General features: G+C 55.2%; 99 protein-coding genes, 1 tRNA gene and 1 pseudogene (1 of these 101 running past the window's edge). 38 read left to right on the top strand and 63 right to left on the bottom strand.

The genetic code is table 11. The features are described 5' to 3' along the window. From ACFSW5_RS18120 to ACFSW5_RS18110, 3 genes are all read right to left on the bottom strand, one after another. Positions 1-1272 carry the 5' portion of a cache domain-containing sensor histidine kinase gene (locus ACFSW5_RS18120; protein ID WP_379276041.1) on the bottom strand. It extends 525 nt beyond the left edge of the window, so 1272 of the gene's 1797 nt are visible here — the first part of the coding sequence; its start codon is at positions 1270-1272; its stop codon lies off the left edge, out of view. A 24-nt stretch (positions 1273-1296) separates the two neighbouring features. Then, on the bottom strand, positions 1297-3606 hold the full coding sequence (locus ACFSW5_RS18115) for a golvesin C-terminal-like domain-containing protein (protein ID WP_379276039.1): 2310 nt from the start codon (positions 3604-3606) through the stop codon (positions 1297-1299). Positions 3607-3779: 173 nt separating this feature from the next. After that, a complete protein-coding gene (locus tag ACFSW5_RS18110) occupies positions 3780-6050 on the bottom strand; it encodes an FAD-dependent oxidoreductase (RefSeq protein ID WP_379276037.1) in 2271 nt (756 codons plus the stop codon). Positions 6051-6305: 255 nt separating this feature from the next. Here ACFSW5_RS18110 and ACFSW5_RS18105 point away from each other — a divergent pair, with 255 nt between their 5' ends. Further along, a complete protein-coding gene (locus tag ACFSW5_RS18105; protein ID WP_379276035.1) occupies positions 6306-7133 on the top strand; it encodes a helix-turn-helix domain-containing protein in 828 nt (275 codons plus the stop codon). Between the two features lie 456 nt (positions 7134-7589). Beyond that, the gene (locus tag ACFSW5_RS18100) at positions 7590-8030 is read left to right on the top strand and encodes a Dps family protein (protein ID WP_379276033.1); all 441 of its coding nucleotides are present in this window, start codon (positions 7590-7592) and stop codon (positions 8028-8030) included. 178 nt (positions 8031-8208) lie between these two features. Here the strand turns inward: ACFSW5_RS18100 and ACFSW5_RS18095 are convergent, their stop codons facing one another. From ACFSW5_RS18095 to ACFSW5_RS18065, 7 genes are all read right to left on the bottom strand, one after another. After that, positions 8209-8838 carry a fumarylacetoacetate hydrolase family protein gene (locus tag ACFSW5_RS18095; protein WP_379276030.1) on the bottom strand — a complete coding sequence of 210 codons (630 nt, stop codon included), beginning with the start codon at positions 8836-8838 and terminating at the stop codon, positions 8209-8211. Between the two features lie 284 nt (positions 8839-9122). After that, entirely contained in the window at positions 9123-11075 is a 1953-nt protein-coding gene (locus ACFSW5_RS18090; protein WP_379276193.1) for an ABC-F family ATP-binding cassette domain-containing protein, read from the bottom strand. A gap of 606 nt (positions 11076-11681) precedes the next feature. Next, positions 11682-13067, bottom strand: coding sequence for a class II fumarate hydratase (gene fumC / locus ACFSW5_RS18085; protein WP_379276028.1), 1386 nt, complete (start codon positions 13065-13067; stop codon positions 11682-11684). 88 nt (positions 13068-13155) lie between these two features. Continuing rightward, complete coding sequence (locus ACFSW5_RS18080) at positions 13156-14034, bottom strand: glycoside hydrolase family 43 protein (RefSeq protein ID WP_379276026.1); 879 nt, start codon at positions 14032-14034, stop codon at positions 13156-13158. Positions 14035-14054: 20 nt separating this feature from the next. Continuing rightward, positions 14055-14723, bottom strand: a complete 669-nt coding sequence (locus tag ACFSW5_RS18075; protein WP_379276024.1) for a bifunctional 2-keto-4-hydroxyglutarate aldolase/2-keto-3-deoxy-6-phosphogluconate aldolase — start codon at positions 14721-14723, stop codon at positions 14055-14057. 230 nt (positions 14724-14953) lie between these two features. Beyond that, positions 14954-15751 (bottom strand): TerC family protein, encoded by a 798-nt coding sequence (locus ACFSW5_RS18070; RefSeq protein ID WP_379276021.1) that lies wholly within the window; start codon positions 15749-15751, stop codon positions 14954-14956. Positions 15752-16080: 329 nt separating this feature from the next. Beyond that, entirely contained in the window at positions 16081-16872 is a 792-nt protein-coding gene (locus ACFSW5_RS18065) for an SDR family oxidoreductase (protein ID WP_379276019.1), read from the bottom strand. Positions 16873-17171: 299 nt separating this feature from the next. Between ACFSW5_RS18065 and ACFSW5_RS18060 the strand changes: the two genes are divergently transcribed. Beyond that, positions 17172-17921 carry an MBL fold metallo-hydrolase gene (locus ACFSW5_RS18060; protein WP_379276017.1) on the top strand — a complete coding sequence of 250 codons (750 nt, stop codon included), beginning with the start codon at positions 17172-17174 and terminating at the stop codon, positions 17919-17921. A 186-nt stretch (positions 17922-18107) separates the two neighbouring features. On the opposite strand, the gene ACFSW5_RS18055 is transcribed toward ACFSW5_RS18060, so the two are convergent. Beyond that, on the bottom strand, positions 18108-19880 hold the full coding sequence (locus ACFSW5_RS18055) for an ABC transporter ATP-binding protein (protein ID WP_379276015.1): 1773 nt from the start codon (positions 19878-19880) through the stop codon (positions 18108-18110). Then, the gene (locus ACFSW5_RS18050; RefSeq protein WP_379276011.1) at positions 19877-21634 is read right to left on the bottom strand and encodes an ABC transporter ATP-binding protein; all 1758 of its coding nucleotides are present in this window, start codon (positions 21632-21634) and stop codon (positions 19877-19879) included. The genes ACFSW5_RS18055 and ACFSW5_RS18050 overlap by 4 nt, the downstream gene beginning before the upstream one ends. Before the next feature lie 192 nt (positions 21635-21826). Between ACFSW5_RS18050 and ACFSW5_RS18045 the strand changes: the two genes are divergently transcribed. Further along, a complete protein-coding gene (locus ACFSW5_RS18045) occupies positions 21827-22591 on the top strand; it encodes an exodeoxyribonuclease III (RefSeq protein WP_379276006.1) in 765 nt (254 codons plus the stop codon). Positions 22592-22663: 72 nt separating this feature from the next. On the opposite strand, the gene ACFSW5_RS18040 is transcribed toward ACFSW5_RS18045, so the two are convergent. From ACFSW5_RS18040 to ACFSW5_RS18030, 3 genes are read right to left on the bottom strand one after another with little or no spacing between them, the layout of a single operon-like run. Then, positions 22664-23005: a DUF1801 domain-containing protein gene (locus ACFSW5_RS18040; RefSeq protein WP_379276003.1), complete on the bottom strand. Its 342-nt coding sequence runs from the start codon at positions 23003-23005 to the stop codon at positions 22664-22666. A gap of 30 nt (positions 23006-23035) precedes the next feature. Then, positions 23036-24292, bottom strand: a complete 1257-nt coding sequence (locus tag ACFSW5_RS18035) for an RNA polymerase sigma factor (RefSeq protein WP_379276001.1) — start codon at positions 24290-24292, stop codon at positions 23036-23038. Then, complete coding sequence (locus tag ACFSW5_RS18030) at positions 24289-24723, bottom strand: YciI family protein (RefSeq protein WP_379275999.1); 435 nt, start codon at positions 24721-24723, stop codon at positions 24289-24291. Before ACFSW5_RS18030 ends, ACFSW5_RS18035 begins: the two co-directional genes overlap by 4 nt. 286 nt (positions 24724-25009) lie before the next feature. Here ACFSW5_RS18030 and ACFSW5_RS18025 point away from each other — a divergent pair, with 286 nt between their 5' ends. Further along, on the top strand, positions 25010-26026 hold the full coding sequence (locus tag ACFSW5_RS18025) for an ABC transporter substrate-binding protein (protein ID WP_379275997.1): 1017 nt from the start codon (positions 25010-25012) through the stop codon (positions 26024-26026). A 67-nt stretch (positions 26027-26093) separates the two neighbouring features. Here ACFSW5_RS18025 and ACFSW5_RS18020 read toward each other — a convergent pair whose 3' ends face one another. From ACFSW5_RS18020 to ACFSW5_RS18010, 3 genes are all read right to left on the bottom strand, one after another. Further along, a complete protein-coding gene (locus ACFSW5_RS18020) occupies positions 26094-27146 on the bottom strand; it encodes an AI-2E family transporter (protein ID WP_379275994.1) in 1053 nt (350 codons plus the stop codon). Positions 27147-27277: 131 nt separating this feature from the next. Next, entirely contained in the window at positions 27278-27673 is a 396-nt protein-coding gene (locus tag ACFSW5_RS18015; RefSeq protein WP_379275992.1) for a TFIIB-type zinc ribbon-containing protein, read from the bottom strand. Between the two features lie 102 nt (positions 27674-27775). Then, entirely contained in the window at positions 27776-28324 is a 549-nt protein-coding gene (locus ACFSW5_RS18010; protein WP_379276190.1) for a hypothetical protein, read from the bottom strand. A 104-nt stretch (positions 28325-28428) separates the two neighbouring features. Between ACFSW5_RS18010 and ACFSW5_RS18005 the strand changes: the two genes are divergently transcribed. Next, positions 28429-29025 carry a TetR/AcrR family transcriptional regulator gene (locus ACFSW5_RS18005; protein ID WP_379275990.1) on the top strand — a complete coding sequence of 199 codons (597 nt, stop codon included), beginning with the start codon at positions 28429-28431 and terminating at the stop codon, positions 29023-29025. 142 nt (positions 29026-29167) lie between these two features. Further along, positions 29168-29341: pseudogene (locus ACFSW5_RS18000) on the top strand (H-type small acid-soluble spore protein); the annotation flags it as partial. A gap of 154 nt (positions 29342-29495) precedes the next feature. On the opposite strand, the gene ACFSW5_RS17995 reads toward ACFSW5_RS18000, so the two are convergent. From ACFSW5_RS17995 to ACFSW5_RS17935, 13 genes are all read right to left on the bottom strand, one after another. Further along, positions 29496-30116 (bottom strand): PepSY domain-containing protein, encoded by a 621-nt coding sequence (locus tag ACFSW5_RS17995; protein ID WP_379275988.1) that lies wholly within the window; start codon positions 30114-30116, stop codon positions 29496-29498. Between the two features lie 164 nt (positions 30117-30280). Continuing rightward, entirely contained in the window at positions 30281-30943 is a 663-nt protein-coding gene (locus tag ACFSW5_RS17990; RefSeq protein ID WP_379275986.1) for a PepSY domain-containing protein, read from the bottom strand. A 40-nt stretch (positions 30944-30983) separates the two neighbouring features. Next, positions 30984-32360 (bottom strand): HAMP domain-containing sensor histidine kinase, encoded by a 1377-nt coding sequence (locus tag ACFSW5_RS17985; protein WP_379275984.1) that lies wholly within the window; start codon positions 32358-32360, stop codon positions 30984-30986. Beyond that, entirely contained in the window at positions 32357-33049 is a 693-nt protein-coding gene (locus ACFSW5_RS17980; protein WP_379275982.1) for a response regulator transcription factor, read from the bottom strand. The genes ACFSW5_RS17985 and ACFSW5_RS17980 overlap by 4 nt, the downstream gene beginning before the upstream one ends. 118 nt (positions 33050-33167) lie before the next feature. Further along, positions 33168-33803, bottom strand: a complete 636-nt coding sequence (locus ACFSW5_RS17975) for a hypothetical protein (protein WP_379275980.1) — start codon at positions 33801-33803, stop codon at positions 33168-33170. A gap of 125 nt (positions 33804-33928) precedes the next feature. Beyond that, positions 33929-34657 (bottom strand): hypothetical protein, encoded by a 729-nt coding sequence (locus ACFSW5_RS17970; RefSeq protein WP_379275978.1) that lies wholly within the window; start codon positions 34655-34657, stop codon positions 33929-33931. Positions 34658-35069: 412 nt separating this feature from the next. Continuing rightward, positions 35070-35741 carry a hypothetical protein gene (locus tag ACFSW5_RS17965; protein ID WP_379275976.1) on the bottom strand — a complete coding sequence of 224 codons (672 nt, stop codon included), beginning with the start codon at positions 35739-35741 and terminating at the stop codon, positions 35070-35072. A 320-nt stretch (positions 35742-36061) separates the two neighbouring features. Then, complete coding sequence (locus ACFSW5_RS17960) at positions 36062-36946, bottom strand: carbohydrate ABC transporter permease (protein WP_379275973.1); 885 nt, start codon at positions 36944-36946, stop codon at positions 36062-36064. 15 nt (positions 36947-36961) lie between these two features. Beyond that, positions 36962-37843, bottom strand: coding sequence for a carbohydrate ABC transporter permease (locus tag ACFSW5_RS17955; RefSeq protein ID WP_379275971.1), 882 nt, complete (start codon positions 37841-37843; stop codon positions 36962-36964). 93 nt (positions 37844-37936) lie between these two features. Next, the gene (locus tag ACFSW5_RS17950; protein WP_379275968.1) at positions 37937-39283 is read right to left on the bottom strand and encodes an extracellular solute-binding protein; all 1347 of its coding nucleotides are present in this window, start codon (positions 39281-39283) and stop codon (positions 37937-37939) included. Positions 39284-39389: 106 nt separating this feature from the next. Then, positions 39390-40178 carry a response regulator transcription factor gene (locus tag ACFSW5_RS17945; protein WP_379275965.1) on the bottom strand — a complete coding sequence of 263 codons (789 nt, stop codon included), beginning with the start codon at positions 40176-40178 and terminating at the stop codon, positions 39390-39392. Next, positions 40175-41935 carry a sensor histidine kinase gene (locus ACFSW5_RS17940; protein WP_379275962.1) on the bottom strand — a complete coding sequence of 587 codons (1761 nt, stop codon included), beginning with the start codon at positions 41933-41935 and terminating at the stop codon, positions 40175-40177. The genes ACFSW5_RS17945 and ACFSW5_RS17940 overlap by 4 nt, the downstream gene beginning before the upstream one ends. A 216-nt stretch (positions 41936-42151) precedes the next feature. Next, positions 42152-42952, bottom strand: a complete 801-nt coding sequence (locus tag ACFSW5_RS17935) for a helix-turn-helix domain-containing protein (RefSeq protein ID WP_379275959.1) — start codon at positions 42950-42952, stop codon at positions 42152-42154. A gap of 122 nt (positions 42953-43074) precedes the next feature. Here ACFSW5_RS17935 and ACFSW5_RS17930 point away from each other — a divergent pair, with 122 nt between their 5' ends. Both ACFSW5_RS17930 and ACFSW5_RS17925 read left to right on the top strand, forming a co-directional pair. Then, the gene (locus tag ACFSW5_RS17930; protein WP_379275957.1) at positions 43075-44298 is read left to right on the top strand and encodes an MFS transporter; all 1224 of its coding nucleotides are present in this window, start codon (positions 43075-43077) and stop codon (positions 44296-44298) included. 131 nt (positions 44299-44429) lie between these two features. Beyond that, on the top strand, positions 44430-44666 hold the full coding sequence (locus ACFSW5_RS17925; protein WP_379275955.1) for a hypothetical protein: 237 nt from the start codon (positions 44430-44432) through the stop codon (positions 44664-44666). Positions 44667-44840: 174 nt separating this feature from the next. On the opposite strand, the gene map is transcribed toward ACFSW5_RS17925, so the two are convergent. From map to ACFSW5_RS17885, 8 genes are all read right to left on the bottom strand, one after another. Continuing rightward, entirely contained in the window at positions 44841-45587 is a 747-nt protein-coding gene (gene map, locus ACFSW5_RS17920; RefSeq protein WP_379276188.1) for a type I methionyl aminopeptidase, read from the bottom strand. A 129-nt stretch (positions 45588-45716) separates the two neighbouring features. Then, positions 45717-45905 carry a hypothetical protein gene (locus ACFSW5_RS17915; RefSeq protein WP_379275953.1) on the bottom strand — a complete coding sequence of 63 codons (189 nt, stop codon included), beginning with the start codon at positions 45903-45905 and terminating at the stop codon, positions 45717-45719. Between the two features lie 184 nt (positions 45906-46089). After that, on the bottom strand, positions 46090-46299 hold the full coding sequence (locus ACFSW5_RS17910; RefSeq protein WP_379275951.1) for a hypothetical protein: 210 nt from the start codon (positions 46297-46299) through the stop codon (positions 46090-46092). A gap of 214 nt (positions 46300-46513) precedes the next feature. Beyond that, entirely contained in the window at positions 46514-48292 is a 1779-nt protein-coding gene (locus ACFSW5_RS17905; RefSeq protein ID WP_379275949.1) for a long-chain-fatty-acid--CoA ligase, read from the bottom strand. A gap of 15 nt (positions 48293-48307) precedes the next feature. After that, the gene (locus ACFSW5_RS17900; protein WP_379275947.1) at positions 48308-50077 is read right to left on the bottom strand and encodes an acyl-CoA dehydrogenase family protein; all 1770 of its coding nucleotides are present in this window, start codon (positions 50075-50077) and stop codon (positions 48308-48310) included. A gap of 20 nt (positions 50078-50097) precedes the next feature. Next, positions 50098-51309, bottom strand: a complete 1212-nt coding sequence (locus tag ACFSW5_RS17895) for an acetyl-CoA C-acyltransferase (protein WP_379275945.1) — start codon at positions 51307-51309, stop codon at positions 50098-50100. Between the two features lie 477 nt (positions 51310-51786). Further along, on the bottom strand, positions 51787-54219 hold the full coding sequence (locus ACFSW5_RS17890; protein ID WP_379275942.1) for a 3-hydroxyacyl-CoA dehydrogenase/enoyl-CoA hydratase family protein: 2433 nt from the start codon (positions 54217-54219) through the stop codon (positions 51787-51789). Further along, entirely contained in the window at positions 54203-56509 is a 2307-nt protein-coding gene (locus ACFSW5_RS17885) for a (Fe-S)-binding protein (RefSeq protein WP_379276185.1), read from the bottom strand. The genes ACFSW5_RS17890 and ACFSW5_RS17885 overlap by 17 nt, the downstream gene beginning before the upstream one ends. Positions 56510-57041: 532 nt before the next feature. On the opposite strand from ACFSW5_RS17885, the gene ACFSW5_RS17880 reads away from it, so the two are divergent. Beyond that, on the top strand, positions 57042-57923 hold the full coding sequence (locus ACFSW5_RS17880) for an electron transfer flavoprotein subunit beta/FixA family protein (RefSeq protein WP_379275940.1): 882 nt from the start codon (positions 57042-57044) through the stop codon (positions 57921-57923). A 138-nt stretch (positions 57924-58061) separates the two neighbouring features. Beyond that, entirely contained in the window at positions 58062-59063 is a 1002-nt protein-coding gene (locus tag ACFSW5_RS17875) for an electron transfer flavoprotein subunit alpha/FixB family protein (protein ID WP_379275938.1), read from the top strand. Positions 59064-59158: 95 nt separating this feature from the next. Here the strand turns inward: ACFSW5_RS17875 and ACFSW5_RS17870 are convergent, their stop codons facing one another. Further along, positions 59159-59959 carry a polysaccharide deacetylase family protein gene (locus ACFSW5_RS17870; protein ID WP_379275935.1) on the bottom strand — a complete coding sequence of 267 codons (801 nt, stop codon included), beginning with the start codon at positions 59957-59959 and terminating at the stop codon, positions 59159-59161. A gap of 279 nt (positions 59960-60238) precedes the next feature. On the opposite strand from ACFSW5_RS17870, the gene ACFSW5_RS17865 reads away from it, so the two are divergent. After that, the gene (locus tag ACFSW5_RS17865) at positions 60239-60715 is read left to right on the top strand and encodes a glutathione peroxidase (RefSeq protein WP_379275933.1); all 477 of its coding nucleotides are present in this window, start codon (positions 60239-60241) and stop codon (positions 60713-60715) included. Between the two features lie 97 nt (positions 60716-60812). On the opposite strand, the gene ACFSW5_RS17860 is transcribed toward ACFSW5_RS17865, so the two are convergent. The 4 genes from ACFSW5_RS17860 to ACFSW5_RS17845 form a co-directional block, all read right to left on the bottom strand. After that, a complete protein-coding gene (locus ACFSW5_RS17860; RefSeq protein ID WP_379275931.1) occupies positions 60813-61484 on the bottom strand; it encodes an SOS response-associated peptidase in 672 nt (223 codons plus the stop codon). Positions 61485-61700: 216 nt separating this feature from the next. After that, positions 61701-62552, bottom strand: a complete 852-nt coding sequence (locus tag ACFSW5_RS17855) for a helix-turn-helix domain-containing protein (RefSeq protein WP_379275928.1) — start codon at positions 62550-62552, stop codon at positions 61701-61703. 193 nt (positions 62553-62745) lie between these two features. Then, positions 62746-63597, bottom strand: coding sequence for a hypothetical protein (locus tag ACFSW5_RS17850; protein ID WP_379275926.1), 852 nt, complete (start codon positions 63595-63597; stop codon positions 62746-62748). A 368-nt stretch (positions 63598-63965) separates the two neighbouring features. Further along, positions 63966-64517: a hypothetical protein gene (locus tag ACFSW5_RS17845; protein ID WP_379275924.1), complete on the bottom strand. Its 552-nt coding sequence runs from the start codon at positions 64515-64517 to the stop codon at positions 63966-63968. 199 nt (positions 64518-64716) lie between these two features. On the opposite strand from ACFSW5_RS17845, the gene ilvA reads away from it, so the two are divergent. Further along, positions 64717-66000: a threonine ammonia-lyase IlvA gene (ilvA, locus tag ACFSW5_RS17840; protein ID WP_379275922.1), complete on the top strand. Its 1284-nt coding sequence runs from the start codon at positions 64717-64719 to the stop codon at positions 65998-66000. Positions 66001-66060: 60 nt separating this feature from the next. Here the strand turns inward: ilvA and ACFSW5_RS17835 are convergent, their stop codons facing one another. Then, positions 66061-67038: an aldo/keto reductase gene (locus ACFSW5_RS17835; RefSeq protein ID WP_379275920.1), complete on the bottom strand. Its 978-nt coding sequence runs from the start codon at positions 67036-67038 to the stop codon at positions 66061-66063. A 126-nt stretch (positions 67039-67164) separates the two neighbouring features. Here ACFSW5_RS17835 and ACFSW5_RS17830 point away from each other — a divergent pair, with 126 nt between their 5' ends. From ACFSW5_RS17830 to ACFSW5_RS17810, 5 genes are all read left to right on the top strand, one after another. Next, positions 67165-68358, top strand: a complete 1194-nt coding sequence (locus ACFSW5_RS17830) for an MGDG synthase family glycosyltransferase (protein ID WP_379276183.1) — start codon at positions 67165-67167, stop codon at positions 68356-68358. Positions 68359-68446: 88 nt separating this feature from the next. Further along, entirely contained in the window at positions 68447-69610 is a 1164-nt protein-coding gene (locus tag ACFSW5_RS17825) for an MFS transporter (RefSeq protein ID WP_379275918.1), read from the top strand. Positions 69611-69683: 73 nt separating this feature from the next. After that, positions 69684-70292: a TVP38/TMEM64 family protein gene (locus tag ACFSW5_RS17820; protein ID WP_379275916.1), complete on the top strand. Its 609-nt coding sequence runs from the start codon at positions 69684-69686 to the stop codon at positions 70290-70292. Between the two features lie 92 nt (positions 70293-70384). Continuing rightward, positions 70385-70528 (top strand): hypothetical protein, encoded by a 144-nt coding sequence (locus ACFSW5_RS17815; RefSeq protein ID WP_379275914.1) that lies wholly within the window; start codon positions 70385-70387, stop codon positions 70526-70528. Positions 70529-70554: 26 nt separating this feature from the next. Beyond that, complete coding sequence (locus ACFSW5_RS17810) at positions 70555-70860, top strand: transposase (protein ID WP_379275912.1); 306 nt, start codon at positions 70555-70557, stop codon at positions 70858-70860. 141 nt (positions 70861-71001) lie between these two features. Here the strand turns inward: ACFSW5_RS17810 and ACFSW5_RS17805 are convergent, their stop codons facing one another. Both ACFSW5_RS17805 and ACFSW5_RS17800 read right to left on the bottom strand, forming a co-directional pair. Beyond that, on the bottom strand, positions 71002-72048 hold the full coding sequence (locus tag ACFSW5_RS17805; RefSeq protein WP_379275910.1) for an FUSC family protein: 1047 nt from the start codon (positions 72046-72048) through the stop codon (positions 71002-71004). Between the two features lie 262 nt (positions 72049-72310). Then, on the bottom strand, positions 72311-73081 hold the full coding sequence (locus ACFSW5_RS17800) for a sporulation protein (protein WP_379275908.1): 771 nt from the start codon (positions 73079-73081) through the stop codon (positions 72311-72313). A gap of 254 nt (positions 73082-73335) precedes the next feature. On the opposite strand from ACFSW5_RS17800, the gene mscL reads away from it, so the two are divergent. Continuing rightward, positions 73336-73821 carry a large conductance mechanosensitive channel protein MscL gene (gene mscL, locus ACFSW5_RS17795; RefSeq protein ID WP_379275906.1) on the top strand — a complete coding sequence of 162 codons (486 nt, stop codon included), beginning with the start codon at positions 73336-73338 and terminating at the stop codon, positions 73819-73821. After that, positions 73814-74464, top strand: coding sequence for an NUDIX hydrolase (locus ACFSW5_RS17790; protein WP_379275904.1), 651 nt, complete (start codon positions 73814-73816; stop codon positions 74462-74464). The genes mscL and ACFSW5_RS17790 overlap by 8 nt, the downstream gene beginning before the upstream one ends. A 787-nt stretch (positions 74465-75251) precedes the next feature. Here ACFSW5_RS17790 and ACFSW5_RS17785 read toward each other — a convergent pair. Continuing rightward, a tRNA-Thr gene (locus ACFSW5_RS17785) sits at positions 75252-75323 on the bottom strand. Between the two features lie 197 nt (positions 75324-75520). On the opposite strand from ACFSW5_RS17785, the gene ACFSW5_RS17780 reads away from it, so the two are divergent. Then, positions 75521-76180 (top strand): TraX family protein, encoded by a 660-nt coding sequence (locus ACFSW5_RS17780; protein WP_379275902.1) that lies wholly within the window; start codon positions 75521-75523, stop codon positions 76178-76180. Between the two features lie 37 nt (positions 76181-76217). Here the strand turns inward: ACFSW5_RS17780 and ACFSW5_RS17775 are convergent, their stop codons facing one another. Beyond that, on the bottom strand, positions 76218-77102 hold the full coding sequence (locus tag ACFSW5_RS17775) for a protein kinase domain-containing protein (RefSeq protein WP_379275901.1): 885 nt from the start codon (positions 77100-77102) through the stop codon (positions 76218-76220). Between the two features lie 252 nt (positions 77103-77354). On the opposite strand from ACFSW5_RS17775, the gene ACFSW5_RS17770 reads away from it, so the two are divergent. The 3 genes from ACFSW5_RS17770 to ACFSW5_RS17760 all read left to right on the top strand — a co-directional run bounded on the left by ACFSW5_RS17770 (position 77355) and on the right by ACFSW5_RS17760 (position 79506). Further along, the gene (locus tag ACFSW5_RS17770) at positions 77355-77561 is read left to right on the top strand and encodes a hypothetical protein (protein WP_379275899.1); all 207 of its coding nucleotides are present in this window, start codon (positions 77355-77357) and stop codon (positions 77559-77561) included. A gap of 126 nt (positions 77562-77687) precedes the next feature. Then, positions 77688-77906 carry a hypothetical protein gene (locus ACFSW5_RS17765; protein ID WP_379275897.1) on the top strand — a complete coding sequence of 73 codons (219 nt, stop codon included), beginning with the start codon at positions 77688-77690 and terminating at the stop codon, positions 77904-77906. Positions 77907-78096: 190 nt separating this feature from the next. Next, positions 78097-79506 carry an aspartate ammonia-lyase gene (locus ACFSW5_RS17760; RefSeq protein ID WP_379275895.1) on the top strand — a complete coding sequence of 470 codons (1410 nt, stop codon included), beginning with the start codon at positions 78097-78099 and terminating at the stop codon, positions 79504-79506. Positions 79507-79594: 88 nt separating this feature from the next. Here the strand turns inward: ACFSW5_RS17760 and ACFSW5_RS17755 are convergent, their stop codons facing one another. Further along, on the bottom strand, positions 79595-80707 hold the full coding sequence (locus ACFSW5_RS17755; protein ID WP_379275893.1) for a M24 family metallopeptidase: 1113 nt from the start codon (positions 80705-80707) through the stop codon (positions 79595-79597). A 287-nt stretch (positions 80708-80994) separates the two neighbouring features. Here ACFSW5_RS17755 and ACFSW5_RS17750 point away from each other — a divergent pair, with 287 nt between their 5' ends. Beyond that, complete coding sequence (locus tag ACFSW5_RS17750) at positions 80995-82227, top strand: aminopeptidase (protein WP_379275891.1); 1233 nt, start codon at positions 80995-80997, stop codon at positions 82225-82227. 167 nt (positions 82228-82394) lie between these two features. Here ACFSW5_RS17750 and ACFSW5_RS17745 read toward each other — a convergent pair whose 3' ends face one another. From ACFSW5_RS17745 to ACFSW5_RS17735, 3 genes are all read right to left on the bottom strand, one after another. Then, complete coding sequence (locus ACFSW5_RS17745) at positions 82395-83216, bottom strand: EAL domain-containing protein (RefSeq protein WP_379275889.1); 822 nt, start codon at positions 83214-83216, stop codon at positions 82395-82397. 168 nt (positions 83217-83384) lie between these two features. Next, positions 83385-84107, bottom strand: a complete 723-nt coding sequence (locus ACFSW5_RS17740; RefSeq protein ID WP_379275886.1) for a response regulator transcription factor — start codon at positions 84105-84107, stop codon at positions 83385-83387. Between the two features lie 126 nt (positions 84108-84233). Further along, positions 84234-88067, bottom strand: a complete 3834-nt coding sequence (locus ACFSW5_RS17735; protein ID WP_379276181.1) for a response regulator — start codon at positions 88065-88067, stop codon at positions 84234-84236. A 188-nt stretch (positions 88068-88255) separates the two neighbouring features. On the opposite strand from ACFSW5_RS17735, the gene ACFSW5_RS17730 reads away from it, so the two are divergent. Both ACFSW5_RS17730 and ACFSW5_RS17725 read left to right on the top strand, forming a co-directional pair. Beyond that, positions 88256-89434, top strand: coding sequence for a foldase protein PrsA (locus ACFSW5_RS17730; RefSeq protein ID WP_379275884.1), 1179 nt, complete (start codon positions 88256-88258; stop codon positions 89432-89434). A 290-nt stretch (positions 89435-89724) separates the two neighbouring features. Next, positions 89725-90594, top strand: a complete 870-nt coding sequence (locus tag ACFSW5_RS17725; protein ID WP_379275881.1) for an aldose epimerase family protein — start codon at positions 89725-89727, stop codon at positions 90592-90594. A 223-nt stretch (positions 90595-90817) separates the two neighbouring features. On the opposite strand, the gene ACFSW5_RS17720 is transcribed toward ACFSW5_RS17725, so the two are convergent. The 4 genes from ACFSW5_RS17720 to ACFSW5_RS17705 form a co-directional block, all read right to left on the bottom strand. After that, the gene (locus ACFSW5_RS17720; RefSeq protein WP_379275879.1) at positions 90818-92002 is read right to left on the bottom strand and encodes a SulP family inorganic anion transporter; all 1185 of its coding nucleotides are present in this window, start codon (positions 92000-92002) and stop codon (positions 90818-90820) included. A 25-nt stretch (positions 92003-92027) separates the two neighbouring features. Then, positions 92028-92714, bottom strand: a complete 687-nt coding sequence (gene deoC, locus ACFSW5_RS17715) for a deoxyribose-phosphate aldolase (protein ID WP_379275877.1) — start codon at positions 92712-92714, stop codon at positions 92028-92030. A gap of 31 nt (positions 92715-92745) precedes the next feature. Next, positions 92746-93690 carry a sugar-binding transcriptional regulator gene (locus tag ACFSW5_RS17710; RefSeq protein WP_379275875.1) on the bottom strand — a complete coding sequence of 315 codons (945 nt, stop codon included), beginning with the start codon at positions 93688-93690 and terminating at the stop codon, positions 92746-92748. A gap of 143 nt (positions 93691-93833) precedes the next feature. After that, positions 93834-94298, bottom strand: a complete 465-nt coding sequence (locus ACFSW5_RS17705) for a cupin domain-containing protein (protein WP_379275873.1) — start codon at positions 94296-94298, stop codon at positions 93834-93836. A gap of 193 nt (positions 94299-94491) precedes the next feature. Here ACFSW5_RS17705 and ACFSW5_RS17700 point away from each other — a divergent pair, with 193 nt between their 5' ends. The 7 genes from ACFSW5_RS17700 to ACFSW5_RS17670 all read left to right on the top strand — a co-directional run bounded on the left by ACFSW5_RS17700 (position 94492) and on the right by ACFSW5_RS17670 (position 100989). Continuing rightward, a complete protein-coding gene (locus ACFSW5_RS17700) occupies positions 94492-94869 on the top strand; it encodes a hypothetical protein (RefSeq protein WP_379275871.1) in 378 nt (125 codons plus the stop codon). Positions 94870-95005: 136 nt separating this feature from the next. Next, positions 95006-95494, top strand: coding sequence for a cation:proton antiporter regulatory subunit (locus ACFSW5_RS17695; protein WP_379275869.1), 489 nt, complete (start codon positions 95006-95008; stop codon positions 95492-95494). Between the two features lie 3 nt (positions 95495-95497). After that, complete coding sequence (locus ACFSW5_RS17690) at positions 95498-96715, top strand: cation:proton antiporter (RefSeq protein ID WP_379275867.1); 1218 nt, start codon at positions 95498-95500, stop codon at positions 96713-96715. Positions 96716-96879: 164 nt separating this feature from the next. Next, positions 96880-98433, top strand: a complete 1554-nt coding sequence (locus tag ACFSW5_RS17685) for a spore germination protein (RefSeq protein WP_379275865.1) — start codon at positions 96880-96882, stop codon at positions 98431-98433. Between the two features lie 15 nt (positions 98434-98448). Next, positions 98449-99651, top strand: coding sequence for a Ger(x)C family spore germination protein (locus ACFSW5_RS17680; protein WP_379275863.1), 1203 nt, complete (start codon positions 98449-98451; stop codon positions 99649-99651). Positions 99652-99656: 5 nt separating this feature from the next. After that, positions 99657-99890 carry a hypothetical protein gene (locus ACFSW5_RS17675; protein ID WP_379275861.1) on the top strand — a complete coding sequence of 78 codons (234 nt, stop codon included), beginning with the start codon at positions 99657-99659 and terminating at the stop codon, positions 99888-99890. 19 nt (positions 99891-99909) lie between these two features. Beyond that, positions 99910-100989, top strand: coding sequence for a GerAB/ArcD/ProY family transporter (locus ACFSW5_RS17670; RefSeq protein ID WP_379275859.1), 1080 nt, complete (start codon positions 99910-99912; stop codon positions 100987-100989). 151 nt (positions 100990-101140) lie between these two features. Here the strand turns inward: ACFSW5_RS17670 and ACFSW5_RS17665 are convergent, their stop codons facing one another. Further along, positions 101141-102865, bottom strand: a complete 1725-nt coding sequence (locus tag ACFSW5_RS17665; protein ID WP_379275857.1) for an ABC transporter ATP-binding protein — start codon at positions 102863-102865, stop codon at positions 101141-101143. A gap of 285 nt (positions 102866-103150) precedes the next feature. Here ACFSW5_RS17665 and ACFSW5_RS17660 point away from each other — a divergent pair, with 285 nt between their 5' ends. The 4 genes from ACFSW5_RS17660 to ACFSW5_RS17645 all read left to right on the top strand — a co-directional run bounded on the left by ACFSW5_RS17660 (position 103151) and on the right by ACFSW5_RS17645 (position 107358). Continuing rightward, the gene (locus ACFSW5_RS17660; protein WP_379275855.1) at positions 103151-103996 is read left to right on the top strand and encodes a helix-turn-helix transcriptional regulator; all 846 of its coding nucleotides are present in this window, start codon (positions 103151-103153) and stop codon (positions 103994-103996) included. A 149-nt stretch (positions 103997-104145) separates the two neighbouring features. Then, positions 104146-105018 (top strand): SDR family oxidoreductase, encoded by an 873-nt coding sequence (locus ACFSW5_RS17655; protein ID WP_379275853.1) that lies wholly within the window; start codon positions 104146-104148, stop codon positions 105016-105018. Positions 105019-105579: 561 nt separating this feature from the next. After that, positions 105580-105999: an RrF2 family transcriptional regulator gene (locus ACFSW5_RS17650; RefSeq protein ID WP_379275851.1), complete on the top strand. Its 420-nt coding sequence runs from the start codon at positions 105580-105582 to the stop codon at positions 105997-105999. Between the two features lie 165 nt (positions 106000-106164). Continuing rightward, positions 106165-107358, top strand: a complete 1194-nt coding sequence (locus tag ACFSW5_RS17645) for an MFS transporter (protein ID WP_379275849.1) — start codon at positions 106165-106167, stop codon at positions 107356-107358. A gap of 114 nt (positions 107359-107472) precedes the next feature. Here ACFSW5_RS17645 and ACFSW5_RS17640 read toward each other — a convergent pair whose 3' ends face one another. The 5 genes from ACFSW5_RS17640 to ACFSW5_RS17620 form a co-directional block, all read right to left on the bottom strand. Further along, positions 107473-108447 carry a DUF3883 domain-containing protein gene (locus ACFSW5_RS17640; RefSeq protein ID WP_379275847.1) on the bottom strand — a complete coding sequence of 325 codons (975 nt, stop codon included), beginning with the start codon at positions 108445-108447 and terminating at the stop codon, positions 107473-107475. Continuing rightward, complete coding sequence (locus tag ACFSW5_RS17635) at positions 108419-110383, bottom strand: DEAD/DEAH box helicase (RefSeq protein ID WP_339166916.1); 1965 nt, start codon at positions 110381-110383, stop codon at positions 108419-108421. The genes ACFSW5_RS17640 and ACFSW5_RS17635 overlap by 29 nt, the downstream gene beginning before the upstream one ends. 11 nt (positions 110384-110394) lie before the next feature. Next, the gene (locus tag ACFSW5_RS17630; protein WP_339166918.1) at positions 110395-111663 is read right to left on the bottom strand and encodes a hypothetical protein; all 1269 of its coding nucleotides are present in this window, start codon (positions 111661-111663) and stop codon (positions 110395-110397) included. After that, on the bottom strand, positions 111656-113266 hold the full coding sequence (locus ACFSW5_RS17625; protein ID WP_339166919.1) for a DNA cytosine methyltransferase: 1611 nt from the start codon (positions 113264-113266) through the stop codon (positions 111656-111658). Before ACFSW5_RS17625 ends, ACFSW5_RS17630 begins: the two co-directional genes overlap by 8 nt. Positions 113267-114125: 859 nt before the next feature. Then, positions 114126-115343, bottom strand: a 1218-nt coding sequence (locus ACFSW5_RS17620) for an LCP family protein (RefSeq protein WP_379275844.1), incomplete at its 5' end; no start/stop codon positions are given.

Here is a 115343-nt window from a genome sequence, read left to right as displayed (position 1 = left end):
GACGCAGATGTCATGCGTTTCCTCGTCGTCCTTGCTTAAGGCGATGCATTTGATCGTATTCAGCGTATTGAGCAGAAAATGCGGGTCCATCTGCGACAGCAGCACCTGAAAGCGGACCGCCTGCCGCTGCCGCTCCTCCAGCCTCAGCCGCCCGATCAGCTTGTTCATGTCCGCCATCATCCGGTTAAAGCTGCGCGATAAGGCGGCAATCTCTTCCGCCCCGCGCCGGTCCGGAAGGACGGTTCGCCCGAGGTCCGCATCGGAGATGTTCTCCATCTTCTTCTGCAGCTTCTTCAGCGGGCTGGTGATCGCCGTCGTGATCCAGTAAGTCATCCCCATAAAGGCGGCGCTCAGAAGCAGCAGGGTCATAAAATATTTCCCCCTCTGCCGGTCGACCTCGCCGTACAGCCTATCGAGCGGAACTTCCTTCACCACGTACCATTGCAGCTCGGACAAATAGCCGTAATTGTACATCGATTCCGATCTCCCGCGAATAAGCAAAGGGCCGGGCTCCGCCGTATCGTCAAGCAGAGCCGCCGCCTCCGCCGGGAACGAAGCCCCGGGATTCGATTGCTGAATGACTTGGCCGGCCCGGTCGACGATAAAATAGTTCTGCCCGTCGTCCGGTCCCGCGGTCTCCGCCCTGAACCACTGCATATAATCGATGCTGATCCGCGCGATGCCGACCGGCTTCAAGTCTTCGTCCTGAAAGGCCGTGTTCAGCGTAATGACGTAAGGGCTTCTGGAAATGTCCCGCGACACGTAATTGGAATCGCTGCTCTTCCACGTATACTTCCGGTCACCGGCCGCGCTTCCCCGCGGCGCGAGCGTCTCCAGCAGCCGGCCGTAATCGAGCTGGTCCTCCGGGAGGAACGAGGTATAGACATGTCCTTCGAAATCGATCAGCGTATAATACACTTGCGTGCCCGACAAAAAGAAGCTGTTGCTGATGCTTTGGAATTTGCTTTCGATCAGCCGTTTGCGCTCCAGCGCGTCGTATTGCCCGGGAGAAGCGAGTATGCCCGACACGACCGGATCCTGCTCCAGCAGAGTCGCCGTCTTGACGGCGATGCCCATCATGCTTTCGAGCGACTGCAGCATGGTCGCCAAGCTCTCCCGATCCTGCTCGCTGATCCGGTCCCGCATCAGCTTCTCGATTTCCTGAAAGTTATAGACGGTCATGATCGTATAGGGAAGAAGAAACATCACCCCGAAGGCTGCAAAAAGCCGCGTTTTCAACTGGCGCGGAACAAGCTTCCGCAGCAAATGCACCTATAACGCCCCCTTTTATATGCCTCATCTCGGCGAAACGGCGATTTGGTCGAACACGGCCGTTTGGGCATACGTCCGCAGTCCGATATAGCCTTGCGGCAGACTGGAATCGCGGACGCTTATTTTTCGCACGCCGTTCAAGTAGCCCGTAAGCGAATCCCCCTTCAGCTCGAACCGCAGCAGCTGCCACGTGCCCGGTACGGCGAGCATGTCGGCTTGCCCGAGCTTCGTCCAGCTTTGCCCCAGCTTCTTGTACAGCTGCAGCTTGCTTTGCGTATAATTGATGCGCAGCGTATACATGCTCGACAGATCGCCCGCCGCCCGGGCGACCAGCCCCGTGGACGACTCGTACGTCCCCGCGTCGTACGCTTTGACGGCCGCCGTAACGGCGACATTCGCGAACATTTCCGCTCCTCTCGTCTCCGCGACGCAAATGCAGGTCTGCTTGAGCACCTTCGACAGATCGTCCGCAACCGTCCAGTCTCCGCTAAGAGCGGTCCAATTGCCGGCGTTGCCGCTCTGGAAGCCGTCGCCCGACAAGGCGGGCTCCAGCATGACGGCGTCCGCCCGGTGGTTGCCGCCGCCGGCGACGAACAGCCTTACATATTCGGAGCCGGTTCCGGCCAAATAGACCGTTTCGAGCAGCCGCCAATTGCCGCCCGCCAACGTCGTTTGGTCGATCGTCGTCGCGCTTGCGCCGCCGTTATGGGCTATCGTATAGGTTGCGTTTAATGCGGAAGTCTGGTGATAGGGATAACGGACGTAGACGTTATAATAACCCGGTCCCGGCGCTTCCAGCTTCCAGGTTGCCGTACTGCCGGCCGTGCTGCTGTAGCGGGAGCTTCCGCCAAGGCTCCCCGGCAGCAAGCTGGGGCCCCAGGTGCCCGTCTCCGAATAGCCGCTGTCGCCGTTGTCGACGACCGTTACGCTTTCCGCCCGCACCGGTCCGATCACGTTGGAATAAGCCGAGTACACCCCTTCCGCATTGACCGCGCGAACCCGGTAGTAGTATGCGGCGCCCGCTTCGGCCGAAGCGTCGTCGAACAGCGGAACGGCGGCGGTGTAGAAGCGCGGAACGGCGACGTCGTCCGTAATGCCGCTGCCGACAACCTCCCAAGGGCCGGTTGCGGCCGTCGCCCGCTCTACTTCATAACTTTTGGCAATCGGCACGCCTCGCCACGAGATCGCATGTACGGAATCGGAAGGGAATAGAACGGGGGCATCGGGAGCCGGCAATGCCGGAACGGATTCGTTATTGATCGAATAACTGAACCGGCGAAGCAGCTCGGATACGGCGCTTTCCTCCGCCCAATCGCCGCTTGGAAAACCGGGATAACGGACGTAGCTCCATCCGTTAAGCGGCGGCCAGTGCCAGCCGCCCAGCCGATGATGGGGCATTGCTCCCCAGAAAAGCGCGCCGGCCGTTCCGTTGCTATGCACAAGCTCCAAAAGCTCCTCGGTTTCCGCCGCCGTATAGTCGCCGAATTCGCCGATGATAAGCGGCTTTTTGCCGATTGTTGCGGCTCTCCATTCCTTCAGCTTCGCCATGGTGTCTACATTGTGGTACGTATAAATATGAGGATCGATGAAGTCGATATTACTGTCGGTCAGCGCATTCGCCCGAATGCCCTGGGCGCGGACATATCCGCCGTCCCCGACGAGATGGTTCGGATCCAGACTTTTGATATAGGCGGCCATCTCGCTCGTCCAGCCGTCCGTGGAGAGCAGCTCGTTTCCCAACTGCCATGCCATAATGGCTTTATCGTTTTTGTATGGTACATTCGTATACGTATTGGTCCGGTTGACGACATAAGCGATAAAATTTTTGAAGTCCTGCTTGACGTCCGGGTCGGTGTAAAACTCGCTTTCGGTTTTGCCGCGGAAAGCCGCCCAATCGGCCGTGCCGCCAACGTAATTATACCTGTCGACGAAGGGGACGATAAGGCGCACATTGTACTGGTTTGCCGTTTGAAGAATTTTGTCGAATAGCTTGAATGCGCTTTCATTAAAATCGTCGGGTCCCATCACATGACGGAACGTGCCGGGCGGATCGCTGCTCATCTTGACCTCGAACGGATACAGCCGAATGACGTTCATGCCGGCCAAGCTGGCGGCCTTGATCGCATCCTCGATCTCCGCCGGATCCGTCCACGACCTCGCAAGGAACGGAACGTTGCTGCCCACGAAGCGGAACGTCTTCGTCCCGTCCATGAACCGATCCCCGCTTCTTGTAATATAATTCGTAAACTCCGCTTGAACCGTCCCTACTTTTACGGTAAAAAAGACAACGACCGCTAGCACAAACAAGGAGCACAATTGAAGTATCGTTTTCATGCAGCATACCTCCATGCAAGCGCTTTCATATTTTTGGGATGGTTATGCCTTCCCAACTCCAATGTATCACGCTGTCCAAGGAGGATTAACGATCGATTTTTGGTTATCGATAGAACGAAATTTGGATCTGCGAACCGCCGGAGCAGCGCAGATCCAAATTCGGGCTTGTGCCGCTATTGGTTATGGCCGGAGGGCGATGCATAAACCCGGATTTCCACAAGCTCCGCCCTTTCTCCGCCGTTGGAGGCCAGGAAATCGACCTTGAGGCGCTTCGTTCGGACCGCGCGATCCGGCCGGTGGACCCGTTTCCGCTTATGATTGTCCGTCACCTCGGCGAGCGGCGTCCAGCCGCCGCCGTCCCACGCGCTGATCCGGTAATCGCGCACGATTTCCGGAATCGCTTCGAACGGGGTCCGGTGATGATGCAGGTTGATCAGATCTTCGTTGACGTCGTCGTTGAACGTCAGATGAATTTCGCTAGGCTCAAGCTCCTCCTCCCATTCGAGAACCAGCCACTCGCCGCCTGCATCGATCGGCTGCTCCGAGCACCACGAGTGCGGTCCGCCGTAAGGGCGAACGATACCGTCTGCGACGTGGCGGGCGGCATAAGCCTCGGTATCCGGCGTAACCCGAAAGCACACGGGCTTTCGAACGAGCCCGCGCATGCTCCATTGCACGACCGGCTGATCGGGCTGCCGATCCTCCAGATCCGCCGAGACGACGGGCTTCTGTCCTTTCAGGAAGCATAAAACGCCGGTCAGCGGGCTGTCGGACATATACAGCGTCACCGCTTCGTTCGCTTTCACGATGACAAAAGCGTTCTGCGGGCCGTCCGGCCGCCACGGAAGCGCCGCGCTTATCCATTGCCGCTCCCCGCCCGCCACCTCGACGGCGGCGCTTGCAAGCCGGACGGCCGGCACGTAATTTTCCGCACGGCCCGTACTCCACAGCTCCAGCTCCAGCGTCGCGGCTTTGCTCGCATCGAGCAGCAATTCGAAGGTCCGCACCTCGGGGTCGACCGGGAACAGAATGCCGACGTCCCGGCTCAGAGGCAGCCGTTCCGCCGGTTCGTCGACCGCAATCCGCTTGAGGACGCTCGAGCAGACGATACGCGCGGACTTGGCCGCGTCGGCCGGGTCGTTGCCCGCGATCCCGATAATCGACGCGTCCTGGCGAAGCATCGTCTGTTGCAGCTCGCCGATATGCTCGGCTGCGAGCTGTCTAGGCGTGACGCCTTTCCGGGCGCATAAAGCGGCCGCGCTCCCCGCCGCTTCGCCCATGACGGCGCAGGTCGCCATTACCCGCGTCGTGCCGAACGCGACGTGAGTCGCGCTGACGTTCCTCCCCGCGAACAGCATATTGTTGACGTTCGCCGAATAGAGGCTGCGGAACGGGATGTGGTAAACGCCGTCGGCGTACATATGCTTCGAGCCGCTTTCGGACGCATACATCCCTTGCGGCGGATGAAGATCGATCGACCATCCGCCGAACGCGATTCGGTCCTCGAACGGCGTCTGGGCAAGAATATCGTTCTGGTGAAGAATGTAATCGCCGACGAACCGGCGGTATTCCCGCTTGCCGGGGACGGAGCCGACCCATTCGAGCGTCATATGATCCGCGTCGAATTTGCCGGAGTTTTTAATATAATCCCAAATGCCGTAAATGACGGCCCACAGCTCGTCGCGTATCCGCTCGTTGTCGTGGACGGTATCGAGCTCTCCGCCCCATTCGATCCACCAATAATGGCAGCCCGAATCGCCGCTGCGGATCACGCGCTTCATCGGAATGGACGTCTTCGTAATGTCTTTGGCGAAGCTCGGCGGGATATATTTCACCGGATGGCCCGCATCCTTCGAATAAAACAGCAGCGTGCTGCCGAGCGTAATGTCGTCCGCTTCCTCCGGCGCCCATTCCTCGTCGAACTCATGCCGGGCTTCGCGGCCGAGCCGAAATTTCGCCCCCGCCAGAAACCCGACAAGCCCGTCGCCGGTGCAGTCCAGATAGATACCGCTTTCAAAACGAATCCGCCGTTCGGACCCCATCATCCAGCCCGTAACGGAACGGATGACTCTCTCCTCCTCGGGACCGTCCGCTTCGACCTCGTGAACGTCCGTATTGAGGAATAAACGGATATTTTTTTCCGCCAGCACCGTCTCCAGCACGACCGTATCCCAAATATACGGGTTGCCGTCGGGATTGCGGAATTGGTTCTCGACCAGCATTTCGCCCATAATGCCGGTCTCTCTCGCATAACGGTTTACGCCGTGGGCCGTCGCCCCGCACACCCACACCCGGACCTCGCTGCTGGAGTTGCCGCCGAGCACCGGCCTGTTCTGCACGAGCGCGACCGTGCTTCCGAGCCTGGCCGCCGCGACCGCCGCGCAGACGCCCGCAAGTCCTCCCCCGATGACGGTCGCGTCGCATTTTACAACCTCATGCTTCATGATGATAACCTCCTAAAGGTTTTTGTGAATAAACGCCCGAATGAGGGCGTGGAACAAAAATCCGCTTCGAAAGCATTCGCTTGGTTTTTGTGAATAAACGCCCGAATGAGGGCGTGGAACAAAAATCCGCTTCGAAAGCATCTGCTTAAGCATATCGTAGGTTTCATCATAGACCATTGTATTTTGCTTGAACATGCACTAACTTATCAATTAAGCATATACTTTATTTCATCGATTCCAGACAAGGAGGAAATGATGGCGCACTCTGCTCTAAGCCTATATCCGGCATTGATCAATTATGTGTATTGGAAGGAAAAACAATCGTTCTTGTACGAAGTGGATACGTATGAGGACTGGGTCATGTTCGCCGTCGAAGAAGGCGCCTTCGCTTACGGCATCGACGGAGAGGAAGGAACCGCCGCCCGCGGAGAGGCGGTAATTTGCCCGCCCGGCGTCCCGTTCCGTCGGCGGGTACTGGCCGGCTTGACGTTTCATTTCATTACGTTCTCGCTCAAGCCCGTGGCGGATGGCGCCATACCGGACAACCTTCTGCCGAAACCCGGGCGGAAGACGAAATTCGAGTACCGTCATTCGCGCCGCCAGTACGACAATTTCGCCGGCCTCGTCTCCCGTGCCGGGAGAACGGATGCAACCGAGGCGGCCGCCAGACACTGGGCCAATCATCTTCTAAGCGACATATGGCTTACCTTATGGACGGATGAAGAAGCGGCGGCCGGCGGACAGGAGACCACGGAAGACGCGGATGAGCTGATGGCCGAGGCGTCGGCTTATATCCGGCGGCATGCGTTCGGCGAAATGAGCATGAAGCGGCTGGCAGACGAGCTCGGTCTGAGCCAGGTGCAGCTGACGCGGAGATACCGGCGCGCGTACGGCATGACGCCGTCCGAGCATCTGGCGTCCATCCGTCTGGATAAAGCCCGAGCCTTGCTGATGGAGACCGATCTCCCGCTTGAGCGGATTGCCCGCGAATGCGGCTACGAGAACGGTTTTTACTTAAGCCGGGTATTTTCGAAGAAGATGAAGATCAGCCCGTCCGAATTCCGGAAATTAAACCGGCTCTAAGACGGCGGCCGCACTGGGCGATCCGCTTCCATGTATTTGGAACTATTAAGAACATCCCGTTTAAAGACGATTTATATAAGAGACCTTCTGTCCTTCCTTGTTAAAGGAAAGGACGAACCGCTTCGGCGTATTTTTTAAAGCCGTCGTTTACTCTATAAGTTGAACGAATGAACTTCCTTGACTAAGCCAAACGGAATGGAGAAAGGGAATTCCCTTGAGAGCGAGTTTGGGCTTTAAGTTTCTGCTATCCGAAGGCCAATTCCATGAAAGAAACTTAAAACCGGATGTCTGAAGCTTCAAGGGAATCCCTTTCGGAATGGAATGGCCGTCAAAGTTTAGTTCAACCAACTTGGTCTGCGGCGAGGGTTGACAAAATTCTTTTTTATTTTATAATGATTATAAACAAGAATTTAGATTTAGTCTAAAAATACAGAGGAACGGAAAGGAAGATGCCCGATGGCAAACCGCATTCATGAAGTATTGAATCGTCAAATCGCAAACTGGAGCGTGCTGTATGTAAAGCTGCACAACTATCACTGGTACGTGAAAGGGTCGCAATTTTTTACGCTGCACGAGAAATTCCAGCAACTGTATGAAGAAGCCGCTTTGCACGTGGACGAGCTTGCCGAGCGCCTGCTTTCGCTGAAAGGACAACCGATCGCGACGATGCGGAACTATCTTGAAGCTTCTTCGATTAAAGAAGCGACCGGCGAAGAGAACGCCGTTCAAATGGTCGATACGCTGATCGGCGACTTTGAAACGGTCATCGAGGAGCTGAAGGCCGGCATGAGCGCGGCGCAGGAAGCCGGGGACGAAACGACGGCCGACATGCTGCTGGCCATCCACACTTCGCTAGAAAAACACGTCTGGATGCTTAGCGCCTTTAACGGTCGCTAAAAGAGCTTCGCGGCATTAACATTTAAAAGGTGGAAGCATTAACGGCTTCAATTCCCGATCGGCTCCGCATAAGCGCTCGGCATGATCGAGGACGGACAACGGGGCTTTACTTGCAAAAAGAGGTTGAACCCAAGCGGCGGAAGCCTGGTTCAACCTCTTTCGTTTGGATGGGGCGGCTTTACGCAAGCTTTATAGTGCAGGAGCCTGCAAGCTTGTCCGCCCAGTAAGCCTCCAGCACATCGCCGTCCTGCAGCGCGGCTACGCCGGCAGGCGTTCCGGTAAAGATCAAATCGCCTGCGCCAAGGCCGAAGCGCCCGCCGATATGCCCGATCAACTGCGGAATATGGAACAGCATATCGCGGCTGTTGCCGCGCTGCGCCTCTACGCCGTTTTTGACCAACGCAAACTCGTGCTCCTGCAGACGCTCCCACCCCGGGTACGCCAGCCACTCGCCTAGCGGCGCCGAGCTTTTGAAGCCTTTGGCGTCGAGCCAAGGATGCCCCTTCGCTTTCAGCTTGCTCTGCACGTCGCGCAGCGTCAAATCAAGCCCAAGCGCCATAGCGTCGATGCATTCGTCCGCCGCCATGCCGGATTGATAGCTTTGGCCGACGCGCAGCACGATTTCCAGTTCGAAATGAATCTCTCCCCGGTCTCCGGGAAGCTCGATCGTCCGCCCGTCCATCGGCACGGCCGCATGGGACGGCTTGGTAAACACCATCGGAGAATCCGGCACTTCGTTTCCAAGCTCAAGCGCATGCAGACGGTAATTCCGCCCGATGCAATAAATATTGCGAATCGCCTCAGCCATCTTATCCTTCCCCTTTCGATCCATCATTTGCTGCCGTTAAATGCAATTATGCAGGTACAAATAGCGGATTTACCTGCAAATGGCCGTTTAAATGCGGAAGTGCTGTTAAATTTGCAAATTATGCCCCATCGCTGCTTTTGTGTTAGGTTTTAACTGCAGATTTGCATGATATCCGCAAAAATGACGATCTAATCTTTTTTTCAAATGCATATATGCAGTTATTGCGGTTATTCCGGTGCAGCGGCACGCTTTCTATTGGTGCGCAGCTTCAACCGCGCCGCGTATTATTTCTGCGCGGCAATCCGCTCCGCCAGCTCGTTCAGTTCCGTCCAGCGGTCCAGCAATTGCTCCAGCTTTTCCTCCAGCTCCTGCTGCTCCCGCACGAGCTCCTGCAGCTTCGCCGAATCGCTCCCCGCCGCTTCCATTGCCGCGGCCACCGCGGCAAGCTTCGCTTCGGCGTCCGCAATCCAGCCGTCGATCTGCTCATAATCTTTTTGGTCCTTGTACGACATTTTGAGCCGCTTCTCCCTGCCGTCGCTCCGCGTCTCCGTCTCCGCGCCCGCTTCCTTGCTTCCGGCGGCGGACGCGGTCTTCGCCGAACCGGCGGCGGACGGCTGCGCTATTGCCGCTTCCTTCGCCTGTTTTTCCGCATAAGCCTGATAGTCCGTATAATTGCCCGTATGAAGCGTAATGACGCCGTCGCCTTCGAAAGCGACGATTTTGTCCACGGTGCGGTCGAGGAAATAACGGTCGTGGGATACGACGAACACAACGCCCGGGAACTCGTCCAAATAATCTTCCAAGACGGTAAGCGTCGCGATATCCAGGTCGTTGGTCGGCTCGTCGAGCAGCAGTACGTTCGGCGCGCTCATGAGCACCCGCAGCAGCTGCAGCCTGCGCTTCTCCCCGCCCGACAGCTTGGAAATAAGCGACCATTGCATCGCCGGAGGAAACAGGAAGCGCTCCAGCATTTGCGCAGCGGATACGCTCACGCCGTCCCCCGTCTTCACCTGCTCCGCTTCTTCCCGGATATATTCGATGACGCGCAGCGACTCGTCCATCTCCTCGTGCTCCTGCGAGAACCAGCCCAGCTTGACCGTCGGGCCCAGCTCGACTTTGCCTTCGTCGGGCTCCAGACGTCCGGCGATCAGCTTCATCAGCGTCGATTTCCCGCTGCCGTTCCGGCCCACGATGCCGACCCGGTCCTCCGGCACGGCGATATAGCTGAAATCGCGGATCAACGTACGGCCGGCGTAGCTTTTCGATACACCCTCCAGCTCCACGATTTTGCGGCCCAGCCGGGCCGAAGCGACGGAAATGTCCAGCTTGCCGCCCGCCGCCTTCGGCGCTTGCTTCTGCAGCGCTTCGAAACGTTCGATCCGCGCTTTTTGCTTGGTCGTGCGCGCCTTGGCGCCGCGCCGGATCCACGCAAGCTCATTGCGGAGCAGATTTTGCCGCTTCGCTTCGGACGCAGCCTCCCGCTCCTCCCGCTCCAGCTTCAGCTCCAGAAAGCGGCTGTAATTCGCTTCATAGAAATAAGCGCGCCCCCGGTCGAGCTCGATCACCCGGTTGCTGACGCGGTCGAGGAAATACCGGTCGTGCGTAATCATCAGCAACGCGCCGCGCCGCTTCTGCAGCATCCCTTCGAGCCATGCGACCGACTCGTTGTCGATATGGTTCGTCGGCTCGTCCAGGATGAGGATGTCGGACGGCTGAAGCAGCGCCGCGGCCATCGCGACCCGTTTGCGCTGGCCGCCGGACATCGTTTCGACGCGCGCGTCGTAATCGGCAATGCCGAGGCGCGACAGCGCGGTCTTGGCTTCGCTTTCCAGCTGCCAGGCGTTCAGCTCGTCCATCCGCTGGTTGGCCGCGACAAGGCGCTCCTGCAGCGCCGCATCGCCCGGCTTCAGCTCCAGCGCCTCCAGCGCCGCCGCATACTCGCGAACCGCGCGCAGCTGCGGCGAGTCGCCGCCGAGCACATGCTCCAGCGCCGTTTCGCCCGGCGCAAACGCCGGGTCCTGCGCCAGCATCCGGACCGTCACCCGGCTGCCGATCGCGATCGAGCCGGAATCCGGCGGCTCAAGACCGGCGATCACCTTCAGAAAGGTCGATTTCCCGGTGCCGTTAACGCCGATAATCCCGATTTTGTCCCCTTCCTCCACGCCGAAGGTGACGTCCTCGAACAACGTTTTCTCCCCGTAGCTTTTTGTAATATGTTCAACGGATAATAGATGCATTGCCATAACCTACTTTTCTTTTGCATATTGCGGCTTCCCGCCCAACCGTATCATATCATAATCCGCCCGGGAGCACCTCCCCCCTCGGTTTGCCCCCCCACTCTCTTCGTTCCCGAAGAAATTTGGTTCGTTTGAATTCGGATTCCCGGCATCTAACGGAACTGAAAAGCCTTATTCATTCGATTATGATCCTATTTGAAATCTAACGGAACGGAGAAGCGTTAATACCCGCATATCAACAATAATCGGCTTCAAAAAACCGAATAGAGGCTTTAAATTCCGTTAGCATCCCGATTGTCCTCGAATCTCCAGGAATAAGGCAGCTGAGTTCCGTTACGGTAGAATACAGGATGAAACATGCACTTCTGGTCAAGATCCGCCGAATGATGCAGCCAAACCGAAACGGAATGCGAAGCAAGGCTCTGCGGCTTATTCCGTCCGCATCAATCGCTGGTCTGATCGGGGCCTAGTCCAACCTGTAAAAGTAGCCGCTTAGCTCTCGGTTTACTTGTTCTGCAGGAGGAAGAGCTTACGTTTCGAGTATATTTCAACAAAAAAGACGGGAGCGGAACCCCGCTCCGGTCCCTCCCGTCCTTCTATGCTGTCTTACAGATTGCCGATCATTTTCTCCGGACGAACGATTTCGTCGAATTGCTCGGCCGTCAAGAGGCCGCTTTGAATGGCCGATTCTTTCAGCGTCAAGCCTTGCTTGTGGGCGTTTTTGGCGATTTTGGCCGCGTTCTCGTAGCCGATATGCGGATTGAGCGCCGTCACGAGCATCAGCGATTGCTCCAGATTGCGCTTGATCACCGGGATGTTCGGCTCGATGCCAACCGCGCAATTGTCGTTGAAAGACACCATGCCGTCCGCCATCAGCGCAACGGATTGCAGGAAGTTGTAGATGATTACCGGCTTGAATACGTTCAGCTCGAAGTTGCCTTGGCTGGCCGCCATGCCGATGGTCGCGTCGTTGCCGATCACTTGGCATACCGCCATCGTCAGCGCTTCGCTTTGCGTCGGGTTCACTTTGCCCGGCATAATCGAGCTGCCCGGTTCGTTCTCCGGAATCGTAATTTCGCCGATGCCGCAGCGCGGACCGCTGGCCAGCCAGCGGACGTCGTTGGCGATCTTCATCAAGTCCGCCGCAAGCGCCTTGATCGCGCCATGCACGTATACGATATGGTCGTGGCTCGTCAGCGAATGGAATTTGTTAGGCGCCGTCACGAACCTTTTGCCGGTAAGCGCGCTCACTTCCTCCGCCACTTGCGCGGCGAATTTCGGATGCGCGTTCAGTCCCGTGCCGACGGCCGTGCCGCCAAGCGCAAGCTCGCGCATGTCCTCGAGGCTGTTCACGATCATGTTGCGCGATTTCTCCAGCATCGCATGCCAGCCGCTGATTTCCTGGCCAAGCGTAAGCGGCGTCGCGTCCTGCAAATGCGTACGGCCGATCTTGACGATGTCCGCGAACTGCTCGTATTTCGCTTTCAGCGTGGCCGACAGCTTGTCGATCGCCGGAAGGAGGCGGTCTTCGACGGCGATGATGCCGGCAATATGCATAGCCGCCGGGAACGTATCGTTCGAGCTTTGGGACCGGTTAACGTCGTCGTTCGGATGGATGCGGACCTTGCTGCCGCGCTCCTCCAGCAAGCGGTTCGCCCGGTTCGCGATCACTTCGTTGACGTTCATGTTCGTTTGCGTGCCGCTGCCGGTCTGCCATACGACGAGCGGGAAGTGCTCGTCCCATTGGCCGGACAATATCTCATCGACGACTTCGCCGATAACCGCGGCCTTCTCTTCTTCAATCATGCCGATTTTGGCATTGGCCAAAGCGGCCGCCTTTTTGACGTAGGCCATCGCATAGACGGCTTCGATCGGCATCCGCTCGCCGCTGATTTTGAAGTTTTGCAAGCTGCGCTGCGTCTGAGCCCCCCACAGCTTGTCCGCGGGAACTTGAATTTCGCCCATCGTATCCTTCTCAATTCGGAATTCCATTGCTTGACTTCCTCCTCATCGCTAAGCGTACTACTTCTACTTTAACCTTAACGAGATAACGATTTCAAATATATGTTTGAGATGATACTCATCTGCTTCGGAGCGCTTTCAGCGTCCCGTCCCCTTCTTCAATCCGGCAAAAAACGGCCCGCTCGTCCGGCTGCCCGTTCGGGGCGTGCATCGCCAGCATCAGCTCCCCGCCGAAAGCGCGGAACAACATGCCGTGGCCGCCGTCCTCCGGAAGCAGCGGTTCCGGGTCGTGCGTCCAAGGTCCAAGCGCCGTGCCCGACTCCGAACGGGCGATGCCGATCGCGTAGCCGTGCCGGGACATGCTCGACCAGAGCATCAGCAGCTCGCCCGAGGATAAGCGGTGCAAATACGGCCCGTCGGTGACGTATACCGTTCCGTCCTGCCCCGCGACCGTCCACGGCGCTTCCGAAGCGCGGAACAGGACGACCGGCTCTCCGGCGGCCTCGCGCAAGTCCCGGGTAAGCGGCATCGCCGCCATCCTGCCGTCCTTCACCTGCAGCCACTCGTGGCAAAACACGATCCACGGCGTTCCGTCCCGTTCGATATGCAGCGTTCCGTCGAGACATTCCCAATCGCGCGGCGTCACCGGCTCGCCGGCAAGCGGCTCGAACGGGCCCAGCGGCCCGTCCGCCGCAAGCACCTGAGTGCCCCGCCGCTTCTCCTCCGACTTGAAGGAAGCGAACATATAATACCGGCCTTCGTACCGGTACACCTCCGGCGCCCAGAAATGACGGTCGGCCCAAAAGCCCGCCTTCGGACGAAAAGCGGGGTAAGGCCCTTCCCAATGCTCCAAATCCCGGCTGCGGTAAACGTCGAAGCCTGTAGCGGGGCCGCTCCAGACATTCCCGTCCGTCGTTCCGTACAAGTAATAATAACGGTCCGTCTCCTCCGCCAGCACGAAAGGATCGCGAATCCGTATGTCCGCCCGGTGCGGCATCGCGTCGTCCCCCTTCGCGGCTACAAGCCCTTCGCGGCGCGGAAAGCTTCGATATAAGCGGCCGATTTCCGTTCGATCAGCGTCAAGTCTCCGGTTTTCACCGCGTCCTTCGTCAAGTCCGATCCGATGCCGACCGCAACGGCGCCGGCTTTGATCCAATCCTTCAGATTGTCGAGCGACACGCCGCCCGTCGGCATAATGTTCGCTTGCGGCAGCGGACCTTTGATCGCGGATATAATATTCGGCTGGAACAGGTTGCCCGGGAACAGCTTCACGACATCGACGCCCAATTCGAGAGCGCTCTGAATTTCATGAATCGTCATCGTCCCCGGCATGACCGGAATCGCATAGCGGTTGCACAGCTTGATCGTGTCCGGGTTAAAAGCCGGCGCAACGACGAATTCGGCTCCGCTCATAATCGCCGCCCGCGCCGTCTCGGGATCGAGCACCGTCCCGACGCCGATCACCGCGTAGCTGTCCGAAGCCGGGTCCGCCGCGCTCGAATATTGCCGGGACAGCTCCTCGATCGCCCGCAGCGCAAACGGAACCGTCATCGTAATTTCAATCGCTTTGATGCCGCCCTTGATGGCGCGGCGGGCCATCTCCGCCACCTCTTCCGCCGAGTCGGCCCGCAGCACCGCCACGACTCCCGCGTCGACGATCTGCTGCACGATTCTATGCTTCTTCATCCGTCATTCCTCCCGAAATGTTCGTATTCGTTCGATAATGTATGATATTTGCCGTTTCCATTATAGACGTTTGCAGCGTTTTCAGCAATGACGAAAGCACTTACAACCGGTTGTCGTTCCAAAAGCGGGAACGGCCGCCCCCGTTTCCGGTTCGTCCCGGAACAAAACACAAAAAGGGCTCCCGCCGTCTCGAATCGAGACAACGGGAGCCCTTGTACAACTGCTTTCCTTTACACGTGCCCTTCCGACATTTGCGGCTTGTCGTCCGGCTTTTTGCTTTTGCCCGAGGAGAACCAGCCAACTACGGCGATCAGAACGAGCACAATGTAGAACGTCGCTTTCCACGCTCCGCTTTCGGCGAAGTCATGCGACAGAAGGTGAACCGACGGATGCGCCAGCGTATGGACGGCAAGCTTCACGCCGACCCAGCCGACGATGACGAACGCCGCAAGCTCAAGCGCAGGGCGGGAATGCAGCAGCTTCACGAAGAAGTTGGCCGCGAACCGCATAATGATGAGGCCGATCAAGCCGCCGAGGAATACGACGATGAAATGTCCGCCGTCCATTCCCCCAATCGAGGCGATGCCGCTTGGCGGAAGCGCAACGGCCAAGGCGACCGCAGCCAGGATCGAGTCGATCGCAAAAGCGATGTCGGCCAGCTCGACCTTCAGAACCGTCATCCAGAAGCCGGATTTTTTCTTGCCCGTAGCAGCAGCCTCTTCCTCCGCATCCTTGTTTTTCTTGCGGATAAACTTCACGATGTTGCTGACGGAAATATACAGCAAGTATAAAGCGCCAATCGCTTGCACCTGCCATATATCCACGAGGAACGAAATGATGAATAAGGAAGCGAAGCGGAATACGAATGCGCCGGCGAGGCCGTAAAACAGCGCCTTCTTGCGTTCTTTTTCATCGAGATGCTTGACCATGATTGCCAGCACGAGCGCATTGTCCGCCGCCAGAAGCCCTTCCAGGAGCACCAGGATGACAAGCACCCACCCATACTCCAAAAATAATGACCAATCCATACGGTTTCCTCCTTTATCTCATGGACAAACCTATACAAAAAGACCTTTACCATATCGCGCCGACGCCAACTAAAACGGACGTTGCGCGGGCTATGGTAAAGGTCTCGCTAACAATGGATCATTGCCAATAAAGCCGGGGAACGACGATTCCCGTAATGACGACTTTATTGTAGCAGCTACTCCCCTTTATGTTGTACCTTATATCATACATCGTTATGAATGGTTAGGTTTCAAATTTTTTTAGGAAAAAATCGGCTTGCATCATTGCTTATCCGGTCATATAGATCCGTTCCGGCCTGTCCTTTCGCATTTTCTTTGCCCGGCGCGGATTAAACGGATTTGACCGTTCCTCCGTCGACCAGCACGTTTTGTCCGGTTATATACGTATTGGCGAATGATCCGTAAAACATCGCGGCGGAAGCGAATTCGCGAGGCGTGCCGATCCGGCCCAATGGAATTTGCTGCGCCGCGGCCGCTTGCACTTGCTCCAGCGGAATGCCAAGCTCGTCCGCCCGCTTCCGGTCCAGTTGCTCGATGCGGTCCGTTCCGATCCGCCCCGGAGATACGGTGTTGACCAGAATGCGGTCCGGTCCAAGCTCGGTGGCCAAGCTTCGGGTCAGCGCATGTATGCCGGCGCGGAACACGTTCGACAGGATCAGTCCTTCGATCGGCTGCTTTACCGATGTGGAGGCGATATTGACGATGCGTCCTCCCGAACTAGCGGCGCGAAGATGCGGCAGCGCTTCCCGGATCAACCGGACGACGCTTAACAGATTCAGCTCGAAGCTGCGGTTCCAATCCTCGTCCCCAAACTGGCCGAAGCCGCCTTGCGGAGGTCCTCCCGCGTTCGTGACAAGCACGTCGATGCCGTCGTAATGGTCTGCCGCCGCGGCGATGGCCGCTTGAATATCGGCCGCACTGCCCACGTCCATCCGCGTGGCAAGAGGCCGGTGTCCGGTCGCGGCCGCAATATCGGCCTGCGCGACGCGCAGTTGTTCCTCATCGCGGCTGGCGATAGTCACAAGCGCCCCCTCGCGGGCGTATTCCAGCGCGATGGCTTTGCCTAGTCCTTTGCTTGATGCGGCTACGAAAACCGATTTGTTCTTCAATCCGAGATCCATCCAGACTCTCCTCTCCGGCTGCGAATAGTTACGGCATCCTTTGAAAAACCGCGCGTTTGCGTATTCTGTCGCGTAGACGGCCGTTTCATTCTTTATCATACATCGAACGCAAGGCAAAATGAAGCGCGTGGCGGCGGTGCGGAAACACGGGCGGGCTTATCATTTTGACACTTGACAAAAAATATTTTATATGATATAATAATAAATTTTCATATTTACAACACTCTTGTAAATCGTTAAGATGAATAAACGATATCCGGCCGGGTATTGCAGTTTTGTCGCAGGAGAGTGATGTTTCCATGCTGCTTGACAATGGATTGGCCGTGCTTTCGATCTCGGCCCCCGTCATGGGACGGGTGGAGACCGTCCATCCCGTGCTGCTCCGGGACGAGGGGACGGCCGTTCTGATCGATGCCGGGTACCCCGGACAATTAGACCAGCTTAAAAGCGAAATCGAAAGATGCGGAGTTCCGTTAGCCCGAATTCGCCACGTTCTGATTACCCATCAAGATATCGACCACATCGGCGGTTTGCCCGCATTGATTGCCGCCTGTCAAGACGCGGGTCCGATCGAGATTGCGGCCCATGCGCTGGAGAAGCCTTATATCGAAGGCGAACGGCGGCTGCTTCGCTTTACCGACGAAGCGATCGCCAGCGTCGACCGGATGCCTTCCAGCGTTCCGGAGTCGTTCAAGCAAGGGCTTAAAGCGATTATGCTAAACCCTCCTTCGGCTCCCGTCGCCCGAACCGTAGCCGGGGGAGACAAGCTGCCGTGGTGCGGCGGAATCGCCGTCGTAGATACGCCCGGCCATACGCCGGGGCATATTAGCCTCTATCATGAGCCATCCCGCACCCTGATTGCCGGCGATGCGCTAACCGTACGGGACGGGGAGCTGTGCGGCCCGGACCCGGAAACGACGCTGGACCGCAAGCTTGCGGCAGAGTCGCTGCGGCAGTTGTCCGCTTACCCGATTGACGCCGTCGTATGCTACCACGGCGGCTTGTATAAAGGCGACGCGAACCGGCGCATTGCCGAGCTGGCAAAATAAGCCCGGGAATTAACGGCAGTCCCTGCCGTTCCCTGTTATGCAACGCAAAAAGGTACAGCCTGCCGTTTGTCGCAGGCTGTACCTTTTGTTGCCTTTCTATGGTCCCACTCTTGTCTTGCTGCCAACCGGCATGCCGTCGCGATACGATTCGTCAGCGCAGCGGCAGCCGCTTGCTTGCGGCCATCCTTATCCCCCGTCCCGATGCCACAGCTTCCGGAACGTGTCGCTTGTTGCGAGCAGCTCCTCGGCCGTCCCTTCCGCTTCGATCGTTCCATCGTTCAACACGATGATATGATCGGCCCGGGCAAGCACCGCTTTGCGGTGGGTGACGACAAGGCAGGCGGCGTCCCTTTTCTCCTCGAACATCCGCTCCCATAGCCGCTGCTCCGTCTCGACGTCCAGCGCGCTCGACAGATCGTCGAAGACGTACAGCTCGCTGTCCCGCACCAGCATCCGGGCGGCGGCGGTGCGCTGCGCCTGGCCGCCGGACAGCTTGACGCCGCGCGGTCCGATCACCGTCTCAAGCCCTTCCGGCAGCTGCGCGATATCGTCCTCCAGAACCGCCGCGCGCAGCGAGCGGTCCAGCTGCTCCGGCTCCGCCTTTAAGCCAAGCAGGATGTTCTCCCGCAGCGTATCGCTGTACAGCCGCGGCACCTGCGCCGTATAGGCGCTGCGCGGCGGCACGAAAAACTCGCCCGGCTGTTCCACCTTCTCGCCGTTCCAGCGAACCGTCCCTTCTTCCGGCGGAAGCAGGCCCAGCAGCGTGCGGACAAGCGTCGTCTTGCCGGAGCCGATCGGTCCCGTCACAACCGTAAAGGAACCGCGCCGCAGCCGCAAACGGATGCCGCCGATGCCCCGGCCCGTCTCCGGGTAACGATAGCCGAGCCCGTCGGCCTCCAGAAGTTCCAGCCTGTTCTCGGGAAACTCGGTAGACGCAGCCGCTTGGGATTCGGCCCGTTCTTCCCTATCGCGAAGATGAAGGGAATGACGTTCCGTCAGCACCGCGGCCGGCGCTCCCTGCAAAATGCCCGTCAGCCGCGCGAGCGCTACGCCCATCTGCTTGAAATGGGTCAAGAACGTGCCGAAGTTGGTAATGAATTGCGTCACGAAGGTCAAATAATAGATAAACAGCGAGAAATCACCCAGCGTAAAGCTTCCGCTCCGCATTTTATAGCCCGCCGCCAGCAAAATAAGCCCCGTTCCCAAATTGACCGAATTGGCAAATACGGAATTGAGCGACTCCGTCATCAGTTTATCTTTCAGCATCGTTTGGCGGCGGGTATCGTTCAGCTTCCGGAACCGGGCGATGACCCGCTCCTCGGCGCCGGCCACCTGGATCGCCTGCGCGTTGCCGAACATTTCGCTGATCGCGCCGGTCACGTTCGCCGTCGCTTCGCGGCTGGCGGCCCGGTATTTGTGAAGGCGGCCGGTCGCCATCTGCGCCCCCGCCACCACCAGTACGAGAGGCACAAAGACGAGCAGCGTCATCTGCGCATCGATCCGCAGCAAAATAACGGACGATACGACCGCGAAGCAGACCATTCCGAACGCGTCGACCGACCAGCTGACCGCCTCCTCCGTATGATCCACGTCGTCGCGGAAATGGCTGATCGCTTCGCCCGGGCTGCACGGAATGGCGCGCGCGCCAGGCTCCTTCAAGATATGCTCCAGCAAATTGCGCCGCACGATCATGCCGACCCGGAAGCGGAAGTTGACGTCCGTAAAAAAGCCGAAAAGAATGCTGGCGCTCCGGGCGACGGCCGCGCCGAGCAGCAGCGCGACAAGCGCCCATGTGCCGAACGCCGCATCGGATTGCGGCGAAAGCGAATCGAAAAACGCCTTCGTAATCAGCCCCGGGAAAATCGGCATCAAATAGATGACCGTCCACGCCAAAGCGTTGATGAAATACCAGCCCGGCCGGTAACCGATCAATTTCCTTAAATAGGTGAACGGACTCATGCGAGCACCTCCTCCAGCCCGGCTTTCAGCATGCGGCTGAACCGGGATGCGGAGTCAGCCGCCAGCTTATGCCGCGGGCCGTTCTCCACGATCCGGCCGTGCTCCAAAATAATGATGCGATCGGTGCGCTGCACCGTCGCCAGCTTATGGGCGATCATAATGCAAGTCCGCTCCTTCAGCAGCTTGTCGATCGCTTTCTCCATGCGCTGCTCCGTAAGCGGATCGAGGCGCGAGGACGCCTCGTCCATAATGACGAGCCCCGGCTCGGTCAGAAACACGCGAGCGAACGCCAGCAGCTGCGCTTCCCCCGCCGACAGGCTTCCGCCTCCCGAGGAAAGCTGGGTATCGAGCCCTTCGGGCAGCGACAAGTACCACTGTTCCAGCCCAAGCTCGGCCAGCACCCGAACGATCCTCTCGTCGTCGATCGAATCGTCGTAGAAGGTCAGATTGTCGCGGACCGTCCCTTGCAAAATTTCGATGTTTTGCGTAACGAGCGCGACTTTGCGCCTCAGCTCCGCCAGCGTGCATTGCCGGATATCGACGCCCCCGAGCCGGATCTCGCCCTGCTGCGGGTCGTAGAACCGGAGCAGCAGCCGCGCGATCGTCGTCTTGCCGCTGCCCGTCCGGCCAAGCAAGCCGACGGCTTCGCCCGGCTGCAGCCGGATGTTCAGCGTATCCAGCGTCGGATTGCTGTCATACCCGAACGTAACGCCGTCCAGCTCGACCGAGAGGGGGCCGTCCGGCAGCTTGGCGCCAGGGCCGTCCTCGACCCGGGAACGGGTGGCGAATAGCTCCCGGATCCGAAGCAGGCTGGCGTCGGCTTTTTGCAAATCCTCGAACTGCGTCCGGATTTTTTCGATCGGCTTGGCCAGCAGCTCCGTGTAATAAAAAATCAAATAAACCGCGCCCAGCGTAAGCTCGCCTTGCTTCCACAAATAAGCGCTGATCGCAAAAGCCATCCCGTTGCCGAGCGCAAAGACGATGACCGTCGTAATCCACATCGAGGCAAAGCCGTAGAACGCCTTCCGGCGCAGCGGCAGCATCCGCCGCAGCAGCGAATAGAAGCGGCTCATGACGAAGCCGGTCGCCCCGTTGGCGCGGGTATCCTCCGTCCCTTCCAGATGCTCGCCGATAAACCCGTAAAATTCGGCGTTCACCTGCCGCCACTTGGCCCAAAGCGGCACGGAAAACTTCCTCAGCCATTGGATGACGAACAAGGCGAATACGACGAAGGCCAGCATGCCGAAGCCGATAAGCGCGTTTTCGCGGAATAGAAGCGCCAGAATGCCGATCATCAGAAACAGATTGCCGGCCAGATGAATAACAAAGCTGGAAAAAAAGTTCGCCAGCGCGTTTACGTCGCCGTCGACCCGCTCGATAATCGATCCGGACGTATTCGACTTATGAAAGCTCATATCCAGCTTTAAGCAATGCTCCGCCAAATCGCCGCGCAGCCGGTTCGTCGTCCGCCACGCCAAATTTTCGCTGACATAGGCGGCGGCCACCGACACCAGCTGCTGCACGACGGCGAAGCCGATAAACAGCGCCGCGGCGTAATAGACGGGCTCCATCGCTTTGTCGGACTGGGCCGTATCGATAAAAAACCGGATGATTTGCGGATTCAGCAGTTGAAGCCCGATCGACGCGAACAGCAAAAGCGCAAGCAGCAGCAGCGCCTTTTTTTGCGGCAGCAAATAACGGCTTAACATTTCGTAATAATTGCGCAAGCCGGATGGATTCGTTTTGTTCCCCATTATTGATCTACCCACCTCTCTCTAACAACACGTTATAAGACCCGGCAGCGAGAGTCAACGTAAATTTCCAGTTTAGGCAACTGTATCCGACCGTTCGCGTTCGGCATTCGCTTCCATGCCCTATCAGCCTATTCTATGTTACACTGATAGCATCATACGTTTGATAGGACGACATAAGGAGAGTATGCAGCGATGAAACTGGTCTCATGGAACGTCAACGGCCTGCGCGCTTGCGTGAACAAAGGCTTTTACGATTACTTCAACGAAACGGACGCCGATATCTTCTGCCTGCAGGAAACGAAGCTTCAAGCCGGGCAGATCGAGCTGGCGATAAGCGGCGAATACAAGCAGTACTGGAATTACGCCGTTAAGAAAGGGTATTCCGGCACGGCCGTATTTACGAAGCGCGAGCCTCTGTCGGTGCGGTACGGGCTGGAGGAGGACTTCGAGGAAGAAGGCCGGGTGCTGACGCTGGAGTTCGAGTCCTTTTATCTCGTGAATGTGTACACCCCGAATGCGAAGCGGGAATTGACCCGTCTGCCGTACCGCCTGGAATGGGAAGACCGGTTCCGCGCTTATTTGATGAAGCTGGACGCGGTGAAGCCCGTCATCATGTGCGGAGACCTGAACGTCGCCCATGCGGAAATCGATTTGAAAAACGCGAAATCGAACCACGGCAATTCCGGCTTTACGCCCGAGGAGCGCGGCAAAATGACGGAGCTGCTTGCGGCCGGCTTCATCGATTCGTTCCGTCATTTATATCCGGACCGTACCGACGCGTATACGTGGTGGTCGTTCATGCCGAAGGTGCGCGAGCGGAATATCGGCTGGCGGATCGATTATTTTATTATGTCGGAGCGGCTTGCTCCGTTTCTCGTCGACGCGATGATCGATTCCGGCGTCATGGGCAGCGACCATTGCCCCGTGCTCGTGGAGCTGAAGGAGATCGAGCTGTAAACGGGCGCCGTCCGGCGTGAAAATCGATACCTGCACGCAAAAAAACCGTCCTCTTATGGACGGTTTTCCCGTTTATAGCCCGCTGGAGGCTTGTTCGACCAGCTTGGTCAGCATCTCGCCGTCGATGTGCGCGCCGCTCTTGAACTTGATCGTCTTCCGCTCCGGCGGGCCTTCAAACATGCCTTCCGGCAGCTCCAGCCCGGCCGCGTTGAAGATCGTGAAGCTGACCGCGTCCTTGGAAGTCGATATGACTGCCGCATACTTTTTGTTTTTCAGAAAATGCGGTTTGCCGTATTGGATGCGCTCCTGTACGCCGGGAATGGCGCGGTGGACGACCTCGCGCAGCTCATTGCAAAACCCGGCTTGCCACGGCTCCTTTACTTTCTCGATAAACTCGATAACCTCTTGGTTCATTGGTATTTCTCCTCTCAAGTTAACTTTGTCTTAGTCGGCTGCGCATTCCGAAGCGCGCTTCATAAGCAGCTCGCGCTCCTTCTCGTTGCGCGCCAGCGATGCGGCGCGTTTGAATTCCTCGCACGCTTCGCGCTCGCGGCCTAATTTCAGAAGGAAGTCCCCCCGCACGCTGGGCAATAGATGATAATTTTTCAAGGACGGTTCTTCCGTCAACGCTTCGACGGCTTCGAGGCCCACCTCCGGGCCGAACGCCATCGATAGCGCAACGGCGCGGTTCAGCTCGACGACAGGCGACGGCGCGACTTGGGAAAGCGCGTCGTAGAGCGCCGAGATCCGTATCCAGTCCGTCTCCGACGCCGTACGGGCGCGGGCATGGCAGGCGGCGATCGAAGCCTGGAGCAAATAAGGGCCAAATGCTTGGCCGAGCCGTTCGGCCTTCTCGATTGCCGCAAGCCCCCGGCGAATAAGCAGGTGATCCCATAACGCCCGGTTCTGATCCATGAGCAGAATCGGTTCTCCGCTTGGGCTGACGCGCGCCTTAAATCTCGACGACTGAATTTCCATCAGCGCGACGAGTCCGTGGACTTCCGGCTCGCCCGGGGCGATCTCCGCCAATATCCGTCCGAGCCGAAGCGCCTCGCTGCAGAGCATGGGACGAATCCAGCTGCTGCCTGAGGACGCCGCATAACCTTCGTTGAACATCAGATAGATTACTTCCAGCACCGACGACAACCGCTCCGCCAGCTCGGCCTTCGGGGGCACCTCGAAGGGAACGCGCGCAGCGGCTAGCGTGCGCTTGGCCCGAACGATCCGCTGGGCGACGGTCGCCTCCGGAACGAGAAACGCCTTGGCGATTTCCTCGGTCGTCAAGCCGCCAAGCAGCCGAAGCGTGAGCGCCACCCGCGCCTCCTGGGAAAGAACGGGATGGCATGTCGTAAAAATAAGACGAAGCAGATCGTCGCCGACGGGATCGTCGAGCGCCGCGTCCCAATCCGGCTCCTCCCGGCGGTCGATTTCCCGCCCCAGCTCCTCGTATTTGCTCTCGCGAACCTTGTTTCTGCGAAAGTGATCGATGGCCCTTCGCTTTGCGGCGGCCATCAGCCACGCTCCCGGATTGTCGGGTATGCCCGTCTCCGGCCACTTCTCGAGCGCGATGAGAAGCGCGTCTTGAGCCAGATCCTCGGCAAGCCCGACATCGCGTACCATTCGCGCCAGACCGGCGATAATTCTCGGCGATTCGATTCTCCATATTCCATCGACGGTACGGTGGACGGCGGAGCCGGTCATGGCCTGCCCTTCCTCGTAACCCGTGCCCGCATCTCAATTTCTTTCGCCAACGCTTCCGGATCCTGGGTCAGTTCCGGCGCTTCGAACACTTGACGAAGCTCGATCTGTCCTTCTCCGAAGCCATGCGGATCGGGCATCCGCATCGCCCATTCGATCGCCTCTTCCCTCGACTTCACCTCGATCAGCGTAAAGCCGGCGATCAGCTCCTTCGCTTCCGTGAAAGGTCCGTCTACGACCTTAGGCTTTCCGCCCGGTTCGGGATAAGAGATGCGGATCGCGCCCGATGTCGGGTGCAGCCCTTCCGCCGCAACCAGCACCCCCGCCCTCGCCAGCTCCTCGTTATATTTCGCCATGGCGTTGAATAGCTCCGGACTCGGCAAAACGCCGGCTTCGGAATCTTGCGTCGCTTTAACGATCATCATAAATCTCATTCACAATTCCTCCTGTTTAATTGGCCTCTATATTCGCAACGAACGGAAGACGCCAAAATCGACACGCAGTCAAAAAAGTTTTCTATTCTTTTTTCGTGGGGGTACCAATCGTTTCCTTTATTTGCGAGCAAGGGTCAAATTTGAACCGGTTTCGGACCCGTCCGTTTTTTTCATGCCGCAGTAAATTTTCTATTGATAATGATTGTCATTGTCATATATAATGCTTTTAGGCTTTTTCAAGACAGGAAATCGTTTCTACTTATACTTATACCGGGAGGTTATTGGTTTGATAAAGAGAAAATCCATGTTTGTCCTCACGTCCGTAATCCTGCTGTTGTCCGTCGTATTGACGGCTTGCGGCGGTTCGAGTAACGGCAATAACACAGGCGGAAGCCCGTCTTCGGGAGCATCCGCTTCCCCTTCGGCATCGCCTTCCGCATCGCCGGAAGCGGCGGAATCGGGAACAAGGCCTTTCGAAACGGACAAAGGCACCGTCCAAATTCCGGCGAAGCCGCAGCGTATCGTAACGGACTATTACGGCGGCGAGCTGCTGTCCGTCGGAGGCAGCGTGGTCGGGGTAGAGCCAACGACGTTCGACAACCCTTTCCTGAAAGATTTGCTGAAGGATGCCAAAGAGGTCGGCGCTCCGATCGATCCGGAGAAGGTGCTTGAGCTTCAGCCGGACCTCATCGTCGTCATGTACGACGAAAGCTACGAAGCGTTGTCCAAGATCGCTCCCACGATCCACATTCCTTACGGCACCGCTACGAACGTCGAAGAGACCGTGAAGCTGTTCGCCGATATCGTAGGCGCTCCGGAGAAAGCCGACGAATTCATGGCAAGCTTCAACAAGAAGGCGGAAGAAGGACGAGAGAAGCTGAAAGGCGTCATCGACCCGAACGCTACGTTCGGCTTGTACGAGCTGACGGACAAAGGCGAAATCTGGACGTTCGGCGACAACGGCGGCCGCGGCGGCCAAGCGATCTACAACGCGCTGCAATTCAAGAAGCCGGCAAGCATCGAGAAGCTGAACAACGAAATTACGCAAATTTCGCTTGAGACGCTGAACGATTACGCCGCCGACTACATGTTCTTGACCGTATACGATCCGGAGAAAAAAGGCGAACAAAGCAATAAGCTGCAATCGTCCGAGGTGTGGAAAAATCTTGAGCCGGTCAAAAACAATCAGGTGTTCATCAACGACTTCGACACGTTCTACCGCTACGACCCGATTGCCGTCATGGGCCAAATCGATCTGATCGTCGACATGCTGCTTGAGCGCGCCGAAGAAAATAAAAAATAAACCGGACCTAAACGAAACGGCATCGTCTTTTCCAGACGATGCCGTTTGGCTTTTCATTTATTGCGACTTATTCCGAAACATGCCCCTTATGCCCGGACAACTGGCTTTTGCCGTCATCTTTTTCCGACTGTCCCACCTGCAGCACATCCAGCAAAAACATAAAGATCGGGATGCCGATAATGAGGCCCCAGATGCCCATGTAATGCTGCGCGAAAATCAAAATAAAAAACGTATAAAACATCGGCAGCTTTGTTTTGTGCGAATAAAGCCGCGGATTCAGGAAATACGTCTCCAGCGCGTGAATGACCAGAATCATGACGACGACCCAGAACACCATCGGAAAGCCTCCGATCTGGTAGCCGATGATGCCGATCGGGATGAACGAAATAACGACGCCCGCCACCGGAATAAGGCTGAGCAGAAACACCATAATCGTCAGCGCGAACAAATACGGAAAGCCCAATATCCATAAGCCCAATATGGTAAGGATCGTATTAAAAACCGCGATCATCAGCTGCACTTCGATCACTTTGCCGAACGAAGACAGAAATTTGCCGCCGAAATAGCGGAATTCCCGGTAAATCCAGCCGATTTTGCTGTCATCGAATTTTTCCGTAAACAAAATGATCTTTCGGCTCTCCAGCAAGAAGAAAAAGCTGAGCAAAATGACAAGGATGATAATTTCCAGCCAGTTCCCCAGCTTCATGACATAGTCGACGGCGTCGCCCAAATATTTCTGGTAATCGACCTTCTCGAACGCGTCCGCGGCAATCTTCGCAATCTCTCCGTTCTGCGGCGAACTCAAAAAAGTTTTAATATTGTTGGCGATGTCGATCAGCTGATTGACCAGCTTGGGCACGTAATTGATAAGGCCGTAAACAAGCGACGATACGAGCACCACGTACAGGATGCAGTTAACGACGATAGGCGAGATCGGGAACAAACGGTTGATCTGCTTCGTCAAGAAGCTTTGCAGCCTTCCCATCACAAACGTAACCAGAAACAGGAGCAACAGCAAATTAAGCATATGGCGCAAGCTGTAAAGCAACAGGACGACAAGCGCGATAAACAATATTCTACGAATAACGGGCTGGGCAAAAAAGCTTCTAAGCGATTCCAATGAAATTTCCCTCATTATAATTGAATTGTCCCGCCCTCGGCGGCCGAGGCCGCCTTTAGGCCGTGGAGTCTCTTCTATCATCGCCCAGTTTGCTTCAACTTACAAGCTTTATCCCGAAATTGTCCCGCTCGTTAATCGAACAAATCGCCGAACAAGTCGATGACGGATTTTTTCTTCTTGTAAGGATAGCCAGGATGGCCGTGGCTGCCGCTATAATGCTTGTCGCGTCCGTAACCTCCACCGGAAGGATAACCGTGCTGCCCGTGGCCGGAATGCCCCCCGCTTGAAGGCGGATAATTCGGGTAGCCCCCGGGCCGGTTGGACGGGGTGGACTGGAAATATCCGGTTTCCTGTCTCTTGTAATGCCATTCGTTATATTCGTCGCGAACCTCGCGAACGTTGTTCATCAGCTTGTCGAGCTCCCCCCTGTCGAGCCAAACCCCTTTGCAGCTAGGACAGATATCGATCAAAATACCGTTTTTCTCCACCTCGCGCATGCGCGAATCGATACATACCGGACATTGCATCTTGGCACTCTCCTTTACTCTTTTGTTTTTGTTACGAAGACTCGCCTTCCGGCGTTTCAGAAAAAGAGAGTCCAAGGCTTGCATCGCCTCCGTTCCGCGCTTCTACATTCCCCGCTCCTTTTTCTCCTGCCGCGGCCAGACCGTATAGCTGAAGCTAATCATAAAATCGATGGCAAGCACGATCGACCACAATCGGATCATTTGCAGCAGCGCTTTCGTACGCTCGCCGTCGCCGATCAGAACGGTCATGCCGTATAACAGCCCGCACCCGATGGCCCAGGCTAAGGCGTGGCGAAGCCATCCCGCCCGCTCCCGGCGCGCGTGCTCACGCCCGTGCTTCGCAATCTGCGGCGGCGCGGGGCCGTTCGCGAAGCGGTAGCGGAACTGCTTATCCGCCCAGCCGATCATCGAATGTCCGAAGGCAATCGAAACGCCGACATACACCGCCGCCAAGCCGTGGCCGATACCGGCTTCGGCTCCGCCTCGCAAATCGATTACGGTTGCGGTTATAAGAAGCAGATCAATAATGATCGTGCTGAACAGAAGAACCGCTCCGATTCGTTTCCAACCTAACCAATAGCGGCATACCAGCCCCGCCGCGATAAACAGCCAAAAGGCGATTTCGCATGTGACGATAAGCGCGATTATGATAACCATCTCCCTGCATCAAATTGGAGCATCCGAAACAACCGTTCCCGGAATCAGCATTATTATAGCACAAGTGTATTATAATACAAATGTGTTATAATAAAACTATGCCAAAAATCGTAGACCATTCAAAACGCAAAGAACAAATCGCAGAAGCCGTCTGGCGCGTTGTCCGCCTGAACGGCGTAGACGGCGCTTCCGTCCGCAGGGTGGCGGATGAACTGGGCATGTCGCTTGGATCGCTCCGCCATTATTTCGATTCGCAGCAGGAGCTGCTCGCTTATGCCATGCGCCTGCTGTCCGAAAAGGTGCGGCAGCGGATTGCCGCTCTCCCTTTCAATGGCGATCCGCGGCATGATATCGAGCTTGTCGTTCTGGAATTTCTTCCGCTGGACAAACAGCGGCTGCTGGAAGCCGAAGTATGGCTGGCCTATGCCGGCAAAGCCGTCTCCGATCCCGCAATCCGGGAAATAAGCCGCCAAGTTCACGGCGAATTGTACGAAGCTTTCCGCGGGATGGTGGAACGGCTGCAGGCGTCGGGGAAGCTGTTGCCGGGGCTGAACGCCAATCTGGAAACAAGGAGGTTTCACGCTTTTATAGACGGTCTTGCGGTCCAACTTACGACGTTCCCGGAATCTTTTACGGCAGAGGAGATCAAAGAGCTCGTCGCGTACCATCTCGACAAGCTGGCGGCAGCAACCTAAGGATGGCTCGCTTGCCGTGAGCACATGATATCGGATCCGCTAACCGCAGTTCATGTTGATAGGGTATAAGCTTGTGCCGATATGAGCACCGTAAACACGAGGCTAACCGCCGGATTACGCCATACTTGCAGGAGGACGTACCATGAACAGACAGCGCGCCATCGAAATTTCGCAATCGCCGGATATGAAAGATGTAACTTTCGAAAATACCCGTATCTATATCCAGCATGTGAACGAAGACGAAACGGCCCGGATTTATCCGCTCGACAACCCGGAGCAGGAAATGACGGTTCCGTTAACGAGCCTGGTCGAAGAAACCCCGGAATCGGACAACATCGACCTCGCCGCTCTCAATTGCCGGGTCGATCCGTACCGGGGCGAATAGTTTAACACGCGCCGGGATGACGCCAAATGCATGAAGGCATAACAAAACCCGGGGAAAGCGCAAGCTTACCGCCCGGGTTTTGTTCTTAGTCGTCGTAACGATCGTCATCGTCGTCATCGTCATCATCATCGTCGTCATGTTCGTCGTCGAAATCGTCGTCATCACGATCGTAATCTACGGAACGGACCTTGCCGTCCTTGGCGCTCACTTCGACTTCGGCGTAACCGCTGTCCGTTCGGATCGTGACCTCATACTGCAGCACACCGTCGTCGCTGTCCGTCTCCTCCCTAACAACCGTTCCCGCAACCTGCTTCAAAGCGATCGCACGCGCTTGTTCCTTCGTCACCGAAGCGGCTGCCGCCGTCGTTACGGCCGTGTCGCTGGTATTGCTTTGCAACGGCGCGGCATCGTCATCGCGGTCGTCGTCATCTTCCACCACGGACAACACTTTGCCCGTGGTCGCGTCGATGTACACATCGACTTCGCCGGCAGCGTTCGGCTTGCGGATCTCTGCCTCGTAGTACGCTTTGCCGTACTTGCGCTCAAAATCGATGCCGTCAAGCTCGCCCTCCACTTCGTTAAGCGCAATTTGTTTCGCCTTGTCCCGGCTGATGTACGATCCGTCGAAGCCGGCCGCCATGGCGCTTCCCGCCCCGCTTAATGCCATGACCGCCGCGATACTGCCGATCCATGCTTTTTTGTTCATGCTTAAAGTTCCTCCTCTAATGTTTATGACCCTGCTCTCATGCTTGCAAACAACACTTTACTCTTCTTGTCTGAGAACAAAATTACAGAAACATTAGAATTTGATGATAAAGCGTTTCGTCAAAGCTTAACGCGGCGGCCTTTCCGCCGGTCATCGCGGCCGTTCTATTCGTCGTCGTCAGCTGCGTCTTCATCGTCGACCTCGTCATCTTCATCGTCGTCCCATGTGACGGACATCAGCTCTCCCGACACGGCATGCAGCTGAACGGTCGCCTCCCGTCCGTCCGCCGTATCGATCTCCACCAAATAAAAGCTTTTGCCGTCTTTCTCCTCGAGATCGATCTCCTCCACCTTGCCTTGTACCTGTTTCAAAGCGAGAGCGGCGGCTTCTTCCTTCGTAATCAGCACGGACGGAGCCGGAGAAGCCGAAACGGCCGGGCCGGGGCTTGCAACCGGCGTCTCGTGTAGCCCTTCTCCATCGGAAGGCCCGCCGGCGCCGGGCGTAGCGCTAGGAGCAGCCGGAACGTCCTCTCCGTTACCGCCATCCAACCGACGGATGCCGTTAATGCCCGAGCCGTCCTTGCGGACGGTCAACTCATAGAGCCCTTTGTCGGTTCGCAGCCGCACGATATAACCGTCGCCGAAGGACTCCGCTTGCTCGACGGTTCCTCCGTAAAGACGTGTAACTTCCCGTACCGCGTCTTCCTTCGTCGTCTCCGGCGCGGCCGCCGCTTGCGCGTACAGCCGAATGCCCGCTGCTGCCGCGACGACAATTATAAGCAGAGCCGCGGCGATAATGATTGTTTTCGGGGCGAACCGCATTCTCATAGCTGCCTCCTCCTCTTATCCCCATCGTAAAGCGGCTTCATTAAAATTTGCTGAGAAGCCGGGCCGGAAGTTTAATCGCAGCCGTCGTGCCTTTACCGGGCTCGCTCTCCAGCGTAACCTCCGCCCCAAGCGTCTCCGCAATTTCCTTCGCGAGCGACAAGCCGAGCCCCGTCCCTCCTTCCTCCTCCTGCCCCTTGGTTCTTGCCTGATCGATGCGGTAGAACCGTTCGAATACGCGGGACAGCTCCTCCGGGGCAATCCCGATTCCTTCATCGATTACCCGGATCATACAGGCTCCGGATTCCTCGTCCACCCGGACGACAATAACGCCTTCGCTATACTTGCGGGCATTATCGAGCAAAATAAAGAGCAGCTGCTTAAGCAGCCCTTTATCCGTTCGAACGGCAAAGCCTTCCTTGGCTTCAAGCTCGATATCGCGCTTATAAGCAGTCCGAAACGCGTTCACCGACTGTTCGACGAACGGCGCGACGTTAACCTCCGACCAGTCCAACCGCCATTCCCGCTTCGGCTTCGCAAGCCATAACAGCTGTTCGGTCATCGTTCTCATGCGGACGGCTTCCGAGCGGATCGCTTCCACGGATTCGCCGAACAGATCGGGGCGGCTGAGACCTTTGCGCTTCAATAAGCTGGCATAACTCTCGATGATCGTCAGCGGCGTCTTCAGCTCGTGCGAAGCGTTGGAAACGAACTGCTCCTGCTTTGCGAAGCTGTTCTCCAGCAAACCGATCATTTCATTAAACGTTTCGCCCATTTCGGTCAGCTCATCTTTCGAGCGCATATCTTGTTTCAGCCGGACGAACCGCCCGCTGCGGGCAACCTCCCGCATCGTGCGCGTCATCGCCGTAATCGGACGCATAATCAAGCGTCCCAATACGCCCCCGGACACAAGAACGGCAGCTACGACGACCAAGGTGGCGGCGGCCATCACATATCGCAGCAGCCGAAGAAGCCTCGTCAGCTCTTCGATGCTTTGCGTCGCCTGCACGCTTACAACGTCGCCGTCGGCCGCAATGACCGGAATCGACGCGAAGCCGTAGCTTTTCCCTTCCAGCCGGACAACATCCTGCTTCTTCTGTCTGTTATATTCCGGCGTCAGCTCGGCCAGTGCTCCTGCGTCCGGGGATACGACAAGCAGCCGGTTATCCGCCTTATTTTCCTTCACGACGCGGATCATCCCGTCCAACGGAACGTATGCCCGCAGCAGCTCCGCCATTTCCGCCTCGGTCGCCGCTTTTTCGATCGCCCTTGCCGCCCGCTCCGTCTGCGCCGTTATCTGCTGCAGCTCGCGGTCGACCGACATCCGGCTGAACAGCAAGTAGATCGACACGTTCGCCGCGACAATTAGCGCGATAAACAAAACCGACGAGTAGAGATGAATTTTCGTCTGAAGCTTCATGGCTCGTCCTTCAGCGCATACCCGATGCCCCGAACCGTGTGAATAAGCTCGCTTTCAAAGCCTTCGTCCACCTTTTTGCGGACATAGCGGATATAAACGTCCACGACATTCGTATCTCCGGCATAATCGTAGCCCCATACTTCGGATAAAATTTGATCCCGGCTGAGCACCAGACGCTTGTTTCTCATCAGGTAAGCCAGCAGATCGAATTCCCGCTGCGTCAGTTGAATCGGCCGGCGATCGCGCTCGACCTCGCGCGTAAGAGGGTTGAGCTTCAAGCCGCCGGCCGTCAGCCATCCGCCGCCGGCATTGTCCGGGACTCGCGAAGACAGGCGGAACGCCGTGCGAATCCTGGCCAGCACCTCTTCGATTTCGAACGGCTTTGTAATATAATCGTTCGCACCCAGATCCAACCCCGATACTTTGTCTTCGACCGAGCTTTTGGCCGTCAGCAGAAGGACCGGAGTCTGCATGTCCGAAGCGCGTATGCGTCGCAGCAGCTCAATGCCGCTCATGCCGGGAAGCATCACGTCGAGAAGGATGAGATCGACGCCGCCGTCGCGGTACGCCGCCCAGCCGTCGTTGCCGTTGTGCGCGATCCGAACGCGGTACCCCTCGCTATCCAATTCGATTTCAAGCAGCCGGGCAATTTTCCGTTCGTCCTCTACGACTAATATCGTTTCATTCATTCCGTCTCTCTCCTTGATCTGCATCATCGTGCAATAAGCTTCGCCGCCCGCCATCCGGATGCTTGAGATGACAGAAAGCGGCAAAACCCGTTTGCTGGACTTATAGAAAACAAAAATATTATTCCGGCCGTTCCAGATCCGTCGGATTTAATATTGTTATGAAACCTAAATCTGCACTGCCGTCGCTGTGGGAGGAACCGTTCACGGAACGTTCGGGAAATACGGGGGCGCCTTGGCGATTAACGGGCATCCAGCCGACCACGGCTGCTGCAGGCCCGCTGATTTCCCAGGAAAACAAAGACGGCTGCCGCTCCGAAGTTAACCACTGCTCTTCCTCTATAATCGCTGCCCAATCTTCGGGGAAAGGAACCGCACCGTAGCTTCGTTCTTGCAACGAAGCATTCCAAGACAATTGAATGCGGGGCATATAGCGGCTTGTCATCTCGCCGTCGCGGCGGCTTTGGCTGCCGTAACGGTCCCGGATCAGATAAAACTGTACCTCGCTTACCCCGTCGGCGGGATCTACATTCCATACGATATATTGCGAGGAAGGGTCGTTGCCGTCCAGCTTCCATACGAAAGGCTCGCCTCGGGTATGCACACTTTGAATATCCCACCCGAAACCTTTCCATGTCCAAAAGCCCATGCCGTAATAGCCGTTTGCCGTTTTAAAAGGAATAAAGACATGCCGTTTGTTCAGCGAAATAATGTCCAGCGTTTCTCCAATATCGGCCTCCGGAAAATACTCGTTCATCCTTTTCGCCGCCTCTTCCTTACTCAAGGGGAAGCTTTTCGGCACGGAAGCCGCTAGCAGCGTGACAACTCCAATAAGAATGGCAACTGCGGTTAGAGAGACATATAGACGTACTCTCGATCGGCTCATGCTGCACCACCCCTCTCAACCAGCATGCTTTCGGACCGGAAGTAATAATCTTTGTCCGGCGAATGAATGAGCAGCCCTTTGCCGTCGGCTTCTATATAAATAAGCGCGCGAAGCCCGCTGCCCCAACTCGATTTCGCTCCAATTAGCATATAGGGAAAACGCTCTTGTTTATATTGAGGGCTGTTTTCCATTATAGCCTCCCGGTGCCAGGTCAAGCCGTCAACCGCTTCGGGACGAAGTTCGGGAAGCTCGCGTTGCAGCCGTTCCTTATCAAGCGATGCCGGCTCCCCGGACGGATGGATGGCGATGAGACGCACTTGGCTTAATTCGGCCAAATAAGTAGAAGCTTTCTCTTTGGCATAAAGGCCGTTATGTACGGCGGCTGAAAGCAATGTAACGGCAAGAAACACATAATTGGCTGCAAACCCGATCCAGCCTATACGGATATAAAACGAGCGCCGGTTTCGCTTCCGCAATGCAACAGCCAACAATATTACGCCAATAGGCAGCAGCGCGAGTTTGACGGGAACTCCGAACCATGCCGTCTGTATCGAAAACGAAAACATCCCGGCAAGCAAGGCAAGCAGCGCCTTCCATAACGCCGGTTTATCGGTTGGCGACGGCTTGCGAAATTGAAGCAGCAAAAGGACAAGCACGATCATCCATCCGACCGCGGAGCCCGCAAACGCTACGATGTTGCCCGGGAAATCGAGCTGAAAAGTCATGCTCCACCGCCTTTCTTATTTGATGGATTCGATAAAGAGGATTGCAGATCTAATGTAACATATATAAATTTGGAAAAACTAGGTTGACACCTATGTTTAACTACAATGTGGTGCATTTTTGCTCCTCACAGGGCGCTCCAGCGCCGTCCCCGCTCACATGGGGTGCATTTTTGCACCCCACAGGGCGCTCCAGCGCCGTCCCCGCTCACATGGGCTGCATTTTTGCACCTCACAGGGCGCTCCAGCGCCGTCCCCGCTCCCATGGGGTGCATTTTTGCTCCTCACAGGGCGCTCCAGCGTCGTCCCCGCTCCCATGGGGTGCATTTTTGCACCCCACAGGGTGCTCAAGCGCTGTCCCCGCTCTCATGGAGTGCATTTTTGCACCTCCTGGAAAACTCCGACATGCTCTCGCTTAGATGATCCATAAATCCTCAAGGGACCGTACGAGCTCGTAACTCATAATCCTTCCGCTGATCCCTGCAGCTTTAGGACGAAACTTGCCTTTATTACTAAGCGTCTGCAGTAGTTTCACCGCTGTACGCCGGTTAATCCCGAACGAACAAACCAGATCTACCGGCCGTAACGGCTTATTCCGTCGCAAACCTAACAGCAGTACCTCCCGTTCCATGAGATCGTAGCGCGGTTTGCCCGTAAAAGGCAGATACGGAGCAAGCAAAGGTTTCAACAGCGATAAAATCAAATTAGGACGCTCAGCCAAGTCATCATATGGAATCGATATCACTTGAAAGCCTAAAAGCTGCAAATAAGTTTCCCGATTCAACTCGCGACTGTAGCGGGTGCGGTCCGTATTTTGCACATGTGGACCATACCCTTTGATTTCAAAAGCAAATGCCCGTTGCCCTTGAAACCAAGCCAGATCTATATAGAACGGCCTTCCTCTCCAATCCGTTACTTCATATTCAGGATGCAGCCCTGAAAACGAACTAAACATCGGCCACCATACTCGCTCCAAAAACAACCTTTCCCCATGACCGTGGCCGCGCTCTAATCTGCTTCGGCGTTCCCCCGATCTCTTTCGCAGATGCTCCGCAAGCCAAGCTTCATGCACCTCTTGAAATCCCATGATTCTATAACTCCCCTCTAATAGAAATAAAAAAAGTCCGAAGCACTTGCCTGCCGGCAAGGTTACTTCGGACGTTCTTCGTCGCTTATCGTTAAAAATATAATACTACAATGTTTATAGCAAAGAAATCCTTACGGTCGAAAACCAATTGTTTGCATCGTATCATACTCTACTTTCACCGTTAAGACGCCCTTGGTGGGGTAAACAACAGCAAGCCTTCGCGGAACGATGCCCGCGAAGGCTTGCTGCGTCCGGCTACGAATCATGTACCGATCCATAGCCGCATACGGATTATTGACGCCGTTAGTTAACCCTTAACCTTAACCCTTAACCGAACCCGCAGCGATCCCTTCGACGATGCGGTCGCTCAGGAACAGGAAGGCGATGAGAATCGGCAGAATGCTGATCATCAGTGTGGCGCCGATCGCACCCCAATCGGTCGTATATTGGCCGATGAAGTTTTGCACGCCGACCGTCAGCGTCTTGTAAGCGTCGGAGCTGATGAACGTATTGACGAAAATAAACTCGTTCCAATTGTAAATCATGTTAATGATCCCGGTCGTGGCGATCACGGAGCCCGTCATCGGGAGAATGATCCGGAAGAACATCCGGTTCACGCTGCAGCCGTCGATGACCGCCGCCTCTTCCACTTCCTTCGGCAGCGCGTAATAAAAGCCGAGCAATATCATGATCGTAATCGGCATATTGAACGCGACGTAGGACAAAATGAGCGACAGCGGATGGTCGATCAGATGCGCTTTGTTAAACATGTTAAACAGCGGAATAAGCGTCGAATGGACCGGAATCATCATCGCCACCATAAAGAGGCCAAGCACAAACGAGCTGCCTTTCCACTTCATCCGGGTAATGGCATAGGTGACGAGGCTGCCCAATACGACCGTGAGAACGGTTGCCGCAATCGTAATCCATACGCTGTTAAAGAAATAAACGTCGATGTTGCCGGCGCTCCAAACTTTCGCGTAGTTTTCCCACTTCGGATTCGTCGGCAGCGCAAGCGGCGGAAGGTTAAACACTTCCTGATTGTTTTTGAGCGAGAAAAACAGCAGCCATACGAGCGGAAAAATTTGAAACACGGCTACGGCGATCAGCACGATATAAAGCGCCGCGTAACCTATCCTGATCGCGGCCTTCGAGCCGGATTTCGCGGCCGTACCGCCCAGCTGTCCTGCAGTTCCGGACATCATGAAGCGTCCCTCCTTTTAAGAATATTGAATCGTGTCTTTCGTAGCGGTCAGCTTGCGGATGATCCAGGTCGCGACAAGACAAATGACGAGCAGGAAAAATCCGATCGCGCTCGCATAACCGAAATCGTACGACTTGAACGCCTCGCGATACATGTAAGAAGCCATCACTTCGCTTGCGCCGTTAGGCCCGCCGCCCGTCATGACGAAGATCAAGTCGAAATATTTCAGCGAACCGACAACGGCAAGGACGATCGTCACTTTGATCACTTCCATCGCCAGCGGAAGCTTGATTTTGTACGCGATTTGCAAAGCGTTCGCGCCGTCGATCTTCGCCGCTTCCTCCAGCGAGGACGGGATATTCTTGAGCGCTGCGTAATAAATCAGAATATAAAAGCCCGCATACTGCCACAAAATCGGGATGAACAAGGCATAGAGCACAATCGAAGGCTCGGCCAGCCATGCAGGCGGATTTGCAATGCCAATGGATTCGAGAACACTGTTCAGAACCCCGTTCGTCGGATGGAAAATTTTCAGCCAAAGCTGCGCGATCGCCACGGACGACAGCAGCATCGGAATCAAATAAATTTTGCGGAACAGGTTTGCGCCTTTCAGCTTCGCCGACAACAGCATGGCGACAATAAGATATACAATAAGGCTTAAAGCCGAAAATACCGCTAGCAGGAGCGAGTGGCCCGCGCTTTCCCAGAACATGGAATCTTGAATCAACGTTGCATAATTGTCGAAGCCGATAAACTTCATCGATCCGATGCCGTTCCATTCGTTCAAGCCGTAATAGCCGGTCAGAACGATCGGAATATAAACGATAGCCAATATAAGCAGAAGAGAAGGCAATACGTATAACGCGATTATTTTTTTGTTCGACATTACTTTATCCAAATTAACCCGGCTCCTTTCTCGTAAACGGGGACATGTAGCTTATCCGGCCGCCAGCGGCCGGATAAGCGCTCCCCTGCTCCCTCTCGGAAGCCGTCAGTTTCCTTTGGAAATGGCATCGTCATGCTGCTTCGCGAACTCTTCCGGCGTAATCGCCTTGCCGAACAGCGATTGGATCGCGTTCAGGTGCGTTTCCGCGGCGCTTGCTTTCATTTGCACGTCCGCGAACAGCGTGATGCTGCTTGCCTTGTTCATTTCGTTGAACAGATCCACGTAAAGCTGCGGCAGCGTAAGGGTCGACGTATCCACCTTCGTCGCCGGGATGACGCCTGCGCCCGTAACGGCTTGCTCGCCCCATTTTTGCACGAAATATTCGACGAACGCTTTCGCCTGATCTTTGACGGCGGAGTTTTCCGATACGAACAATCCGACGCCCGGTCCGCCTACCCAGCTGTCGATGTTGCCCTTGCCGCCTTCGACCGTCGGGAACTTGAAGAAGCCTACGCTGTCGCGGAATTCCTGCGGGATGTCCTCGTTGGTCGTAAAGTTCGGCAGATCCCAAGTGCCCATCAAGTACATCGCGGCGTTGCCGTTCAGAAACTCGGATTTGGCCTCCTCGTTGGACAAGCCGTTAAAGCCTTTCACGAATGCGTTGCTGTCGACAAGCGCTTGAACTTCGGCCGACGCTTTCACAAGATTCTCGTCCGTGAAGGAAGCTTGGCCGCTAATCGCGTTCGCCAGCGTTTCCTGACCGGCGAAGCGGTCGGCAAGGTACATGTACCAGAGCGATCCGGTCCAGCGGTCCTTGTTGCCGAGCGCGATCGGCGCGATACCGTTTTCAGAGAGCGTTTTCGAAACCGCTATAAATTCGTCGTACGTTTGCGGAACTTCCAGATTGTATTTCTCGAAAATCGCTTTGTTGTAGTAAATCGGCGCGATGTTGAATTCGAGCGGCAGGCCGTAAGTCTTGCCGTCGATGGCGTACGCTTCCGTCGTGCCGTTGACGAATTTGTCCTTCAGCTCGCCGCCCAGCAGATCGTCCAGCGGCGCGAACAAGTTGCCTTCCACGTACGGCTGGAGGAAGCCCGCCGCCCACGTTACGCCTACGTCCGGCAGCTGATTGGAAGCCGAAAGCACTTTCAATTTGTTTTTGTATTGCTCGTTGTCGAGAACTTCTTGTTTGATCGTAACGTTCGGGTTCTCTTTCTCGTATTCGGTAATGATTTGGTTCACGATTTTGTTCTGGCCGGCCGACACGCCTTCCGGCCACAGGTGCATGAAATTGATCGTCACCTTTTCGGAACCGCTTTCAGTTTGGCCATTCGAAGAAGATTCGCCGCTTGCGCCGTTGCCCGCGTTGCCGCCGGCGTTATTGCCGCATCCCGCAGCTACGATGACAAAGCATAAAGACAGCAGGATAATCGCCCAACTTTTCTTGAACACGTTTACAACCCCTTTTCTACAGATGATGGCTTGCATCTCTACAAACCCATTCTAGCAATGCAAGGGCTGCACGATAAGGCCATGGCAATTAGGAATAATACTACTTTTATTGGATGGTCTCTCCGGCTTCCGTAACCGATTTCCGGTATTGGCCGGGACTTACGCCCTCCAGCTGGCGGAATACCTTTACGAAATATTTGGCCGTCTGGTAGCCGGTACGCTCGGATATTTCGTTGATCGTAAGCCGCGTCCCGGCAAGCAGCTCCTTGGCCCTCTGCACTCTGCGGCGCGTCAGGAACTCGCTGAACGTCATTCCGGTCTGCTCCTTGAACAAAACGCTGAAATAGCTGGCGTTCATATGCAGATGATCCGCGATGTCCTTCAGCGTAACGGACTGGTCGAGACGCTCGTTCAAATAGCGCACCGCCTCCTGCACCTGCGGGCCGTAGGCGCGCTCCTCCTGCGCGGCGTCCAGCAGCTTCGGATCGACGAGCTTCTCCATCCGCTCGATCCGGTGAATGTTCTCCTCCCGCTTGAGCGCCGTCTCCACCGCGGCCACCAGCTTCTTCTTGTCGATCGGCTTCAGCAAATATTCGACGACGCCGAACTGCAGCGCCTTCTGCGCATAATCGAATTCGGGATGTCCCGAAATGATGATGACCACGGGAGGATGAGCCAGCTCGCCAAGCCGCTCCACCAGGTCCAGTCCTCCGATCTGCGGCATCCGGATGTCGGTAATAAGCAGATTGGCGTCGTTGTGCGCCAGCCATTCCAGCGCCTCTACGCCGCTTGCGGCCGTCTCGATGCGGTGGCGCCCGCAGGACCAACCCTCCAGCACCTTTCGAACGCCTTCCCGCGTTCTCGGCTCGTCGTCAACGATCAGTATCGTTTTCATGATTCCACTTCCCCTTTATGAGCATTCGGAATTTCAAAAGAAACTGTCGTCCCTTGCCCTTCCGAGCTGTGCACGGTCAGTCCTTCTCCGCCCGGCACGTAAAGCATAAGCCGCTTCTGCACATTGGCCAGCCCTACTCCGTTGCCGCCCTCGGAACGGCTGTTTAACCCTTTCTCCAACGAACAACGGAGCGCAAGCAGCTTCTCGTCGTCCATGCCCGGACCGTTGTCCGTTACCTCGATGCGGGTATAGCCCGGCCGGTCGGAGGGCGTCGCCCGCAAAAGAACCGTTCCCCGTCCGAGCCGCTGCTCCACGCCGTGGAGAATGGCGTTCTCGACAAGCGGCTGGACAAGCAGCTTCGGAACGGGCGCGCCCCGGCACTCCTCGTCCGCTTCGATGCTCCAGGACAGGCGGTCCACCATCCGCATGTCCATAATTTTCAAATACCGCTCGGCATGGTCGAGCTCGTCGCCGACCGTTACCCATTCGTCCCCGTCCGTCTTGGCAATGACGTATCGGAACAGTCCGGACATGGCGACAACGATCTCGGCGAGCTCCTCTTCCCCTTTCTCTTCAAGCGCCCAATAGAACGCTTCCAGCGTGTTGAACAGGAAATGAGGATTGATTTGCGCCTGCAGCGCCTTCAGCTCCGTCCGGCTTTGCACGATTTCCTTCTGATACACGACCTCAATCAATTCATTCAGCGAATCGACCATTTGGTTATACGTATTGTTGAGCTCGTTAATTTCCATGGCGGAGGACGGCACGGATATCGGCTTCAGCGTCCCGAGCTTGGCGCCACGCATCACCTTGATTAAATTCAGTATCGGGCGCGTAATCATCGTGGACAAAATAAACGTCATGACAAGGAACAACCCTCCGCCGATAATGACCGACACGACGACGACGGTCCGGAGCACGGAGATGCCTTCGGCGGCGTAATTGACCGGCGTTAAAATGATAATTCGCCAGCCGGTCGCTTCGGATCGTTTTTGAATCGGCATATACGTGCTTCCGTTCAATTCGATCGTCTTCGCTCCCGAGTGCAGCATGCCTTCCACATCCGCACCTTCCGGAAAATCGGACGTCACAAGCTTGCCCGCCCCGTCGAACAGCCCCATCATTTCGCCCGATCCGTTGTCAGCGCTTTCACCTTCGACGGAAAACTCGAAGTAGTTTTTTTCCACCTGAACCATCAAATATCCGGCGTAAGAAAACGAATGGTCGATCAGCCGGACGTTCCGTATCGCAATGACGACGTCGGGGTTGCGAGGGTCAAGCCCCAGCCACACGAGCCGTCCCATGCCCGCGTCCGCCTCATTGATCCACTCCTGCGGAACGCGGCTGTTCAAGCTGACGTCGGTCAGCGGAAACAGCATCCGGTAATCGGTCGTATATAATTCCAGCGACCGGATACCGGTCGTATACGCTTCGTGCTTGCGTATCTCCTGCAGCATCGACTGCCGTTCCGCGAAGGTCGTCTTCTCTCCCTCCGCCTCCTGCGCCATCAGCCGCTGGATCGTCGCGCTCGTCGCTACCTGCGCCGTAAACGTATCGACCTGACGCAGCAGCACATCCAGCTTGCCAGCCGCCTGAACGGCCGTCTGCTGAATATGCTTTTCCGCATTGTTGCGCAGCAGCACCGACACCTGGCCGTAAGTAAAAAAACCGACGCAGCCGAGCACGATGAGCATCACCAGCATAAACCCGAGAAAAATTTGATTCCGCAGCGTATTCATCTGCTTTAGCCTATACATGACCGAACCGCCCCCCAATACAAATCCCCAAAAGCGAAGCAAAGCTCCGCAGCGAATTCCGTTCGCGTCAAACGTTAGTTGGACCGGCGTCCGATCCAACCTATGAACGAAATGTATGCGCCTATTTTCCTAGACATCCAAAAAGCCTGTAGCCATCATACACAATCGGAGCGAAAAAAAGAAAGAGGGGGAAAACTGCTAACCGTTCCAATGCGTTCAAATTCCGCTGCGGTACTGCTCCGGCGTGGCCTGTGCCGTTTTGACGAAAGCGCGGTAAAATTGGCTTGGCGCCGCAAAGCCCAAACGGTAGCTGATTTCCGTTACCGAGCTGTCCGTCTCCCGCAGCAGCCGCTTCGCTTCCTCGATTCGAAGATGCAGCACATATTGATAGGGCGTTAACCCGACCGCCGCCTTGAACGAGCGGATAAAATGGAACCGGCTTTGCAGCGCGATCGCCGCCAGCTCGTCGATTTGGATCGTCTCGGCATAATGCTCGCGGATATATTCGGCCGCTCTGGCCAGATGCGGGTCCAAGAGCTTGCCCGATCGCTTCGGGCCGGCCTGCGGCAGCGGAGCTTGATCCCCCCGAAGCAGCGAGCGCAAATCCTCCAGGATGCTTTGCTCGGCTTCTTGCGCCGCGAGCAGCTCGCCCGTTTCAAGAAACGCCGAGCCCATCCATCTGCGGTAGAGCGATTTCGCTTCCTGCGGGTTTATTTCTTTGCGCACAACGGCTTCGTCCTTAAGCGCCGAACCCCCGGCATGCAAGCCCTCGCCTTCGGCGATGACGATGATCACCGCGGCATCGTCCCCGATATGGAAGCAATGCCGGTCGCTTGGATGCAAAAGCAGCATATCGCCCGCTCCCAGCCTCATTTGCTTATGTTCATGCGTAAAATAACAAGTGCCCTTCGTCGGAATCGTCACTTGATAATGCCCATCATGCGAATGCACCGCGTTCTCGTATTGATCGGCAATATGATAAGCCTCCACCCGGGGAAGGATCATTTGAAGCTGCATTTCCCGCACCGCCTTCGTAGATATTGCGATTCGTGCTCGATTGGCAGCACTTTTCGCAAAGACGGCCATAGCCGCCTTATAGTAGCATAGGTACAACTTTTTCCCGGAAAGGATGTTGAACCATGCGTCATCAAGCGGTTTCCGCCGCTGCCGCCGGCCCTGCCTTCGGCATATTGTTCGGAGCAAGCGCCGTTCATTTGCTGAACGACGCGATGCAATCCGTCGTACCCGCCGTATTTCCCGTTTTTCAGCAAAACCTGAATTTAAGCTTCGCACAGATCGGCTGGATTGCTTTTACGCTTAATCTTACCGCTTCCGTGCTGCAGCCGCTAATTGGATCTTACACCGACCGCCGTCCGCTGCCAAGCCTGCTGCCGCTCGGCATGCTGTTCTCCCTGCTCGGCATGGCGGGCTTCGCCTTTGCGCCGTCGTTTGCCTATTTGCTGCTTTCGGCGGCTCTTGTCGGAGTCGGCTCCTCCGTGCTGCATCCGGAGTCCTCGCGCGTCGCGCATTTGGCGGCGGGCAAAGGCAAAGGCTTCGCGCAGTCGGTCTTTCAGGTCGGGGGCAATGCCGGCCAAGCGCTCGCTCCGCTCCTTGTCGCGTATTTTCTTAGTCCCCAAGGCCAATACGGCTTTCTGTGGTTTATCCCGCTGGCTGCCGTCGGCATTGCCCTGCAGCTGCGGATCGGCCGATGGTACCGCGAACGGCTTAGCTTAGCCTCGGCGCAAAAAGCGAAAATCGCGGCCGCCGCGGCAACCGTCTTCAGCAAGCGGTTTATCGCGTACGCGATGTCCATATTGATTTTGATGCTGTTTTCCAAATTTGTTTATTTGGCTAGCATGAGCGGCTACTACTCTTTTTATTTCATGGACAAATACGGATTGCCGCTGAAAAACGCCCAAATGTGCTTGTTCGCTCTTCAATTCGCCGGCATGGTCGGCACATTTTTGGGAGGACCGCTCGCGGACCGGTTCGGCCGCCAAAAGATTATCTGGTTTTCGATTCTCGGCACGGCGCCTTTTTCGATCCTGCTGCCGTATGCCGGCCCTACGGGCGCCGTCTTGCTGTGCCTTGCAATCGGGCTTATTCTGATGTCGGGCTTTTCGGTGATTCTCGTTTACGCCCAGGAGCTGCTGCCCGGGCATGTCGGCATGGTATCTGGATTGTTTTTCGGCATATCGTTCGGACTGGGCGGACTCGGCTCCGTCGTCATGGGGGACATGATCGACTCGCTTGGCGTGGAACGGGTTATTCAGGCGTGCTCCTATTTGCCGCTGCTCGGGCTGTTCGCCTTGTTCCTGCCCAATGACTCGACCATTATGCGGTCCCATTCGGTATCGGGGTAAAAAAAGGATCTCAATCACCCGAAAAAGCGCGGCGGACAACGGCATCCATCCTTCCCCTTGCCGCAATCCGCTCCCTTGCCTAGGCCGGTCCGAAACTTTGCTGCATACAATGATTCGGGAGGTGATCGTTCATGCCTAAGCCGGTATGGCATTCCAAGGCGCTCACGTTAATCGGCAAGCCCGTCGGCATGTCCATGGCCGACGGAACGGGCGTATCGGGCATATTATGCAACGTTGAAAAGGAGCAAGTCGTCATCATGCAATATTTATACCACAGCCAATTCGCTTCCAAGCGTTACCCTTTCCAATCGGTACGGGACATTTACCCTTTCCCCGGCTGTACCCCTCCGGCCTCGCAGGCAAGATGAACTACCGTACGGCGGGAAGGAATACAGCGTGCAAAAAGCCGGATCTCCTCCAACCGAGGAAATCCGGCTTTACGTTTAACCCAAGCGTCGAACGACTGCTGATCAACCGTCATGGTAAAGCGTTTGCATCCAAGCCGGGTCCGATGCCTTCTGCAAGCGATGTACGCTCTTCCGTTATCGGCGCGTCAAGATGACCGGTCCCTGCTCGGTAATCGCAATGGTATGCTCGAACTGGGCCGCCCGGCTGCGGTCGTTCGTGCGGGCCGTCCAGCCGTCCCGCTCGATATGCGCCTCCGGCCGCCCTTCCGAAACGATCGGTTCGATCGTAATGACCATACCCGGCTCGAGCCGCTCCCCGAACCCGGGCAGGCCCGTATGAAGCACTTGCGGCGGCTCGTGTATATACCGGCCGATGCCATGCCCGGTAAAGCTGTCGACCACGCTGCAGCCGGAGCGTTCGACATAGTTTTGGATCGCCCAGCCGACGTCCCCGAGCCGCTTGCCCGGAAACGCTTCCGAAATCCCCCGGTTAAGCGCCGTCCGCGCAACCCGAAGCAGCCGCTCGGAATGCCGGTCCAATTTTCCGATCCCATAAGTCCAGGCCGAGTCGGCTTTCCAGCCGTCCACGTCCGCAACCATGTCGATCGTCACGATATCGCCTTCGACAAGCGGCACCGAATCCGGAAAGCCGTGGCACACGACATCGTTGACCGACGCGCATATCGCGTACGGATAACCTTTGTAGCCCTTTTGCGCCGGGTAAGCGCCCGCCTCCCGCAAGAATCGCTCCACGAACCGGTCGATTTCCAGCGTCGTAACGCCGGGCGCGATTCGCCCGGCGATCGCCTTATGGCAATCGGCCACGATCGTTCCGGCTTTCCGAATGACCTTAATATTTTCTGCCGTTTTTAATTGGATGATCATAGCGGTTATCCATCTCCTCTCCCTTCCACCCTATTCGGAAACGGAGAGCTTCATTACCGTACGGCATGAAAAAAAAGGCCTTGCGCCTGCCTGCACAGGCTCGCAAGACCTCTTATCTTCGACATGTTAACTGACGGAGGAGTTGATTCTATCCATTTCGTTGTCGACCAGCATCGTCAACTCATCTTCGTACCCGCCGGTAATCCGATATTTGCGGATGTAGTCCCGCACGAACTTGCGCGAGTCCTTCGGCCGATAGATTCTCGTGAGTTCCTTCAGGCTTTCCTTGACTTCATTCTGGCTATGCTTTGCCATGAAATCTCCTCCCTATACGTTGAATGGTCGTACCAAACAGTGTACGAGAAAACGCGGGCTATGCCGCATGAACCCCCTTCGGTGCAGACAACTCCATGGCCGTCATATGTCTTAATTTTTCTACTTTTCTAACTATTATACCACTGTGAAAGGACAAATGAAATGGCTGCGGCGGAATGGAACATTAATTCCCCCGCCCTTTGCGGTCCGGCTGCTTCTCCGTGACCGTATGTGTATCCTCGCTTGCAGGAGCGGCGCGGTGAATGGGAGGCGGAGTTTCGGCGTCCGGCCCGTCTTTATGCTTGGCGAACATGCGCAAATAGGCGTAAACGCCATAAAGAGCGACCATAATGCCAAAAAGCAGGACAACGACAGTTACCCAATTTGCTTCCATAATCCGCCTCCTTTCTATAGTCCTTATATCGGATTAATACGCAACGTTTATAATAAATGTTTCACCTTCGCTCGTTACAATCTGTTTACAGGACGGAGGCAAATATTTTCCAATTATTACGATTATAGCAAGAGAGGGGCCCCAGTTCAACCAAGCCTGCGGGCCGAAGCCCTTCTCCCGGCTCTAGGCTCCCGGTCCGGCCGTTCATCCTACATCATCGCCCGGATTGCGGGTCCGGGCCGGCATCCGTCCGGGCTTTTTTCGCCTCCTCTTCGATCAGCTTCCGCTTCAGCACCTTCCCGATCAGCGACTTCGGAAGCGTTTCCCGGAATTCGTACAAATGCGGCACTTTAAAAGCCGCAAGCCGCTCCCTGCACCACTTGTCGAGCTGGATGCGGGATACTTGCCACCCGTCCTTCAGCACGATGTACGCCTTGACCGTCTCGCCGCGGTAGTCGTCCTTCACGCCGATGACCGCAGCCTCCCGCACGCCCGGATGCTCGTAGAGCACTTCCTCCACCTCGCGCGGATAGATGTTGAAGCCGCCCGCAATAATGACGTCCTTAATCCGGTCCACGATGGCAAAATAACCTTCTTCGTCCATCCGGGCCAAATCGCCCGTCTTCAGCCAGCCGTCCTTGAGCGCGTCCGCCGTCTCGGCGGGACGGTTCCAATATCCCTTCATCACCTGCGGGCCGCGCACGAGAAGCTCGCCGATCTCGCCGGGCGGAAGCTCCTCCCCGGTCGCGCTGTCGACGATTTTCGCCTCGGTGTCGGGAAGCGGAATGCCGATCGTCCCGTTTTTCCGTTTGCTCCATATCGGGTTGCAGTGGGTGACGGGCGAAGCTTCGGTCAAGCCGTAGCCTTCGATAAGCCGCCCGCCCGTCAGCTGCTCGAACCTTTCCTGCACCTCGAGCGGCAGCGACGCCGAGCCGCTGATGCAGACATTGATCGACGTCATGTCGGTCGAAGAAGCACCGGCGTGATGAATGAGCGCAATGTACATCGTAGGCGCTCCCGGAAATATGCTGGGCCTAAGCCTCCGGATCGTGTCCAGAACGGCCTCCGTTTCGAATCTCGGAAGCAAAATAAGCGTGCCCGCCTTCAGCACCGCCATATTCATGAGCACGGTCAGGCCAAACACGTGGAACAGCGGCAGCGCCGCGAGGAAACGCTCCCGGCCTTGCTCCGCCTTATAACACCACGCCGCCGTCTGCATCGTATTGGCCACGAGGTTGCGGTGCGTCAGCATAACGCCTTTCGGCTTCCCGGTCGTCCCTCCGGTATATTGCAGCAGCGCCAAGTCGTCGGCGCCGACAGCCGTCTCCGGGGGCTCCGCGTTTTGGCCCGCAAGCAGCCGGGCATAGGCGATGACGCCGCTGCGCCCGTACGGAATGCCGCCGCGGAAGCCTTCCTTGCGCTGCTTGATCGGATAAAGCAAATTTTTCGGAAAAGGAAGTCCGTCTTTAATCGACGTGACGACGGCGATTTTGAGCTTGGGGACCGGGCCTTGCTCCGGCGGGTTTCCCCGAACCGCCGCAAGACGGGCATAAAATTGATCGAGGGTAATGATTGCGACCGCGCCGCTGTCCGAGAGCTGGTATTCCAGCTCCCGTTCCACATACAGCGGATTCGTCTGGACGACGACCGCTCCGAGCATCAGGACGGCGAAATACGAAACGACGGCTTGCGGACAATTGGGGAGCATGATGGCGACGCGGTCACCCTTGGCGACGCCGAGCGAGCGGAGAGCGTTCGAGAGGCGCGCCGCCTGGGCATGCAGCTCGCGGTAGCTGACGGAGCGGCCGAAAAAATGGATCGCCTCGTTCCGAGGGAACTGCGCGGCCGCTTTGGTTAGGATTGAGGGCAAGCTTTCGTTCGGATAATCGATTGAAGCCGGAATCTCCTGGGGATAACTGGCTAGCCACGGACGGCCGGCATACACGGACCCGCCGGCCGCTCCCCCCGGTTGTTCAGGATGATTCAACTCCATATGGTCAGCCCCTCTCTACACGATGTAACGTTCCGCTTGGATGACGCGGGCGGCGACGGCCCGCTTTTTCGTTATCGTGTCTGCGTAAGGCGCGCGCAGCAGCTTCTTCAGTACGGACAGCTGCATCTGCAGCCCGTCTCCTTGTTCCAGCGCGGCGGCGGCGGTTTTCGCAAGCGACTCGATCCGCTCCATTCCTTCCTGAAGGAACACCTCGGTCATCGCGGCAGCCAGGCTTGCGGCCGCCCCGCCAAGCTTCCTTGTCCGCAGCAGCGCGCTTTCCATTGCGTAGATCAGAATCATCGTGTCCGCAAGAAGGCCGACGATTTCCTGTTCCTCCTCGAGACGGGCGCCCAGCTTCTGCACCGCGAGCCCGCCGATGGCGAGAAATACTTTTTTCGCTTGGGCAAGGCGGTAGCTTTCGAGCTCAAGCGGCGCCTCGAACGCCGGCAGCGGCATAGGCTGCAGCAGCTCGGCCTGCAAAGCCCCGGCTTTGTCCAGCAGCGGAAGCTCGCCTTTAAACGCTTTTTTGAGCAGCGTGCCCGGAATGATCAGACGGTTGATTTCATTCGTCCCTTCAAAAATCCGGTTGATCCGCGCGTCCCGGTAAATGCGCTCCACCTTGTATTCGCGGATGTAGCCGGCGCCGCCGTGAATTTGCACCCCTTCGTCCGCCACGAAATCAAGCGTCTCGGAAGCGAACACCTTCACGATCGAGCACTCGAGCGCGTATTCGCCGATGGCGCTGGCCGCTTTTTCGCCCGAATCCGGCGCTTCCTCGCCGATTTTCTCCTCCGCCAGCAGCGAGTCGATCAAGCCCGCCGTCCGGTAGACCATGCTTTCGAGCACATAGGTACGGATGTTCATGTCCGCCAGCTTCGCGCCGATCAGCGGGAACGAAGAAATTTTGCGCCCGAACTGCTCTCTTGTATTCGCGAACTTAGCGGCTAAGGCGATCGTTTCTTTCGCCGCGCCGAGACACCCCGCCCCCAGCTTGAAGCGGCCGATATTCAGAATGTTGAACGCGATGCGGTGGCCTTTGCCGATTTCCCCGAGCACGTTGCAGACCGGCACCGGAGCGTCCTCGAAATAAAGCGGGCAAGTGGACGAGCCTTTAATGCCCATCTTCTTCTCCTCCGGGCCGACGGTGAAGCCGGGGGTTCCTTTCTCGACGATAAAGGCGGTGAATTTGTCGCCGTCGACCTTCGCGTACACGATAAACAGGTCGGCGAAGCCGGCGTTCGTAATGTACAGCTTGGAGCCGTTCAGCACATAGTGCTCACCGTCGTCCGAAAGCCTCGCCGTCGTCCGCGCGCTCAGCGCGTCGGAGCCCGACGCGGGCTCCGTCAAGCAATAGGCGGCGAGCCGGCGGCCGGCCGCAAGATCGGGCAAATGCCGCTTCTTCTGCTCCGGCGAGCCGAAGAACACGATCGGCAGCGTGCCGATGCCCGTATGCGCGCCGACCGACAACGCAAACGACGAGGCGCGGGACAACGTCTCGGACAACAGCGTCGTCGTCGTTTTCTCGAGCCCCAGTCCGCCGTACGCTTCGGGCACGTCGCCCCCGAGCAGGCCGAGCTCGCCCGCTTTTTGCAGCAGCCGGACCGTCAGGCCGTAATCGAGGCTTTCGATCTGCTCATCGTGCGGCAATATTTCCCCTTCCAAAAAATCCTCCGCCGCCTGGGCGATCATGCGCTGCTCTTCCGTAAAATCCTCCGGGACAAACACCGTTTCCGGAGCGCTGTCCTCCACGACGAACCAGCCTCCGAACCGTACTCTATTCCCCATCGTTATGGCCTCCCTTCCGTTCAGTCGCCGTACACTTCAAACACGCCGGCAGCTCCCATGCCTCCGCCTACGCACATCGTGACGACGCCGATTCCTCCGCCTCTCCGCTTCAGCTCGTGAATAAGCGTCACGGACAGCTTCGCCCCGGTGCAGCCAAGCGGATGCCCAAGGGCGATCGCGCCCCCGTTGACGTTCACTTTGTCCGCATCGAGCCCAAGCTCGTCGATAATCGGCACGCATTGGGCGGCGAAAGCTTCGTTCAGCTCGAACAAGTCGACGTCGGCGAGTGTCAGCCCCGCCTGCTTAAGCGCCCTCGGAATCGCCTTGATCGGGCCGATGCCCATCACCTCCGGCTCTACGCCGGCAAGGGCAAAGCCGCGAAAAGCCGCCATCGGGCGCAGCCCAAGCTCGCTTGCGAGCTTCCGGCTCGTTACCGCCACCGCGGCCGCCCCGTCGCTCATCTGCGAGGAATTGCCCGCCGTGACCGTCCCTTCACGAGCGAACGAAGGCTTAAGCGGAGCGAGCGTCTGCACAGTCGTTTCCGGGCGCACGCCTTCGTCCATCGCAAACTCGAAGCTGTTCCGCCACGGCCGCCCGGCGTCGTCCGTCCCGGACCGCGATACTTGAACGGGCACGATCTCCTCCGCAAAGCGGCCGGCAGCGATAGCGGCCGCCGCCTTGCGGTGGCTTTCCGCCGCAAAGGCGTCCTGCATTTCGCGGGTTACCCCGTAACGCCGGGCCACCTCCTCCGCCGTATGTCCCACGCCCATGTAAATTTCGGGCATCGCATCCACGATTGCCGGATGCGGCGAAAGCCGGAAGCCGCTCATCGGCACATGGCTCATGCTTTCGACGCCGCCGGCGATGACGGCATCGGCGCCGCCGAGCCGGATGCGGTCGGCCGCATAGGCGATCGCCTGCAGCCCGGATGCGCAAAAGCGGTTGACGGTGACGGCCGGAACCGTCACCGGCAGGCCGGCGTAAAGCGAGATGATCCGCGCTACGTTAAGTCCTTGCTCGCCTTCCGGCATGGCGCAGCCGAGGATAACATCGTCGATTTGCTCGGGGCGAAGCCCCGGGGCGCGGTCCAATGCGGCCCGCAGCGCAGCCCGGCCCATATCCTCGGCGCGCGTCTCCGCGAAACTTCCTTTCTTCGCCTTGCCGACCGCGGTCCGTGCGGCCGAAACGATAACCGCGTCGCGGTCGTTGCGGCCGAATCGTGAATCGCTCATAGTCCGCCCTCCTTCTCGCGTCGTATTTATATCGCTTTCAATCGCTTTTAAGTGCAAAGCGTCTAACCGTGCTGCGTCACGCATGGCGGGGCAGCGCGCAAGCGGCAAGCGGCAGCCGCTGGCCTTTGCATAACTCGTCGTTCTAGCCTATCAACCGCAGCATCAGGGACGTATAACTGGTGTACCGGCATATCCGCCTCGCCGTTGGCAGCGCATGACTGTAAAAATACAGTTAAAAATCCACTTTAATCGCCGAGCTGCGACTTTACCGGCGAAAATGCAGTAAAATTTTTCTCTATCGGTCCGACCCGCTCCATTTAGCTCAACGTAACTGTATATTTGCAGTTAAACTCGAAAGCGGGCCGCTTCCGGAAAGAAATACATGTACTATTGCATTTAAGACTACCGTGTCCGCTTGCCGACTTCGGTTATCCGAAGCAACCGACGGCGCACACGATTATGCCCGCGGCGCGGGCGCTAGTTGCGCAGCGGCTTGCCGGTCGCGAGCATATGGCTCATCCGCGCCTGCGTCTTCGGCTCGCCGCACAGGCTGAGGAACGCTTCGCGTTCCAGATCGAGCAAATATTGCTCGCTCACCTCAAGCCCCGGCTTCACGTCGCCGCCGGCGATCACATGCGCCAGCTTGCCGGCGATCAGCGCGTCGTGCCGGCTGATTTGCCCGGCGAGGCGCATCGCCTCCACCGCAAGCAGCAGCACCGCCTTGCCTTCCTTCCCGGCGACGCGGATGCGCCGCTCCGGCTGCGGGATGTAGCCTTCGCGGTCCAGCTCCAGCACCGCCCGCTTCGCTTCGGCGATCCGGGCGTCCTGCCGGATGATCGCCTTGTCGCCCGGCCGGAGCAGACCTAGCCGCCCCGCGTCGTAGCCGCTGCCGGACGTTTTGGCCATCGCGATCGTCTCGAACATCAAGTTCAGCTGAGCTTGAAGCTCGCCGAGTCCGCCGCCTTCCGCCCGCTCGGCGGCAAGCCGCGCCGCCTGCTTCGTCCCGCCGCCGGCCGGGATGAGCCCCACGCCGGTTTCGACCAGCCCGAAATACGTCTCCGGCGACAGGATGATCCGGTCCGCGGGCAAACAGACCTCGACGCCTCCCCCCAGCGTCATCCGGTGGGGCGCCGCCACGACCGGACGGTCAAGCTTGCCGAGCAAGCCCATGCTGCTCTGGAACAGGCGGATGATATCCTCCACTTCGTCCCATTCGCCCGCCTGCGCCTCCATCAACAGCAGCATGAGATTGGCCCCGACGCAGAAATTGCGCCCTTCGTTCGCGATCACAAGCCCCCGCCAGTTGCGGCCGACCTCCTCGGCAGCCCGCCGGACGCCTTGGAGCACGTCCCCGCCGATCGCGTTATTCTGCGAATGAAATTCAAGGCACACGACGTCGTCCCCGATATCGATCAGGCTGGCTCCGCCGGTCGTGAACACGGTTTTGCCCGCCTCCTTCAACGCCGCCAGGGAGATGTCGTCCTCATCCGCTTCCTCCCGCTTGTAAGCGCCGCCGCTTGCATACAGTCGCGCGCCGCTTTCCGATTTGTAGAAGGAGGTATGACCGGACTTCAGCCAATCGAGCACCCACTCCGGAACGTCCTCGCCTTCGTTCCGCATCCGTTCCACGGACGAAGCGAGACCGAGCGCATCCCACAGCTCAAACGGGCCGAGCTCCCAGCCGAAGCCCCATTTCATCGCCTTATCGATGTCGGACACCGTATCCGCGATAACGCCAAGCTGGCGAGCCGAGTAAAGCAGCGTTCGCTTTAACGTTTCCCAAGCGAAAGCGGCATGGTCGGACTTCGGGTCGGCGTCGAGCAGCGCTTTTACTTTAGCCGCCGCTCCTTTCGCGGCCTTCGCCGCGTCGACGGACGCGGACCGTACCGACTGTCTCGGCCGGTATGCCCATGTCCGCAAATCCAGCGCTTCGATGTCGCTTGCGCCGCCCGGCTTCCTCACCTTGCGGTAAAACCCGCCGCCCGACTTCTCGCCCAGCCTGCCGTCCGCCACCATCCGCTCCAGCATCGCGGGCCTTGCGAACCGCTTGCGCTCCTTCTCGTCCCCGCTTCTCTCCCGGACATTGTCCACGACATGGAGAAGCGTATCCAGCCCGACCAGGTCCAGCATGCGGAACGTCGCGGTCTTCGGCCTGCCCATCGCGGGACCGGTAAGCGCGTCGGCTTCCTCGACCGTCAGCCCGAACCGCTCCAGCTGCTCCAGCGTCACCAGCATGCCGTACGTGCCGATCCGGTTCGCGATGAAGTTCGGCGTATCCTTGGCAATCACAACCCCTTTGCCGAGCTGGCGCTCGCACACGGCGCGCAGCCGTTCCACAGCCGCAGCGGCCGTCACCCCTTCGACCGGAACGACCTCGACCAGCTTCATATAGCGCGGAGGGTTAAAAAAATGGGTCGCCGCAAAATGCCGGCGGAATTCTTCGCTTCTTCCTTCCGACATCCCCGCTACCGGCAAGCCCGACGTATTGGTCGTCACAAGCGTCCCCGGCCGCCGCACGGCCTCGATTCGTTCCAGCACCTGCCGCTTGACGTCCAGCCGCTCGACGACCGCTTCCACAATCCATTCCGCTTCCGCCAGCAAATGCAGATGATCGTCCAGATTGCCCGGCTTAATCCGCTCCGCGTAAGCCGGCTCGTATAACGGCGCAGGCTGCGCCTTCTTCATCCTCTCCAAGGCGGCCGCGGCCAGCCGGTTTCTTACCTGGGGCGCCGCCGTCGTCAGCCCGCGCGCCTCCTCCTCGGGCGTCAGCGATTGCGGCGCGACGTCCAGCAGCAGCACCTCCATGCCCGCATTCGCGAGATGGGCCGCAATTCCCGCCCCCATCACGCCGGACCCGATTACGGCAGCGCGCCGAATCGGGCGAAACGGCCCGTTAACCCATTTTGCCATGCGCATCCCCCTCTCCCGGTGCGTTGTCGCCATCGCCGAACACGCTGGCGGCCAGCAGCTCCGCCACATCCCGGGCGGCGACCCCGCCCGCCTGCTTCGCCTTCAGCCCGTCCTCCATCATCGTCAAGCAATAAGGGCATGCCGAGCCGATGACCGTCGGCCGGACCGCAAGCGCCTGCTCGACCCTGGCGACGTTCACCCGCTTGCCCTGCCGCTCCTCCATCCACATCATGCCGCCTCCGGCTCCGCAGCACATCCCCTTGTCGCGGGATCGCTCCGGCTCGGCCAGCCGAACGCCAGGAATCGCCCGCGCCACCGCGCGCGGAGCTTCGTACTCCCCGTTGTACCGCCCCAAATAGCAGGAATCGTGGAACGCCACCCGCTCGCGGCGCGGAAAAACCGGAGTAAGCTTTCCTTGCTCCAGCAGCGAAGCGAGCAGCTCCGTATGATGCTCGACCTTCACCTCGGGCGGCAAGCCGAAATCGGGATATTCGTTTTTGAACACGTTGTACGTATGCGGGCAGATCGTCACGATCCGCCGGATACCGTATTTATGAATCGTCCGTATGTTTTCCCTGCACAGCTCCTGAAAAAGCAGCTCGTTCCCGATGCGCCGCGCCGTATCGCCGGAATTCCGCTCCTCGGCCCCAAGCGTCCCGAAGGCGACGCCGGCCTTGTCGAGCAGCCGCACGACATCGTACAGCACTTTGCGGCTCCGCAAATCGTAAGCCCCCATCGATCCGGCCCAGAGCAGCACCTCCGGCTGGATGCCCTTCTTCTTCAGCTCCTGCATCGTAGGGACCCGGATTCCCGTCCGCTGCTCGCAATCGCCGATCCAGCCCGCCCGTTCCGCGCGCGGAAGGCCCCACGGATTGCCTTGCCGTTCGATGTTTTGCAGCGCCCGCTGCCCTTCCGAAGGCAAGCGCCCTTCCGTCAGGACGAGATAGCGCCGCATGTCGACGATTTTGTCCACGTGCTCGTTGCCGACCGGACATTGATCCTCGCAATTGCGGCAGGTCGTGCACGCCCACAGCTCCTCCTCGGTGATGACGTCGCCGATCAGCTCCAGCTGTTCCGCGCGCACCCCTACGCTTTTCGTCCAACCGGCGGCCTGCTCGGCCATCGTCCAGGCGATCGACGTCGGTTCGCCGCCTTCTCCGCCGTCCGCATGCCGATTGCCGCCGTCCGTCCAATCCGCCTCGCCGGTAACCATCCGATGCGCTGCCGCAAAGTTTTCCTTACGCCATAAAGATGCCGGTAGCCAAGGCGACGCCGACGTGACGGCCGCGCCTTTCTCCGTCAGATGATCTCTCAGCTTCACGATCAGGTGCATCGGCGACAGCAGCTTCCCGGTTCCCGACGCCGGGCATACATTCGTGCAGCGTCCGCATTCCACGCATGCGTATAAGTCGAGGAGCTGCTTCTGCGTAAAATGCTCCACCTTCCCTACGCCGAACGATTCCGCCTCCTCGTCCTCCAGATCGACGGGGGCGAGCTTGCCGAACGGCTCGCTGCGGCGGTACCACAGGTTGACGGGAGCCGTGATGAGATGAAAATGCTTCGATTGCGGCACGTACACGAGGAACGCGAGCAGTACGGCGAGATGCAGCCACCACGCCAGCTCGTAGCAGACGGCGGCTAGCGCTCCGCCGGCCTTCATCCCCAGCTGGAGCAGCAGCTCGGCGGCGGGCGCCGATACGGGAGCGTATGCCGCCGCCACCGGCTGCGCGCCGGACGAAGGGCCGTGGCTGAGCCGCTCGAACGTCATGGTGAGCAGAACGCTAAGCATTAACAAGCCGATAAACCAGACGACCAAGGAAGGCTTCCAGCCTCTCTTGAGCCGCTCCAGCTGTTCGCCGTACCGGCGGTAAGCCGCGTACAAGATGGCGATCAGGACAAGCGAGGCCGTCATTTCCTGCGACCATGCGAACAAACCGTAGTACGGATAAGGAATCGGGTTGCCGGTCAATTTCTTCCAAACGATGTCGACGGCGCCGAACTGAAGCACGATAAAGCCGTAAAAAAACACCAAGTGCATCAATCCGCTGCGGAAATCGTTCAGCAGCTTTCGATGCCCGAACATTTGGGCCGCCAGGCCGTGCCTCCGTTTCCGCTCGTGCTTGCGCCTTGGTCTCCGCCACGACCAGTCGAAATGCCTGCCGAGCCGGATATAGCCCGCCCTTCGCAACACGACTGCGGCAAACATCGCGACTGCCGCCGCTGTCGCCGCTGCGAAAAGCAGCCACCTCCCCCATACGAGAAGCTGCCCGGCCTCGCTCCATGATGCCATGGCGATCAGCCTGAACGTAGGCAGCATACCCCTCACCTCCATATGTGTGCGAACGGCCGCCGCTGCAAGCGCCTTGCCGCCGCCATCCCCGGCGTTCGACGCTTCCAATGCTTATGGGGCCATGAGCCTTTGTCGCCCTGTCGATTCCGCTTCCGCCGCAACCGCTTCGGCCGCTTTGCGGCAAGCTGCCGCACGCCGCAATGCCGGAGCGCCGGCTCGATCCCTTTCCTCCTCTCCATCGGAAAATGCGAGCGCACCTTCGCCCCGCCCGGAGCAAGGGGAGAAAGCGCATTCTCGTGTTCGGCTTTCTCTGCACAAATATATGTCTCGCGGGCTGCGATCATACCGCCTGGCCTTATGCCGCAGGGCCGGTCTAATTGCTCCCGGAACCTCATAAGGTAGCATTGATGGAAACGCTACACAGCCGGCGGCGCCGATGCCGGAAGCTTGCGGCCGAGCCGGCCGCTCATCCTCGAAGAGCTTCGGTGGAAGTTATTTCGCGAGATGTGAACTATGGAACGGGGTGAACAGCATGCTCAAAATAGTCGTACTGCTCAAGCAAACGTTTGATACGGAGGAGAAAATCGTCGTGAGGGACGGCGCGATCGCCGATGACGACGTCAAATTCGTCATCAATCCGTATGACGAATACGCTCTCGAAGAAGCGCTGCTGCTGAGGGAGGCCCACGGCGGGGAAATCGCCGTCATAACGTACGGCGAAGACCGTTCGGAGGAAGCTTTGCGGACCGCCTTGGCTTTGGGCGCGGACGAGGCTTACCGCATCGAGCAGGACGGACTCTTGGAGGATAACGCCGTAATTGCCGCGGCTTTGGCGCAAGTCATCCGTCCGATGAAGCCCGATCTGGTGCTGGCCGGATTGTTCGCCGTCGACAGCGGAGCCGGCAGCGTGGCGCTGCAGGTGGCCGAGCGTCTCGGCATCGCACACGCTTCCGCCGCCGTCAAAGTCGACATCGTTCCGGCCGGGGATCCCCGTCTGCAGGAGCTGCCTCATCAAGCCGTCGCCGCAGAAGCGGACGGCGCGCCAAGCGCCTTGACCGCACACGCCGGCCGATACGCGCTTGTCGAACGCGACGCCGAAGGCGACGTCGAGTCGGTCGCCGTTCCGCTGCCGGCGCTCATCACGGCGCAGCAAGGATTAAACGAGCCGCGCTACCCGTCGCTGCCCGGCATTATGAAAGCGAAACGCAAGCCGCTTAACCGGATCCGGGTCGACGATATTTTCGACGCGGCCGCCGGCTTCCCGCAAGCGCGAACGGAACGGACCGCCTTGTTTCCGCCTCCGCCCCGCTCCGCCGGCAGACGATTAACCGGGTCGCCCGGCGAACAGGCCGCTGCGCTCGCCGGCTTGCTTCGGCAGGACGGGGTGATCGGGGCGTCGGAGCCAACCCGGTAGCCCGATATAGAAACGAGAAGAAGCCGATGCTTACGATGCAAGTTTTGTTTTGCGGCCGGCGAAACCACCGCTTTCACAAAACGAAGCGGATGCAGGAAGTTCATTCAAGCGCAAAACTTTTTAGGAGTTGATAACCTTATGCCTGAAAAAGTGCTGGTCTATGCCGAGTGCAAAGAGGGGAAGCTCCGGCGCGTGGCGTTCGAGGCATTGGGAGCGGCAAGGAGGCTTGCGGGGGAGGACGGCGAGGTGCATGCCCTTCTCATTCGCCCGGGAGACGCCTTAAGCGAAACGGAAGCCCTTCTGGCGAGAGGCGCCGGCACGGTCCATGTCGCCTCCGACCCGATACTCGGCGTTTATGCGCCGGAGGTTTATTTGGCCGTTATCCGCGCCGCCGTCGACAAAGTGCAGCCGGATACCGTGCTGCTTGGCCATACGGCGGCCGGACGCGAGCTGGCCCCGCGGCTTGCCGCCGCGTACGATGCGGGCCATGTCGCGGATGTCACGGCGATCGAGGTCGCGGCAGACGGAGGCGCTTCGTTTACAAAGCCTCTGTATGCCGGCAAAGCGTATGAAAAAAGATCCTTTCTTCCCGGCGGAATGCGTATCGTAACGATCCGCCCGAACAATATGGAAGCGGCTCCCGTCCTTGACGAAGGGGAGCGCAGCGGGACGGCCGCCGAGCTTTCTTTTGCCGTGCCGAAGCTATACACCGCCGTGCGCAGCGTCGTGCGCCGCAGCGGCGGACAGATCGATCTCTCCGAAGCCGACATCGTCGTTTCCGGAGGGCGCGGCGTGCGGAGCGCCGAAGGGTTCGAGCCGCTGCGCAAGCTGGCCGAATTGCTCGGCGGAGCGGTCGGCGCCTCCCGTGCCGCGTGCGACGCGGGCTATTGCGATTACGCCCTGCAAATCGGCCAGACCGGCAAAACCGTCACCCCCCAGCTTTATATCGCGTGCGGAATCAGCGGCGCGATTCAGCATCTGGCCGGCATGAGCGGCTCCCGCATCATCGTCGCCGTCAACAAAGACCCCGACGCGCCGATTTTTGACGTCGCGGACTACGGCATCGTCGGCGATTTGTTCGAAATCGTGCCGCTTCTGACGGCCGAGTTCGACCGATTGCTGTCCGCCCGCTCCGGTTAATGCGGGATACTGAAGCAAGGTCCGCGGAAGGCGTACGCCTTGCCGCGGACCTTGCTTTTTTTCCGGGGTAGCCTTAAGGCCAAGCCCCCTCTTCGCTAGCTTAAGCCGATCTGGCAGCCGCCTTTCACTTCAACGGCGCTTCCGTCCACGTTCAGCCATACCGAAGCGGCCGAAGGATTGTAGACGAACGCCGACGACGCCGCGAATTGCAGACGCTTAAACGCGTTCATGTAATCGGCGATTTCGATGTTCGTGGCGTACCAGATATCGTCCCGGCCGCCGATATAAGCGCAGAACTCCTCGATCAGCGGCCAATTGCCGTCGTTGTCGAACTCGTAGCTGTGCCCCCACACGTAAAGCAAATACAAATACTGCGACTTGTGCAGGCCTGCGAACGTTTCGGCGTGCTGCATCAAGTCGCGTTTATGATGGCAGGTCGGATTCCACTCCAGCCAGTCGTCGGGCATGCCGTAATGCCCCGTGCTCACGACCGTCCTCGCATACTCGATGCCCAGCCAAGGCAGCATCGCTTTAATGTCCCGGCTGTAGGAACCGTTCGGATAAGACATGCCCCGAACCGTATAGCCGGCAATCGATTCCAGCCGCTTGCGGTCCTCGATAATTTCCTCCACAAGCTGCTCCCGCGGCGATCTCGCGATCGTCGGGTGCGTCGCCGTGTGGGCCGATATTTCGTGGCCGGCATACAGCTGCCGGACTTCGTCCTCCGCGATTCTGTCGCCTTGGCCAAGCAGCCCCGAATTGATATGGAACGTGCCTTTAATGCCATGCCGGTTGAAAATGTCGACCAGCCTTCGGTCCGCGCCCCGCCCGTCGTCGTAACTCATCGTCAGCGCTTTATGTTTGCCTCCCGGAAAGCATACCGTTACCCGCGGCATTGCCCGATCTCTCCCTTCCCGATGCTTGTTCGTCGTTTTCCGGCCGATTCGTTCTGCGGCTTTTACGCGGCCGGACGAGCATGTAAGCCCGCTTCCTATTCATACATACCGCAATTAATCCTTTCCTTCAATTGGACTTTTTTGACGAACGGTCTCGCGGCGGAATTGACGGCATTATTTAAATTGTATAAAATATAATTTAATAAAATATATTTGGCGGCCGGGATGGGAAACTCCCGATAACATAAACCCGGTTAACATTTAAGGAGGTTAATCGTAATGGGAATTTACGAATACGAGGTGGAAACGATACGCGGAGAGAAGCAGACTCTGGCTCCTTATAAGGGAGACGTGATGCTCATCGTCAATACCGCCACGAAATGCGGCTTCGCCCCTCAATTCAAAGGATTGCAGCAGCTGCACGAAAAATATGCGGAACGGGGACTCGCCGTGCTCGGGTTTCCGAGCGGACAGTTTATGAATCAGGAGCTGGAGGACAACCGCGAAATCGCGGAAGTGTGCGAGCTGAACCACGGGGTGTCATTCCCTCTTTTCGCCAAAATCGACGTCAACGGCGCGAGCGCTCACCCGCTGTTCAAGCATCTGGCGAACGAAGCTCCCGGACTGCTCGGGACGAAGCAAATCAAATGGAATTTCACGAAGTTTCTGGTCGACCGCAACGGCCGGGTCGTCAAGCGCTACGCCCCCGCCGACACCCCGGAGAAAATCGAAGCCGACATTGAAAAGCTGCTGTAACCGCCCGGTCCTCATGTCTAATTGCTTCGGAATTTTATAATAATACGGCTTCGCTCTCCTCAATCCGGAAAGGCGAAGCCGTTTTTTTGGGGGCCGCTTATGCGAAACCGGGCACGATTTCCCGGATGCAATCCGGCGAATCGTAGCTTTCGTCTCCGATATTGTTGGTGACCGGATAAGCCCGCAGCTGGTGAAATTCGAGCGGCTCCAGATGCTTGCGCAGCGGACGGACGTCGTGGACGGCCGGATCCAGCCATTCCTCCACGCCTTCCTCGTCCAATACGACGGGCAGCCGCGGCAGCCAGGTCGAGATCGGGCCGGAGGAAGCCGCCGTAATCATCGTAAAGGCGCGTATTTCTTGACCTTGCGCGTTTTTGAATACGTCGTAGAAGCCCGGCACCGCCAGAAGCGGACGGCCCGGCGCAACGACGTGCATGGCGCGGGGCGCTTTCTCCTTGCCGAAGACGCGCCAGCCGTAAAATCCGGTGCAAGGGACGACGCAGCGCTGCTTGCGGAGCATCCGCTCAAAATAAGGCTTGCGGTGGAAGGTGTCCACGTCCGCGTTAACCGAATCTTTGGCCCAGAACGGAAACAGTCCCCATCTCGCTTCGTTGATCGACCGTTGCTCCCAGCGGTCGTTCATTACGATGGATACGTTCTGCGTCGGCGAAACGTTGAACCGCTTCGTATAGCAGCGGATAATTTTTTGAACCCGAAAGGCTTCGACCCAATCGGCTATATCCGCCGTAATCGAAAACTTGTCGATCATATGCTGAACCCTCCAAAATGGTGTACGCAGCCTCGGACTGCCGCCTGCTACATCCAGTATTTGCATAATGAAAGGTTTGTTATGCATGGGGATTACCTTCCCCAACCCCTCCAAATGAGCCCGGTCCTGGCCTGAGCTGAAGGGATACTGACCAAAAAGAGCGCCAAACAAATATAAAACGGCGCTTTCCCCAATTCGGGGAAAGCGCCGTTTCGTTTATTTCGTGAAACGCTTGCGGTATTTGAGCGGCGGCATGCCGGTTTGGGCCGCAAACAGCCGCGAGAAATGCGGCGTCTGGCGAAAGCCCGTTTCCTCGGCCACCTGGGCGATCGGCCAATCGGTTTTGAGCAGCAGCAATTTGGCCTGATCCAGCCGGTAATACAGCAAGTACTGCTGCGGCGTGCAGTCGAATACTTCGGTCATGCATCTCGTAATGTAGTTAATATGAAGCTGCAGCGCATCGCTGAGCATTTTGTTCGTAACCGGGGTTTTGTAATTCATCTTCAAATACGCCGCCGCCCGGTCCGCAACCGATACGGCCGCATGGGCGGCATCGGACCGCCAGCCGTCGTCCAGCATTTGCAGCAGATGCAGGAATGCCTGCTGCCGGTCCCAGAACGCGCTCTGCTTCGAGCTGCGGGCCGCCTCGTGCAGACTGGCGAACAGCTGCTTCGCTTCGTCCAGATAGGACAGGTTCATTTTTTTGGGAAGCCGGATGGCATACGTATAATAGTCGCCGCGAAGCGAACCGACATGCCGGCCCTCCGTCTCCTCCCAAGCGCCTACCGTCTGAAAATGAACCCAATCGAAAACGGTGACCGATTCGCAAGGACGGACCGAATAATGCCAGCAGTCGGGGCGCAGGATGAGCATATCCCCCGCCGTCAGCGTCCATTCCCGGCCGTTCTCGCCGATATGCAATTCCCCTTCGTTCACGAACAGCATGTCGAACACGCCCAGATTGTTCCGGTTCGGATGCTCGCCGCCGGGCCGGTACGTCTGCCGGTTCGATTCGATAAAAAACGGCAGCGGCGGCGAACGAAAGGTTAACAACAATTCCTCCGACAAACCTCATCTCTCCCTGTGTGCGCTGGTGCAATGCGATCCGTAAGTAAGCGATCACCCTATAGTTTTACAGGAATTATGCCGATTTGTCCACGCCTTCCCCGGTGGAAGCTTCACCCGCCAAGCGGGGATAAAAACAACCTTTCAAATGGAAATCCCGTCCCGCATCTTCAACAGACTTCGATACAAGTCTTTCTTACCACTCCATCGCGTGAATGCCTTGGAACAGCGTGGCCATATACAGATTGCCGTTCAGAAAATCGACTTCCGTCACCGGGATGCCCAGCTTCACCGGCAGCAGCGTCGTCTGGTTCCGCAGGTTGGCCAGCCGGAACAAGCCTTTATCCGTGCAAGCAAATACGTTGCGTCCAAACGAAGCGACGCTGAAAATAAACGTTTTGCCAAAGCGGACCTGATCGAACCGTCCCCTCGTGTCTCCGAGAAGCAGCTCTCCCTTGTCCGTCGTGCCGACGACGCGCCCCCTGAACACGGCCAGGCTCGTCACCGCACGGCCCAGCTCGTAATCCGCCCAGTCGTCCATATAGCGGTCATATAAGGAAAGGCCGTCCGAATGGCCCGCAACGATAAATTGCGGCAAATTCATAAAATCGAATACGCGCTTGTCGGGAAGCGCCATTTGCTCCCACTTCCGTCCGATCCGGCACCATAATCCGTATTCCGTCGCCGCATATTCCGCTTTGCCGAGCACGCGGTATTGATAGCAAGGAATCGAAAGGCCTTCGTGAACCCACTTGTCCTCCGCATATTGATATAACCCTTCGCTTGTGCAAGCCGACAAAATGCCGTTGCTCAACTGAAGATGGTTAACCGACGTTTGATCGGCCAGTCCCTTATCCATTTTATTCCACGTACCGGAAGCATCGATTTCATAAACGCCGTACCCGACCGAAGCCGCATATACGCTTTCAGTATCCGCCTTAACCGAAGAAAACGGGAACAGCATCCAGTTCCAAGGCTTCCATCCGTCTCCGGCGCGATGCCCGGAACGGGAAGTATTCGATGATCGGCCGAACGGTCCGTTTGTCATCGTAGGCTCAACCCCTTTACCTGTCATTCGGATGCAAGCATTCGCCTGTACCGTTCATTCACGAAACAACTGATTGATAATGATTATCACTATTAACCATCATAGTCCTGTTCATCCGGCATGTCAACCTTCGAGTCAACCTTCCATCCATCTCCGTTCGAACGCCTTTGCCTGTTTGCAAGAGTGCAAGTATAGAAAACTCGCTTGATTATGTGTATGTCGGGCTTTGTATGAACATGACGTATAAATGCCTGCAGGAGGCCTGTCTGCATGCAATGCATGCTCCAAATGCAAAGACAAGGCACGCAGATCAGCCTCTGCACAAAAAAAGCAGACGAACGCACAGCCGTTCGTCTGCTTTCCCGATATTAGAATATATTCGGTATGGCAAAGCCGATTTTGATCCGATCGCGGTCAAAATCCACATCCTTGATCCGGACAATGCCTTCGGAGGGCAGCTCGATGATCCGGGTGTCGGCCAGACCGGCCGGAAGCCGGATATCTCTGACCTTCACCGACTCGGGCGCGAGCACGATGTTCGGGGGCTCCCAGGAGAGCCGGAACACGGCTACGGCTCCGATCGGCAAAGCGTTCCGGTACGTCACGTTCAAGTGCGCCGTAAGCTTGCCTTCCTGCAGCTCGAAACGGGCTCCGTCGATGCGGATGCGTGAATCGGCTGCATCGCCTTGCTTGCTTAGTTCCATTTTGATCAAATTGTTGACGTCCTCTTCCGTTAATATAAGCATCGGTTCAAGCCGCGCCGCCATATCCAGCAGCTTCCGCTTCACGTCGATGCCTTCGTACGACAGGTCCAACGCTTCCCTGGGCGCCACGTAGCTTTTGAGCCATAACGCGGCGCCTCCCGCAAGCACCAACGCAACCGCGAAGGCGGCAACGAGCCGCCGGACGGTTCTGCTCATGGTGACCTCCCCCTTTCTGCCGACGCATTGGCGAAACTTGAACATTCAGCGAGCCGATTTATTCGCATTTATGCATAAAGTTCATGCCCGCCCGTAGGCCTTATGACCATTTTCCGTCCGTTAATGCTATAATGACATCATCCATTAGGAATTGTCGAATCATGACCCGGATTAGAGTATTGAGAGGATGAGTTTATTTATGGAATCTTATACCGAAAGCGATACGCAAACACCTTATGCCCGCATCGGGCTTGAAGATATCGTCCACGCCCAGCTTCACCTGAAAGAAATCGTCACGCGCACGCCGCTTCAGCACAACCGCGTCTTGTCCGAACGGTACGAGTGCAACGTGCTGCTCAAGCGCGAGGACCTGCAAGTCGTGCGCTCGTTCAAAATCCGCGGCGCCTACCACTCGATACGGTCGCTTGCGCCGGAGACGCTTGCCAAAGGCGTCATCTGCGCCAGCGCCGGCAACCACGCGCAAGGCGTCGCTTATTCGTGCCACGCGCTCGGCATACCGGGCAAAATCTACATGCCAAGCACGACGCCCCGCCAAAAGGTCAGCCAAGTGGCCTTCTTCGGCGGAGATCAGGTGGAAATCGTGCTGACCGGCGATACGTTCGACGACGCTTATGCCGAAGCGGTCGCCGAAAGCGGGCGGAGCGGCATGGCGTTCATCCATCCGTTCGACGATCCGAAAATCATTGCCGGCAACGGCACGATCGGCCAGGAAATTATCGAAGCGGCGGACGCCGCGCCGGACTATCTGTTCGTGACGGTAGGCGGCGGCGGTCTTGCCGCAGGCGTGGCCGCGTACATTAAAGCTGTCTCCCCGGCCACCAAAATCGTTGCGGTCGAGCCGGAAGGCGCCGCTTCGCTTAAAGCTTCGCTCGAGGCCGGGCAGGTCGTGACGCTGGAGCAGATCGAGAAATTCGTGGACGGCGCCGCCGTCAAACGGATCGGCGACTTGACGTTCGCGATATGCCGCGATCTGGTCGACGAGGTCGTCTCCATTCCCGAAGGGAAAGTGTGCACGACGATTATTAGCCTGTACAACGAAAACGCGATCGTCGCCGAGCCGGCCGGAGCGCTTCCGATCGCCGCCTTGGACGCCTATAAGGAGGAAATCAAAGGCAAGACGGTCGTCTGCCTCATTAGCGGCGGAAACAACGATTTTGACCGGATGCAGGAAATTAAAGAAAGATCGCTAATATATGAAGGATTGAAGCATTATTTTATGGTTAACTTCCCTCAGCGCGCCGGCGCTTTGCGGGAGTTTCTGGACGACGTGCTCGGGCCGACCGACGATATTACGCGGTTTGAATACACAAAAAAGCACAATAAAGACAACGGCCCCGCGCTGGTAGGCATCGAACTGAAGCAGCGGGAAGATTACGAGCCTTTGCTCGAGCGGATGAACAAAAAAGGCCTTCTGTTCCATGAGCTGAACAAAGACCCGATCCTGTTCAACCTGCTCATTTAAACGGCAATGTCCGCCGCTTCTCCGCGGCGGACATTGTCATATGGCTTGATGTTGAATGGATTACCAGGCGTACGCGCGAGGCGCGTCTCCGCCGGGTCCCGGGAATATGTCGTCAAGCCGCTTCAGCACTTCATCGTCCAGCTTCAGCTCCAGCGCCCGAAGCGAGCGCTCGAATTGCTCCTGCGTCCGCACGCCGATAATCGGCGCCGTCACGGCCGGATTGGCCAGCAGCCAAGCAAGCGCGACCAAGTCCTCCGGCTCGCCGATCTCGTCGCACAGCTCCGCGAAGGCTTCAAGCTGCTTCTTGTGCGCTTCGAGCCGCTTCTCGTCGTTGCTGCGCCGGCCGGCGCCGCCCCGGCGATGGTTGCCGGACAATAAGCCGCCGTTCAGCGGGCTCCACGGAATAATCCCGATGCCAAGCGCCTGTGCGGCGGGAAGCACTTCCAGCTCCGGAAGCCGGCACATCAGATTGTATTTATGCTGCTCGGACACAAGGCCGATCATCCTTCTCGCCCTCGCTTCGCCTTGCGCGACGGCCATATCCCAGCCTGCGAAGTTGCTGGATCCGACATAACCGATTTTGCCTTGCGCGATCGCGGTTTCGAAGGCGCCCCACAGCTCGTGCCAGCTGACGCGGCGATCGATATGGTGCATCTGGTAGAGCTCGATATGGTCGGTCTGCAGCCGCTTCAAGGACGCTTCCAGGTGGCGTCGGATTTTATACGCGGACAAGCCCGGCTCGCGGTTCGGACCGTCATAAGGATCATGCGTATCGCCGTATACTTTGGTAGCGAGGACGGTCTTCTCCCTTCGTCCGCCGCCGCGCTTGAACCAGCGGCCGATAATTTCTTCGGTGCGGCCCGAATTTTCTCCCCAGCCGTACACATCTGCCGTATCGAAGAAATTAATGCCGGCTTCCGTTGCGGCGTCCATGATGCGGAACGCTTCGCGCTCGTCCGTATCCACGCCGAAATTCATCGTTCCCAGACACAGCCTGCTCACTCTAAGGCCCGATTGGCCAAGACGGGCATATTCCATCTCGATCTCACCCTTTTCCGATTTTTGGATGCTTTGCTTAACACAATTATACAAAAACTTTAATCGCAGGCACAAATCGTTAACGCTCAGTTGATCATCAGACGGTATAGTGAAGTCGAGGTGAAAATGATGCGGCACGACAATCCGAAAGCGATCAAACTGCTTATTTTATACGCGTCTTACGGGGACGGCCACCTTCAGGCCGCGCGCGCGATCCAAAGCGCGCTGGAGAAGCGGGGCCATGTTCAGACCGCCGTGCTGGACCTGATGGCGAAATCCCATCCGCTGATTCACGGCATGGCCCGGCGGTTCTATCGGAGCAGCTATACGAAGCTTCCGTCGCTGTACGGCTGGATGTACGGATTTACGCGTCCGATGAAGCACGACTCGATGCTCGGGTCCTTCCTGCACGCCTTCGGGCGCGGCACCATGAACGGCATCGTGCGGCAGGAGCAGCCCGACGCCATTATTTATACGTTTCCTTCATACGCCTTGCCGCCGGCGAGCAAGCAAGCCGCTCGGCATATCCCTTCCTTTGCCATTATTACCGATTTCGATTTGCACCAACGATGGGTCCATCCGCGTATCGACCGGTATTACGTCGCAACCGAAGATCTGAAAACGGAGCTCGTGTCGCTCGGCATTTCCGGCAGCCGGGTTGCCGCGACGGGCATCCCGCTGAAGCAAAGCTTCAAACCGCGGGCGGCGACGGCCGAGCTATACAAGCGTTACGGCCTTTCTCCGGCGCTCCCCGCCGTGCTGCTCATGGCCGGCGCCGACGGCGTTACGCCTGCGGTGCTCGAGCTCGGCGAACGGCTGCTGGCCCGCTCCGGCGCCTTGCAAGTCGCCCTCGTATGCGGGCGCAACGAATCGCTGCGGAAAGCGGCGGCCTTGCGCTTCGCCGGGCACCCCGAAGCTTCGCGGATCCGCGTCTTCGGGTACGTGGAGCCGATTCACGAGCTAATGTCGCTCGCATCGTGCATCGTAACGAAGCCGGGCGGCATTACGCTCTCGGAGGCGATCGCGGCGAATCTTCCGATCTTCACGTACCGCCCGGCCCCCGGCCAGGAGCTTCGCAACGCCGTTTATTTGGCGGAAAGAGGAGCGGCCGTCATTGCGAGCCGCCCCGGCCAGCTTGTCAGCGCCATTACAAGGCTGCTGGCCTCTCCGGAACGGCTGGAACAGTCGCGTTCCGCCTTGCGGCTCCTCCAGACGGCCGGCGCTGCCGATGCGATCGCGGACGATATATTGGCGCGGTTCAGCCTGGCCCAGGAACATGTTCAGGCCGTCGGCGGCCGCGGCCGGCTGCTGACCGAGTAGCTTTTTATGTTCGTCTTTACGTTTCGCCGCGGGCGATTCGAACCATACTGTAATGTAGCATCTTAGTTCATTTAAAGGAGATTCTTCATTGGCTGCTTCCCATAACAAGTTGTTCCGCTCGGATATCGGACTCATATCGGTCATTCTGTTTCTCGAAAACTTCGTGCGCGGCGCCGTATTGGTTTCGCTGCTGCCGATATACGGGGAGAAAACGCTTGGCCTGACGCTCGACGTCATCGGCGTTGCCATTACCGCTCATTATTTGACGGACACCGCTTTGAAAATCGCCATCGGCTACTTGCTCGACCGCTTCTCCATCCGGGTGGTCGTGCAAAGCGGGCTGTTCATTTCGTTCATCGGCCTGTTCGCGCTTCAATTCGCCGGCGTTCCCTGGCTGTTCATTCTCGCCTCGGCCGTTTACGGCATCGGCATGTCGCCCGTCTGGATCGTCTGCCTGACAAGCGTAAGCGACCAGAAGCAGCGCGGCGGACAAATGGGCTACTGGTATTCGATCTGGCTCGTCGGGCTTGGCGCCGGCCCGATCGTCTGCAACGTGCTGCTCGATTACAGCGCAAGATTTACCTACTATTTGCTGATCTCGCTTTATCTGCTGTCGTGGGTGCTCTCCTTGTTTATCAAGAAACGTCCGATCCCCCCGGTCCGCAAAGTATCGTTCCGCAAACAGCTGCTCGTGCTCCAGGGACGGCTTCGCAAGATGAAGCTGCTGCTTCCGGGCATGATTCTCCAGACGATGGGCGCAGCCATGCTCGTGCCGGTGCTTCCCGGCTTCGCAACGAATCAGCTGGGCTTTACCGGACTGCAGTATTCGCTGCTTCTGTTGGCTGGCGGCATTTGCGCCGTAGCCGGGTTGATTCCGATGGGAAAGCTGTCGGACCGGCTGGCCGGTAAGAAGCTTTTTCTCATCTTCGGATTCGGATTCATCGCCGTTCTGCTCGCGCTGCTGGCCTTACGTCCGCCGATCTGGTATTGTTTTGTCATCACCATGGCGCTCGGTCTTTCTTATTCGGCCATCCTGCCGGCCTGGAACGCGTTGCTGGGCAAATATGTGCCGCCCAGGCAAGAAGGCTTCGGCTGGGGCATCTTGTCGGCCGTCGAAGGCGTCGGCGTCATGATCGGCCCCGTTGCAGGCGGCCTGATCGGCTCCGCGGCCGGGACGCCGGCCGTCGTCTGGACAAGCGCGATATTGTTCGCGCTGATCTGTCTCTATTATTGGCCGCAAAAATTAGACTAAGGTCTAGGAGGACGATCGCCGCCCCGCATCGAAATGATGTGTGAGAAAGCTAAACATAAGAATGGAGTTTGGTATGAGTCAGTCCGAAGAATGGTTGTCTATCGTCAAAAATCTCGATCTGGAGCATTTGCAGCGCACTTTGGAAAGCTATTCGGCGTTAGGGCCGCTTCCCGGCATCGTCATGCCGCTGCTGGAAGCTTTTTTGCCCTTCCTCCCGCTTATCGTGATCGTGGCGGCCAACGCCAACATCTACGGTCTCGGATGGGGTTTTTTATTTTCCTGGATCGGGGTCTCGCTCGGCGCAAGCCTCGTATTCCTGATCTGCCGCAGACTAGGCAAAAACGTCAAGTCGCGGCTATTGAAGCGATTTCCAAAGTCGGAAAGGTTCTTTAACTGGCTCGACCGGAAAGGCTTTACTCCGCTGTTTCTGCTGGCCTGCTTCCCTTTCTCCCCTTCGTCCGTGATCAACATCGTGGCCGGATTAAGCAAAGTTCCGCTGAAGACGTTTCTGCTGGCCACAATTCTCGGCAAGGCGGTTATGATCCTCAGCATCTCGCTCCTCAGCTTCGACATCGGCAGCTTCCGCGAGGAGCCGTGGCGCATTATCGTCACGATCGTCGTCGTCTTCGTCATGTGGCTGGGCGGCAAGCGGCTGGAATCGCGTTATCACTTAAGCGGCTGACTTTTCAGCCGTTTCTCTTTGTTCCCATTCATAGTTCGCGCGCTTTTGTGGCACACTTCTAACGGATATTAGCCGAAAGGAGGAGGCGGAACATGTCCGGCGAACAGCCTTCCCATTTGCAGGAAGCAGCACGAAAGGCGCAGTCCAAAGCAGACCGTACGGGAGCCGGCAAGCAGCGGGCCGGCGAACTGCAGTCCGAAGCGGATCGCGCGGCGGTGCCGAAGCACGGTCTATAACGAACGATCAGGAAGGTGTTGACACCATGAGCGACATAACGAACTATCGCGAAATCGAACCGATCTCCGGCGAGCCGGTAGAGGTGGACGGCGTCTACAAAAACGAGTGGGGCAGAGAAGAGAAGCTGTGGCGCGGACAGGTATTTCCTGCCGATCCGCAGTGGGGAACGACAGGCTGGAAGCTGGTCGAATACGATTTCAGCAACCATCACGACGGCGAGACCGACCCGCGTCTGATACCGAAGGACGACGATGACGATCCGGAAGCCAATTTGCAGCATCCGCGCCGCCATAACCGCCACCAAGGCGAAAAAAACATGGACAACAAATAAGCGATTCCGCTTTTTTCTTATAGCTGAAAAAACGGCTTTATCCTTGTGACCGGGATAAAGCCGTTTCTTATCAATCCGGGGATGGAAATGCTGCACCGCCGTTCTGTTGCTTTGCAGGCGGAGAAGCCTTTTTTCCCGGCGTCAGCCCGTCTCCCGGCTTTCTTCCGCCGCTTCCGCTCCCTCTTTCCGCTGCTGGACATGGTCGATCACTTTGTTCAGGCGCTTCAGATGGTACGCGTATTCGAACATCGATGACGCGACGAACACAAGCCGCCGATGCTCCTCCGGGTCTTCCATGAAGTAATCGGCCAGATCGGCGATCAGCCGGTCCTCCTTGGGAGCGCCGCAGGCGTGGGGCTTCATCTTGTTATCCAGCTTGAGCAATATATGCTCGTGGAATTTCGTCAATTCTTCGATCTGGCGGTCGAAGCGCTGCGCCCATTCCCCCGCTCCTTTGGCGGCAAAATAATGCTCTTCCACCATATCGAGCAGATCCGAGCCTTTCTGCAGCGTTTTGATCGTCTGCTTGGATACGAGCAGCTGCCTCGCGTGCTCGGACTTGGTCCGGGCCAGCAGCTTGCGCTCCTCCTCGAACAGCTTGTACCGGTCCTCCAGCTTGCGCAGCGTCCCGTGCAGCTTTTCCTTTTCCTCGCGGTACACCTGCTCCTTCATCTCGTTGGATATCGCCGTCCGGAGCAGCAGCGACAGCTGCGCGTACGCCTCTTTCACCTGTTCGGAGAACTGCTTTCTCGGGCGCGGCGGAAAAACGATCACGTTCACCGCAAAAGCGGCGCCGATTCCCGTCATCACCATCAAAAACCGCTCCAGCGCGACTTCGATGCCTTGGCTGTTGGCCTCCATCACGGCGACGACCGTAACCAGCGTAACGGTAATGGTGCTCTCCATTTTCAGCCGAATGCTGATCATAATGACGAGTATGCATACAAGTCCGACCGATATCGGCGTAATCCCAAACAATCTTACGGCTATAAGAGCCATAACGGCTCCAAGCACGTTCGTTTGCAGTTGATCCCATACTTGCTGCCAGGAACGGTAAATGGACGGCTGGATCGTACCGATTGCCGCGATCGCGGTAATGATGGGCGACGGAAAGCCGAACCATCCGCTTAGAAAGATCGACAGCGCCACCGCCAGTCCCGTCTTGAGCACTCGAGCTCCGATTGTCATGCTTGCCGCTCCTTTATCGTTCTGCTTCGGCCCGGGCAAGCCGCCCGGCCTGGCGTTTCCTCTCCAAATGCTAATAATTCCAATTCGCTCTGTCAATAGATTGCCCTGATTCCGGCGTTTTCTTCCTATTCGCTTAACCGGTGCAAAAAAACGAAAGCCCAAGCCGGGCTCTATCGAGCAAGAGCCGGCTTGAGCGAGGGCGCATGGGCTAGCCTACCGGCAAACGCCGGACAAGCGCCGAATCCGTCTATATGGAACGCAACTATCGTCTATACCTAGCGATAATATCCTTGAGCTGATACGCAACGGACGACGCTCCCCGGTCAAGCTCGGCCTCGGAGAAGCGAACGCGGACGAACGATTCGTCCATGTCCAGCGCTTCCGCGAACAGGCTGGCGAACCCTCTGGCGCGCCGGTCGATCTGCAGAAGCAGCTCCACTCCGCCAGCCGCCGGACGGAATACGACTTCCAATTCGTCCAGATCGCCGCGGAAGTGAGTGGTCGGCACGAATTCTAACTCCTGCACGAAAGGCAGCCCCGTACCCGAATGGCGGGAATATTCGCAATCGGCCTTCCGCAGACGGAAGCCCAGTTGATCGATCGCCTCCAGCACGACGTTCTGTGCGTAGCCCGGCAGAACCTCGATCCGGTCGTTGTCGGTCGGATCCACCGCTCCGACAATCTCGAGCTCGGTCTTGACCCAGACCGGCACGTTGCGGAACGTCAGCGGGGTTTCGGCCGGCAGCCGGAACGCAAACGGAACCTCCCGCGTTTCTCCCGCCTCCAGCCGGAACGGCTGGCTGACGGCAAACCGTCTGATCGCGGTTTGCTCTTTATATTTATGATCGTTGCTTTCCCGAATGTACTCCGTCATCAAGGTCAGATGAATGGTGGAGATGTCTTGCTGAACGTTGCCGCCGCGAATGCGGATAATTCCCTCTACTTCCTCGCCTTGCGTATAGTGGGTTTTCTCAAGCAACGTGTCGATGGTGGCTGAACCGATGCCTATGCTGGCTAAAAGACGGTTGAACATGCGCATACCTCCATGCAGGATATTGGAAATTCTGGACTTATATAAAAGCATATTACGATTGCTTGGACATTAGGTTGCAATTTCGCGGCGCAAATTTCGGACAAGCTTCAAAGGCCGTTATTCGTCTGAAGACGGACGGAATCGTTTTTTTGCGGCGGCGTATTTCCGAACCACCCGCATTCGGGTACAATGGAGGTTAGTTGCGAAGGACAACCGTTTTTTTGGCGTACTACCGGAGAGGATGTGAACCGAAAGTGAAAAAAATATTGCAGGAATTTAGAGAGTTTGCCGTTAAGGGCAATGTCGTGGACCTTGCGGTCGGCGTTATTATCGGGGGAGCGTTCGGCAAAATCGTCACTTCGCTCGTGAACGACATTATTATGCCGCCGATCGGCAAATTGTTGGGCGGCGTCGATTTCAAGAACCTGTACATCAAGCTGTTCGACGATCCCGATCATACAATTACGTCCTTGGATCAAGCGATAAAAGCAGGCAAGCCGGTCATCGCTTACGGGCAGTTCATCAACGTCGTGCTGGACTTCCTGATTGTAGCCTTCTGCGTATTCATGCTTGTGAAGGGCATTAACTTGTTGCGCCGCCTCAAGAAAGAGGAAGAAGCGGCCGAAGCGCCTGCTCCAAGCGAAAAGGAATGTCCGCATTGCTTGTCCCAAATCCCGCTCCTCGCGACGCGCTGCAAATATTGCACGTCCGTGCTGGAAGAGGAGCCGGCCCGTGGCTGAGGAACGGTTCGATATTTACGACGACGGCATGAATCCGATCGGAACGGCTGCCCGCTCCGAAACGCATGCCCGCGGCTATTGGCACCGCTCGTTTCACTGCTGGCTGGCAAGGCGGGAGGCAGACCGCCTGCTGGTCCGGTTCCAGCAGCGTCAATCCGGCAAGGATACTTATCCGGGCTATTACGATATTACCGCCGCAGGCCATCTGGCCGCAGGCGAAACGACGCGGGATGCCGTCCGGGAGCTGGAAGAGGAGCTGGGCGTCTCTGCAACCTACGAGCAGCTCGTTCCGCTCGGAGAAGTTCGGGAGGAGCTGCGCGGATTCGCCAAGGGCGTTCCGTTTATCGATCGCGAGGTCAGCGAAGTTTACGGCCTCTGGTGCGACGTTCCTTTATCCGGACTGCGGCTTCAAGCCGAAGAAGTGGCTGCCGTTTACGAAGCCGACCTGGCGGAGCTGTTGGCGCTTTTCGAGGGAACGGTTTCCGCGATCGACGCAGAAGGCGTGGAACTCCGGCTGTCGGAAGACGGCGCCCGGTCGCTCCGGCCTGCCCGCGCAAGCGTGACAGCCGCGCAGTTCGTCCCGCGCGACGCTTCCTATTATGCTTACGTCCTTCGCGCTTTGCAGGCTTCCGCGTCAGTGTAGCCTGCCCTTCATCGGCGGCGGCAGGCTGTCGCTCTTCGCCGGACGCCTGCTCCTCCCCTTCGCCGCCCGGCGGCTCCTGCCCTTCCCCGGCGGCAGGCCCCGGACCTTCTGCATCCGTTTCAGGACGAAGACCGTGCGCAATTTCCCAGTTGCGATACCACGAATCGATTAATCCGTGCACATTGTAAAACAAGGTGCTGCGAGGCGCCTGCTCCAAATCGTCGAAGTAAGGCTCATGATACAAGCGGGCGGCTGTCACATGGATGCACCCGTGCAGAAAGCTGTGCTCGATAAACCGCCCTAAATCGTCCTCCGTCGCGAAGGAACGCGGATCGTTCACGATACGCGATTCGGCCTCGCGGTCGAAGCAAGGAGCCCTGCGGATGCCTTCCGGCACCCGGTTCCACGGCCGGACGAGGCTCTCGTCGTAACCCATCCGGCGGTACCAGGCCAGAACCTTCCGAATATATTGCCTGTGAAACCGCAAAAAACGTTCCCCGTGCCCTCGCGGCGGCCGGGTTCCCGGTTCAACGTGAAATTCGCGATGCCATTCGGCATGCTCCTCCAGCAGCGAAGACGGAAAATTCGGAATTTGAGGCATGACGATCGCCCCCATAACGGATTAAGGCCTTCGAATATCGGCCGAACCGCCGATAGATGCCTGTATCCATTGTATGAACGCCGCGGTTTTTCCGTTCTTAGGCTTTTGGCGGAGAGCGGACGGTTTACTTAGAGATCAAAAAAAGACGCGGCCTCCGGACGAACCGGAAACCGCGCCTTATCGGTATGCTGATGAAGGGAATTGAACCCCCGACCTACGCATTACGAGTGCGTTGCTCTACCCCTGAGCTACATCAGCAAGTTGCTTTCTCAAAACCGTTTGTTCAAGAAGCACATTTAATAATTTACTCCTTTCCAAGTATAAAGTCAACCCCCTTGTCCTATTTTTTTTGAAATTATTTTGGGACAAGCTTTTTTCCCGCTTCGGGCGTCGAGAGCGGCGGTTACGCATGGTATAATGCTTGTAATATCCAACGCGGAAGGAGAGTAGAAGCTGTGCAGCTGCTTGCCATGCTCACCATGTTGATCGACCATATCGGCATCGTATGGTTTCCGGGCGAAACCGTCTGGCGAATGATCGGCAGGATTGCCTTTCCTTTATACGCCTTCGCGCTTGCGATCGGTTACCAGCGTACCCGGAGCGTCCCGCGTTACATGGCGAGGCTTGCCGTTATTGCGGCGCTGTCGCAGCTGCCTTACCAGCTCGCTTTCCACAAATTCGAGCTGAACGTCGTCGGTACGCTGCTCGTCGGTCTCTTCACATTGGCCGCGCTGGACCGGTTGAAAGGCCGCCGGCTGCTTCAAGGATGTGCAATCGCAGCGGCGTCTGCCCTGCTTGAGCTGCTCCCCTTCAGCTACGGCGCTTATGCGCTCGCGCTTGTTCTCATCTACCGGTACGCCCGGGCAAGCCGGATGACGCCGCTGCATCTTGCCGTTAACATCGCCGCGGTATTCTATAACGGCATCGGCTGGTACCTCCAGCTGTTCAGCTTATTCGCAACGCTGCTGCTCGTGTATGCGCCGCAGCTGCTGCGCGGGCTGGACCGGATCGCCGTACCTCGCTTCGTATGGCGTTCCTTCTATCCGCTTCATCTTGCGCTGATCGGGGTCGCCGCGCTTCTGGAGGCGTCCGGCTTCTTTTCCGGCCTCGAATAGCTCCGTTTCTATAACACCCTCGTATCGAAGCGCTATTTCAAGTTCGTGCCAGCAGCTTATCCAGCTCCTTGGCGTATTCCGCGGCGGAAGACAAGCCGTCCTCCGGCTTATCCGCAAGCAGCCGCCGAATAACGCCTCGACAGCCGGGAGAAAGCTCCAGCTCTTCCTCCCAGCCGCGCTCTTCCTGCCCTTCTTCCGCCCGGTAACCGGAATAAAGCAGAAACAGCATGAAATGACCGGTCCCGTACAGATCGCTTGCCGGATACGGATGGCGCATCCGCCGCCGAACCTCGTTCCAGCTTCCGTCCCGAGACGGAGCCGCTCCGGCGTGATCGCCAAGCATCTTCGCCAAATCGTCCGGCAGCTGTTCGCCGATCCGGCACGCAAGACCGTAATCGATCAAGACAACCCGCTCCCCGTGCATCACGACGTTCGGAATCCGTACATCCCGATGCACATAACCCGCTTCGTGCAAATACGACAAAGGCCGCATCAGCTCCCGGACAAGCTTTAAGCTATCCGTCTCCGTAAACACGAGGCCGTCCTCGCCGATGGCCCGCTCGACGCTTGGCCCTTCCAGCAATTCCATCAGCAGCCCTTCTTCCCCCCGCCGCATTCGCGTGACATAACGATGCCAACGAGGGATTTGCGGATGATCGAGCGCCTTCAAAATTTCGTTCTCCCGCCGCAGCAGCCGAATGCCAAGCTCCTTCTTGCTGGGGCGGTTCCGCTTGAGCAGCAGCCGCCTTCCGCTTCTTTCTTCGCGGACCGCGTATGCCTGACCGTAGCTCCCCATGCCGATAAAGGATTCGATCCGGTACTCTCCTGCCCACAGGCTGCCTTCCCGGAGCGGATAATCCCGCCACTCGCCGATCATCCGGCCGATTTCGTTTTTCCATGTTTTCCTTTCGTATGCCGCCACCGCTGTTCTCCTTTTTTTGTTTCTTTCAAAAGCCAACTTTGCATTATATACGCGGGAGATCCGGAATAAGATACAGAATATAAGGAATAACAATCGTATTAAGGGCGATTTTCGATTCCATAAAAAGAAACCGCATGCGGCCGGCATGCGTAAATTATGTTAACGGCTGCCGTTGACGGGCCCGCTATCGGGTTCGGCCGGCGACAGCCCGACACCTTAAATCCAAATCAACCGCGAATGGAGGTTACGACGATGTTCAAGCATATGGTAAAAAGACTCATACATTCCTTAACCGGCCATAAATATTATAATCACCACCACCACCATTACAGCAGCAGCGATTACAAAAAAGGCTATTACCCGCCTAACCGGCCGCCTAAGTACCCGCCGCATCACGGCCATCAGCATTACGGGCACGGCCACTACAAGAAAAAATACAGCAGCTGGTCCAGCTCATAATAAGGCGCCGTCACATTAATAATTAGAAATTTGTTAGCGAAATAAACATTATCCTTATGGCCGTTTCATAATGCGCTAAAAGGTGGAAGGTAGAATAGGGAAAAACAAGCGGAGGTGAATGAGGCGATGATGCGAATCATTACCTTTAAGAAACGTTCCGTCCCGGTCTACTTCCCTGAAGAACAGCAACGATCAGTCGAACGTTTTAACGATAAATTAAAAGAGCTTGAAATGAACTTCGATTTTCGCAAAAAGTGGAAACGGATCAAGTCGGTCGAAATGGTGCGCGACGTAGCCATTTTGCAGTATAGCGACGGCACGAAGCTTTATTTGGAAGTTTCTTAATGCCGTAAACGGCTAAGGTCGTTAATCGGCTTCATTATGAATGACCGAACCGCTTGACGGCTCGCGCATCGGACCCTACCCGGCCGGCAGACGTTTATGCCGGCTTTTTTCTCTTTTCTCGCGGCAGCCGCTTGATCATGACCGTATATAAAGCATTTCTATTCCGAATGGTCGAAGGAGATTCGTACAAATGAGAACAGAGAGAGATTCTTTGGGGCAGAAGGAAATACCCGACTCCGCTTATTACGGCATACAGACGGCCCGGGCGGCGGAGAACTTCCCGATCACCGGCGCTCCGGTTCATCAGGAATTGATTATTGCGCTTGCTTACGTCAAAAAAGCGGCGGCGCTGGCCAATATGGAGGTCAAGCTTCTGAAGGAGCGCGTCGGCAACGTCATCGTCATGGCCGCGGACGAAATTATCCAAGGCAATCATATGGGGCATTTTATCGTCGATTCGATACAAGGCGGCGCCGGAACGTCCATTAATATGAACATAAACGAGGTGATCGCCAACCGCTCTTTGGAACTGCTGAACGAGCGAAAAGGCAACTACGCGGCATGCAGCCCGAACAACCATGTCAACATGTCGCAATCGACCAACGACGTCATCCCGACCGCCATCAAAATCGCGTCCTACCAGCTGTCGCAAAAGCTGCTCGCGACGATGCGGGCTTTGGCCGCGGAGCTGCGAAACAAAGAGCGGCAGTTCAACGACATCGTGAAAGTAGCGCGGACGCATCTGCAGGATGCGGTGCCCATACGCCTCGGGCAGCAGTTCGGCGCGTACGCCCGCGTCATCGAGCGGGATATCCGCCGGCTCGAGTTCGCGTCGGAGGATCTGCTGCTCATCAATATGGGCGCGACGGCCGTCGGAACCGGATTAAACGCCAAGCCCGAATATATCGAGAAAGTCGTGCAGCATTTGCGGGAGCTGCTGAACATTGACGTCAAAAGCGCCGACGACCTCGTGGACGCCACGCAAAATACGGACGCCTACACGGAGCTTTCCTCCGCGTTAAAAATTTGCGCCGTCAACTTGTCCAAAATATGCAACGACATCCGGCTGATGGCGTCCGGACCGCGCACGGGGCTTAACGAGCTGCTGCTGCCCCCGAGACAGCCCGGGTCGTCCATTATGCCCGGCAAGGTCAACCCGGTCATGGCCGAAGTCGTCAACCAAATCGCCTTCCAGGTGCTCGGCAACGACCATACGATCGCTTTGGCTTGCGAAGCCGGCCAACTGGAGCTGAACGTCATGGGGCCCGTTATCGCCTACAACCTGCTGCAGTCGCTCAAAATTATGAATAACGGCATCGACGTCTTTACCCGCTACTTGCTTGAAGGGCTCGAAGCGAACCGGGAGCGGCTGGCCGCGAATCTGGAATACAGCTTCAGCGTCATTACCGCCTTGAACCCGCATCTCGGTTACGAGGTAGCCGCCCAGCTGGTGAAGGAGGCGCTCAAAACCGGCATGTCGCTGCGCCAAATCATTACGGAACGCGGGCTGCTGACGCAAGAGGAGCTGGACGTCATTCTTCACCCGGATCAAATGACGACGCCCGGCATCGCCGGCGAGCAATTTTTAAATGAGCAATAACGGCCTTATCGGCGTCAAATAAAATGGACCAAAAACGGCACGCTCCTCTTCCCGGAGGCGTGCCGTTTTCCGTTTATTAACGCTCCTTTTATTTCCGCCCGAGACGGATGAGCTGCTTCGGATAGCTCGTGAGCACCCGTGCGGAGCCGTCCTGCTGGATATAGACATCGTCTTCGATGCGGACGCCGCCCAGCACCGGATCGTAAATGCCCGGCTCGATCGTAAACAGCAAGCCCGGCTCGATGATCCGCCGGTTCTGTCCCGATACGGAAGGCTGCTCGTGCACTTCCATCCCGAAGCCGTGGCCGACGCGATGCGTAAACAGCGGTCCGTAGCCGGCCTGTTCAATGACGTCTCTGGCCGCCTTGTCCACGTCCGCCAGCATCGCCCCGGCCTTGGCGGCGCGGATCCCCGCTTCGTTGGCCGCCAATACCGTTTCGTAAAGGCGAACCTGCGCTTGGGTCCCTTCTCCCATCAGGAACGTTCGGGTTATGTCGGAACAATAACCTCCCGCCTGAACGCCGATGTCGATCAGGACGAAGTCCCCTTCCCGGATGGCTGCGCCGCCGGGCTTGCCGTGCGGCAATGCCGTTCTCGGCCCCGTCAGCACGATCGACTCGAACGCCGGCCGGTCGGCGCCCAGCTTCCGCATCTGAAATTCCAGCTCCGCGGTCAGCTCCGCCTCGGTCATTCCCGCGACCGCAGTCTGCGCCGCGTACTCGATTACCCGCTCGACGATATGAACCGCGTGCTGCACTTTGCCGATCTCTTCTTCGCTTTTGTTCATGCGCAGCGACAGAACAAACGGCTCCAGATCGGCGAACAAGCAGCCGTCGAACGTTTCCGCCAGCAGCTCGCCTTGCCGCACGCTGACCGCGTTCTTTTCGATGCCCACCGTTTTCGCCGGACGGCCAATGCGAGACCGCAGCAGCGCGTAAGGATCGTCAACGTCGGAGACGGCCGCCGTTTCGCGGACATGTCCGTTCTCCTCGGCCGCCTGCAGCTCCAAAAGCGGGACGAACAAGGTTTCCGTCCCTCCGTCGGCTTCGACGTACAACGCCATAAAGCGCTCATGGGGATCCGTATAAAAGCCCGTAAAATAATAAACATTCATCGGCGACGTAATAAGCGACGCCTCGATTCCGTTCTCGTTCATATATTGGACAAGCCGCTTCTTCCGCTCTTGCCAGACCGTAACCATCGGATCGCCTCGATTCTTGTTAGTCTCCCGTCAGCCTGCGAGCAGGCCAATCACCATCTTCTATTATAGAACAGCCTTCCTTCTATTGACAGAGCGCCCGGACGAAGACGACAATGGGTATATGGAATTCAGTTCCGCTCTTCAAGAACGGCTGGATTCATATGGGCAGTACCCGGCGATGCGAATTTTGCGGCACGGAAAAGGCCCGCTCTCCGCTCATTCATTCGCGGCACGATGCTTATACTAGGACAAGAGCCATTTTATTTCCGAAAGGAGCAATCGATGATATGTTAACGTTCGAACAAAAGCTGGAAAATTACGCAGAGCTCATCGTCAAAATCGGAGCCAACGTTCAGCCCGGCCAAATCGTCATGCTTAACGCTTCGCTGGAATCGGCGAAACTCGCCCGCCTGGTCGTCAAAAAAGCGTTCGAAGCGGGCGCCTACGACGTCAAGGTGTACTGGATCGACGATGCGACCGCACGCATCCGCTACGATCTGGCCCCGGACGAGTCGTTTCACGAAGTGCCGAAATGGACGGCGCAGGAGAAAACGGAGCTGGCCAAAAAAGGCGCCGCTTCGATTTCGATCACATCCGCCGATCCCGACCTGCTGCGCGGCGTTCCGAACGAACGCATCGTGAACAGCGACAAAGCCGCCCGCACCGCCTTGGCCGAGTACCGGGAGATGACCCGCTCCTTCAAAGTGAGCTGGAATCTGGCAACGACGCCGTCCCCCGCATGGGCGTCCAAAGTATTCCCCGGCGTCTCCGAGGAAGAGGCCGTTGCGAAGCTGTGGGACGCGATCTTCCATATGGTCCGCGCCGATCTGGACGATCCGATAGCCGCATGGAACGCCCATATCGAGAAGCTGCATGCGAAGGCGGCCTACTTGAACGACAAACAATACCGCAAGCTGCATTACATAGCGCCGGGTACGGATCTGACGATCGAGCTTCCGCAAAATCACGTATGGCTGGGGGGAAGCAAACAAAACGCAAAAGGGATCTGGTTCGTGCCTAATTTGCCGACGGAGGAAGTCTATTCGGCGCCGCTGCGCACCGGAGTGAACGGCACGGTATCCAGCACGAAGCCGCTTAGCTACAGCGGCACCATTATCGAGAACTTCAGCTTTACGTTCGAGAACGGCCGCGTCGTGAACGTAACCGCCGAGAAGGGCGAAGACAAGCTGAAGAGCTTGGTCGAAATGGACGAAGGCTCCCATTACTTGGGCGAGGTTGCGCTTGTGCCTCATCGTTCGCCGATTTCCGATTCCAATATTTTGTTCTACAAAACGCTGTTCGACGAGAACGCTTCCTGCCATCTGGCCATCGGCAGCGCTTATTCCTCTTGCGTAAAAGGCGGAGCGGGCATGACCGCGGAACAGCTGGAGGCAGCCGGCCTCAACTCCAGCATGGCCCATACGGACTTTATGGTCGGATCGGCCGAGCTCGATATTATCGGCATTACGGCGGACGGCAAGGAAGAGCCCGTCTTCCTGAAAGGCAACTGGGCGTTTTAACGCCGCATACGTCCCAAACCTTTAATTTCAAAGCTTCTCTTATCCCCTAAGTCCCTCTTCCCGCAAGGGGGACTTCAAGGGGCTTCGCCTCCGAAATCAGCCCGGGAAGCAACACGATACCTCGCCGGAGACGATTGGTTGTCCCATCCCTGCTCAGTGCGCTACTTTTAAACGGGGACGACATTCCTTGCCTCTATCTGCGGCTCGAGATCCGAATAAAGGGGCAATGCCGATAGATCCATGATGTGCGGCGCCTCCGCTTGTCCAAACAAGTAGCCTTGGATACAGTCGCAGCCGAAATACCGAAACAGCTCCGCCTGTTCCCGGAACATGACCCCGTCTGCCGTTACGTCCATGTCCAACTGATGGGCTTCCTCGATAAAGGAAGCTGCGATAAGTCTCTCCTTGGAGCAACCGAGCATGGACGATGCCAGCTCCTTCGGGAGCTTAAAGCTAGTAAAGGGCAGCTGCCACAGCTGCATCTGCAAACGGTCGCCGGGCATGCCATGGTACATGAGGCCTGCTCCGGCCGCGCGCAGCTTCGTAATGCCAAGCACCGCTTGCCGCGATACCGGAAAATCGTCTGCCTGCAGCTCGAATACTAGCGTCGACGGGCTCAGCTTGTTTTCGGCGCAAATATACAGAATATAATCGGCCAGCTGCCCGCAATCCAGCTGCCGCGCCGTCAGCTTGAGGACCAGCTTCAGCCGTAGGTCGACATACTGCTGGTAGTTCCGAAGCTTCCTGCATGCTCCCTGGATGAAACGTTCGGTGAGCGGGATAAGCAGTCCGGTACGCTCCGCGAGCGGCCTATATTCGTCCATCGGCATTTCTCCGCCTTCCGGATTTCTCCAGACCATTGCGGCTTCTACCGCCGCAAGCTCGCCGTCCGCCGCCCGGAACGCGGGCTTAAAGCGAAGTTCAAGCCGGTTGTCGTAAATCGCTTGCTTCAAGGAATGATAAAACGATCCCTCTGCTTCCAACTCCATAGCCAGGTCTCCTTATTTGTATCTTAAGACCTATATTTTCATAAAAATATTAGAAATAAACGAAAATAAACTTTAGCCATTTGTTAGTTATGAATCTTTGGACGGATACAAAAAGAAAAAACCACTCCTTAAGGAGCGGTTTGCGAAATTGAATTCGTTTCGGCCTGTTTAGACCATTGCGGAATGGTCCACCGTATACTTGTAGCCGAAACCCCACACGGTGCGGATAAGACGAGGTTCCTTCGGGTTTTGCTCGATTTTTTTGCGCAAATTGACGATGTGGACATCGATCGCCCGATCCGTCACAAAAGAATCGAAACCGCGAATCGCGTTAATCAACTCTTCCCTGCTGAATACTTTGCCCGGGTAAGCCAGAAACAGCTTCATCAGCTCGTATTCCGAGAACGTCGTCTCCACCAGCCGGCCTCTGACGAGGAGAAGCCTCCTCTCCGTGTCCAGCCGCACCGGATCGTTATGGTCGGCGCTTTCCTCCGGAATGGTCTCGGCAACCGTCTCCGCGGCGGCGGAAATATGAGAGCGCCTCAGCAGCGCTTCCACTCTTGCAGACAACTCATGCATGCTGAAAGGCTTGCACATATAATCGTCAGCTCCGGCCTTTAAAGCCTGAACCCGTTCAGAAACTTCCGTCTTCATCGAAACTATCATAACCGGAACATTGGATTTCTCGCGTATGACCTGGCATACTTCAATGCCGTTTCGGTCGGGAAGAACCAAATCCAGAAGCACGATATCCGGCACCCAATCGTTTAATGTCCGCAAACCGTCTTCGGCTCTGGTGGCTTGTCTGACCGAGTAACCCTCTTCTGACAAATACATGGACAGCATATCATTCATCATGACGTCATCTTCGATTACCAATATTTTGTACATTGTCGTCACCCTTTGCAAGGATAGATGATTACTGCCAGCATTTTTTTCCTATCCTTACTATACAATACGAAAGTTAGCAGCGACAACAGACTGTTAGAAAGTTGTTAGGAACTTTTGTCGAAAATGTTAAGAGATATACTTTTCCTCAATGGAGTGCAATAAAATTGTTAGTTCCTTCTCCAGAAGATGAACGGGCATGATCCATTCCTCGCGTTTGACGCCCGGACGCTGCAGCAGCTGATCGATCGTGGAGGCGAGGCTCATGATCCGTCCCGCCGACAGATTGCCGGCCGCGCCTTTCAGTGTATGAGCCCGCCTTTTGGCGCTGGCCAGCTCCCCCCGATCGAGATCGCGGACAAGCTCTTCGCAGAAGGAGGCGTAATCCGCCTTAAACCGCTGCAGCATATGAAGCGCAATCGCCTGTTTGCCCCCGACGCGGTTCAGCAGCTCCCGCATATCGATTCCTTCCACCTCAGGCATGCTGGCAGCCGCTTCCCCGTAATCCGCTAGCCGGTTGCTGGAAATGTCCCCATGCCGAACCGGCAGCGGCTTCGTCAGCCCCGCTTCCTTGCCGATCCAGCGGGCGATCGTCTCATACAGCACCCTTGCGTCCACGGGCTTGGTAAGGCAGTCGTTCATCCCAAGCTTTATGTAGCGGTCGTGATCCGCTTTCAGCCCGTTGGCGGTCAAAGCGATAATCGGCAGCTTGGCGTATTTCGGACGGCTCCGAATGCGGCGGACCGCCTCTTCCCCGTCCATGACCGGCATATGAATATCCATCAGCACCAGATGCCATTCCTCGGCCTCCAGCTTCTCCAGCGCTTCTTGCCCGTTCTCCGCAACGCCTACTACAAAGCCGTAGCCTTTTAAGCTCTCGACCGAGACGAGCTGGTTAATCTTATTGTCTTCGGCAAGCAAAATGCGGACCCGCCCATGATTGAGCTCGCCCGTCTCCGCAATGTCCTCGGACGCAGGCGGCAGCGGCTTCGGCTGCTCCGTTTGCTCCAGCAGTCCGCTCAACGCGCGGAATAAGGCGAGGCGGGTAAGCGGCTTGGTTAAGATCGTCGACGGCCTTCTGTCGCCCGGCAGCTGAAGCAGCTCCTCCCTGCCGTAGGTCGTCGTCATGACGGCCGTCGACACGCCTTCTTCCGTCGCTTTCCGCTGAAAATCCATCCAGGTTTCGATGCCGTACATATCTTCCATTTCCATGTCCAGCAATATCATGTCCGGCATCGCCGCCGGCCCTACGCGGGCCAAGCGGTCTTTCGCCGCTTTCCAGGAGCGGAAATCGACCGTAACGAGGCCGAAGCTTTCCAGCCAGCCGCAGAGCAGCTCCGCCATTTGGGGATCGTCCTCCACCACCCATACCGGCTTGAGCGAGCTTTCCTCGGGCAGACGCATAATTGGCGAAGCGGCGCCTCCGGCAATCGGAAACCGGATCGAGAAGTAGAACCGGCTTCCGGTCCCCTCTTCGCTTTCGACCTTCAGCCTGGATCCCATCATCTCCAGAAAATGAGTGGCGATGACGAGGCCGAGGCCCGTCCCCCCGTATTTGCGGGTTGTCGAGCCGTCCGCTTGCGTGAACGGCTTGAACAGCCTCGACAGCTGTTCCTTGGACATGCCGATGCCGGTATCCTCGATGACAAATTGAATGACGGCGCTTTCCTTCGACAGCTGGGTGACGGCAAGCGAAAGCTTTACTCTCCCGTTTTCCGTAAATTTGATCGCGTTCATGCATAAATTCAGCAAAATTTGCTCCAGACGGAACGGGTCGCCGACGATCGAAACCGGCAAATCCGGCGGCGTTTCGATCATGAATTCGAAATTTTCCTTTCCTCCCATAAAGACGCCGAGCTGGCCGGCAAGCTGGCTCAGCAGCTCCTCCGGCGAAAACGCGAACCTTTCCAGATCGGCTTTGCCGGCTTCGATTTTGGAGTAGTCGAGAATATCGTTAATAAGCCGAAGCAGCGTATCGGAGGAGCTTCCGATTTTGTCCATGTACTCCTTCTGCGTCTCGGACAAGCCGGTTTTGCGAAGGAGCTGGGACAACCCGATAATGCCGTTGAGCGGGGTCCGGATTTCGTGGCTCATCAAAGCGAGAAACCTGCTTTTCGCGTTGTTGGCTTCCTCGGCTTCCAGCTTGGCCCGTATAAGCTCTTCCTGAACGGCCTTCTGCTCGTAAATGTCGCGCGCAATGCAAGAATAGAACATTTCGCCCGTTTCGGAATCCAAATGCGTGACGACAATCATGGATACGGGCACGATCTTGCCGCCCGCCGAGACCAGCTCCATCTCGCTTTCCCAATATCCTTCCCGGCATGCGACCTTAGCCCCGGCAATCAGCTTGGCTAACGCGCCCCGTTCAAAAAAAGGCTTGATGCGATGGACAACCGTCTCATTCATGCCAAGCAGCGAGCGGCCCGTGCCGTTCATATAAACGATCCGGCCTTGCCGGTCGACGGAGGCGATCAGATCCTTCGCCGACTCCACGATATCGAGCAGCCGGTTGCGCGTTCGCTCCGCCCGCTTCTTCTCCGAAATATCGTAAGCGATTCCGACGACGCCCGCAAACCGCCCGTTGCGGTCGCTCAGCGGCGTCGAGACGTGCGCGACGGACTTGCGCGTCCCGTCCTTGGCGATAAACGTCCATTCCTGCTCCGTGCCAAGCCGCTGAATCTCCCGCAGCACGTCAAGGCCGGGCCGGATGTCGCGCCCAAGCCGGGCGCTCAGCTGCTCCGCCGTCTTGACGATTTCTTTCTCGTCCATATAGACAAGAGGAGTCGCATGGTCCTGAAGCTCTTCCAGCCGGTAGCCGACGAGCTCTTCGGCTGCCTTGTTCAATCCCGTAATCCGAAACTCTTCGTTTAATATAATAAACGCATACCGATTCTGGTTAATGATCGCTTCCAACCGCTCGAACATTTCGCTTAAATGCCGGGTCATGCCGTTAACCGACCGCGCCAGCTGCCCGATTTCGTCGCCGGGAAGCTCCTCGAGATGTTCGGTCTCGAAATGATGGGCGGCCGCTTGCTCCGTAACGGCCAATATCCGTTTCAGCCGTCTGACAATCCGGTTAAAAAAAGCGAAAAAGACGAGAACCAGAACAAGCTCCGCAAGCGCGATAGATGCCAGTATGCCCAGATAGACGGGCGTCAGCTTGGACAGGAACATCGCCTGCGGAACATCGCTGACCAAGTACCAGGGCGTATTGTTGACCTTGGAATATAACAACAGATGACGCTTGTTGTCTTCGCTCAAATAAAGCGTACCCGATAGACCTTCGAGCCGGATAGTGTCTAACGGTTCCAGCGTTTCCTCGGACGGCTCCGCGCCGTCCCCTTCCGCCGCCGGTTTATAAACGATTTCCCCGGCTTTGTTGTATACCCTTGTCTCGGCCCCTTCATTTATGGACAACCCAAAAAAAGGCTCCAGCTTGGACAGCAGAATGGAGGCGTATACCGCTCCTTCCGGCTTCCTCTCTTCCCCGAAAACCGGTACGACGATGAAGACTTGAGGCTGGTCCGAGAAGAACGGGACGAACGGGTCGGTGATGACAGATTGCCCTTTCATCGCCTTGCGGGCGTAGTCCTCCTCCCGAACGTTAACCGGCGTCCCGTCCGTTCGGATCATGCTCCCGTCGGGCGAAATATAGCCAAGCGAATGAAAGAGCGATCCGAACCGACTCTTCTCCCGGGCCAAATAGTCGAGCTTCTCCTCGTCGGCACCGGTTAGGAGAACGTCCGCATGACTCATGACATGTATCTCCCCGCGCCTGATGTCCAACCAAGACGCCAATTCCATCGCGTTGTTCCCCAAGCTGCGGCTGGCCTGCTCCATCGCGGAATACATCATCGAGTCGCGCAGCGTCGAATAGCTCGTCAATCCGGCGATCAGCAGCGGAATTAGGGATATCAGCACGACAAAAAGGAGCCCTTTGGTCCTTAACGATAAACGGTTCATGAGCTCCAAGTCCTTTCTCCTTTCATAGCTGCCTGTAAATAAACAAATCAGTCATCCGTTACCATTAATTTATACCATTTGTCGAATGATGCAAGCTATTTTTATTTTTAATTAAGGTTTTTCGGCGAACGTTCTGCTATAGTTATGAAGATACCATTAAGGAGCCAGTTGCGAAGGGAGTTTATTCGATGGAAAAAAACACGGGCGCAGACGAGAAAGAAAAAGTTGCTGCGCAAGACGAACAATCCGTAGAGGAACGACAGGACAACACGATTCAGTCGGAAAATAGAAGCGATACAGCGGACGAGGCTGCCGTTGCGGAACGGCCTGCCGAAGCGGAGACGGCCGCAGCGGCGGAAGCCGCTCCTGCCGGAGCCAAAGCCGTAAGCAACGGAAGCAAGGTATGGATGGCGATATCGGCCGTGCTGGCCATCGCGCTTGTCGTCGTTCTGGTGAACCCTCCTTTTTCGAGCGGCAGCGACGCGGTTGCGAACGTAAACGGCGATAAAATCACGAAGGACGAGCTGTATGACGAGATGGTCGCGCAAGGCGGCAGTTCCACTCTCGGCAACATGATTACGATGAAGCTCATCGAACAAGCGGCGGACGATGCCGGCGTCACCGTAACCGACGCGGATATCGATGCCGAAGTTACGCGCCTGCAGGATCAGGTCGGCGGGGCCGATGCGCTCGACAGCATGCTTATGCAGTACAACATGACGATGGACGACTTGAGGGAAGAGTCGGAAACGCAAGTCATCGTGCGGAAAATTCTCGAGCCCCAAGCAAACGTGACGGACCAGGATATCGAAGACTATTACAACGCGAACAAAGACTCGTTTGCAACGCCGGAACAAGTGCGCGCTTCCCACATTCTCGTTGCGACCAAGGAGGAAGCGGAAGCGATCAAGAAGCAGCTTGACGAAGGCGCCGATTTCGCAACGCTTGCGGAAGAGAAATCGACCGATACCGCTTCGGCGGCAAACGGCGGCGATCTCGGCTTCTTCGGCCAGGGAGATATGGTGGAATCGTTCTCGAAAGCGGCATTCGCGCTGGAGCTGAACGAAATAAGCGAGCCGGTTCAATCGGATTTCGGTTACCATATTATTAAGAAAACCGATTATAAGGCAGCAACCAATCCGACGCTTGAAGAGAAGAAGGAAGAAATCCGCAACCTCCTTGTCGATCAGAAGGTGGCCGAGCTCTCTTCCGATTGGATCTCCAATCTTCGCGCCCAAGCCAAGATTACGAATACGCTCGACCCGTCGCAGAACAGTTCGGGCGAGCCGGCGGCTACCGCTACCCCTGAAACGACGTCCGCTTCGGAAGGCGACGCTTCGGCATCCGCTTCTCCAGAGACGAATTAATAACGGCAGTAAGCTCGATAACGGCGCCGTCTTCCTATCGGAAGACGGCGCTTTTCGTTTCCGGGAACGTTCATTGCGCCGTCAGACGGCCAGCCGGACTTTTCACCGCCCGGGCCATTTACCTTTTTCTAATGGGATCAGAAAGATCTTTCAGCCCAAGCCTTAAGGACGAACGGTTTCGGCGAGAAAAAATGCTGAAGTCCCCGTATCCTTGGACCTACATTGTGCTATCATGGACTATAGACAAGCATAAATGCTGTACAGATTAATCAAGTGGAGGAATCATGACGATGTCAAACTATGAAGTCCGGAAGTACCAGGACACGTATACGATGTACGAGCTGAAGGAGGACAGCACCGGGTCGAGCGTCAAAGTATGTCCCGAGCGCGGCGGAATCGTGACGGAATGCCAATTAAACGGAGTGGAGCTGTTCTATCTGGACCGTGCCACGTTCGAGCATCCGACGGCGAATATCCGGGGAGGCAATCCGGTGTTGTTCCCGATCTGCGCACAGCTTAAAAACGGCGAATACGAATGGCAGGGCACGACTTACAAGATGGCGAACCATGGCGTCGCGCGCACTTCCGCATGGGACGTTGTCGGAACGAGCACGGAAGGCGAGGCTTCCATTACGCTGTCGCTCCGCAGCAACGAAACGACGAAGGCGTCCTATCCGTTCGACTTCGAGCTGGTGTTCACCTATGCGCTCGTAAACGGCGAGCTGCATATCCGGCAGCAATACCGCAATACGGGCACCGGAGCGGACATGCCGTTCTATGCGGGATTCCATCCTTATTTCAAAACCGAGACGAAAAAAATCGCCTATGCCATCGACGCTACCCGTTATCTCGATCTAAACGACAACAAGGAATATCCTTACGAGGGCGAGATCGATTTGAGCGGCAAGGTCGAATCGCTGACGCTGCTCGATCCGAAGACGCCTTCCGTATCGTTCCCGATTGCCGGCGGCGCCCGCGTCACGATGACCTACGATCCGATATTCAAATACGTGGTCGTCTGGTCGGTCGAAGGCAAGCCGTTCGTCTGCGTCGAGCCTTGGATGGCCAAGACCGATGAGTTCAACCGTAAAGACGAACTCGTAATGCTTGCGGCTGGCCAAACGCTTGAGGCGCAGCTGACGATCGGCTGCTCGCGATAAAAAACAAAACCCGGGCGAAAAGCTTCAAGCTTTTCAGCCCGGTTTTTTTGCACCTCGCGGGGCGCTGCGGTGCCGTTTCCGCCGCTATGGGGTGCACTTCTGCACCTCGCGGGGCGCTTCGTCACGGGGGATTGAGCGCCCCCCTCCCTCAACAGCTAAAAGCCCTGTACACGCAGCCTTCTCGCTGCATATACAGGGCTTTCGATTATTCCCGCGCGATGAACTAAGCTTCGGCCTCCAGGGCGGCCGACTTCTTCCCGGTCGCAGCGGACCACGCATAATGAAGAATCGTGCCCGCAACGACGCCGATCGCCAAATCGTGCGTCCAGACGACCGAGACGACCGTCACCAGCATGACGACTGTTTCCTTGACCGGAATGGAACGGATTTGCGTGACTGTCTTCCAATCGAACACCGATACGCACACCATAAGCATAATGCCCGCAAGAGCGGCCATCGGCACAAGCGCCAGCACATCGCCCAGCAGCACGGTCAGCAGCAGCAGGAACAAAGCCGCGGCCAACGTGGAGAGGCGGCTTGTCCCTCCCGCTTTGACGTTCAGCACCGATTCCGCGACCAGCGCGCAGCCGGCCATGCCCCCGAAGAAGCCCGCAACGACGTTGGCGGCGCCTTGCCCGCGCATTTCTTTGTTTTTGTCCGTCTGCTCCCCGGTTTCCTTGTCGATCATATCTTGCGTCAGCATCGTTTCCGTAAAGCCGACCACGGCAAGCGAAAGGGAGTACGGCAATATAATCAGAAGCGTGTCCCAGGTCCAAGGCACGTCCGGGAAAATAAACGAAGGCAGCGAAGCGTCGATATCCGCAATGTCCCGAATGAGCTGCACGCCCGTCAGATCCAGCGCCCATACGCCGAACGTCAGCACCGCAACGGCCAGCAGCGGCGACGGTACCGCCTTGAAATAACGGGGCACGATATAGATAATGGCCAGCGTTACCGCCACAAGAACGTACATGAGCCACGAAGCTCCCGTAAAATACTGCAGCTGCGACATGAAGATAAGAATGGCAAGGGCGTTGACGAACCCTTTCAGCACGCCGCCCGGCACATAGCGCATCAGGCGGCCCAGCTTCAGCAAGCCCATCGCATATTGCAGCACGCCCGTCAGCACGGTAGCCGCAAACAAATATTGAATGCCGTGCTCCTTCACAAGCCCCGTCATCAATACGGCCATCGAGCCCGCAGCCGCGGAGATCATCCCCGGACGGCCGCCCAGAAACGTAATAACGAGCAAAATACATATCGTCGCATAAATACCCACGATCGGCGGAACGCCCGCCATAAACGAAAAAGCGAGCGAATCCGGCACTAAAGCAAGCGTCGCGGTCATGCCGGCAAGCAGATTCAGACGAACGTCTTTCGTCCACTGCCGGCGCCATGATGAAGCCATCTCTCTCCTCTCACCCTCTATCCGTTTAATATCCTTCTCCCGAACCTCCGGTTACGATCGCCACGCCCGAGCTCGTCCCGATCCGGGTTGCCCCGGCGTCCATCATTCGAAGCGCAGTCTCCAAATCGCGCACCCCGCCGGACGCTTTGACGCCCATGTCCGGACCTACGACGCGGCGCATGAGCGCGATATCCGCTTCGGTCGCACCGCCCGGGCCAAAGCCCGTGGACGTCTTGACGAAACCGGCCCCGGCTTCGGCGCATAGTCTGCACGCGGTTTCTTTCTCTTCGTCCGTCAGCAGCCCGGTCTCCAAAATGACTTTCAGCACCGCCTGCGAGCCGCATGCGGCCGCAACGCCGGCGATATCGCTTTTGACGCCTTCAAGGTCGCCCGATTTCAATCGGCCTACATTCATCACCATATCGATTTCCGTCGCTCCGTTCGCAATGGCGTCCCTTGCTTCCGCAGCCTTGGCCAACGTTGTCGTCGCCCCGAGCGGAAAGCCGACGACAGTCGTAACGCCTACGCCGGTCCCCGCAAGCTTGCTTGCCGCAAGCCGGACCCAGCCCGGGTTGACGCATACGGTGGCAAACCGGTACTTTGCCGCCTCTTCGCAAAGCTTGACGACCATCTCCCGCGTCGCGTCCGGCTTCAGCAGCGTATGATCGATTGCAGCGGCAACGTCGGCTGCCGATCGGTTCAATTCACTCATCGATAATATCTCCTCTGTATCATGTTCCGTTTTACGATTCGAGCAGATGTCCCGCCGTCACGTAATCGGTAATCAGCGTATTGGCATACTTTCCGCGGAGAGCGCCGAGTACGGCGTCGATTTTGCTTGGTCCGCCCGCCACCAGGATCGAATGTTCCTTGTGGCGCAGCTCCTCCAGATCGATTCCGATCGTCCGCTCGTTCAGTTCTTCGCTGCATAATTGCCCGTTGATATCAATAAAGCGCGAGCAAATGTCCCCCGCTCCCCGGCTGCGGATCATCGCGATTTCTTCGTCGGTAAAATAATTCGCTCCCATCAGCACCGAATCGGCGGTTGGCGCCCCGACCGTAATGACCGCGATGTTCGCGTCCTTGCCCATGTTCAAAATGTTGCGGATATGCCTGTCCGCTTCGATCGTCCGCTTGACGACCGCATGGTCCACGATGGCCGGCAGCGGAATATGGTACGGCGCCGTATGGAATGCTTTGCCGAACAGCTGGGCGATCTCGTACGCGTACGTATCGACCTCGGAATGGCTGACGCCTCCGTTCAGCTGCACAACCCGGACCCCTTTCACATGCCGGCTCTTCAACCGGAGCGCAACCTCGTACAAAGTCGTCCCCCAAGTGACGGCGATGCTGTCGCCGTCCTTCACCAGATCGTTTAAATATTCGGCGGCAGCCTCGCCGAGAAACGATTTGACGATCGTATCCTCGTATTTCGGCACGGCCGCTACGACCGCTTTCTTCAGTCCGAACCGCCGTTCGAGCTGTTCGGCCCGGTCCTGGTGATCCGCGACCGGGTCTACGATTTTAATTTGAACGATGCCTGCGGCTTTCGCTTGCTGCAGAAATCTCGAGACGGTCGGGCGCGAGACGTTCAGCTCGCGGGCGATTTCTTCCTGATTGTAGTCCAGCTGATAATACATCCGAGCCGCTTCGATCATTTTCTGCCGCTTATCGTTCTCTTCATTCACCCGGATTCACCTCCCGCAGCAACAATTCACCGTATCAAGACAACCCCCCGGCATGACGAAGCGCGGGGACCGTTCCGAACGGAAAGCCCGCACCGCATTGCGTGCCAGGGGGGTGTCATTCGTTACTCAAGCGATACTGCCGTCTAGCCGCGGTCGATCAGCTTGAAATCGTCATAGTGAAAGCCCGGGGCGACAATGCAGGAGACCAGAACGGGCTCGTCGCCAAGCGGCTTCGCCATCTGCCATTCCGTCCGCGGCACAAGCGCTTGAGGCTGCTGTCCGTTCAGCACGTCGGGACCAAGCACGATTTCCCGCTTCGTTTCCGGCTTTTCTCCCGTGCCTCCGAGCGTCAGCAGCAGCGGACTTCCCGAATGCCACAACCACAGCTCGTCGGAAAGAACCGTATGCCAATCCGAGAACTCCCCGGGATGAAGCAGGAAGTAAATCGACGTTGCCGCCGGACGTCCCCCGCTGTAGGAGCCGCCAAGCGATTCTTTGGAAATCTCGAAAGGAGCTTTCCATAATTCCTTATACCAGCCGCCTTCGACATGAGGCTGCAAATCAAGCGCTCGAACAAGCGGCGACAGCTTATGCTCGGGAATGCTCATCGAAACCGATCTCCTTTACCCTCGAAAATAATCGTCAATAATTGTAACCTTTCGTATTCGCCACCGTCAAATGACATTTCCTGCTCGATTCAGTATAATGATATAAATGTCCGTCCGCATATCTGCATATCGGCGGACATTGGCGCATCCGGCGGTCCGGATGCGGCGATTATGAATTAGGGGGGTGACGGAAATGAGGATATGGGTTAACGCAGGCAACAGAAAGACCGTTATGCTTCTTATCGCCATGGCGGCTGCGCTGCTTATGTCTGCTCTTTTCTTCTCCTACCAGGCGACGGACAAGACGCATTTCCAAAGCTACGCGTCGGAGATGGCGTCCGGCTCGGACGTGCATTACGCCGCTCCAGGGAAACATCTTCCCGCGTACAAATGGATGATCTCCGTCTTGCCGGCCGGCGCGGCCCTTCTGCTGCTCGGCTTGCCGGCCAAACGGCTCCCCGCCAATTCTCCGGCCTCTCTCCGCTCGTTTATTCCGCTGCGGCTTATGGCTTTATTTCTCATGCCCATCAAACGAACCTCGCTTTATGAAACCGGTCCGCTTTTTTCCTGATTCTCTCATATAAACGATCCTAAAGTGTCAAACTACACAAACAAATGCCGTAGGCAGTCTTGCGCCGGGCGGCTCACGTTTGGGTGGCTGTCTGCTATAAGGCCCGCCTTCCGGCATATTAACGGGAGGAACATTCATGAACATCAGAGAAATCGATCTGCCCGGCATCGGCCGAAAGTATGAAATCAAGACGAAAGGCGGCGACAAATTCGTTATCGTCGTGCATGACGACGGACGCCGCGACATGTACCACTTCGACTACGACGACCCGGACGACAGCGTCTCCATGATCTCGCTGGAGGACGACGAGTCGCGCCAAATCGCGGCCATTATCGGCGGCATGACGTATAAGCCGAAGGCGCTCGAAACGATCGAGGTCGCGCTGGACGATCTGACGATCGAATGGTACCGCATCGAACCGAACTACCACTGCGTCGGCAAAACGATTCTGGAGATGGACGTTCGCCAGCGTACCGGCACGACGATCATCGCCGCCGTGGAACGGACCGAGAAGCATATTACGCCGGGCCCGGACTACGTGTTCAAGGCCGATTCCACTTTAATCGTGGCGGGGGAACGAGCGCATTTGAAGCTGCTCAAAACGCTGCTTCAATCGGGGGAATAGCCTATGGACCATCTCGTATTGGAAGTAGGCTTAGCCGTCATTCTCATCTCGCTGGTCGGCCTGGTCGCCGCCAAGCTGCGGTTCTCCGTCATTCCGTTCTATATTTTGATCGGAATGGCGGTAGGCCCGCACGCCCCGCACATCGGCGTTCTGGACTTCCGGTTCATTCACAGCTCCGAATTGATCGATTTCATGGGCCGGCTCGGCGTGCTTTTTCTATTGTTTTATCTCGGCCTCGAGTTTTCGGTCGGCCGCCTGATCAAATCCGGCAAATCGATTGCCGTCGGCGGCACGATCTATATTGCGATTAACTTCACCCTCGGGCTGGCGTACGCCTGGCTGAACGGCTTCCCGGTCGAAGAGGTTCTGTTGATGGCCGGCATTACGACCATTTCGTCCAGCGCCATCGTCGCCAAGGTGCTCGTCGATTTGAAACGGACGGCGAATCCGGAGACGGAGATGATTCTCGGAATCATCATGTTCGAAGACGTGTTTCTGGCCGTCTATATTTCCATCTTGTCCGGTCTCGTCCTAAGCGATTCCGGCTCGCTCGGCGGCGTCCTGCTGTCCGCCTTGTATGCGTTAGGATTTATGCTCCTGTTCATTATCGTAGGCCGCAAAGCGGCTCCGCTGCTTGATAAACTGTTCAATATCCGCTCGAACGAGCTGTTTCTGCTGCTCGTCTTCGGCTTCTTGTTCCTTGTCGCCGGCTTCTCGGAAACGATTCACGTCGCCGAAGCGATCGGCGCCTTGCTCGTCGGCCTGGTGCTGGCCGAAACGACGCATCAGAAGCGAATCGAGCATTTGATATTGCCGTTCAAAGATTTCTTCGGCGCCATGTTCTTCTTCAGCTTCGGGCTATCCATCGATCCGTTTACGCTTGGCGACGCCGTCTGGCTGTCGCTTGGCGCGGTCGTCATTACGCTGATCGGCAACTTCGTTGCCGGACTTATGGCCGGCCGAAGCGCCAAGCTGTCGTATAAAGCATCCGCCAACATCGGTCTGACGATCGTGTCCCGCGGCGAGTTTTCGATCATTATGGCGAACCTCGGCAAGTCCGGCGGACTGATGGACATCCTTCAGCCTTTCGCGGCGCTGTACGTGCTCATCTTGGCGATTCTCGGACCGTTGCTGACCAAGGAATCGAAGCATATCTACAAGCTGCTGAATAAAGCGTTCCGGTGGGATCGACCTAAGCAGCCGCAGCGATCGAAGCCGTAACTTCGGAGCCGCTGCGGACGCCCCACCCTCGGCAATCAGGCCCATGCGCATGACGCATGGGCCTTCTTCTTGTCCCCGGAGAAGGGCGGCTTCCCGCTTTGGGTTTATACGATTACCCGATGGCAATAATGGATTTATCAACTATGGGCAAAGAGGTTGAAGCCATGTCGCCATTCCATAACCGGTCCGGCTCCAGCGGTCCTTCCGTTAACCAGCAAACGTCCGATTCATCGCCTTCGGCCTTGCAACCGGACCTTCAAAACAATCTTGATCTCGTCAGAGAAACGCTCGGAAACAGCGATGACATCGTGATCCGCGAATTTGCGATCGGCGACGGCGACACCAGAATGAAAGCGGCCGTAGTGTATACGGACGGGCTAACCGACGCGAAATCCGTCCGAGACTTCATTGCGCAAACCATTACTATAGACGTTCCGGCTGCAGATTGGAGAATGGAAGCGTTCCAAGACGTTGCTCCGGTGAGCGACATCCGGCCCATCTCCGATTTCGACGGCCTGTACAACCAATTGCTTTCCGGTTGCGTGATTTTGCTGCTCGATGGCCGCGCGCAAGGCTATACGATCGGCATGAAAAGCTTCAAAGACCGCGGAGTGAACGAATCTACCGCAGAGTCGGTCATCCGCGGACCGAAGGAAGCGTTCTCGGAATCGATCCGCACGAACACCGCATTAATCCGGCGGAAAATAAAAAGTCCGAACCTGTGGCTGGAAACGAGGCAAGTCGGCAAGGTAACGAAAACCGACGTGTCCTTCATGTACATAAAAGGCATCGTAAACGACAAAATCGTAAACGAAGTGCGGCGCCGTCTCGACCACATCGACATTGACGGCATACTGGAAAGCGCCTATATCGAAGAGCTTATTCAGGACAATGCGTACAGCCCGTTTCCGACCATGTACAACTCGGAGCGTCCCGACGTTATCGCGGCCGAGCTGCTCGAAGGGAAAGTCGCCATCCTGGTCGACGGGACTCCGAACGTGCTTGTCGTACCCGCCCTGTTCATTTCGTTTCTGCACTCGTCGGAGGATTACTATCAGCGTGCGGATATCAGCTCGCTTCTCCGGATACTTCGAATATTCGGAATCTTTATCGGCTTGCTTGGCCCGTCGCTTTATATCGCGATTTCGACCTTTCATCAGGAGATGCTGCCGACTCCGCTCCTCATCAGCTTGGCGGCTCAACGCGAGGGCATCCCTTTCCCGGCATTCATCGAAGCCGTCATCATGGAAATTACGTTCGAAATTTTGCGCGAAGCGGGCATCCGAATGCCGAGAGCTATAGGACAAGCAATATCGATCGTCGGAACGCTGGTCATCGGACAGGCGGCGGTGGAAGCCGGAATCGTATCCGCGGCAATGGTTATTGTCGTTTCGATTACGGCAATATCCAACTTTGTCGTACCGGCGCTCAACATGTCCATCTCGATCCGAATGCTTCGTTTCCCGTTAATGGCTCTCGCCGCTTCATTTGGTCTATTCGGCATTATCATAGGCATCCTTGCGCTTGTGCTCCATCTGTGCAGCCTGCGCAGCTTCGGCGTTCCTTATATGAGTCCCTTCGGGCCGTTTATCAAGGAAGACCAGAAGGATACGCTATTCCGCTTGCCTCACTGGGCGATGGCAACCCGTCCCCGCCTGGTCAGTCAAAAAAATACCGTCCGCGGAAAAAACAAGCCTCCGAAGCCCGAGCAACCCTAGAGGAGTTGAGTCATCATGCGAAAGACAGGTCTGCTTGTCGCTTTCTCCGTCCTGCTTCTATTCGCCACAGGCTGTTGGAACCGCCGGGAGCTTAACGACCTGGCGATCGCGGTGGCGGTTGGCATCGATAAAGCGGACAACAACTACCGGGTGTCCGTTCAAGTTGTAGATCCGAGCGAAGTCGCCGCGAAGAAAGGGGGAGGCACACGCACGCCCGTAACGATGTATCAGTCGTCGGGGCAGACGATAATGGAAGCGATTCGAAGAATGACGACGGTCTCTCCGAGAAAGATTTATGCTTCTCATCTTCGAATGCTGGTCGTGCAAGAGCAAGTCGCCAAGGAAGGAATCGGCGAAGTGCTGGATCTGTTGTCCCGAGACCATGAAGTGCGGACGGATTTTTACATTGTCGTCGCCAAAGATACAAGGGCCGCGGATACGTTAAAAATTTTAACGCACCTCGAATCGATTCCGGCCAACCATCTTTTCTCTTCGCTTCAAACGTCCCAGCGGTCATGGTCCCCTACCGTCGCGGTCACGTTGGACAGGCTGATCGCGGATATCGTAAGCGAAGGCAAAAATCCCGCCGTAACGGGGCTTCGCGTAAAAGGCGAACGTGAAATAGGCGAAACGAGACAAAATGTGGAAGAGATCGCCGCTTCCGCCCAATTGCAATATTCGGGATTGGCCGTCTTTAAAAAGGACAAGTTAGTCGGCTGGCTGGACGAAACGGAAAGCAAAGCGTACAACTATATACTCGACCAAGTAACCGGTTCGGCCGGGATTGTTCCTTGTCCGGGAGGGGGAAAAGTGTCGCTGGAGGTGGTTCGCTCGAAAACGAAAGTCAAGAGCAAGCTGGAAAACGGCGAGCCTCGAATAAAAATAACCGTTCAGATTGAACTCAGCGTAAGCGAGGTCACCTGCGGCATCGATCTGACGAAAAGGGAATCCATCGAACAACTCGAGAAGCTCGAAGAAAATAAAGTCCGGAATTTTATAACAGAAACTATAAAAAGAGTGCAGCGGGACTACCAATCCGATATTTTCGGGTTCGGGGACGTCATTCACCGTTCGCACCCGAAATATTGGAAAACGGCGAAGGCGGATTGGGATCGGCGATTCGCACAGCTTCCGGTTGACCTAAACGTAGAGTCGAATATTCGGCTAATAGGCACCGAAAGCAGTTCTTTCCTGAAGGAAATGAAAAAGAAGGAGTAACCTTTATGTTGGCAAGCGCGGCGATCTTGGCGGCAACCGTTGCAATCTATATGCTCGAAGCTCCCTCTCTGCGGAGGAGAAAGTTAAGGAAAGAGCTGTGGGTGTTTACTTTGCTTCTCCTCCTGGGATGCGGGCTAGGCATAGCCAAAAGCTTGCAGGTCCCGATTCCGAATCCGGTCGACTGGATTATTTTGGTTTACGGGCCTCTCGGGGACGCATTGTACGAGTGGCTGAAGTAAGGGGGAAAGGTGGAGAACGATGCTGGAAAAAGAAAAGATAAGCCTGCGGCAGTTCAGCGTGCTGGCGCTTCATTTTACGGTCGGAACGACTGTCCTGATCGGACCTTCCGGCCTGGCCGCAGTCGCGAAGCAAGACGGCTGGCTCGCCGGCATTGTCGGGCTATGCGCCAACCTGTTGTCGGTTCTGTTATACAGCGCGCTTGGCAATCGTTTTCCCGATAAGACGTTCGCCGAATACACCGAGCTTCTACTGGGCAAGTGGCTCGGCAAAGCGGTGTCGCTCCTCTTTTTTTCGTATATTTTTCTACTTACGGCCTTCTTGCTTCGGGTGTTGGGCAATTTTTTGACGACGCATATTATGCCGGAAACGCCGATCGAAGCGATTCTAATCGTTTTCGTATGCCTTGTTGTGCTGGCGGTTCGGCTTGGCCTTGAAACGATAAGCCGAGCGGCGGAAATGTTTTTGCCGTTAATTGTTTTTCTCTTTCTGTTCCTCGTCGCGTTTCTGACTCCCCAAATAAAAACGGTTAACCTGCTGCCCGTTTTCGAAGAAGGAGCCGGGCCCGTTCTGCTGGCCTCCTTTTATTTTTTTAGCCTGCAGGAACTTGTTGTTCTTCTTATGCTGTTTCCTTATGCGAACCGGACATTAAAGGCTAGAAAAGCGTGGCTTCAAGGGGTAGCGATTGGAGGAATGATGCTTGTCATTATTACGGCACTGTCGATTCTGGTGCTCGGTCCCGATTTGACGGCACGGGATTTATACCCGAGCTTTGAACTCGCGAAACGGATCAACGTGGCCAACTTTCTGCAGCGGGTGGAAGCCGCGCTGGCCATCCTTTGGCTGGTGACGATTTTCTTTAAGACGGCCGTTTGCTTCTATGCGGGAGCTTTGACCCTTGCTCAAACATTGCAGTTAAAAGATTACCGTCCGCTCACCTTCCCCTTGGCGATGATTGCGGTTGTACTTTCGATTGTGGTGTATCATAGCATCGTCGATTTCCTCGAATTTGTCCCAAAAGTATGGTCGGTCTATGCCATGACTTATATCGCCGTTATCCCTTTAATCTTGCTGATGACGGCGGCCGTCCGGAAGAAATGAGCACAAACGTTATCGATGCTTCGCTTTGTTTCGAATCCAAGCAGCGACAACTAGCCCGATGGCGAAAACGGCAAGGTGCCGCCCTCGCGGGAGGACGGCACCTTGCTTCGGTTATGAAATTCTCGGCCGTTACCGGAGTTTCCGGAAACGGTTATGCCTTATATGCGCCGAACTGCGCTTCGTGCAGCCGGCTGTAAATGCCGCCGGCCGCGACAAGCTCCTCGTGTCGCCCCTCTTCGGTAATGCCCTGCTCCGTCACGACGACGATGCGGTCGGCGTTCCGGATCGTCGCCAGCCGGTGCGCAATGACAAGCGTCGTCCGGCCGGCCGACAGCTCGGCCAGCGATTGCTGGATCGCCGCTTCCGTTTCGGTGTCCAGCGCCGAAGTCGCTTCGTCGAGAATAAGGATCGGCGGATTCTTCAGAAACATCCGCGCAATGGCCAGACGCTGCTTCTGCCCGCCGGACAGCTTCACGCCCCGCTCCCCTACGACGGTGTCCAGACCGTCGGGCTGCTGCTTGATGAACGTCTCCAGCTTCGCTCTTCTCGCCGCCTCCCAGATCGCCGCTTCATCGGCATCAAGGCTGCCGTAGGCGATATTTTCCCGAATCGTTCCCGCGAACAGGAAGACGTCCTGCTGTACGATACCGATCTGGCGGCGCAGCGATTCCAGCGTCAAATCGCGGATATCGTGCCCGTCGATCGTGATGGTTCCCGAATCCGCCTCGTAAAACCGCGGCAGCAAGCTGCACAGCGTCGTTTTGCCGGCGCCGGACGGGCCGACGAACGCGACCGTTTCGCCCGCCCGGATGGACAAATGAATGCCGTTAAGGATGCGGGACTCGCCGTCGTAACCGAACGAAACGTTGTCATAGCGAATATCGCCGCGCAGAACGTCGATGTCGCGGGCGTTCGGCCGGTCGGCTACGTCCGGCTCCGTCTCCATCAGCTCGATGTAGCGCTTGAAGCCCGCGATGCCTTTCGGGTAGCTTTCGATAACCGCGATGATTTTGTCGATCGGCTTGAAAAAGACGTTCGTCAGCAGCACGAAGCTGACGAAGTTCCCGTAGCTGAAGTCGGTATTGATTACGAACCACGAGCCGCAAATGAGCACGAACAGCGAAACGATCCGCATCAGCATATAGGTGATCGAGCCGTTGAAGCCCATGATTTTGTAAGCGATCAGTTTCGCTTCGCGAAACCGGCTGTTGTTCTCATGGAACAGCTTGCGCTCGTGCTTTTCGTTCGCGAACGCCTGCACGACGCGAATGCCTCCGACCGAATCCTCCACCCGCGCGTTAAAATCGGCCATATCCTTGAACAGGCGGGTCGAAGCTTTCGTCATCTTGCTGTTGAAATAAACGACGAGCACGACGATGACCGGCACGATAATAAACGTCATGACGGCCAGCGGCAAATTGATATAGGCCATAATGCCGAACGATCCGACGAGCGTCATCGCCGCGATGAAGACGTCCTCCGGACCGTGGTGCGCAACCTCTCCGATCTCGAACAAATCGTTGGTCAAGCGGGAAAGCAGGTGTCCCGTTTTATGATTGTCGAAGAAGCGGAACGACAGCCTCTGCACATGGTCGAACAGCTTGCGTCGCATATCCGTCTCGATATTGATGCCGAGCATGTGGCCCCAGTACGTGACGACGAACGACAGAAATGTATTGAGCACGTATACCGCCAGCAAGCCGGCGCACGCCATCACGATATATTTCCAGTTGCCCGCCGGAAGCAATTCGTCAATGACATAATTGACGGCCAGCGGAAAGCCCAGCTCGAGAACGGCGAGCAGCACCGCGCAGCCGAAATCGAGGAAAAACAGTTTTTTATATGGCTTGTAATAGGAGAAAAAAGTTCGAAGCATGGGTTACTCCTTTATATTCGAATGACATGTACCCCAAATGGTAATGGATATCATTTGGAAATGTCAACGGCTGGACCTCCCCCTGCCCCTCCTCGTCAACCGGTACGTGCGGTTTTCCCGTATACGGCTTTCCGACCGTTTATTGAAAAGGCTGAGCCTATCGGCATCCGTAGGGTGGAATTGTATTGGTTTCAGCGATTACAATGTTCTTATAGGGCTGTTTTTATACCGTAATCTCTGTGAGCGGCGATACATACTCTGCTTACAGCAAGGAAGGTGACCGATATGAGAACGAATTCCGCATTGGCCGAATTCATCAAGTCGCGCCGGGAACGGCTGCTGCCTTCAGAGGCGGGAATACAGCCGTTGCCCGGACGAAGGCGCACCCCGGGACTTCGAAGAGAAGAAGTCTCTTATCTCGCCAATATAAGCGTGACTTACTATACCTGGCTGGAGCAGGGCAGAGACGTTAATCCTTCGCCGGAAGTGCTGCTAAGCATCAGCAAGGCGCTGCAGCTGGACGAAGATGAACGGAAGCACCTGTTCGATCTGGCAAATGTAGACCCGGCGAGCGCCGGCACAGTGCCGAGTAACGGGGAATCGGATACGGGATTTTTACAGCAAATCGTAGACCAACTGCATTATCCTTCTTTCATCACGGATGAAGGTACCGATGTTATCGCCTGGAATCGGGCGGCGGAGCTGATTGTCGCCGAATTCGGCAGTCTTCCGGACAGCGAACGATATATGATGAACGTTATGTTTTTTAATTCGGATTACCGCAAAAGACTGGCGAATTGGGAAAGCTTTGCCCGTTACAGCACCGCGCTGCTGCGGGCAAACTTCGACCGTTACAAGGACAATTCGTTATATATGGAAAGGTTCGAACGCTTGAAACGGGAAAGCGAGGACTTTGCGTATTTCTGGGACCTCTACGAAATCAAGCAAAAGCGCGTAACCACCGCCATATTTCGTCTGCCGGACGGGCAGGAGATGGAGTTCGCGCTCCATTCCGCGGGAGCTATCGATAACAACCCGGGACTGCATTGGTGTTTCTTTGTTCCGGTAGCCGGTTCAGGCACGGAGGAAAGATTAGTGCGTCTGCTTGAGAAGGACAGTCTGCTTCAATAAAGCGGTCATTACACCCGGAATGAATCGGTCGGCTGCAGCTCAGGCGGGCTTAAACGGTTACCCCCATTACTAGTATAAACGTGCTGTGGCTAGCTCCTCCCGGTTGTTTGTATGATGCAGAGGAATACAACGATTGGAGGGTGTTTGAAATGCAAACATGGTTCATTACTGGGGCGTCGGGAGGCTTGGCTTCACATATAACCCGCCGGTTGCTTGAACGGGGAGACCGCGTAGCCGCAACGGTACGCAAGCCGGGTGTGCTGGATGATCTGCAGGCACAATATGGCTCCCGATTATGGCAGGCTCATCTGGATTTGACCGATCCGCAGCAAATTGCCGAAGTGGCGGAACGCGCATTTTCGGAGCTGGGCACGATCGATGTGTTGGTCAATAACGCCGCCTATGGATTATATGGTGCGGTAGAGGAAGCAAGCGACAGGCAGATCGAGCATCTGTTCATGACGAATGTGCTTGGATCGCTGCGCGCGGCGCGCGTAGTCCTGCCTTATTTCCGCAAGCAGGGCGGCGGGCATATCGTACAGATTTCGAGCATGGCTGGCCATTATTCTACTCCGGGCATGGGCCTGTACTGTTCTTCGAAATGGGCGGTCGAAGGTGCCTTTGAAGCGCTGGCCAAGGAAGCCGCGCCGTTCGATATTAAGACAACCATCGTAGAGCCCGGCGGAATCCGGACGAATTTCATTACGAGCAACGCGGTATTCGGAGAGCGGATGGACATATACCGGGATAAGGAGGCGGGCCAATTGGTCAGCCTGATGAAGGGGGAGCTGCCGGGGATAGATATGAGTATGTTTAATAAAATCGTTATCGGCGATCCGGATAAAATGGCGCAGCAAATTATACACCGTATCGATCAAGGAGACGGCCCGATACGGATGGCGCTGGGCAGCGACGCTTATGAGCAAATCCGGACAGCCCTGCTCGAGAGACTGGCCGCTTTGGAAGCGCAGAAAGAGCTGGCTTGTTCCACGGATGCGGACGATGCGGTAAACCAGGCTTAAACGAAACGTCCAAGTCACTCCGGGGTCCTGGAGCGGCTTCCAAAAATCAATTATTCATGTTCATGGAGCGTATGGATAACTTCCTTAGCAGCCCCTTCCCCGCGAAAACTATATAATCGTTACTCGTCAAAGGAACTCTCCATACCCGGAGAGTTCTTGCCTTTCCAGCCATGTACTTCCCCTGCGGCGACATCCCCTATTGTAAGGACCTTCATATTCCCGCAGATCAGACCGAATCGCTGTTTCGGCGATGTTTATGCCGTTCTCCCAGCCTGCTGTGATTAGCCTTGCCGTTATTTGCGGTACGGTTCTACGCTGCTGTCACGGCAAGCTTTAGGGCCATCCCCAGAGGAATGGCCTTTTCCTCTTTTCCCCTCTTGCAAAAGGAATATTTGTCCGCCATATACAATTACAATAATAAAAGGCGAGAATCCGTAATGATGAAAGCGGTGCTTTTTGCAGGATTGGGATCTTTAGCCTCTCATACCGTTCCTGAATTTCAAGCTAGTCTTAAGGTTGACAAAATAAATGTAATAATTTATATTACAAATGGTGATGAAAATGAACAGCGATTTTGTAGTTGCCGTACACAGCCTTGTATTTCTTGCCTATGCGCCGGACAATCTGAAAACCAGTGACAACATAGCCAAAAGCGTGTCCATCCATCCGGTTCGCGTTCGCAAAGTGCTGTCTTTGCTTAGAAAGCATGGCTTTATTCAATCCAAGCATGGAGCTAAAGGAGGCTTCCTGCTCGCTCAAGACCCGCGGACGATTACCTTGGATAAGCTGTATATTTTAACTTCTGAGGGATCTTTAAAGCCTAAATGGCCCGACTCCAATCAAAAATGTACCATTGGCGCGAATATCGAGCGTGCAATGGACGGTGTCTTTGAAACAACCGAACAACAGGTTATGGCCAATCTGAAGGATTATACGATTGCCGACGTGTTGCTCCGGGTAGAAGAGCAGGATCGTGCATAGCCTGCTTTATTCTGAGTAAAATTGTAATAAAAAATATTACATTTATACAGAAGGGAATGAAGCGCATGTATTAAATATTTAGTCTTTTTTCTTTATATTTGTAACAAAAAATATTACAATTGCATGCCCCAAATGCGTATGAATATTAAAATAAGGAGATTTTCTATGACTAAATCACGTTCCGTAAATCACATGTCGTTTTGGTTTGTGGCCTACTCCCTTTTGATTATTATGATGGGGACGAATATACCGGCTCCTCTTTATAGCCTTTACGGGCAATTGTGGCATTTTTCAACGGGAATGACATCCTTTCTTTTTATCATGTATGTCCTTTTTTTGATACCCGCCAGCTTTGTGTTTGGTCAGCTCTCGGATCGCATCGGACGTAAAAAAGTGCTGCTGGCCGGCGTGATCGTTGCCGGAGCGGGTTCGCTAATGTTTGCGATATCGCAAAACCTTGGCATGCTGCTTGCGTCGCGAGCGATTCAGGGCATTGGCGTCGGCATTATAAATGGGACGGCTGTTGCGACACTGTCAGAGCTGCGCCCGGAAAGCCGCAAAACGGCTTCGCTGGTGGCATCGGTGTCCATAGCGATCGGGACGGCCATCGGTCCGCTATATTCCGGGCTTCTGGGAGAATATTCACCGTCTCCCATCCGACTTCCTTATTATTTGCACTTATTGCTTTTATTTATTGCCTTCCTGGGGGTGTTGACCGTGCCGGAAACTATCAAAAGCGGGGATGCTCCCAAGCGATTGAAGCTGCCTACTGTGCCGGCCGTGATCCGAAAGCCGTTTTTGATCTCGGTGCTTGCGTCGATTATCGCATGGGCGGTAGCCGTGTTTTTTATGACGCTGGTGCCAACGCTCATCGCCACCCAAATGGATCTCCATAATTTAGCCTTATCAGGGGCTATTGTTTGCTTAATGCTCGGATTTTCAACATTATCCCAGATTCTTTTCAAGTCTTTGTCGGCCCGGTCGGCAATCTATACCGGTTTTGCTCTGCTTGCACTCGGAATCGTAGGACTTGTCATTGCCATCCCCATGCAGTCGATTTTCCTCCTTCTTTTAAGCACTGTATTGGCAGGAAGCGGGCATGGACCGGCTGCGTCAGGGAGCATGTCTTGGATCAATGAAATGTCTCCGTCTGGAAGCCGGGCGGATGTGATGTCGATCTATTATGCCATCACTTACCTGGGTGCGGGTGTCCCTGTGCTTGCACTAGGGATCGGCGCCGAGCGAATCGGCTTTTATCAAGCGATTTCCATCTATTCCGGGCTTATTATCGCTGCAGCCGCGGTCGTTGCGTTCATTGTCCGGGCTCATCATGCCAAGGCGTTAAAAAATATGAAATGAGCGGTAACCGACCCTCACCCCAATGTTTCGCCGTCACTTATGATACGGTTCACCGTATCACTTGATATGGTAAACTAAAAATGGAGGGGCGATTTTGCCTCTCCTCATAAAAAATCAGTATTGAGATGGTGGATAAAAAATCCAGTTCTGTGCCTCTCGTTTCCAAGTATTATTTTTAAACACTAAATCGTAGGGATTAGCAATGATGTAAGGTTGGAAATCAGGTTGATTCATTTTTTCCCTATCTACTAAATATAGATAATAACTTGATCCTTTATTTTTCGATACATCAATTTCGTTTTTTGTCCAATAAAAGCTCATATTCTTTGAATATGATTTGACCTCAATGAATCTATCAAGAGTCTCTGAATTTACTGAATCAAATGATATAATATCATAGCCTGCATTAACATCTATTTCTGAAATCCGTGATATTTTATCTATCTGTAAGTGCCCATAAAGACGTTTTTTTTCATAGTCTAATACAAATTCTTCTGCCTCCTTCCCATATTTTTCTTTAAGCACAAACATTTCTTTTAACTTTTCTAAACTAATCTTCTCTCTAACAGGTTTAAGAATTGAAATTAAAAAATCATTATAACTTTCATCGATTATCAATATATTTTTAACCTGAAGGCTATATTTAAAGAAACCCAAATTAATTAACAGATTTCTAATTCCAGAATATTTAAAAGGTATATAATTATTTTTTATAATATAAGCTTCATGAATATGATCAAAATTAATTGATTCTAAATCTAAAAAATCCGAATAAACCTCCTCTGATATAATTTTTGTAAGTAATGCTATTGATATTCTTTTCGAGATAGTATTATCTATTATTGAGTCTATTAGCTCCTGACCGAACTTAGTTAAAAACAGTCCATTGTCGTTATGTGAAACTGCTGAAATGAACTCCAACAAAGCCACTATTCCCTTTATAGGTATATTATAAAAAGAAGTGTTACTCAAACAAAATTTTTCAATATCTGTTAATGATCTGGGTTCATGAGATACCACCTGAGTGATCACAAATATTACTTCCTCAAGATTTCCTAAGTTACTGTACTTTCTTAACTCTGTTGACATAATCGTTTATCAACGCCTTTATATCATCGTATCCAAAGTCATCCTCATCAACTAAAGAGAATAAAGGAATAGGTTCATTTTCAATAATTTGATTCATTCTATTCTCTTTAAACTCAAGTCTTTCGTGTATAGTTAGGTCTATGGAATTATTCGATAATATAAAATAATAATTAATTTTATCGTTCGGTTTTAAACCAAAACGATGTATTCTATCTTTAGATTGTATAAATTGTGCAGCGTTAAAAGTACGTTCTAAATATATAGCATTATGACATGCCTTATGTAGAGAAATTGATTCCGATACAGCAAATGGATTTGCAATGATAACCTTAAACTTTGAATCATGGCTATGAAACTCTCGAATTATACTTTCGCGAGTTTCAATCATTGTAAATTTATCATCGGATTCTACAGGGACTTCTCCATAAAGCAAACGAGATTCTATCCCATGATCTTCTAAATATTTCTGTAACTCTATCATATTTTCAATAAATACTGCCCATATTATTACTTTTTGATTATTATCAATGATTGTTTTGACTAACTTCTGAACAGCTTTAAATTTTTCAGGGACCTCGGCTTCTTTATATTTAATAATTTTATTAATAATCTCCGAATCGTCTATATATGTACCTTCGATTAACCCGTGTTCTTTAAAATACTCATCGATTGGTTTCATTAATAGATTTGGATTTGTGGCTGCCTGCATTAATCTAACTAATCGTGCTTTTATTAACGTTCCTCTAATATCACTCAGATCGCTCTTGTCGATAAAATAATCCATATAATTCTTTTCAATAAAATCATATATTTCTTTTTGATGTACACCCATATTTACAATAATAGGTGGATTATTTATAGCTTCTGGAAGACCTAAATCACTTTTTCGAATTCTTATATAAAATGGTGAAATATCTTCTATTAACTCATTAACTCTTTTATCATGAAGGTTTTCTGACATTTCCTTCAATTGATATTTATGAAATCTAATAATTTGTTTTGATGGCCACAAAAATTGAAACAAGTTTGTTAAATCTTCATAACCATTAGGTGCTGGAGTACCAGTCAATACAACACGAGATCTGCAATACTTTGCAATACTGAGTACTGATTCAGCAATTATCCCACCTTCTGTGTTTTTTATTTTATGTGCTTCATCAAGAACTACCATCACTTTATTTTTTTTGATAAAATAAATTAGTCCGTCTAACACACTACTCACAGCTTGGTATGACATTAAGGTTAATTCAGCAGGTTCAAATGAATAAAAGTATTTCAATTTTTCTTGTTTTGACATCCCCCCAGAGAGCCTCTTAGCTTTTACTTTTACTCCAAAACATTCCTCATACTCATTTTCCCAAGGACCAAATGAACTTAATGGCCCTATAATTAAAATTCTATTTACATGTTTTGGGTTGTCTTCGCTAAGATTTTTTAGATAAGTATATGCACCATATACAATACTGGTTTTACCAGCTCCCGGAACCGAAAAATTACATGCGTTTTGAGAAAATGCCAAATGGTATGCCGATAACAACTGAAGGCTATACAGTGTTCTTTTTTTCATATTCTGGGCTAGACTTTTAGTAAACTCAGCGAAATCATCAACACTGCAATTATTATTACGAATTTCTTTAGCTTGCTTCGAAAACATTTCAAAGTTTTTTTCTTCTTGAAAATAATCATCTAATGTTTTTTTTACAAGTTCAGATTTTATTTCTTCAAATCCATACTTAGAAAGCATTTCACGTATATTTGTTAAGGTCTTTTCTTTATCTTCTTCTTCATATGGGATAACGACCTCATCATCTAATATCCTTGCTTTTAAGTAATCTTTCATGTAAATCTTTGCACGACGAAAAGATAGTAGGTCACTTATCGAACCAGTTAATATAAACTCTTTCTTATCTTGGTTAATACCAACCTCAATTTGCATATTGGTAACACCTATTTCTTCTCAATTAATTTTTTGAAATCCCAAATAATTGAACTGATTTCTTTTATAAGGCTCATATTACCCTTGTCCAATGCATCAGGATTAATTGCTTCGAGTGCATTTTTAGCTTTTCTCAGTAACTCTTGTGGTTGATTAGCATCCTTTTTATCTTCTAATTTTCTAACAGATATATTTAAATTTCCTTGAAGCATTCCTTTAACTTTACTTGTCCAATAGTCATCTCGATTCTCAAGTAAAATCGATAAATCAGCATCCGGGTGATCTTTATATAATTGATCAATAGGTTCTTCTTTAATAGATTCTATATTCTTAATATGTTCATTTAAGAATGCTTTCCATATAGCTTCGTCACAAAAAATCCCATCTTTTTTGCTTGGTTTTGCAATTGTTCTAAACTCTTTACCTTCATATTGTGCTCTAATATAATCAAAACAAACTGCCTTTAAATCAGAGATATCAGAGTCTTTATATCCCCACTCAACTTTTGAAGTCCCCTTTTCATAAGCTTTTAGATAATCATTTAAATCCACAAACTGACCTTCTCTTTTTTCTAACCTTGTATATATTCCATCATATTCCAAGTATTCTAGATAACTGTCCATTAGCTTCATAATCTCAAGCCACTCTTTGATAGTACTTTCTTTTTCGTTCATCATATCTGCTATATCAGATTCACTATAGCCAACCTCACATAAATCTTTACATTTCAGGTACTTTTCAATAGGATTATAATCAAGTTTTTCATCCGCCCCCATTTGATATGTAGTCTCTAGCCTCATAATTTCTTTCGGCTCCGGGGTATCAGGCAATATTACTGCAATAAAATACTGACAATGATCTAAGTTATGATTTGGCCATTTTTTTCTGTCACGATAAATCCTATTTAATAAGCAAGCACGTCTATTTCCATCAATTATTACTCCATCATTAGTTACTATTCCATATTGTTGCTGCCCATTCTCAACCAAGTTTTTTAATGTTATATCATTTCTACCGGGCTTCGAAGCATACAAGTAATCTTCAATACGCTTTATATCTTCAGGATCTTCTGGATTAAGTGGTCTATGTTGCTTTTCAAACGATTTTACTACACTTCCAATTCTACCGTTATATTTGTTATAAATTAAAAATTCTAATGGAATTTGATAAGCATTAAACTCACGAATTTCACCTTTATATCTGATTCTGATACCGGTCATATATGGAGTTTGTTTGTCAACAATTTCTTTAAGCTTTTTAATTCTCAAATCTTTATTCATCATTTTTTCCTCTCATCTTATCAATTATTTGGGAGAGTACAACGTAACCTATTGCAATCTGAGTAGGAAGTACTAGAGGTTCTTCATCAATATCTATTGTCCCTGGTAGGTTGTTTTCACTTATATTTACTATAAAATTTTTTACTGATTCCAAAAGTTCATCTGGCCCCAATAAACCTTGTCTCTCTTCAGTTGTTAAACAATAATGTTTCTGGAATATATTGAAAGAGACTAATCTACATTCTATGGAATTGATAAACGAGTCAATTTTATTTCCTATCTCCGCGTCAAATATGCCACTGTGAATGGAAGGAGTAAATATCCTCGCTCTAGGCCCCTGGCTTTTATGAATCTCAACATTCCACCTATATTTTTCATTCTCAAAATCGGATTTGTAATTAGTAAGTTCCACCCTAAAGGCTTTAATTATCAAGTATGGGATGTGATATTTATAACGAGCAGTGTTTCTTTTTCGTTTTTCTTTGTTAACAGGAAATAATGTGCCATTCAGATTAAGGAAATTAATATTAGGTGAATGTTGAATCGGCCTGTATTGTGAAGGTACAACTCTACCTAAACTTTCGGCCATAGCTTTAGCAAATGCATATGCCATTTTAGGAGGAACCGCATTACCTACTAATTTTGACTTTACTCCCCTAGATTCACCATAAAAACGATAATCAATAGGAAAACTCATTACAGATGCTAACTCACGAACTGTCGGCATTCTATATCTATCATTTTTGTAGCTGTAAATGATTGATTCTCTGGAAGCCACAGATGAATTGGCCATTACAGTTCTTGCTGGTTTATTTACATCTTCTGGGAAAGACATTTTGCCCATGTACCCTTTATCTTCTTTTAACTGTTTCGCTTTTTTCCACTCATATTCAGCAAGCTCCTTAATATAATGATGATCAGTGACATCCTTTGAAACCATTTGAAAATTATAACATGGGTCATAAATAACCATATCTAGTTCTTCTCCGGGATCTCTCAGAGAATTTAAGATAACCCGCAGCGGAATAACATCCTTGTCATCAATAATAGTAAATTGAGGACTAGGAAACTCTCCACATAAAAATCTTTTTCTATTTTGAGCTACTCCAAAATTTTTGGAATTATAGATGCCTGAGTTCTCATAAATAACTTGTAAAATAAAGTCATCGTTCAATCCCAAATCTTTCGCTGAGTAAAATGGTTTTATATACTTTTGAATATTAGGTACATTCTCAAGAACCCAATACTTCAAAATTGAGCCCGATTTAAACTTTTTTCGGGCTACTATCCTTAGATAGGATTCAAGCAACCTAATTCCTAGTGACTTATCAGCTTTACCTGATTTGTTTGAGTTTGAGAATGCCACGCAAGGAGGCGATCCGATTATTATTTCTGTGTCTGGGACTAATTGATGAAATTCATTATCAGGCAGTAAAGAAATTCTTTCAACATCATCTAATATAGTATTGGATTCTGGATGATTTCCTTTGTGGGTATTTACAGCAGGCAACCATTTATCAACAGCAAAAATAGTTTTAAAACCCGCCTGTCTAAATCCTTCAGAAAAACCTCCAGCACCGCAAAAGAAATCTGCTACTCTCATATTCATTACCTTTCTATGCGAACATTTGTTCCTATTTCATCAAATTGATGTATCTGTTGTCATTTGAATAATATCATGTTATTATTCGACAATAAGTATTATTTCCCTGCAAACTCTGCCTCCTAATGAGAACAAAATGGTTCCGGCTTTAAGTCGTTGCCGACATTCATTGTGTGCATTTAACAGCGATTTTGTACCCTTCCTTACCTTGCAGGATTAAATAGACTTTATGATCGCCGGTGACGCCAACTTGTTATGTTTTGTATTGGAGGAGACAATTGATCTTGTTGTTGTCTATGCTCTCCGTTTGGTTGATGGCGAATAGGGGCTTTAAACCTAAAACTCCGCGAGGGAAATTTGCCAATTATCTTCCTTCAGAATATTGCCGTGATGAACCTCCTAAACGACAGATACCTCTTTAATTCTATCACAAGGCACTGGGTCTTACTTCCTAAACTTGGATCAATATGTTGACCACAATTGATATTTTGTTACCCTATTGGGAAAAGAATCGCCAAATTCGGAATTTTGTGGCCCAGTACCACTTGGCACAGGCTGAAATCCTTATGGATATTAGTCCTACGTCGACATTTCAATCAGTGAATGGTTAAAATCGGCTATCTATATTCTATATATCGTCAATATTGATAAATTGTTACGAACCTCTACATAAAAAGCCGAATTCTAAATTAGTCTCAAAATCGCAAATTTTATCCACCTTTCGTTGAGTCATATCACACGTTCCTATGCAGTATACATTCATTATCCAAGACCAAATCCCGCCTTTCGGCCATCATTAAAAAAGCGGAGAGGTTCGCCCCCTCCGCCGGATGCTGATTCTATTGGATTAGAAGATTATTCAATCGCCTTGAGTCTTGGACTCATCGTTAAATACACTTTTAACGTATGATTGTATCTGATCAGGTTCAACATACAGCACGTCTTTCCCGTTCACGGATTTCATCTGGAGGAGTTCCATTGGCGGCAATTGGATGCTGTCGATGCTGTCTGTGTCGATTTCAAAGCCAAGTTTGCTCAGCTTTATCATATCATCGACATTGAGATTCGTTTCGACGTAGAGTCCGATAGCTTCTATCAGTTTCGGAATCTCCGTAATCGTCGTTTTTGTTTTCAACTCTTCGGCGACGGCCTTCAAAAGATTTCGTTGCCGTTCCGTGCGGGCGAAGTCGCCGTAGGCATCATGGCGAAATCGAACGTACTGCAATGCCTTTATTCCATCCAGATGCTGATAGCCTTTTTTCAAATGGATTTGATATATCGACGTCGGATCGTCGTTGGAATCAACATAGTTCATATCTTTCTCTACTTCTATATCAATGCCGCCGATTACGTCAATCAAATTGATAAAACCCGGCAAGTTCATGTACACATAATATTGGATCGGGATACCCGCCCATTCTTCGACGGTTCGCATGGCGAGACTGGAACCGCCCATTGTAATCGCCTTGCTGATACGATCTTCACCATAACCCGGAATCTTTACATATGTATCACGGAGAATGGAGAGCAATTTGACTTTTTTCGTTGCAGGGTCGATAGAAACGATCATCAAGCTGTCCGCAGAATGAATCTCGTCTTTCTTCCGGGAATCGCCGCCCAATAACAGAATATTAATCCTGTCCGTGCTCTCCCACTTTGCAGGAGCGGTTGTCTGAGTCGCTGGTGCTTTGCTTTCATTTGTCACCGCCGTCTTGGTCGTTACCGTTGCCTTCTCAAGAGCGTCATTAAACATCAGATAGTATTTGAAAAAGAAAAACAGCCCTGCAATTAAAGCCAGTAAATAAGGCAACGTCAACACGGTGAGAGGCAATACCATATTCGTTCCGCCTGCCGCTGCGATCTCTGCTTCCCGTGACTCATGCTTATTTGGGTCTCGGACAATGGCGATGATTTTCCTTTTTGCTTGATATAGATACAACTTGTTTGCAAAAATGCCCAGCACCGGTTTAGGGATGCAACAGATAACCAGCACCAATGGGAGAAGGCCGGGGCTCTCGATCGGGTTCCATTCACTGAACACCGAGGCAACAATCACGTTGCTCCAAACAAACCAAAT

Source organism: Paenibacillus thailandensis (assembly GCF_042685365.1).
Lineage (GTDB): Bacteria > Bacillota > Bacilli > Paenibacillales > Paenibacillaceae > Paenibacillus_AP > Paenibacillus_AP thailandensis.
This window is presented reverse-complemented; position numbering and strand designations above follow the sequence as displayed.

What these genes read in the sequence shown, in the direction of transcription:
- ACFSW5_RS18115 (WP_379276039.1), bottom strand. Translation starts at nt 3,606, where the DNA reads ATGAAAACGATACTTCAATTGTGCTCCTTGTTTGTGCTAGCGGTCGTT.
- ACFSW5_RS18110 (WP_379276037.1), bottom strand. Translation starts at nt 6,050, where the DNA reads ATGAAGCATGAGGTTGTAAAATGCGACGCGACCGTCATCGGGGGAGGA.
- ACFSW5_RS18105 (WP_379276035.1), top strand. Translation starts at nt 6,306, where the DNA reads ATGGCGCACTCTGCTCTAAGCCTATATCCGGCATTGATCAATTATGTG.
- ACFSW5_RS18100 (WP_379276033.1), top strand. Translation starts at nt 7,590, where the DNA reads ATGGCAAACCGCATTCATGAAGTATTGAATCGTCAAATCGCAAACTGG.
- ACFSW5_RS18095 (WP_379276030.1), bottom strand. Translation starts at nt 8,838, where the DNA reads ATGGCTGAGGCGATTCGCAATATTTATTGCATCGGGCGGAATTACCGT.
- ACFSW5_RS18090 (WP_379276193.1), bottom strand. Translation starts at nt 11,075, where the DNA reads ATGCATCTATTATCCGTTGAACATATTACAAAAAGCTACGGGGAGAAA.
- fumC (WP_379276028.1), bottom strand. Translation starts at nt 13,067, where the DNA reads ATGGAATTCCGAATTGAGAAGGATACGATGGGCGAAATTCAAGTTCCC.
- ACFSW5_RS18080 (WP_379276026.1), bottom strand. Translation starts at nt 14,034, where the DNA reads ATGCCGCACCGGGCGGACATACGGATTCGCGATCCTTTCGTGCTGGCG.
- ACFSW5_RS18075 (WP_379276024.1), bottom strand. Translation starts at nt 14,723, where the DNA reads ATGAAGAAGCATAGAATCGTGCAGCAGATCGTCGACGCGGGAGTCGTG.
- ACFSW5_RS18070 (WP_379276021.1), bottom strand. Translation starts at nt 15,751, where the DNA reads ATGGATTGGTCATTATTTTTGGAGTATGGGTGGGTGCTTGTCATCCTG.
- ACFSW5_RS18065 (WP_379276019.1), bottom strand. Translation starts at nt 16,872, where the DNA reads ATGGATCTCGGATTGAAGAACAAATCGGTTTTCGTAGCCGCATCAAGC.
- ACFSW5_RS18060 (WP_379276017.1), top strand. Translation starts at nt 17,172, where the DNA reads ATGCTGCTTGACAATGGATTGGCCGTGCTTTCGATCTCGGCCCCCGTC.
- ACFSW5_RS18055 (WP_379276015.1), bottom strand. Translation starts at nt 19,880, where the DNA reads ATGAGTCCGTTCACCTATTTAAGGAAATTGATCGGTTACCGGCCGGGC.
- ACFSW5_RS18050 (WP_379276011.1), bottom strand. Translation starts at nt 21,634, where the DNA reads ATGGGGAACAAAACGAATCCATCCGGCTTGCGCAATTATTACGAAATG.
- ACFSW5_RS18045 (WP_379276006.1), top strand. Translation starts at nt 21,827, where the DNA reads ATGAAACTGGTCTCATGGAACGTCAACGGCCTGCGCGCTTGCGTGAAC.
- ACFSW5_RS18040 (WP_379276003.1), bottom strand. Translation starts at nt 23,005, where the DNA reads ATGAACCAAGAGGTTATCGAGTTTATCGAGAAAGTAAAGGAGCCGTGG.
- ACFSW5_RS18035 (WP_379276001.1), bottom strand. Translation starts at nt 24,292, where the DNA reads ATGACCGGCTCCGCCGTCCACCGTACCGTCGATGGAATATGGAGAATC.
- ACFSW5_RS18030 (WP_379275999.1), bottom strand. Translation starts at nt 24,723, where the DNA reads ATGAGATTTATGATGATCGTTAAAGCGACGCAAGATTCCGAAGCCGGC.
- ACFSW5_RS18015 (WP_379275992.1), bottom strand. Translation starts at nt 27,673, where the DNA reads ATGCAATGTCCGGTATGTATCGATTCGCGCATGCGCGAGGTGGAGAAA.
- ACFSW5_RS18005 (WP_379275990.1), top strand. Translation starts at nt 28,429, where the DNA reads ATGCCAAAAATCGTAGACCATTCAAAACGCAAAGAACAAATCGCAGAA.
- ACFSW5_RS17995 (WP_379275988.1), bottom strand. Translation starts at nt 30,116, where the DNA reads ATGAACAAAAAAGCATGGATCGGCAGTATCGCGGCGGTCATGGCATTA.
- ACFSW5_RS17990 (WP_379275986.1), bottom strand. Translation starts at nt 30,943, where the DNA reads ATGAGAATGCGGTTCGCCCCGAAAACAATCATTATCGCCGCGGCTCTG.
- ACFSW5_RS17985 (WP_379275984.1), bottom strand. Translation starts at nt 32,360, where the DNA reads ATGAAGCTTCAGACGAAAATTCATCTCTACTCGTCGGTTTTGTTTATC.
- ACFSW5_RS17980 (WP_379275982.1), bottom strand. Translation starts at nt 33,049, where the DNA reads ATGAATGAAACGATATTAGTCGTAGAGGACGAACGGAAAATTGCCCGG.
- ACFSW5_RS17975 (WP_379275980.1), bottom strand. Translation starts at nt 33,803, where the DNA reads ATGAACGAGTATTTTCCGGAGGCCGATATTGGAGAAACGCTGGACATT.
- ACFSW5_RS17970 (WP_379275978.1), bottom strand. Translation starts at nt 34,657, where the DNA reads ATGACTTTTCAGCTCGATTTCCCGGGCAACATCGTAGCGTTTGCGGGC.
- ACFSW5_RS17965 (WP_379275976.1), bottom strand. Translation starts at nt 35,741, where the DNA reads ATGGGATTTCAAGAGGTGCATGAAGCTTGGCTTGCGGAGCATCTGCGA.
- ACFSW5_RS17960 (WP_379275973.1), bottom strand. Translation starts at nt 36,946, where the DNA reads ATGATGTCCGGAACTGCAGGACAGCTGGGCGGTACGGCCGCGAAATCC.
- ACFSW5_RS17945 (WP_379275965.1), bottom strand. Translation starts at nt 40,178, where the DNA reads ATGAAAACGATACTGATCGTTGACGACGAGCCGAGAACGCGGGAAGGC.
- ACFSW5_RS17940 (WP_379275962.1), bottom strand. Translation starts at nt 41,935, where the DNA reads ATGTATAGGCTAAAGCAGATGAATACGCTGCGGAATCAAATTTTTCTC.
- ACFSW5_RS17935 (WP_379275959.1), bottom strand. Translation starts at nt 42,952, where the DNA reads ATGCAGCTTCAAATGATCCTTCCCCGGGTGGAGGCTTATCATATTGCC.
- ACFSW5_RS17930 (WP_379275957.1), top strand. Translation starts at nt 43,075, where the DNA reads ATGCGTCATCAAGCGGTTTCCGCCGCTGCCGCCGGCCCTGCCTTCGGC.
- ACFSW5_RS17925 (WP_379275955.1), top strand. Translation starts at nt 44,430, where the DNA reads ATGCCTAAGCCGGTATGGCATTCCAAGGCGCTCACGTTAATCGGCAAG.
- ACFSW5_RS17915 (WP_379275953.1), bottom strand. Translation starts at nt 45,905, where the DNA reads ATGGCAAAGCATAGCCAGAATGAAGTCAAGGAAAGCCTGAAGGAACTC.
- ACFSW5_RS17910 (WP_379275951.1), bottom strand. Translation starts at nt 46,299, where the DNA reads ATGGAAGCAAATTGGGTAACTGTCGTTGTCCTGCTTTTTGGCATTATG.
- ACFSW5_RS17905 (WP_379275949.1), bottom strand. Translation starts at nt 48,292, where the DNA reads ATGGAGTTGAATCATCCTGAACAACCGGGGGGAGCGGCCGGCGGGTCC.
- ACFSW5_RS17900 (WP_379275947.1), bottom strand. Translation starts at nt 50,077, where the DNA reads ATGGGGAATAGAGTACGGTTCGGAGGCTGGTTCGTCGTGGAGGACAGC.
- ACFSW5_RS17895 (WP_379275945.1), bottom strand. Translation starts at nt 51,309, where the DNA reads ATGAGCGATTCACGATTCGGCCGCAACGACCGCGACGCGGTTATCGTT.
- ACFSW5_RS17890 (WP_379275942.1), bottom strand. Translation starts at nt 54,219, where the DNA reads ATGGCAAAATGGGTTAACGGGCCGTTTCGCCCGATTCGGCGCGCTGCC.
- ACFSW5_RS17885 (WP_379276185.1), bottom strand. Translation starts at nt 56,509, where the DNA reads ATGGCATCATGGAGCGAGGCCGGGCAGCTTCTCGTATGGGGGAGGTGG.
- ACFSW5_RS17880 (WP_379275940.1), top strand. Translation starts at nt 57,042, where the DNA reads ATGCTCAAAATAGTCGTACTGCTCAAGCAAACGTTTGATACGGAGGAG.
- ACFSW5_RS17875 (WP_379275938.1), top strand. Translation starts at nt 58,062, where the DNA reads ATGCCTGAAAAAGTGCTGGTCTATGCCGAGTGCAAAGAGGGGAAGCTC.
- ACFSW5_RS17870 (WP_379275935.1), bottom strand. Translation starts at nt 59,959, where the DNA reads ATGCCGCGGGTAACGGTATGCTTTCCGGGAGGCAAACATAAAGCGCTG.
- ACFSW5_RS17865 (WP_379275933.1), top strand. Translation starts at nt 60,239, where the DNA reads ATGGGAATTTACGAATACGAGGTGGAAACGATACGCGGAGAGAAGCAG.
- ACFSW5_RS17860 (WP_379275931.1), bottom strand. Translation starts at nt 61,484, where the DNA reads ATGATCGACAAGTTTTCGATTACGGCGGATATAGCCGATTGGGTCGAA.
- ACFSW5_RS17850 (WP_379275926.1), bottom strand. Translation starts at nt 63,597, where the DNA reads ATGACAAACGGACCGTTCGGCCGATCATCGAATACTTCCCGTTCCGGG.
- ACFSW5_RS17845 (WP_379275924.1), bottom strand. Translation starts at nt 64,517, where the DNA reads ATGAGCAGAACCGTCCGGCGGCTCGTTGCCGCCTTCGCGGTTGCGTTG.
- ilvA (WP_379275922.1), top strand. Translation starts at nt 64,717, where the DNA reads ATGGAATCTTATACCGAAAGCGATACGCAAACACCTTATGCCCGCATC.
- ACFSW5_RS17835 (WP_379275920.1), bottom strand. Translation starts at nt 67,038, where the DNA reads ATGGAATATGCCCGTCTTGGCCAATCGGGCCTTAGAGTGAGCAGGCTG.
- ACFSW5_RS17830 (WP_379276183.1), top strand. Translation starts at nt 67,165, where the DNA reads ATGATGCGGCACGACAATCCGAAAGCGATCAAACTGCTTATTTTATAC.
- ACFSW5_RS17820 (WP_379275916.1), top strand. Translation starts at nt 69,684, where the DNA reads ATGAGTCAGTCCGAAGAATGGTTGTCTATCGTCAAAAATCTCGATCTG.
- ACFSW5_RS17815 (WP_379275914.1), top strand. Translation starts at nt 70,385, where the DNA reads ATGTCCGGCGAACAGCCTTCCCATTTGCAGGAAGCAGCACGAAAGGCG.
- ACFSW5_RS17810 (WP_379275912.1), top strand. Translation starts at nt 70,555, where the DNA reads ATGAGCGACATAACGAACTATCGCGAAATCGAACCGATCTCCGGCGAG.
- ACFSW5_RS17805 (WP_379275910.1), bottom strand. Translation starts at nt 72,048, where the DNA reads ATGACAATCGGAGCTCGAGTGCTCAAGACGGGACTGGCGGTGGCGCTG.
- ACFSW5_RS17800 (WP_379275908.1), bottom strand. Translation starts at nt 73,081, where the DNA reads ATGTTCAACCGTCTTTTAGCCAGCATAGGCATCGGTTCAGCCACCATC.
- ACFSW5_RS17770 (WP_379275899.1), top strand. Translation starts at nt 77,355, where the DNA reads ATGTTCAAGCATATGGTAAAAAGACTCATACATTCCTTAACCGGCCAT.
- ACFSW5_RS17765 (WP_379275897.1), top strand. Translation starts at nt 77,688, where the DNA reads ATGATGCGAATCATTACCTTTAAGAAACGTTCCGTCCCGGTCTACTTC.
- ACFSW5_RS17760 (WP_379275895.1), top strand. Translation starts at nt 78,097, where the DNA reads ATGAGAACAGAGAGAGATTCTTTGGGGCAGAAGGAAATACCCGACTCC.
- ACFSW5_RS17755 (WP_379275893.1), bottom strand. Translation starts at nt 80,707, where the DNA reads ATGGTTACGGTCTGGCAAGAGCGGAAGAAGCGGCTTGTCCAATATATG.
- ACFSW5_RS17750 (WP_379275891.1), top strand. Translation starts at nt 80,995, where the DNA reads ATGTTAACGTTCGAACAAAAGCTGGAAAATTACGCAGAGCTCATCGTC.
- ACFSW5_RS17745 (WP_379275889.1), bottom strand. Translation starts at nt 83,216, where the DNA reads ATGGAGTTGGAAGCAGAGGGATCGTTTTATCATTCCTTGAAGCAAGCG.
- ACFSW5_RS17740 (WP_379275886.1), bottom strand. Translation starts at nt 84,107, where the DNA reads ATGTACAAAATATTGGTAATCGAAGATGACGTCATGATGAATGATATG.
- ACFSW5_RS17735 (WP_379276181.1), bottom strand. Translation starts at nt 88,067, where the DNA reads ATGAACCGTTTATCGTTAAGGACCAAAGGGCTCCTTTTTGTCGTGCTG.
- ACFSW5_RS17730 (WP_379275884.1), top strand. Translation starts at nt 88,256, where the DNA reads ATGGAAAAAAACACGGGCGCAGACGAGAAAGAAAAAGTTGCTGCGCAA.
- ACFSW5_RS17725 (WP_379275881.1), top strand. Translation starts at nt 89,725, where the DNA reads ATGTCAAACTATGAAGTCCGGAAGTACCAGGACACGTATACGATGTAC.
- ACFSW5_RS17720 (WP_379275879.1), bottom strand. Translation starts at nt 92,002, where the DNA reads ATGGCTTCATCATGGCGCCGGCAGTGGACGAAAGACGTTCGTCTGAAT.
- deoC (WP_379275877.1), bottom strand. Translation starts at nt 92,714, where the DNA reads ATGAGTGAATTGAACCGATCGGCAGCCGACGTTGCCGCTGCAATCGAT.
- ACFSW5_RS17705 (WP_379275873.1), bottom strand. Translation starts at nt 94,298, where the DNA reads ATGAGCATTCCCGAGCATAAGCTGTCGCCGCTTGTTCGAGCGCTTGAT.
- ACFSW5_RS17700 (WP_379275871.1), top strand. Translation starts at nt 94,492, where the DNA reads ATGAGGATATGGGTTAACGCAGGCAACAGAAAGACCGTTATGCTTCTT.
- ACFSW5_RS17695 (WP_379275869.1), top strand. Translation starts at nt 95,006, where the DNA reads ATGAACATCAGAGAAATCGATCTGCCCGGCATCGGCCGAAAGTATGAA.
- ACFSW5_RS17690 (WP_379275867.1), top strand. Translation starts at nt 95,498, where the DNA reads ATGGACCATCTCGTATTGGAAGTAGGCTTAGCCGTCATTCTCATCTCG.
- ACFSW5_RS17685 (WP_379275865.1), top strand. Translation starts at nt 96,880, where the DNA reads ATGTCGCCATTCCATAACCGGTCCGGCTCCAGCGGTCCTTCCGTTAAC.
- ACFSW5_RS17680 (WP_379275863.1), top strand. Translation starts at nt 98,449, where the DNA reads ATGCGAAAGACAGGTCTGCTTGTCGCTTTCTCCGTCCTGCTTCTATTC.
- ACFSW5_RS17675 (WP_379275861.1), top strand. Translation starts at nt 99,657, where the DNA reads ATGTTGGCAAGCGCGGCGATCTTGGCGGCAACCGTTGCAATCTATATG.
- ACFSW5_RS17670 (WP_379275859.1), top strand. Translation starts at nt 99,910, where the DNA reads ATGCTGGAAAAAGAAAAGATAAGCCTGCGGCAGTTCAGCGTGCTGGCG.
- ACFSW5_RS17665 (WP_379275857.1), bottom strand. Translation starts at nt 102,865, where the DNA reads ATGCTTCGAACTTTTTTCTCCTATTACAAGCCATATAAAAAACTGTTT.
- ACFSW5_RS17660 (WP_379275855.1), top strand. Translation starts at nt 103,151, where the DNA reads ATGAGAACGAATTCCGCATTGGCCGAATTCATCAAGTCGCGCCGGGAA.
- ACFSW5_RS17655 (WP_379275853.1), top strand. Translation starts at nt 104,146, where the DNA reads ATGCAAACATGGTTCATTACTGGGGCGTCGGGAGGCTTGGCTTCACAT.
- ACFSW5_RS17650 (WP_379275851.1), top strand. Translation starts at nt 105,580, where the DNA reads ATGAACAGCGATTTTGTAGTTGCCGTACACAGCCTTGTATTTCTTGCC.
- ACFSW5_RS17645 (WP_379275849.1), top strand. Translation starts at nt 106,165, where the DNA reads ATGACTAAATCACGTTCCGTAAATCACATGTCGTTTTGGTTTGTGGCC.
- ACFSW5_RS17640 (WP_379275847.1), bottom strand. Translation starts at nt 108,447, where the DNA reads ATGTCAACAGAGTTAAGAAAGTACAGTAACTTAGGAAATCTTGAGGAA.
- ACFSW5_RS17635 (WP_339166916.1), bottom strand. Translation starts at nt 110,383, where the DNA reads ATGCAAATTGAGGTTGGTATTAACCAAGATAAGAAAGAGTTTATATTA.
- ACFSW5_RS17630 (WP_339166918.1), bottom strand. Translation starts at nt 111,663, where the DNA reads ATGAATAAAGATTTGAGAATTAAAAAGCTTAAAGAAATTGTTGACAAA.
- ACFSW5_RS17625 (WP_339166919.1), bottom strand. Translation starts at nt 113,266, where the DNA reads ATGAGAGTAGCAGATTTCTTTTGCGGTGCTGGAGGTTTTTCTGAAGGA.